The organism is Micromonospora sp. CPCC 205739 (genome assembly GCF_036906795.1).
GTDB lineage: Bacteria > Actinomycetota > Actinomycetes > Mycobacteriales > Micromonosporaceae > Micromonospora.
This window is the reverse complement of the sequence record NZ_JBAKHS010000001.1, coordinates 111,931-225,959: the sequence shown is the minus strand read 5'-3', so window position 1 is coordinate 225,959 and position 114,029 is coordinate 111,931. Positions and strand designations below refer to the sequence as shown.

The following is a 114,029-nucleotide window of genomic DNA, read 5'->3' as shown; positions in this document are numbered from 1 at the left end:
TCGAGGTGGCCACGCTGCGCCCGCCGGAGACGGCGCAGACGCTCGCCCCGTTGCCCAGGTGCAGGGTGATCGTGTGCAGCTCCTCGTACGGGCGGTCCAGCAGCTCCGCCGTGCGCCGGGAGACGTACGAGTGCGAGGTGCCGTGGAAGCCGTACCGGCGGACGCCGTAGCGCTCGGCGATCTCCCGGTCGATGGCGTAGGTGGCGGCGGCCTCGGGCAGCGTGTGGTGGAAGGCGGTGTCGAAGACGGCGACCTGCGGGAGGTCGGGCAGCGCCTCCCGGGCCACCTCGATGCCGGCCAGGTTGGCCGGGTTGTGCAGCGGCGCGAGCGGCACCAGCTCCCGGATCGCGGCGAGCACCCCGTCGTCGACCAGCACCGGTTCGCTGAAGCGCCGGCCGCCGTGCACCACCCGGTGCCCGACCGCGCCCAGCCCGGTCAGGTCGAGCCGGTCGAGGATCTGCCGCACGGCGGTGGCGTGGTCGGCCGGCCCGCCCCCCGGCTCGCCGATCCGCTCCACCGTGCCCGAGTCCCGGACGGTCTCGCCGTCGTACAGCCGGTACTTCACGGACGAGGAACCGCAGTTGAGCACGAGCACCCGGTCGGTCATGACGCCTCCGCGGCGGCCTGGATGGCGGTGATCGCCACGGTGTTCACGATGTCGGCGACGGTCGCGCCCCGGGACAGGTCGTTCACCGGCCGGCGCAGCCCCTGCATGACCGGGCCGACCGCCACCGCCCCCGCCGAGCGTTGCACCGCCTTGTACGTGTTGTTGCCGGTGTTCAGGTCCGGGAAGATGAAGACCGTCGCCCGGCCGGCCACCTCGCTCTGCGGCAGCTTCGTCGCCGCGACCTGCGGGTCGATTGCCGCGTCGTACTGGATCGGGCCCTCGACCAGCAGCTCCGGGCGGCGCTCACGGACCAGCTTGGTGGCCGCCGCGACCTTCTCCACGTCCGCGCCGGCGCCCGAGTCGCCGGTGGAGTACGACAGCATCGCCACCCTCGGCTCGATGCCGAACCGGGCGGTGGTGTCGGCCGAGGAGATGGCGATGTCGGCGAGCTGGGCGGCGTCCGGGTCGCGGTTGACCGCGCAGTCGCCGTAGACCAGCACCCGGTCGGCGAGCAGCATGAAGAAGACGCTGGAGGCCACCGAGAGCCCGGGCACGGTCCGGATGATCTCGAACGCCGGGCGGATGGTCGCCGCGGTGGTGTGGGTGGCCCCGGAGACCATGCCGTCGGCGTGCCCGGTGGCCACCATCATGGTGCCGAAGTAGTTGGGCTGCGCCACGACGTCGTGCGCCAGCTCGACCGTGACCCCCCGGTGGCCGCGCAGCCGCGCGTACTCGACGGCGAACTCGTCGCGCCAGTCGCTGGTGACCGGGTCGACCACGTCCGCGCCGGTGACGTCGATGCCCAGCTCCCGGGTCCGGCGGGCGATCTCGTCGGGGCGGCCGAGCAGGGTCAGGTCGGCCACGCCTCGCCGGAGCAGCACCTCCGCCGCCCGCAGGATGCGCTCCTCGGTCCCCTCGGGCAGCACCACCCGGCGGCGGGCGGCCCGGGCCCGGTCGATCAGGTCGTACTCGAACATCAGCGGGGTGACCCGCTCGGACCGGCTGACCCGCAGCCGGCGGGCCAGGTCGACGGTGTCCACGTTGCCCTCGAACGCGCCGAGCGCCGCCTCGACCTTGCGCGGGTTGGCCGGGCTCGGCCGGCCCTCGATCCGGCTGGACGCGGCCACCGTGTCGTAGCTGTCGCTGCGCACGGAGAGCACCGCCAGCCCGGTGTTGAGCCCCTCGACCAGCCGCATCGCCCGGGGATCGGGCTGTTCGCCGAGGGTGAGCACCAGCCCGGCCACCGAGACCTGCCCGGCGACGTGCGCGGCGCTGGCGGCGACCAGCAGGTCGGCCCGGTCGCCGGGGGTGATCACCAGCGCGCCCTCGGTGAGGTGGTCGAGCAGGGTGGGCACGTGCGCGGCGCCGACCACGTAGTCGAGCACGTCGCGGTCGAGCGCGGCGTCGTCCCCGGCGAGCAGGGTGGCGCCGAGCGCCGCCGCCACCTCGGCCACCGTCGGCGCCGACACGGTCGGCACCTCCGGGATGGCGTACGCGGGGACGGGCAGCTCCGGCAGGGTCATCGGTCCCGGCACCCGGTTGGCGATCACCGCCAGCACCGTCGCGCCCAGGTCCTCCAGATCGTGGTACGCCCCGCGCGCCGCCGCCGCGATCGACTCCGGCTCCTGCCCGAAGCCGTCGATCACCGGTACCACCACGCTGCCGAAGTCGGTGGCCAGCCGGGCGTTGAAGGCCAGCTCGCGGGGGCCCGCGCCGTCGCCGCCGTCGGCGAAGTCGCTGCCCACCACGACCACCGCCGGGCAGCGCCGCTCGACGTCGCGGTAGCGCTCGACGATCCGGGAGATCAGCTCCTCCCGGCGCCCGTCGGCGACCAGGGCGTTCGCCTCGGCGTACGTGGCGCCGGTCAGCTCCTGCTGCGGCAGCTCCACCCGGTAGCGGTCGATGAGCAGGGCGAGGATGGGGTCGGCGCCGGTGTCGGCGACCAGCGGCCGGAACGCGCCGATCCGCTCGACCTGTCGGGAGAGGAGTTCCGCGAGGCCGAGGGCGATGGTCGACTTTCCCCCGCCGGACCCCACGCTGGTCAGATAGACGCTGCGGGCCACGCCCTTCACCCTAGAAGATCACGCGCCCCCGCGCCCGGGACCTCCGCCCCACCCACCCGGTCCCTTCGCCCCGGTGATCATGAGGTTGGCGGCAGTGAAAGGGGCGAAAACACCCGGCCAACTTCATGATCACCGGGGTGGACACCCGGGGGAGGGGGACGGCGGTTACTCGTCGTCTTCGTCGTCGAGGCGGGCCAGGTAGGTGGCGAGGCGTTCGATGGGGGTTTCGAACTCGGGGTTGAGGTCGACGAAGTCGCGCAGGCGCTCGGCGAGCCACTCGATGCTGATCTGCTCGTCGGCCCGGCGCTCGACGAGCTCCTCGATGCCACGGTCGGTGAAGTACATCCGTACGTCCTTGTGGTTGGCCGCCGACGGGACCGGGGCAGTGCCGTCACGCGGACGGCGCTGCCCCGGGTCTCGGCGGTGCGGTCAGGTCACGGGCGGGGCAGGGCCGCCTCGATCAGCGCGGTCTGCTCGACCTCGTGCATCTTGGCCGAGCCGACCGCCGGGGCCGCCGCGGCCGGGCGGGAGATCCGCCGCAGCCGGACGTCGGCCAGGTGCTCCAGCAGGTTGAGCGCGACGAACGACCAGGCGCCCTGGTTGGCCGGCTCCTCCTGCACCCAGGCGAAGTCCTCGGCGTTCGGGTACTGCGCCAGGGCGGCCCGGATCTCCTCGACCGGCATCGGGTAGAGCTGCTCGATCCGGATGATCGCGGTGTCGGTGACGCCGCGCTCGGCCCGGGCCTGGAACAGGTCGTAGTAGACCTTGCCCGAGCAGAGCAGCACCCGCTTCACCTGCTCCGGCGCCGGGGCGGCGGTGTCGGCCAGCACCGGCTGGAAGGTGCCGGTGGTGAAGTCCTCCACCTGGGAGATGCAGAGCTTGTGCCGCAGCAGCGACTTCGGCGTGAACACCACCAGCGGCTTGCGCTTCGGCGACAGGGCCTGACGGCGCAGCAGGTGGAAGTAGTTCGCCGGGGTGGTCGGGATGGCCACCCGCATGTTGTCCTCGGCGCAGAGTTGGAGGAAGCGCTCCGGGCGGCCGGAGGTGTGGTCCGGGCCCTGCCCCTCGTGGCCGTGCGGCAGCAGCAGGGTGACCGCGGAGCGCTGGCCCCACTTCACCTCGCCGGAGGAGATGAACTCGTCGATCACCGACTGGGCGCCGTTGACGAAGTCACCGAACTGGGCCTCCCAGGCCACCAGCGCGTTGACGTTCTCCACCGAGTAGCCGTACTCGAAGCCCATCGCGGCGTACTCGGAGAGCAGCGAGTCGTGCACGAAGAACCGGGACCGCTCGCCGTGGCCGGTGAGCGTCTGCAGCGGCAGGTAGTCGTCGCCGGTCTTGGCGTCGACCACCGAGGCGTGCCGCTGGACGAAGGTGCCGCGGCGGGAGTCCTGGCCGGCGAGCCGGACGGTGACCCCGTCGTGCAGCAGCGAGCCGAACGCGATGATCTCGCCGTAGCCCCAGTCGATGTTGCCCTCGACGGACATCTTCGCCCGCCGGTCGAGCAGCTGCTGGATCCGCTTGTGCGGGGTGAAGCCCTCGGGGAGGTTGACGTGCGCCTCGCCGATCGCCTTCACCACCGCGGCGTCGGTGGCGGTCTCCACCTGCGGCTCCGGCTCCTCCTCGCGGCGCGGCCGGGACAGCTGGCGCGGGGTGGTGGCGGCGTCGCGGGTGGCCTTGAAGACCCGCTCCAGCTGCCCCTGGTAGTCGCGCAGCAGCTCCTCCGCGTCCTCCACGGTGATGTCACCCCGCCCGATCAGCTCCTCGGTGTAGAGCTTGCGGACCGAGCGCTTCGAATCGATGATCTTGTACATCTCCGGGTTGGACATCGAGGGGTCGTCGCCCTCGTTGTGCCCGCGCCGGCGGTAGCAGACCAGGTCGATCACGACGTCCTTGTTGAACGCCTGCCGGTACTCGAAGGCCAGTCGCGCGACCCGGACCACGGCCTCGGGGTCGTCGCCGTTGACGTGGAAGATCGGCGCCTGGATCATCCGGGCCACGTCGGTGCTGTAGAGGCTGGACCGCGAGTACTCCGGGGCGGTGGTGAAGCCGACCTGGTTGTTGACCACCACGTGCACGGTGCCGCCGGTGCGGTAGCCACGCAGCTGGGAGAGGTTGAGCGTCTCGGCCACCACGCCCTGGCCGGCGAAGGCGGCGTCACCGTGCACCGCCAGCGGCAGCACGGTGTAGCCCTCCAGCTTGAGGTCGATCCGGTCCTGCTTGGCCCGGACGATGCCCTCCAGCACCGGGTCCACGGCCTCCAGGTGCGACGGGTTCGCCACCACCGAGACCTTGACCGCGTGGTCGCCGTCCGGGGTGGTGAACTTGCCGTTCTGGCCCAGGTGGTACTTCACGTCGCCGGAGCCCTGGGTCGAGCGCGGGTCCAGGTGGCCCTCGAACTCGGAGAAGATCTTCTCGTACGGCTTGCCGACGATGTTGGCCAGCACGTTGAGCCGGCCGCGGTGCGCCATGCCGATGACGACCTCGTCCAGCCCGCCCTCGGCGGAGCACTCCAGGATCTCGCCGAGCAGCGGGATCAGCGACTCGCCGCCCTCCAGCGAGAAACGCTTCTGCCCGACGTACTTGGTCTGGAGGAAGGTCTCGAACGCCTCGGCGGCGTTGAGCCGGTTGAGCACGTGCTTTTGCTCGTCCGGGGCGGGCTTCTCGTACTTGCGCTCGATCCGCTCCTGGATCCAGCGCCGCTCCTCCGGGTCCTGGATGTGCATGTACTCGATGCCGACCCGGCGGCAGTACGAGTCGCGCAGCACACCGAGGATCTCGCGCAGCTTCATCCGCTGGCGGCCGGCGAAGCCGTTGACCGGGAAGACCCGGTCGAGGTCCCACAGGGTCAGCCCGTGCTGGAGGACGTCCAGGTCCGGGTGCTTCCGGATCTTGAACTCCAGCGGGTCGGTGTCGGCCATCAGGTGGCCGCGCACCCGGTACGCGTGGATCAGCTCGTGCACCCGCGCGGTCTTGTTGATCTGGCCCTCGGAGTCGACCGCGACGTCCCGCATCCAGCGCACCGGCTCGTACGGGATGCGCAGCGAGGTGAAGATCTGGTCGTAGAAGCCGCGCTCGCCGAGCAGCAGCTCGTGCATCACCTTGAGGAACTCGCCGGACTGCGCGCCCTGGATGATCCGGTGGTCGTACGTGCTGGTCAGCGTGATGATCTTGCTGACCGCCAGCTCGGCCAGGGTGGCCTCGCTCATGCCCTGGTACGGCGCCGGGTACTCCATCGCGCCGACGCCGATGATGGCGCTCTGGCCCTGCATCAGCCGGGGGATCGAGTGCACCGTGCCGATGCCGCCCGGGTTGGTCAGCGAGATGGTGGTGCCGCCGTGGTCCTCCATGGTCAGCTCGTTGCGGCGGGCGCGCCGGACGATGTCCTCGTACGCCTGCCAGAACTGCCGGAAGTCCATCTGCTCGCACGCCTTGATGGAGGGCACCACCAGGTTGCGGGAGCCGTCCGGCTTGGCCAGGTCGATGGCGATGCCCAGGTTGACGTGCTCCGGGCGGACCAGCGCCGGCTTGCCGTCGACCTCGGCGAAGGAGTTGTTCATCTCCGGGTGCTCGACCAGCGCCCGGACCAGCGCGTACCCGATCAGGTGGGTGAAGCTCACCTTGCCGCCGCGCCCGCGGGCGAGGTGGTTGTTGATCACGATGCGGTTGTCGACCAGCAGCTTGGCCGGGACCGCGCGCACGCTGGTCGCGGTCGGCACGGCCAGCGAGGCGTCCATGTTCTGCACGATCTTGGCGGCCACGCCGCGCAGCGGGGTGGTGCCCGCGGCGCTCGCGGTCGGGGCCTTGGCGGCCGGCTTGGCCGGGGCGGCCTTGGCGGGCGCCGGCTTGGCGGGCGCGGCCTTGGCGGCCGGGGCCGGCTTGGCCGGCGCGGCCGGCTGCGTCACGGTCACGGCGGCCTCCTGCTGCCCGGCCGGCTCGGCGGGGGCGGGCTTGACCTGGGTTTTCTCCTCCGCGGGGCGCGGCGTAGCGGCCCCCGGAGCGGGCCGGTAGTCGGCGAAGAAGTCGTGCCAGGCCGGGTCGACGCTCGACGGGTCGGCGAGGTAGCGCTGGTACATCTCCTCGACGATCCACTCGTTGGGGCCGAAACCCGCCAGTGGGTTCTCCTGCGAAGTCTGCTGGGTCGACACGGCCGGTAATCGCCTCTTTCACGCGGGTTCGTATGTCACGCGGTGGCACCCGTGCCCGTTACGAGCGGACGGGAGACGGCTCCCAGGCTACGCCGTACGAATGCCGCAGGCATTTCCGCCTCCGACGGGTGGTCCGTTTCACAGAAGATGCCAGAAGTTCAGCAAACGCTGCGTGTCGCGTCGACTCCTGCTAAACGCCGGCGGCCCCGGGCGGTGACGTGATCGCCACCACCCGGGGCCGCCGGCCCGTCCGGCTCAGGCGATGTCGCGGCGCCGCATGATCAGGCTGCCGGCCGCCGAGGTCAGCACGGCGTACGCGATCAGGACCGCCGCGCCCACCCACTGCGGCGGGTTGCCCGGCAGTTCGGTGCCGCTGATCATCAGCGAGGACGCGGTGGACGGCACGATCACCGCCAGCTTGCCGATCCAGTCCTGCTCCAGCCACTGCTGGAGCAGGAAGAAGATCAGGTTCGCCGCCGTCGTGCCGACCAGGTAGAGCACCACCGCGGTGATGGTCGCCCCGATCTGGCTGCGGATCAACACGCCGAAGCCGACGCCGAAGATGCCCCAGAGCACGTACGCCAGCAGGTTCAGCAGGATCGCCCGGGTGATGTCCCAGTCGCCCAGGTGCGCGTCCCACCCCTTCACCGAGAAGAAGATCAGCGTCGCCGGCACGGTCAGCGCCGTGGTGACCAGCCAGAAGAAGGCGCCGATCAGCGCCGCGGTGACCAGCTTGGCGGTGACCACCACGGTCCGGTGCGGAGTGGTGAGGAAGGTGGTCGTCGCGGTCTGGTGGTAGAACTCGTTCGTCACCACGATGATGCCGAGCAGCAGCACGAAGAGCAGCCCGAAGTACTGCCCCGAGGTGAACAGGTTCGCCGCCTGGAAGACCTCGTCGGCCGAGGCGAGGACCTGCTCGGCCTGCTCCGGTGGCAGGCCCTCCACGTCCTGCGGGCCGCTGAGGGTGATGTTCGCGTTCACCGCGTTGACCAGGAACGCCAGGATCAGGGTGACCAGCGCGCCGAGGCCGAACAGCCACCAGGTGTTGGTGGTACGGATCTTGAGCAGCTCGGATCGGACCAGGTTCATCGGATGCCCGCCTTTCCGGCCGTCAGCTCCAGGAAGACCCCTTCCAGGTCGGGCCGTTCCGTGGTGAGTTCGTGCAGTTCCACTCCGGCGGCCAGGGCGACCCGGCCGACGGTCGGGGCGTCCGCCCCGTCCACCAGCAGGACGCCGTGCTCGTCCGGCGTGACGGTGGCCGACTGCGCCTTCAGCGCGGCGACCAGCTCGTCGGCCTGCGGGGTGCGCACCCGCACCCGGACGCCCTGGGCCATCGAGCCGATAACCTGCTCCACCGGCCCCTGCCGGACCAGTTGGCCGGCGGCGATGATCACCACGTCGTCGGCGAGCAGCTGCATCTCCGAGAGCAGGTGGCTGGAGACCAGCACGGTGCGGCCCTCCTGGGCCAGGCTCTTGAGGAACCCGCGCATCCATCGGATGCCCTCCGGGTCCAGCCCGTTGGCCGGCTCGTCCAGGATCAGCACCCGGGGGTCACCGAGCATCGCGGCGGCGATGCCGAGCCGCTGCTTCATGCCCAGCGAGTAGCCCTTGAACTTGCGCCGGGCGGCCGGCGTCAGGCCGACCAGGGCCAGCGCCTCGTCGGCGCGCTGCCGGGGCAGTCCGGCCGCCGCGCAGATCACCCGCAGGTGGTTGAGGCCGGTCCGGCCCTTGTGGGCGCTGGACGCCTCCAGCACCGCGCCGACGTGCCGCAGCGGGTCGGTCAGGTCGGCGTAGCGGACCCCGTCGACGGTGGCCGTGCCGCTGGTCGGGGTGACCAGGTTCAGCAGCATGCGCAGCGTGGTGGTCTTGCCGGCGCCGTTCGGGCCGAGGAAGCCGGTCACCCGCCCCGGTTCGACGGTGAAGGACAGGTTGTCCACCGCCCGGACGTTCTTGTAGTGCTTCGTCAGTCCGGACACCACGATCTGGCCCGTCCCGGTGCTGGGGCTCCACTGCCCGTCGGACATCGTGCTCCTCCCGTGCGGCGGCGCGTCACGCGCCACGGTGTGCGGCGCCGTTGCGGTAAGCGCCGGGCACAGCCTGGCAAGCGCGCGCAAGCTGGTCAATCAGGCACGGGCCGTAGACCCGGCTCCACCTCACGCAGGAGGGGCTCGTCCTCAGGGACGAGACGCCGGTTGCGGGGGCAGCGCGATCCAGGTGGCCCGGGCCCGGCCGAGCAGCATGCCGGTCGGGCCGTACAGGCTGGTGTGCACGACCGCCTTGCGCCCCTCGCCGGCGACCAGTTCGCCGGTCACCACGCACGCGTCGCCGGGCCGGGGCAGCGCGTCGACGATCGCGGCCACCCGGCCGAGGACGTACGGCCGGCCCGGGGCGATGACCGCCCAGCCGCCCGGGCAGTCCAGCGCGGCCCAGACGGTCGCGGCCACCACCCGATCCGGCGCGCGGAACGGCGCGGCGGTCCGCCCGTCCGGCAACCGGCCGGGGAAGATCCGCAGGCCGTCCGCGCGGTCCGGGCCGCAGACGTAGCAGCCGGGGAAGGGGTGGTCCCGCAGCCCGGGGTACGCCGTCGAGGCGGCCGCCGCCGTGGCCGGGTCCACCGGGGCGACCGCCGGGGGCGGGTCGTCGGTCGGGCGCACCTGGGCGACGAGCTGCCCGTCCGGGTCGAGGACGTCGCCGTCGGCCAGGGTCAGCGGGGTCTCCAGTGGGGGCGGGCGGCGCAGCGTCACCTCGACCGGCCGGTCACCCCCGTACGCCTCGGCGAAGACGCCGGCGCTCCACCCGCCGTTGCCCGAACCGGGCGGCCCGTTGAACCGGGACTCGATGATCATCGACGCACCTCCGTCGTGCCCGGCGCCGTCGCCGGGGTCCGCCGGGGCAGCCTCGCACGTCGGCCCGGCGGACTGTCGGGAGCCCACCGGGGCCGGCGGTCGCAGCCGACCGCCGGCCGGCGTTCACCGGATCGACACCCGTCGCCGGGGCGGCCGGCAACCCCGGCCACCTAGACAGGTGCCATGGCCGTTCTGCACGCCGCTGGCGCACCCCTGACGACCAGCGGATACACCCTGCTGATCGCCGACGACCCGACCCAGGTCGCGGCCGCGCAACGACTGCGCCACGAGGTCTTCGCCACCGAGCTCGGCGCGACCCTGCGCTTGGGCGGGGCCGGACTGGACGTCGACGACCTCGACACCCACTGCGACCACCTGATCGTGCGCGAGGAGCGCACCGGGGCGGTGGTCGGCACGTACCGGCTGCTGCCGCCGGGGCGCACCGACCGCCGGTACGCCGAGGGCGAGTTCGACCTGACCGCCCTGGACCCGCTGCGCGACGTGCTGGTGGAGGCCGGCCGCTCCTGCGTCCACCCCGACCACCGCTCGGGTGCCGTGATCAACCTGATGTGGGCGGGCATCACCCGCTACCTGCACCTGCGCGGCTCCCGCTGGCTGGGCGGCTGCGCCTCGGTTCCGGTGGGCGACGGGGGCCGGGCCGCCGCCGAGGTGTGGGCCCGGGTGCGCGCTCGGCACCTGGCCCCGCCGCTGCTGCGGGTCCGCCCGTTGCGCCCGTGGTTCGCCGAACCGGGGGTGGTGCCGCCGGACTCCGCCGAGGGCGGCGCCGCCGGGCAGGCGCTGGTCCCGCCGCTGCTCCGCGGCTACCTGCGGCTGGGCGCCTGGATCGCCGGGGAGCCCGCGTACGACCCGGACTTCGGGGTGGCCGACTTCTACGTGCTCTTCTCCCTGGACCGGATGAACCCGCGCTACCTGCGGCACTTCCTCGGCGGGGGACAGCGGTGAGCGCCGAACTCTGGCGCCCCAGCTCCGGCTGCGGCCCGGACTGCCTGCCGGTGCCCGGTCAGGTGCCCGCCGTACCCGTCGCCCGGCGGGCGGCGCGGCTGCTGGGCGTACTCGGGATGCTGCTGGTCGGGGCCGGCCTGGCCGGGCTGCTGCCGGTGCTGCCGGCCGCGTCGCGGGCGACCGCGCTCCGTGCGTGGGCCCGGGCGACGGCGCGCGCCCTCGGGGTCCGGCTGGAGGTGCGGGGCCGGCCGCCGCGCCGGCGGGCGCTGCTGGTCGCCAACCACGTCTCCTGGCTGGACGTGCTGGCGGTGCTCACCGTCGCGCCGGCCCGGATGCTGGCCAAGCGGGAGGTGCGGTCCTGGCCGCTGGTCGGGGTGCTGGCCCGCGCGGGCGGTGCGCTCTTCGTCGACCGGGCCCGGCCCCGCGAGCTGCCCGCGACGGTCGCCCGGATCGCCCGGGCGTTGCGGGCGGGTGACCCGGTCGCGGTCTTTCCGGAGGGTACGACCTGGTGCGGCACGGCGACCGCCGGCGACTGCCGGCCGGGGCGGGGGTTCCGGCCGGCGGTGTTCCAGGCGGCGATCGACGCCGGGGCGCCGGTGGTGCCGCTGCGGGTCGGCTACCGCTGCGCCGCCACCGGGGAGGCCACCACGGCGGCCGCCTTCCTCGGCGACGACACCCTCTGGCGGTCGGTACGCCGGGTGCTCGCCGCCCGCGACCTGGTGGTCACCGTGCGGGTGGCGGCGGCGCTGCACCCGGCACCGGGCGCGGACCGGCGGGCGCTGGCCCGGGCGGCCGAGTCGGCGGTCCACCTGGTGCCGGTCCGGCCCGCCGTGTCCCGTCCGGTGGCCCTGCCGGCCGGTCCGCACCCCCTCGCGGCGGTCGTGGCGAGCGGGGCGTCGGCTGCCGGGCCGGCGCCGGTTGGGCTCGGTGCCTGCGCAGGCGGACGGGAGTTGGACCTGGCGGCCTGACACACCGGACTCGCGACAGTCTTGTTCTATCGCGATGTATCGCGTTAGGCTCTCCTCCTGAGCGCCGGCCGTCGGCCGGGCGCGTCGAGGGGAGGACGCCATGGCCGACTGGACGGTCGAGCAACCGCGCCGCTTCACGCTGGACGACCCGGTCACCGAGCTCGACGTGCGGCTGATCAGCGGCCGGCTCACCGTGGTCGCCACCGACGGCCCGGCCCGGGTGGACATCACCCAGGCCGGGGGCGAGGGGCGGCCGATCCACGTCGCGTACCGCGACGGGCGGCTCAGCATCGTCCAGGAGCGGAAGTTCCGCTGGTCGCAGGTGTTCCGGTGGGTGGGGCCGCTGGCCCGCTGGCCCCGGGTCGACGTCTCCGTCGCGGTCCCCGCCCACGTACCGGTCAGCCTCGACCTGGTCGACGGCGCCGTGGTCGCCTCCGGGCTGCGCGGGCGGACCCGGGCCGACGTGACCTCCGGCCGGATCACCCTGATGGGGCTGCGCGGCACCACCGCTGCGAAGATCGTCTCAGGCCCGGTGGAGGCGCTCGGGGTGGCCGGCGAGCTCACCCTGGAGACCGTCTCCGGCGAGGTCATCCTCGCCGACAGCGCCCCCGGCCAGGTCCGCGCGCACACCGTCTCCGGCGCGATCACCTGCGACTTCGACAACCCTCGCGGCAGCGAGATCCGGCTCAGCACCATCTCCGGCAGCATCACCGTCCGGGTCCGGGAGGACAGCGACCTCGCCGTCCGGCTGCACACCGCCTCCGGGCGCATCACCAGCGGCTTCCCCCAGGTGCTGGCCAGCCGGGGGATGGCCGCGGTGCGCGACAGCGAGGGCGTCCTCGGCGCCGGCGAGGGTAAGCTCTGGGCCTCCGCGACGTCGGGCAGCATCGCGCTGCTCGCCCGGCCGGTGGACGACGACCAGGAGGAGCTGCCGTGACCGCCGTGTTCAGTCACGGGCGGCTCCGGCTCTACCTGCTCAAGCTGCTCGACGGCGGGCCGAAGCACGGCTACGAGCTGATCCGGCTGCTGGAGGAGCGCTTCCTCGGCCTCTACGCCCCCAGCGCCGGCACCATCTATCCCCGGCTGCAACGGCTGGAGGTGGAGGGGCTGGTCAGCCACACCGCAGCCGGCGGTCGCAAGGTCTACGAGATCACCGAGGCGGGCCGGGCGGAGCTACGGCAGCGCGCCGCCGAGCTGAGCACCCTGGAGGCCGACATCACCGCCTCGGTGCAGGACCTCTCCGCCCTCGCCGGGGAGATCCAGTCCGAGGTGCGCGGCTCGGTGCGGGACCTCAAGCGCGAGCTGCGCGAGGCGGCCCGGCAGACCCGGCAGACCCGCTGGGACCGGCCGGTCCCGCCGCCGGCGCCCGCCCCCGCCGCCTCGCCGCTGCTGACCGAGTTCGACCAGCGGCTGGCCGCCTTCACCATGGAGGTCGGCGGCCTGGTCCGGGCGCAGCGGCTCTCCGACAACCAGCTGCGCACCGCGATCCGGGTCCTCGACGGCGCGCTCGACGGGCTGCGCCGGCTGCTGCGCTGAGCGGCTCACAGGGTCTTTTCAGGAAGCGTCCAGCGGCGGCGCAGCCGGGTCGCGGATGATGGCGAGCATGGCCGCTACCCAGACCGAGGCGCGACTGCTCGTCGTCGAGGATGATCCCAACATCCTCGAACTGCTCTCCGCCAGCCTGCGCTTCGCCGGATTCGACGTGGCCACCGCCACCAGCGGCAGCGCGGCGTTGAGCACGGCCAAGGACCACCGCCCCGATCTCGTGGTCCTCGACGTGATGCTGCCCGACCTGGACGGCTTCGAGGTCATCCGGATGCTCCGCGAGGGTGGCACCCGTACCCCGGTGGTGTTCCTCACCGCCCGGGACGCGACCGACGACAAGATCCGCGGGCTCACCCTGGGCGGCGACGACTACGTCACCAAGCCGTTCAGCCTGGAGGAGCTGACCGCCCGGATCCGCGCGGTGCTGCGGCGTACGGCCACCGGGGAGCACGCGCCCGCCCGGCTCACCTTCGCCGACCTGGAACTGGACGAGGAGACCCACGAGGTGCACCGGGCCGGCCAGCGGGTGCAGCTCTCGCCGACCGAGTTCAAGCTGCTGCGCTACCTGATGCTCAACGCCAACCGGGTGCTCAGCAAGGCGCAGATCCTCGACCACGTCTGGAACTACGACTTCCGGGGCGACGACAACATCGTCGAGTCCTACATCTCCTACCTGCGCCGCAAGGTGGACAACACGCAGCCCCGGCTGATCCACACCCTGCGCGGGGTGGGCTACGTGCTGCGCAAGCCGGCAGCGTGAGCGCGAGGAGTGAGCCGGTTCTGCGAGCCCCGCGGTCGCGGACCACGGTGAACCGGTGAGCGTCCTGCACGAGGCGAAGGGCCGACTGCGCAGCGTCCCGTTGCGGATCAAGCTGGTCGCGTCGGTGCTGGCGCTGGTCGCCGCCGCGCTGCTCGTGATCAGCTCGCTGACCACGTACTTCCTGCGCAACTACCTGGTCGGCCAGGTGGACGCCGAGCTCCAGGCGGCCAGCGTCCAGGTCGGCCGGGTGCTGCCCGACCTGGAGGCGGGCCGGGCGCGGGCCGCGCTGCCCACCGACTACGTCGTGGCGCTGGCCGACGACGACGGTGGCAAGATCATCGGGTACGACGAGAACCTGGAACTCCAGGACCTGCCGCCGGTCCCGGCCGACGTGGCCGGGTTCCGCGCCGAGGAGGGCGACCCGCGCACCGTCCGCGCCCAGGACGGCCACGACCGCTGGCGGATGCTCTACCGCGAGCTGCCGGACGGCCGGGTGCTGGCGGTCGGGCAGCACCTCACCGACGTCGACCTGGCCGTCAAGCGGCTGGTGTGGATAGACCTCCTGGTCGGCGGGGCGGTGCTGATCCTGCTCGCCTCGATCGGCGCGGCGATCGTGCGGACCAGCCTCAAGCCGCTGGTGGAGATCGAGCGCACCGCCGCCGCCATCGCCGGGGGCGACCTCACCCGGCGGGTGCCCGACCCCGAGGACGGGCAGGAGTGCGCCACCTCCGAGCTGGGCCGGCTCTCCCGCGCGCTGAACGCGATGCTGGCCCAGATCGAGGCCGCCTTCACCGCCCGGGCCGCGTCGGAGACGGCGGCCCGCTCGGCCGAGGCCGGCGCCCGGGACGCGGCACAGGCGGCGCAGGCCTCCGAGGCGCGGGCCCGCCGCTCCGAGGAGCGGATGCGGCAGTTCGTCGCGGACGCCTCGCACGAGCTGCGTACCCCGCTGACCACCATCCGGGGCTTCGCCGAGCTGTACCGGCAGGGCGCGGCGCGCGCGCCGGAGCAGACCGCCGACCTGCTGCGCCGCATCGAGGACGAGGCGGCCCGGATGGGGTTGCTGGTGGAGGACCTGCTGCTGCTGGCCCGGCTGGACCGGGAACGACCCCTCTCGCTGGCCCCGGTCGAGCTGCCGGTGCTCGCGTCCGACGCGGTGCAGGCCGCCCGGGTCGTCGCCCCCGACCGGCGGATCGAGCTGGACATCGAGCCCGGCTCCGGCCCGCTGGTGGTGCACGGCGACGACGCCCGGTTGCGGCAGGTGATCGGCAATCTGATGACCAACGCCCTCACCCACACGCCGCCGGACGCCGCGGTGACCCTGCGGCTGCGTACCGAGCCGGGGAACCTGGCCGTGGTCGAGGTGGCGGACACCGGCCCCGGCCTCAGCCCGGAGCAGGCCGAGCGGGTGTTCGAGCGCTTCTACCGGGCCGACGCGGCGCGGACCCGTCGGGCGAGCGGGATCACCAGCACCGGCCTGGGCCTGGCGATCGTCGCGGCCCTGGTCTCCGCCCACCACGGCACCGTGCAGGTCACCGAGACCCCGGGCGGCGGGGCGACCTTCCGGGTCCGGCTGCCCCTGCTGCCGGACGCCGACGGCGACGCCGACTGACTTTCAGACAACATTCAGGCGGGTTCCAGGCTGGTGCCAGTGCGAGGGGAGAAAGTGGACCCATGACCGAGTTCGAGACCGACCCGCAGCGGCGGCCGGCCGCCCCCGACGGGGAGCCGTCGCACCCCACCGCCGAGCTGTCCCGCGTCGAGCGCGGGCAGTCCGACTCCACCGAGCCCGGCCCGGCCACCCCGGGCGACGCCGCCGGCACCGCGGGGGAGCCGGCGCGCACCCCGACCCAGCCCAGCGCCGCCACCGCGCCGGACGCCCAGACCGCCGCCGCGCCGTACGCCGCCGCCGGCCACACCTCCGCCGCGCCGTACGCCGGCCAGCCCTCCGGTGCCGGGTACCCGGCCACCGGCCAGACCCACGGCGGGTGGCCGGCCACCGGCCAGACCTCCGCCGCGCCGTACCCGGTCGGGGCGCACGGGGGCGACCAGACCTACCGCCCCGGCTACCAGCCGTACCCGGCGGCCGGCCAGTACCCGGCGGCCGGCTACCAGCCGGCGCAGCCCGGGCAGCAGTCCGGCTGGGCGGCCGGCTACCCGGGCGGGCCCGGTGGTCCGGTACCGCCGCAGCACGGCGGGCAGCCGGTGCCGCCCTGGGCCGCCGGCCCGCGCCCCTCGAAGGTGGCCAAGTTCGTCGGCGCCGGCGTGGCGGTCTTCGCCCTGATGCTCGGCTCCGGCGTGGCCGGTGGCGCGCTCGCCCTGGCGGTGGAGGGCGACTCCGGCGGGATCACCCGCACCTACTCGGCCGCCCCGGTGATCAACAGCGCCGACCTGCCGAAGATCGCCGCCGCCGTGCAGGACAGCGTGGTCTCGATCCTCACCGGCAACAGCGAGGGATCCGGCGTGATCCTCAGCGCCGACGGCTACGTGCTCACCAACAACCACGTGGTCGCCTCCGCCGCCGGCGACACCGTCCGGGTGGTCTTCGCCGACGGCAAGACCGCCCAGGCCAAGATCGTCGGTACCGACCCGAAGACGGACCTGGCCGTGGTCAAGGCCAGCGGCGTGAGTGACCTGAAGGCCGCCAGGTTCGGCGACAGCGACGGGATGCAGGTCGGCGACCAGGTGCTCGCCCTGGGCAGCCCGCTGGGCCTGCAGGGCTCGGTCACCGCCGGCATCCTCAGCGCCCGGGACCGGACCATCCAGGCCGGCGAGAACGGGCAGCAGCAGAACCCGCAGCAGGGCGCCAGTTCGATCTCCGGGCTGCTGCAGACCGACGCGCCGATCAACCCCGGCAACTCCGGCGGCGCGCTGGTCAACACCCGCGGCGAGGTGATCGGCATCAACACCGCGATCGCCACCGCCGGGCAGGGCAGCAGCGGCAACATCGGGGTCGGCTTCGCCATCCCCAGCAACAAGGCCAAGGACGTCGCCGGGAAGCTCCAGCGCGGCGAGAAGGTCAGCCACCCGTCCCTCGGGGTCAGCGTCAACGCGGCCGAGGACGGCGGGGCGCTGGTCGCCGCGGTCGTGCCGGGCAGCGCCGCCGAGAAGGCGGGCCTGCAGCGCGGCGACGTGATCACCCGGTTCGGCGACAAGGTGGTCAACGATTCCAACGACCTCGTGGGCGCCGTCCAGGCCGGCAAGGTCGGCGACCGGGTCGAGGTGACCTACAAGCGAAATGGTGCCGAGTCGAAGGCAACCGTCACGCTCGCCGAGACGTCATAACACCAGACCTGCCTCCTCCCGGGGCGGCGGGTGGCGGAGCCAAGGGGGTTGGCTCCGTCACCCGCCGCCCTTTTTCGTGCCTGGCCCCTTCGCGCCCGCGGCGCCGATTCACCCCGGTGGGGTGAGCCGCGCTCACCCGGCCCGTCGGCATCCTCGCCAGGAGCCGACCGCACGGGAGGGGACGCCATGACCACGGCAGCGGCCACCCGCACCGATCCGGACATCCAGCGCGACGTGCTCGACGAGTTGGCCTGGGACCCGCAGGTCCAGCCGCACGAGATCGGGGTGAGCGTCGCCGACGGCGTGGTCACCCTGACCGGCCGGGCGGACAGTTTCGCCCGCAAGTGGGCGGCGCAGCGCTGCGCGCACCGGGTACGCGGGGTGCGCGCGGTCGCCGACGACGTCGAGGTGCGCCTGCCCGGCCTGGACGGCCAGGACGACGCCGACCTCGCCGTCGCCGCCGTACGGGCGCTGGAGTGGGACAGCTTCGTGCCCGCCGAGCGGCTGGACGTGACGGTCGCCAACGGCTGGCTGATGCTGCGCGGCGAGGTGGAGTTCGGCTTCCAGCGGCGTACCGCCGAGCGGGAACTGCGCCGGCTGCGGGGCGTACGCGGGGTGACCAACCTCGTCGAGGTGGTGCCGCAGAGTCCGCCCAGCGCCGAGCAGACCGCCCGGGACCTGCGCCGGGCGCTGCGCCGCCGGACCGGCACCGAGGCGATCACGGTCGAGTTGGCCGGCGACACGGTCATCCTGGGCGGGACCGTCCGTTCCTGGTGGGAGCGGGACGAGGCGGAGCGGGTCGCCTGGTCGGCCCCGGGCGTACGGGCCGTGGACGACCGACTCGTCGTCACCGGGTGAACCGCCGCCGGGCCCGTGCGGGGTGTCCGTTTACCGCCGTCACGCCGGGGAAATCGCCGCTGATCCCGCTCAGGGGAAGCGGAAGAACCGGGGAGGACCTGCCGTGACCCACCGTCGGTCGGACAACCGGCCCGAACCGCCGCTGCGGATCGCGATGGTGGTGCCGCCGTGGCTGTCGGTGCCGCCGCCGGGCTACGGCGGGCTGGAGCAGGTGGTGCACGGGCTGGTGGACGCGCTGGTCGAGCACGGCCACGCGGTGACCCTCTTCGGGGCCGGCCGACACCACGGCACCGCCGCCGATTTCGTCTCCACCGTCGAGGACCTCCAGTACGCCCGGCTCGGTGAGGCACTGCCGGAGCTGGCCCACCTGGCCCGGGTGAACGACCTGGTCACCGCGGCCGACTTCGACCTGATCCACGACCACACCACCATCGGCCCGCTGGTCGCCGGCCGGCGTGCGGTGCCGACCGTGGCCACCGTGCACGGCAACCCGGTCGGGGAGTACGGTGCCGTGCTCGGCGACACCGACCGGGGCGTGGGGCTGGTGGCCATCTCGCACGCGCAGCGCCGGTGGAACCCGAGCCTGCCGTGGCTGGGGACCGTGCACAACGCGATGGACGTGCGGGAGTTCCCGCAGAAGCCGGCCCCCGGGCGGGGCCCGGTCCTCTGGCTGGCCCGGTTCAGCCCGGACAAGGGCCCGGACGTGGCGATCCGCGCCTGCCGGGAGGCCGGCCTGCCGCTGACCCTGGCCGGCAAGTGCAACGAGCCCGCCGAGCAGCGCTACTTCACCGAGGTCGTCCAGCCGCTGCTGGGCGAGGACGTCGACGTGGTGTTCAACGCCGACCGGGCGGAGACCCTGCGGCTGCTGGTGGACGCCCACTGTCTGATCATGCCGATCCGGTGGGAGGAGCCGTTCGGCATGGTGATGCTGGAGGCGATGGCGACCGGTACGCCGGTCGTGGCGCTGCGGCGCGGGGCGGTGCCGGAGCTGGTGGTGGACGGGGTGACCGGGCTGATCCGGGACCGCGCCGAGGAACTGCCGGCGGCGCTGCGCGCGGTGGTCCGGCTCGACCCGGCGGACTGTGTCGCGCACGTGGCGCGGCACTTCTCCACCGACCGGATGGCGCAGGGCTACGAGGCGGTGTACCGGCTGCTGGTCTCCGGCACGACCACCCCGGCCCGGGAGCCGACGCCGATCACCGCCCGCTGACCGGACGCCGCCGGACCCGGGCCGGAGGTCAGACCCGGGTGGTGCCGAGGTCCACGATGGCCGCGTCGAGCCGGCGCGCGTACCTCGGGGTGATGCCGCCCTCGTCCACGCGGCGGGTGACCTTCTCGCGCAGCAGGGCCACCGGTTCGGCCAGGTCGGACCGCCCGTCGGCGGCCGCCCGGGTCAGGTTGCCCAGCACGTTGCGCAGGTCGGTGCCGACGTCGGCGCGCACGTCGCCGCTGCGTACCCCGTCGTCGATCAGCCGGCGCAGCCGCTCGGCGGCCTCGGTGAGCCCACCGGCGCCCTGCCCGCCGTCCGGTGTGGACTTTGGCGGCGACGACGGCGCGTCGGTCGCCGGAGCGGTCGGCTCCCGCGGCGGGAGCGTGGACGGCGCGGCGGGCGGGACCGTCGGCTCGACCGCCGGGGCGCCGGTCCGCCGGGCGTCCGGCGGGGGCGTCGACTCCGGCGTCAGGGTGGGCGCGAGCAGCGCGGCGGCCGTGGTCACCACCACCAGCGCGGCCACCAACGCCAGCGGTCGCCGCCGCGACGGCGGACCGGCCGGGGCGTCGGAGGCGGGCAGCGCGGGCAGGGTCACGGTCGGCGCGCGCACGGTGCTCGCCTGCGGGTCGCCGGGGAGCAGTTGGTCCCGTAGCGCCGCGGCCACCTGGTGCGCGGTGGGCCGGTCCCGCGGATCGCGGGCCAGGCAGCGCAGGCAGGTACGGGCGACCGCCGGCGGCAGCCCCGGCACACCGTCCAGGGTGGGCGGTTCCTCCGCGGCCAACGCCTCGCCGAGCTGCTCCCAGGTGTCCGCCGGGTACGGCACCTGGCCGGTCAGCGTCTCGTAGAGCAGCACCCCGAGGGAGTAGACGTCGGTGGCCGGCTGGGCCGGTGCCCCGTCCAGCCGCTCCGGCGCGACGTACGCGGGGGTGCCGAAGGTGCCGCCGTCCTCGTCCTCGTCCGGGGCGCCGATGTGGGTGGCGATGCCGAAGTCGAGCACCTTCGTGCCGACCCGGGTCATCATCACGTTGGACGGGGTGATGTCCCGGTGCACGATGCCGAGCCGGTGCGCCGCCGCGAGGGCGTCGGCCACCTGGGCGCCCACCTCGACCGCCTCCGCCCAGGGCAGCGGCCCCTCGGTGAGCCGGTGCTCCAGTTCCTCCCCGGTGAGCAGCTCCATCACCACGAACGAGGTGATCGAGCCGTCCGGGGCCAGCGTCTCGCCGTAGTCGTGCACGGCGGTGACGTGCGGATGGACCAGCTGCGCGGCGGAGCGGGCCTCCTCGCGGACCATGTCCCGGAAGCGGGCGTCCGCGGCCAGCGAGGGGGCGAGCACCTTGACGGCCACCACACGGTCGAGCACCTCGTCGCGGGCCCGCCAGATGACCGACATGCCGCCGGCTCCGATCTGGTCGACGAGCCGGTACCGGCGGGCCAGCAACCTGCCGGCGTGCAGCGCTGCCATCGGTGATCGCACCTGCCTGGGGGTGGGGGCGGTATCAGGTTGCGGGAATGTGTCCGCCGTGTCAACGGTCGTCCGATTCAGTGGTCACCCTCCGCCATGGACAATTCGCGGTCCGCCACCGTCAGCCGGCCGGGCCGCGGTGACCAGCGGCTGGGCCCGGCCGGGCGGCGGGCCCGTGCCAGGATGAACCACATGGCGCAGGGTCCGGTGGCGTTCGTGCTCGGCGGCGGGGGAGTGCTCGGCGCGGTCGAGGTGGGCATGCTGCGCGCCCTGTTCCGGGCCCGGATCCGCCCCGACGTGGTGCTCGGCACCTCGATCGGCGCGGTCAACGGCGCGCTGGTCGCCGCCGACCCGTCCGAGGCGGTGACCGACCGGCTGGTCCGGCTCTGGGCCTCGCCAGAGGCGAGCGAGGTGTACGGCGACTCGGTGGCCCGCCAGCTGCGCCGGTTCGCCGCGCGTACCCACCTGCACTCGCCCCGGCCGCTGCGCAAGCTGCTGGAGAAGGAGTTGGGCGCGCAGACCACCTTCGCCGACCTGAAGGTGCCGTTCCGTTGCTGCGCGGCGAACATCGAGCGGGCCGCCGAGCACTGGTTCGACCGGGGCCCGCTGGTGCCCGCCGTGCTCGCCTCGGCCTCCGTGCCGGGGCTGCTGCCGCCGGCCCGGATCGACGACCAGCACTACGTGGACGGCGGGATCGTCAACTCGATCCCGATCGGCGAGGCGGTCGCGGTGGGCGCGCGGCGGATCTTCGTACTCCAGGTGGGTCGGATCGAGCGGGAGCTGACGCCGCCCCGACGGCCCTGGGAGATCGCCCAGGTGGCGTTCGAGATCGCCCGGCGGCACCGGTTCGCCCGGGAGATGGCGGCGCTGCCCGACGGGGTGGAGGTGCACGTGCTGCCGACCGGTGGGCTGGAACCCCGGGACGACAGTCCGTGGGCGTACCGGGACATGGCGGCGGTGGGGCGGCGGATCAGCCGGGCGTACACCGCCTCCCGGTACTACCTGGCCACCCAGCTGGACCGCTGATGCCGCTGCCACCCCGGTGGGTACGTCGGATGCTGCTGGCCCCCGGCGTGGTGCTGCTCGCCGTGGTGACGGTGACCACGGTGCCGGTCTGGGCGCTGCTCGGCCTGGCGCTGTCGCCCTTCGTGCCCGGCCGGCTGCGACCGCTGCGGCTGCTCTGGATCGGCTGCGTCTACCTGGTCTGGGACGCCGCGGCGCTGGCCGCGCTCTTCGCGCTCTGGGTGGCCTCCGGCTTCGGGCTGCGCAAGCGTTCGCCGGCCTTCCAGCGCGCCCACTACGCGCTGGCCGGCCGCTTCCTGCGGGTGCTCTTCTGGCAGGCCCGCTGGACGCTGCGGCTGAGCATCGACGTGGTCGGCACCGACCCGGACACCGCGCTGCCCGGCCGGCCGGAGCTGGTGCTCTGCCGGCACGCCGGGCCGGGTGACTCGTTCATCCTGATCCACGCCCTGGTGAACTGGTTCCGGCGCGAGCCGCGGATCGTGCTCAAGGAGAGCCTCCAGTGGGACCCGGCGATCGACGTGCTGCTCAACCGGCTGCCCAACCGGTTCATCGCGCCCGGCCCGGACGGGCGTGAGTCGATCGTCCGGCAGATCGGCCAGCTCGCCACCGGCCTGGACGACAACGACGCCTTCGTGATCTTCCCGGAGGGCGGCAACTTCACGCCCGGCCGCCGGCTGCGCGCCATCGCCCGGCTCCGCGCGCTGGGACTGGAGCGGATGGCGCTGCGCGCCGAGCGGATGCGGCACGTGCTCGCTCCGCAGCCCGGCGGACTGCTCGCCGCGCTGGACGCCGCCCCGGAGGCCGGGGTGATCTTCGTGGCGCACACCGGGCTGGACCGGATGCTCACCGTGGCCGACGTCTGGCGGGAGCTGCCGATGGACAAGCGGATCGTGATGCGGTTCTGGTCGGTGCCGCCGGAGGAGATCCCGACCGGGCGCCAGGAGCGCATCGACTGGCTCTTCGACTGGTGGGGCCGGATCGACACCTGGATCGCCGCCAACCGCGACGACGTCTGAGCCGGTCGACCACGCAGGCCGGCGCCGCCCGTGCCACGTAGGGTGCGCTGATGGAACAGATCTGCGTGGTCACGACGGTGGTGGACGCGCGCGCGGTCGCGGACGCGCTGGCGGCCGAGACGGTCGCCGGGCGGCTGGCCGCCTGCGCGCAGGTCGGCGGCCAGGTCGACAGCACCTACTGGTGGCGGTCCGGCGTGGAGGCCGGCACCGAGTGGTCGGTGCAGTTCAAGACCGCCCCCGACCGGGTGGTCGCGCTGGTCGACCGGATCCGCGCCGACCACCCGTACGAGGTGCCGGAGATCCTGGTGTCCCGGGTGGAGTGCGGGAACCCGGCGTACGCCGCCTGGGTGCACGACAACACGCGTACCTAGGTACGCGCACTCTGGGCGGGCGGTGACCCGGCCGTGAGGATGAGCGGGTGGAGAACACCGGCTACCCCTGCCCCGGCTGCGGCGCGCCCGCCGATCTCGTCCGCGGCTGCTCCGGCTGCGGCCGCCCGCCGTACCCGCTCGCGGCCGAGGTGATCCGGCTGGACGCGGAGATCCGCACGCTCGGCCGGGAGGTGGAGCGGGCCCGCGAGGCGTACCAGGGCCTGTCCGGCCGGCTGCTCGCGGCGCAGCGGCGGCGGGCGGAGCTGGCGGCCCGGGTCCGGGCCGAGGTGGCCGGGCCGGTGCGGGTGCCGGCCGCCGCGATGCCACCGGCCGCGGCTCGACCCGTGCTGGCGGCGCCGGGACGGCCGGAGACCTCGACGCGGACGGTGCAGGGGCTGCTGTTCGTCCTCGGCGGGCTGCTGCTCGGCACCGCGGCGGTGGTCTTCACCGCCGTCGCCTGGGCCGCCGTGGGGGTCGCCGGGCGGGCGGCGATCCTGGCCGCGTTCACCGTGCTGGCGCTGGCCGCGCCGCTGGTGGCGGCGCGGCGCGGGCTGCGGGGCACCGCGGAGACCTTCGCCGCGGTGGGGCTGCTGCTGGTGGTGCTCGACGGGTACGCCGCCTGGGCGGTGGACCTGTTCGGCGTGGCCGACTGGCCGGGCACCCGGTACGCCGCGCTGGTCGGGGGGGCCAGCGCGGCGATCGCCGCCGGGTACGCCCGGCTGAGCCGGTTGACCGTGCCCTGGTTCGCGGCGCTCGTCGTCGCGCAGCCGGTGCTGCCGCTGGCCGCGGTGCCGGCCCGACCCGACGCCGGCGGATGGACCCTGGTCCTGCTCGGGGTGGCGGTGCTCGACCTCGTGGTGGTGGTCGCGCTGCGCCGTCGGGCCGGGGCGCCGGCCGGGCCGTCCGTGCCCGGCCCGGTGCCGCCAGGTCCCGCCGCCGCTGCGGTGGCGCCGGACGCGGCCACCGGCCGACCGGCGGGGGCCGGGGGGACACCGGCAGTGGTCGGCGGGGGGACGCCGGCCGACCCGTCGGGGGCGCGGATCGGGGGTCCGGCGGCCGGTGGGGGACCGGCCGCCGGGCCGCGCGTCCCGGCCGTGGTGCGGGCCGGGCAGGTGCTCGCCTGGCTCGGCTTCGGCGCCGCGACCGTGCTCGCCGCCGGCTGCGCGCTGGTGCCGCTGGCCTGGGGTCGGGCCGCCGGTCAGCCGGTGCTGGCCGGGGTGCCGATGCTGCTGGTGGGGCTGGTCCTGCTCGGCGCGGCGTGGGCCGCCGGGAGCCGGGTGTTCCGCCAGGTCGCGGCGGCGCTGCTGGTGCCGCTGCTGGCCGCCGCGCTGCTCCGGCCGGTGGCCGAACTGCGCCCCGGGGTGCTGCTGGTCGCGGCCGCCCTGGTGACCGCCGCCCTGGCCGGGGCGGTCCGGGCGGTCCCGCCCCGGCTGCGCTCAGGTCCCCGGGTCGGTGCCCTGGTCGTCGCCGGTGGGCTGGCCCAGGTGGGCGTCCTGGCCACCCTGCTGGTCGCCGGTGGCGCGGTGGCCCGTTCGCTGCCCGCGTGGCAGGGCGCGGCGGCCGGCCCGGCGTTCGGCTGGGGCTGGCAGCTCCCGGTCGCCGTCGCGCTGACCGCCGCCGCGACCGGCCTGCTGCTGCCCCGGGCCGCCCGTCCGGTGACCGCGCTCGCCGGTGTCGCGTTGACCGCCTCCGCCCTGCCGGCGGTGGCCGCCACGCCGTGGCCGGCGGCGCTCGCCGTGGACCTCGCCGTCGGGGTGGGGCTGCTGCTGGCCGTCGTCCACCCGGGTCGCCGCACCCCGACCGTGCTGGTCGGCTCGCTGGCCGGCGCCGCGCTGCTCGGGCACGGTCTGCTGGTGGCGCTGGCCGCCCCGGGCGGCATGCTGGCGGCGCTCGGGGTGCTGCTGCCCGCCGGGCTCGCGGTGGCGGCCCTCGCCCGCCGGGGGACCCCGGCGCAGCACGCCGTCGCCGGGGGCGGGCTCGTGGTGGCGCTGCTCGCCGTGCCGGCGGGGATGGTCGTCGCGCTCCTCGCCGCCGGGTTCCCGCCCTGGTGGCAGCTGCGGGCCGGGTTCGCCGCCGTCGTGCTGCCGCTGGTCGCGCTCGGCCCGGTCCGTCGCCACTGGCCCGACCTCGACGGGTACGCGTCGACCGCGGCGGCCGTGGCGGTCGGCGTGGCCGGCCTGGCGCCGGTGGTCGTACCGGCCGCCGAGCCGGTCACGCTCTACGCCGCGCTCGCCGCGCTGTCGCTGGCGGTCGTCGACCGGGACACCCCGGCGTCGGTCGTCGGCCGGACGATGGCCGCCGTGCTGGCGGTGGTCGCCGCGCTCGGCGCCGCCCCGGTGGCCCTGACGGCGCTGCACTCGCCGTACGACGGGCCGGTCGAGCCCTGGTCGGGCGTACCCGCGACCGCGCCGCTGCCCGGCGGCTGGCCCGCCGGCGCAGCCCTGCTGGTGCTGGCGGCCACCGCCGGGCTGGCCGCCCGGCGGGCCCGGGGCGGCCCGGCCGTCGCGGCCCTGCTGGCGCTGCCCTTCGCCGCCGCCGCGGTGCCGGTGCTGCTGGCGACCGCCGGGGTGCCCTGGCCGGTGGTGCCGGCGGTGGCGCTGCTCACCGGCCTGGCCGCTCTGCTGGCCGCCGCCCTGTCGCCCCCGCGCCCCCTGCTGGGTGCGGTCGCGGTGCCCGTCGGACTGCTCTGGACCCTGGCCGGGCTGACCGGGCTCTCCGCCACCCGGGCCGGCACCCTCGCCGGCCTGGCCCTGCTGGTCGTGGCGGCGGCGGTGGCCGGCGTCGCCGGGCGGCGCGCCGAGGTGCGACTGACCGGCTGCCTGGTGGCGGTCGGCGCGGCGACCGGCCTCGCGGTGACCGCATCCCTGGCCGCCGGGCTGCCGCTGCGCACCGCCGGCTTCGCGGTGCTCGCGGTGGCGGTGGTGGTGCTGTCCGTCGCGCCGCCGCTGGCCCGACGCACGCCGGTCACCGGGCGGGCGGCGGAGGGAGCCGCGCAGGCCGTGGCGCTGGTGGCGCTGCTGCTCACCGCGTCCTCCGCGCGCCACGCGGCGGCGGTCTGCGTGCTCTGGGGCGTGGCGGTGGCGCTGCGGGTGCTGCGTCGGGGCGAGTCCGCCGAGCGGCGGTGGGCCTTCGCGGGCATCGCCGGCGGCAGCGAACTGCTCGGCGCCTGGCTGCTGCTCGCCGCCGGCGGCGTGGTGTTGCTGGAGGCGTACACCCTGCCGGCGGCCGGGCTGGCGCTGGTCGCCGGTGTCGTCGCGCTGCGTAGTCGGCCCGGGTTGACCAGCTGGCCCGCGCTCGGCCCGGGGCTCGCCGCCGGGCTGCTGCCCGGCCTGGTGTCGGTGCTGGTCGCCCCCGAACCTCAGCCCTGGCGACGGCTGCTGCTCGGGGTTGCGGCGCTGGGCGTGGTGCTCGCCGGGGCCACCCGGCGCTGGCAGGCGCCGGTGGTGCTCGGGGGCACGACGTTGGCCCTGCTGGCCCTGCACGAGCTGGTCCGGGGCTGGGACCTGCTGCCCCGGTGGATCTTCCTGGCGGTCGGCGGGTTCGCGTTGATCGCCCTCGCCGCCACGTACGAGCGGCGTCGGCGGGACCTGACCCGGCTGCGCGCGGCAGTCGGCCGGATGGGCTGAGGTAGGGGCAACACCACCTCGAATCGGGGTGTTGCCATGATTACGCCGCGCAACCATTGCCGCGACAATTGAGGTGGGTCCGCCAACGGGTGCGGCCCGGACCGAGGACAGGGGAGCGGAGATGGCGCGTTCAGCGGTGGCGGACCAACCGGTACGACGCGGCAGTGACTACGCGGTGTTGTCCCGACGGATCAACGAGGCCGGCCTGCTGGAACGCCGTCCCGGCCGGTACGCGGCGCGGATCGCGCTGACCGCCGGCTTCTTCCTGGCGGGCTGGGCCGCGGTGGTGGCGGTCGGGGACTCGTGGGCGCAGCTGCTGATGGCGGTGGGCATGGCGGTCGCCACCACCCAGGTGGCCTTCCTCGGCCACGACGCCGGGCACCGGCAGATGTTCCGCCGTCGCGGCCCGAGCGAGCTGGCCGGCCTGCTCGCCGGCAACCTGTCGGTCGGGCTCAGCTACGGCTGGTGGGTCGACAAGCACAACCGGCACCACGCCAACCCCAACCACACCGACGAGGACCCGGACGTCGGCGGCGGCGCGCTGGTCTGGACGTACGAGCAGGCCGCGGCGACCCCGCCCTACCTGCGCTGGCTGGCGCGGCGGCAGGCCTGGCTGTTCTTCCCGATGCTGCTGCTGGAGGGCTTCCACCTGCACGTGGCCAGCATCCGGGCGCTGGTCGCTCGGTCGGACGGCGGCTGGTCCACGCCGATGCGGCACCGGGGCGTGGAGGGGTTGCTGCTCGTCGCGCACACCGTCGGCTACCTGGGGCTGATCTTCGCGGTGATGTCGCCGGCGAAGGCGCTCGCCTTCATCGTCATCCACCAGGGCCTCTGGGGTCTCTACATGGGCTGCGCGTTCGCCCCGAACCACAAGGGCATGCCGATGCCGACGGAGGACGACGACCTGGACTACCTGCGCAAGCAGGTGCTCACCTCGCGCAACGTGCGGGGCGGGCGGGTCGTCGACGTCGCGCTGGGCGGGCTCAACTACCAGATCGAGCACCACCTGTTCCCGAACATGCCCCGGGGCAACCTGCGGCGGGCGCAGCCGATCGTGCGGGCGTACTGCGCCGAGCGCGACGTGCCGTACGCCGAGACCGGGCTGGTGGAGTCGTACCGGCAGGCGCTGGCGCACCTGCACGAGGTGGGCCGGCCGCTGCGCGGCTGACCCCACGTACGCGCGACGGGGCGGCACCGGTTGCGGTGCCGCCCCGTCGCGCGTCGGGGTGCGGGGCGGTCAGCCGCCGAACGCCTTGATCAGCTCAGCCGGAGCCTCCTGGGTCTGGCTGGCCGGCGGCTTCTGCGGGGCGACGGCCGCGCCGAAGTCCGTGTAGGTGGTCTTCAGCTTGCCCGCCGCCGGGGACAGCACGGTGGTGTCGACGACCAGCTCGATCAGCCGGCCCTGGTCGTCGGTCTTCGCGGTGAACGGCACCGCCTTGGCCTTGGCGCCGAGCGCCTTGATGCCCTTGTCGTCCGGCTTGGCCTTGCTGTAGTCCAGAGTGCCGGCGAAGGCGTGGTCGCCGGTCTTCTCGACCTCGGTGACCCCCTTGATCATCTGCCGGGCGCCGCCCGGGTCGCCGTCCGGCATCAGGTTCATCTGGCCGCTGGCGCCGAGCTTGGTGGCGTCCATGTGCAGCCACTTCTTCGGCGCGCCGGCCATCCCGCTGATCTTCATCCAGGCGTCGTCGCCGAGGGTGATCATCCGGACCTTGCCCTGGCTGCCCATGTCGAGGGTCATGTCCATCGCCTTGGTGCGGGGGTCCATCAGGCCGCCGCCGTTGAGCACCGACGACGAGATGGTGGCCCGGACGCTGTCCTCGTTGAGCTTGAGCGCCGCGGCGGTCAGCTCGTCGAGCGGTGCGGCGGTCGCGCTGCTGCTCGGGCCGACGCTCGCGGCGCTTCCGTTGGCGGCTGGAGCGTCCGCTCCGGTCTGGTTGCCGCACCCGGTCAGCAGACCCAGCGCGGCGACGAGCGCGACCCCCGTGGTCGCCAGCCGTCGAGTGTTCATTGTGGATTTCTCCTCGTGAAGGGGTGGGCCGGCGCGGCGCGTGCCGCCCGCACCGGCCGGGCCGTCGGTCAGCGTAGCGGGCGGGAGCGACAGTCGGGCGTCGATGTCTGCTCGCCGTAGCCGTCGGTGACCCGCCGGACACACCGGGTCCGGGAGGCCTGCCGGGCTACGGCGCGTCCGGCCGGCCCGTCCCGGTCCCGGTAGGGTCGGGCCATGACAGACCTGCTCACCGCCGAGGCGGTGCGAGAGAAGCTGGGCGGGCTGGCGGACTGGTCGGGCGACCCGACTCAGATCAGCCGCTCGGTCGAGCTGGGCAGTTTTCCGGCGGCCATCGCAGTGGTCGACCGGGTGGCGGAGGTGGCCGAGCGACTCGACCACCACCCCGACATCGACATCCGGTGGCGGACCGTGACCTTCCGCTGCGTCACCCACTCGGCCGGTGGCGTCACCGACCGGGACGTGGAGCTGGCGCGCCAGATCGACGACATCGTCCGGAGCGCCCGATGAGATTCGAGATCAGCAAGGTGCTGGACGCCATCGAGGGGCGGGTCTGCACGGACCCGTCGCTGGCCCGGGCGGTCCTCGACCTCGCCGAGGTGATCCGCTACCAGGACCTCGACGGCGGCCGGCCGGCCAGCCTGCTGCGGCTGGGCATGGTGATCGACGCCCTGTCCCGCGAGTTGGAGGAGGACAGCGTCCCGGTCTACGCCGTGGTGCACCGGGCGTTGCTCTCCGACGCCGACCTCACCTCCAACGAGCGGATGGTGGTCCGCCGCTGGGCCGACGACGGCCTGGTCGAGGTGCTGGACAATCCGGGCGACCGGATGCTGGAGGTGGCCGACCTGCTCGGCCTGCCGGTGCTCACCCGGGTCCGCTTCGACGGCCTGCGCGGCCGGTTCCCGTGGCTGGTGGAGCAGCCGGGGCGGGTGCTAGCGCCGGTGCCGGGCGCCGGTGGCCCGGTCTTCGTCGCCCACGTCGGCGGCGCGCCGACCCCGGTCGAGGGGGACCGCTCGCCGGTCGGGGCGAAGCTGCTGGCCCGGCAGTGGCGCTGCCCGGAGCCGGGCTGCGCGCTCTTCGGCGGCGGCGGGGGCGGCGGGGCGTTCGCCGACCTGGCCCGGGTCGAGCGCGCGCCGGCCGGCCAGCCGCCGCCGTCGCTGCGCAACGGGGTGCCGACCTGCCCCCGGCACGGCACCCGGCTCGGCGACGCCGGGCCGCGCCCCCGCAGCGAGGTGCTGGCGGTCCGGATCGGCGGGCTGGTCCGGCGGCGGTTCGTGCTCACCGAGGAGCAGCCGGTGCTGGTCGGGCGGGCGCCCGACGCCAACGGCGGGATCGTGCTCGGCCAGTGGCTCAACGACGAGGCCCGGCGCTGGATCAGCCGCAGCCACATCCGGCTGGAGCTGCGGGTCGGCGAGGTGATCGTGACCGACGTGAGCACCAACGGCTCCGGCATCCGCCCGAACGGCTCGATGACCGAGGCGGAGCGCATCCCGCTCGCGCCGAACCAGTCCCGGGTGCTCGGCGGCGCCGACATGGTGGAGCTCTACCCGGGCGTCCAGGTCGGCCGCGCCAAGGAACTGCCCACCGGCGCCCCGTTCACCCCGACCTCGGTGATGGCCGAGGCGCCCACCATGGCCATGCGCCTGCCCCGCGCCTGAGCACCGCAGAGACGACGGCGGGCGCCGGGACCGTGGTCCCGACGCCCGCCTGTCGCGTACGAGGTGTCAGCCGGCCAGCACGGCGGCGAGCTGGGCCACCGCGTGGTCGATCTCGTCCTCGGTGATCACCAGCGGCGGGGCCAGCCGGATGGTGGAGCCGTGGGTGTCCTTGGCCAGGACGCCCCGCTCCATCAGCCGCTCGCAGGCCTGGCGGCCGCTCATCAGCGCCGGGTCGATGTCCACCCCGGCCCAGAGGCCCCGGACCCGGACGGCGACCAGACCCTTGCCGAGCAGCCCCTCCAGGCCGGCGCGCAGCCGCGCGCCCAGCTCGGCGGAGCGGCGCTGGAACTCGCCGGTGGCCAGCAGCCGGACCACCTCGGTGGCGACCGCGCAGGCCAGCGGGTTGCCGCCGAAGGTCGAGCCGTGCTGGCCCGGCTTCAGCACGCCCAGCACGTCGGCGTTCGCGGCGACCGCGGAGACCGGCACGATGCCGCCGCCGAGCGCCTTGCCCAGCAGGTACATGTCCGGCACGACGCCCTCGTGGTCGCAGGCGAAGGTGTGCCCGGTCCGGCCCAGGCCGGACTGGATCTCGTCGGCGATGAAGAGCACGTTGCGCTCGGTGCAGACCCGGCGCACGCCCGGCAGGTAGCCCTCCGGCGGCACCACGACGCCCTGCTCGCCCTGGATCGGCTCCAGCAGCACGGCGACGGTGTTCTCGTCGATCGCGGCGGCCAGCGCGTCCAGGTCACCGTAGGGGACGACCGTGAAGCCCGGGGTGTACGGCCCGAAGTCGGCGCGCGCGTCCTCGTCGGTGGAGAAGCTGACGATGGTGGTCGTCCGGCCGTGGAAGTTGCCCTCGGCGACCACAATGTTGGCCTGGCCGGGGGTGACGCCCTTGACCTGGTAACCCCACTTGCGGGCGACCTTGACGCCGGTCTCGACCGCCTCGGCGCCGGTGTTCATCGGCAGGACCAGGTCCTTGCCGCACAGCTCGGCCAGCTCCCGGCAGAAGTCGGCGAACTGGTCGTGGATGAACGCGCGGCTGGTGAGCGTCAGCTTGTCGAGCTGCTCGTGCGCGGCCCGGATCAGCGTCGGGTGCCGGTGGCCGAAGTTCAGGGCCGAGTAGCCGGCGAGGCAGTCCAGGTAGCGACGGCCGTCCACGTCGGTGAGCCAGGCGCCCTCGGCGGAGGAGATCACCACCGGCAGCGGGTGGTAGTTGTGCGCGGTGTGCTTCTCCGCGTCCCGTACCGCGGCCGGAGTCCGCAGCATGTCCTCGATCACTTGCTCGCCTTTCCCTGACGGAGTCGCAACGTGCAGCACTTCGGTCCGCCGCCGGCCTTGCGCAGCTCGGACAGGTCGATACCGATGGTCTCGTAGCCCCGGTCGCGCAGCTTCGCGGCCAGGTCGGTGGCCTGCGCCGGCAGCACCACGTGCCGACCGTCGCTGACCGCGTTCAGCCCCAGCACCTCGGCGTCGGCCATGGTGGCGTGCACCGCGTCCGGGAAGAGCCGGCGCAGCACCGCCTGGCTGCCGGGGGAGAACGCCTCCGGAAGGTACGCCACGGTCCGCTCGTCGAGCACGGTCAGGGCGGTGTCCAGGTGGTAGAAGCGCGGGTCGACCAGCTGCATCGTGATCACCGGGTAGCCGAAGACCTCCTGCAGCTGCGCGTGCGAGGCGTGCGCGGTGCGGAAGCCGGTGCCGGCGAGCAGGTAGTCGCCGACCAGCAGGACGTCACCCTCGCCCTCGTTGACGTGCTTCGGGTCGTACATCTCGAAGCCGGCGGCCTCGAACCAGGCGCGGTAGGCGGGGGCCTCGTCGGCGCGCTGCGGGTCGCGGAACTGCACCGCCATGGCCTTGTCGTCGATCACCGTGCCGCCGTTGGCCGCGAAGACCATGTCCGGCAGACCGGCGACCGGGTCGATCAGCTCGACGGAGTGGCCCAGGTCGAGATAGGTCTGGCGCAGCTGCTCCCACTGCCGGATGGCGAGGTCGGCGTCGACCGGCGCGGTCGGGTCCATCCACGGGTTGATGGCGTAGTCGACGGCGAAGTACGTCGGCCGGCACATCAGAAAGCGCTGGCTGATGGCGTCCATCGTCATGTCCTGCTCCTGGGGGTCGGGCGCGCCCGGCCACCTCGGCCGACGGGCTGGCGCCGTTCGTCAACGGTATGCGGGACCGGCCGACGACATCCACCGCCGAGAGTTGCGTACGCCGACTAATCGTTGCGTCTAGCGCCCAACGGGCGGTGATGTGTTGCGTTCACGCTCGTTCCGGCGAAACGACGCCGGGGCCGCCACCCCCCCCGTGACGGGAGGTGACGGCCCCGGATGCGCTTCGGGGGCGGCGAACCGCCGCCCCCGAAAGGATGCGTGCCCGGCTGGTGAACCACCAAGCTGGTCGGGCGTCGCCGGCGCACCACCGGCGAGCGGGAAAGTGCCCGTCAGAGGCGGTCGACAAACTGTGAGTCGAGCCACTCCCGGAACCGGGCCACCCAGTCGCCGTCGGTGGTCGGCCAGTCGAACTGGCCGGTCATCGCGACCACGCCGAGCACCACGGCGGCCAGGCCGACCAGGATGCCGATCAGCGCGTCGGTCTTGCCGGCGACGTGCCGCCGCCGGGTCGCCATCAGGCCGAGGACGGAGAGCACCGCGCCGGCCGCGCCGACCGCGATGCCGTACCCGGCCAGGGTGCCGGTGAGCACGAACAGGGCGCCGACCACCGAGACGATCAGACCCAGGGTGGCCAGCAGGCTGGCCCGCGGCTTCGGGCCGGCGACCACCGGGGTCTCCCGCCGGGCCTCGTCCCGGTCCGCGGTCGCGTCGCGGTCGTGGTTCAGGTCGACCGTCCGCTCCGCGGTGGGGTCCGCCAGGGGCGCGGCCGCGCGGGTGTCCCGGTCCGCGCCGGTCAGCCGATCCGGGGTACGGCGGGGCTCGTCGTCGACCGGGGCGACCCGGCCGGACGGTCCGCCCGGCGATATCGGGCGGGCGGTGGCGGCGCGGGCCAGCGCGGCGCGCTCGGCGGCCCGGCGCTCCGCGTCGGCGTTGCGCTCGCCGTCGCTGGCCAGCGCGCTGCTGCGGTACGTCGTCTGCTCGGCGTCCCGGTCGGTGACGACCGGCGGGTCGGCCGGGCGGTCGGTGCCGGTCCGGTCGCGTCCGTCGACGCGGCCGTCACCGTTCTGGTCGGTCGTGGGCGCCGGCTCGGTCCGGCGCGACAGCGAAGGAATCTTCATCTCGAACACCTCCTGATGGATGCGTGGAGGCCTCGGAAGCGCCGGTGGACTGCCACGCGTATCACCCCTGTGGTACCCAGCCGCCCGATCCGCCACACCCGGGCTACCGTTGCCGGCGTGCCAGAGGGACACACCATCCACCGCCTGGCGGCCCGGCACGCCGAGCTGTTCGCCGGCGACAAGGTGACCGCCGCCAGCCCGCAGGGCCGCTTCGCCGAGGGCGCCGCCCGGCTCTCCGGCACCGTCCTCGACGGCACCGAGGCGTACGGCAAGCACTTGCTGCACCACTACGCCGGTGAGCTGACCCTGCACGTGCACCTGGGCCTGTACGGCAAGTTCAGCGACGGGCCGGGGGAGCCGCCGCCCCCGGTCGGGCAGGTCCGGTTGCGGCTCGCCAGCGACTGGCACTGGCTCGACCTGCGCGGTCCCACCGCCTGCGAGCTGCTCACCCCGCCCGAGGTGGCGGCGCTGCGCGAGCGGCTCGGCCCCGACCCGCTGCGCACCGACGCCGACCCGGGACGGGCGTACCAGCGGATCCGGCGCAGTCCCACCCCGCTCGCCGCGCTGCTGCTGGACCAGTCGGTGGTGGCCGGCACCGGGCTGATCTTCGTCACCGAGGCGCTGTTCCGGGCGGGGCTGCCGCCGACGCTGCCCGGTCGGGAGCTGACCCCGGCCGGCTGGGACGCGCTCTGGGCCGACCTGGTCGCGCTGATGACGCTGGCCGTCGCGCGCGGCCGGATCGACACCGTCCGCGACGCGCACCTGCCGGAGGCGATGGGTCGCCCGGCCCGCGTCGACCGGCACGGCGGCGAGGTGTACGTCTACCGCCGCCCCGGCGACCCCTGCCACGTCTGCGCCACGCCGGTCAGCCGGGGCGCGCTGGCCGGGCGCAACCTCTACTGGTGCGCCACCTGCCAGGCCGGCTGACCCCGTTCAACCGCCGTCGACCAGCCAGCGGACCGACTCGACCTGGTTCGGGAAGACGACCTCCCCGTCGGTGCTCCAGGCCAGCGTCTGCGCGATCGCCCAGCCCCGGACCCGTTCCCGGTCCAGCCCCAGCGCACCGGTGACCCGGTCCAGCCGCCGCCGTACCGCCGCGGGCGAGTGACCCAGCTCCGGGCCGCGCACGATCGGCACCGCCCCGAACTCGCGCTCGCCGACCAGCGGCTTCGGGTCGATCACCAGCCACGGCTCGCGGGTCGCGCGCAGCACGTTGCCGGCGTGCAGGTCCTGGTTCACCAGCACCTGTTCGCCCTGGTCGTCGACGAGGTCGGCGAGCCGGCCGAGCGCGGCGTCGAGCAGCCGCCGCTCGTACGGCCGGCCGGCCCGCTCCCAGTTCCCCGGCAGCCGCTCCCGCCAGCCGGCGGCCTCCTCGGCGAGCGTGGTGAACGGCGCGCCGGCCGGCCGCCACAGCCGGGGCAGCAGCCCGACGACCACGTCCAGCGCCTCGTCGGGTGGCAGCCGGTGCACCGGTGAGCCGGGTCGGCACCGCTCGATCAGCAGCGCCCGGCGCTGCGGGTCGTGCCCGAGCAGGCGTACCGCCCCGTCGCCGGCCCAGTGCGCGAGCGCGTCGGCCTCGTGGCGGCTGTCCGGTTCCGGGTACTGGAGCTTCAGCACCGCCGGGGTGCCGTCGGGCAGCGTGGCGGGCATCGCCAGCGAGGCGAACGCGTACCGGAAGGGCGGCCCGAGCCGCAGCGACCAGCGCGCGGCGCACTCGTCGCGCCACCGGGGGAGCGTCGCCAGCCAGTCCGGGCCGGTCGGCCTCCGCCGCACCCATGACAGTCCCTCCGGGATCTCCATCCGGCCATCCTCGACCGACCCGGCTCGCCGCGCAGCACCGTTTCCGCACGGGTCCCCGCGCCGTGGCGGGTCAGCGGGCCAGCGCGTCGACGGCCTTGCGGGCGGCGATCAGCACCGGGTCCCACACCGGCGCGTACGGCGGGGCGTAGCCGAGGTCCAGCGCGGTCATGTCGTCCACGGTCATGCCGTTCCAGAGCGCCACGGCCAGCGCGTCGATCCGCTTGGCCGCCTCGGAGCGGCCGACGATCTGGGCGCCGAGCAGCCGCCCGGTGGGACGCTCGGCGATCAGCTTGACGGTCATCGGGCGGGCCCCGGGGTAGTAGCCGGCCCGGCTGGTCGACTCGGCCTTGACCGTGATGAATTCGAAGCCGGCCGCCGAGGCTTCCCGCTCCCGCAGCCCGGTCCGCCCCACCTCCAGGTCGCAGACCTTGGTCACGGCGGTGCCGATGACGCCGGGGAAGGTGGCGTACCCGCCGCCGATGTTGATCCCGACGACCCGGCCCTGCTTGTTGGCGTGCGTACCGAGCGGGACGTGCACCGACATCCCGCTGACCCGGTGCAGGGTCTCCACGCAGTCGCCGGCCGCCCACACGTCCGGGATTCCGGGCACCCGCATCCGCCGGTCCACCTGGACCCCGCCGGTGGTGCCCAGTGGCAGGCCGGCGGCGCCGGCGAGCGCGGTGTTGGGGCGTACCCCCAGACCCAGGACCACGAGGTCGGCCGGGAGCGAGCCGTCGCCGGTGACCACCGCCGCGACCCGGCCGTCGCGTTCCTCGACCCCGGTCACCTCGACGCCGGTGCGGATCTCGATGCCGAGGCCGCGCATCGCCGTGGCGACCAGGGTGGCCATGTCCGGGTCGACGGTGGACATCGGCTGCTCGCCCTGCTCCACCAGGGTGACCGAGAGTCCCCGCTGGACCATCGCCTCGGCCATCTCCACCCCGATGTAGCCGCCGCCGACCACCACCGCCCGGCGTGGCTTCGGCTCGCTCTCCAGCCAGTCGCGCACCGCCGCGCCGTCGTCCAGGGTCTGCACGCCGAAGACGCCGGCCACGTCGTCGCGGGCCCAGGCGGGCTTCGTCGGCACCGCGCCGGTGGCGTACACCAGGGTGTCGAACCGCTCGCGCAGCTCGCCGCCGCGTTCCAGGTCGCGGGCGACGACCTCGCGGCGGTCCAGGTCGATGCCGGTGACCTCGGTGCGGATCCGCACGTCGATCTGGTGCTCCTCGCGGAACGTGGCGGGGGACCGGACGATCAGCTCGTCCCGTTCCGCGACCGTCCCGCTGATCCAGTACGGGATGCCGCACGCCGAGTACGAGGTGAAGTGCCCCCGCTCGAACGCGACGATCTCCAGGTCGTCCGCACCCCGGCGGCGGCGGGCCTGGGAGGCCGCCGCCATGCCCGCGCCGTCCCCGCCGATGACGATCAGCCGTTGTGCCACGGTGACCAGTCTCCCACGCGGGGGATCAACCGCGGGTCTGTCGCGCGACGTCCGCCACCACGTCCGCCAACCGACCGGTCCGGGCGAAGACGGCCCGCTGCCGGGCGGCGCCGCTGCCGTGCCGGCGCAGCCCGGCCAGCAGGTCGGTCACCTCGGCCAGGTCACCGTGACTCTCCAGGGCCGGGCGCACCCGGTCGACCAGGGCGTCGAGCAGCGCCCAGGCCGGCCGCAGCTCGCCGTTGGTGAGGTCGACGCCCTCGCCCTCCAGCCCGTCGTGGGCGGCCCGCCAGTGCGCGGCGACCAGCAGGTGGTGATCGGTGTTGACCGGCGGCCGGCCTTCGGCGATATCCGTCTTCGCGGTCGCCACCATGGCCCGGACCATGGCCGCGACCAGCACCGCGTCGTCCACCGACGGGCAGACGTCGCCGATGCGGATCTCCACCGTCGGGTACTTCGCCGACAGCCGGGCGTACCAGTAGAGCATCCCCTCGTCGAGCATCACGCCGCTGGCGATGAGCTGCCGGATCAGCCGCTGGTAGTGCTCGTGCGACTCCAGGAACGGGGTGGGTGCGACCGACGGCCAGTGCTCCCACTCGACCGAGCGCCAGCTGGCGTAGCCGGTGTCCTCGCCCCGGGCGAAGGGGGAGTTGGTGGTCACCGCCTGCAGCACGGGCAGCCAGGGCCGGACGTGGTTGAGCACCTGGACGCCGGTCTCCGGATCGGGGACACCGACGTGCACGTGCATGCCGTTGTTGCCGGGGCCCGGCACCAGCAGCCGGAACCGCTCGATCATCTGGTCGAAGCGCGGCTTGTCGACCACCGGCGGGACCGGGCCCTCGACCGGGCCGGTGCCGATGGCGAGCAGCCGTACGCCGGCGCGTTCGGCGGCGTCGGCGAGCGCGGCCCGCAGCACGCCGAGGGAGTGGCGGATCGAGCGCAGTTCCAGCCCGGGCGGGCTGCCGATCTCGATCTGGCTGGTCTGGAACTCCCGCTCCACCTGGCCGCGCAGCTCGGCCGGCACCTGCTCCATCACCAGGTCGACGGCGGGCACCGCGGCGCCGGTGTGCGGGTCGACGAGCAGGAACTCCTCCTCGACACCCACCGTGAGCAGATCGGTGCCGCTCGGGGCCGTCGGGGGCACCTCCGCCACCTGGCTGGTCATCGCCACCACCGTTCCTTCGCGCCGGTCGCGGTCCGTCCGCGCCGGTCGGGCTCTGGTTACCCACAGTGGCGGCGATGGAAAACGCCGCACCGGCGCGTCGCGGCGCGTGTCGCCGATCCCGCCGGTGCGGTGGACGACGGACCCTAGGCTGGTCTGCGTGCCGGGTCTGCTGGTGGCGGTGACGGGTCTGTGGGCGTACGCGCTCACCGAGCTGACGCTGCTCGGCCAGCGTCCGGCCGAGCTCCTCGCCGGCGCGGCGGTGGTGGCCGCGCTGCTGCTCGCGGCGCTGCTGGCGGCGCGGCCCCGCCGGGTGGACGGGCCGGCCCGGGGTGGCCGGCGGGCGGTGGGGCTGCGGGAACGGGCCCGCCGCCGGCGGGTGCCCCGCCAGGTCGACCCGGACGCGGCCGGCCGCCCGCGTCCCCGGGCGCCGGGGCGGCGTCCCTCGGCCGGGTGGCGCCCGGTCGCGGGCTGAGCCCGCGCGCCGTCGCCCGGCCGATTCCGTCGTCATCCGTCCCGCCGGACACCGCGGGACATCCGGAATCGGACCGAGGGGTCACTCCATGCTCGCCTTCTCACCCGTGCACGACGCGGTGGGTGCCGCCGGCGCCGCCGTCACCTGGCTCTCCGACGCGCTCGCGCCGCTGACCGGCGGGGCCGCCACCGCCGCCGCCATCGTCCTGTTCACCATCGCCGTCCGGCTGCTGATCTCGCCGCTCACCCTGGCCCAGGTCCGCGGCGAGCGGCGCCGCACCGCGCTCGCCCCCGAGGTCCGCGAGCTCCAGCAGCGGTACGCCGACGACCCGGCCCGGTTGCAGTCCGAGCTGTTCGGGCTCTACCGGCGGGCCGGCGCCAGCCCGGTCGCCGGCTGTCTGCCGGCCCTGCTCCAGGCCCCGTTCTTCCTGGTCATGTACCGACTCTTCGCCACCGGCGAGGGCGGCCCCGGGCTGCTCGACGAGCGGCTGGCCGGGGTGCCGCTGGGCTGGCACCTGGGCGACGGCCTCTCCGGCCCGGTGGTGCTGGTCTTCGGCGCGCTGCTGGCAGTGCTGACCGGCCTGGCCTGGTTCTCGTCCCGTCGGGCGAAGCGCGCCGCGGCGGCGACCGGCACGGTGGCCGGTACGCCGATCGAGGGGCCGGGCGCGGCCACGCTGGGCCGGCTGATCCCGCTGCTGCCGTACGTGACCGTGCTGGTGGCGCTGGTGGTACCGCTGGCGGCGGTGCTGTACCTGGTCACCACCACGGCGTGGACCGCGCTGGAGCAGGTGGTGCTGCGCCGGCCGCAGCCGCAAGCCATCGACAAGCGTTGACATGTGTCCAGTGGGCGGCGTACAAATCGCTCAGAGAGCGCTCTCTCGACCCGTCCCCGCAGAGAGGCACCCCGATGAACCCTGTCCCGGCGGCCCCCGCCGCCCCCCTGCGCCGTCGGTCCCGCCGACGGCTCCCCCTGGCCGTCGCGCTCGCCGTCACCACCACCGCACTGGCCGGCGTGACGGTGACCGCGCACGCCGCCGTCCCACCGCCCCCGGCCGGCTGGAACCTGGTGTGGAGCGACGACTTCACCGGCGGCGCCGGCACCCTGCCGTCGGCCGCCAACTGGATCATCGACACCGGCACCAGCTACCCGGGCGGCCCGCCCAACTGGGGCACCGGCGAGATCCAGACGTACACCGCCAGCGCCACCAACCTCGCCCACGACGGCGCCGGCAACCTGCGGATCACGCCGGTCCGGGACGCCGCCGGCCGGTGGACCTCGGCCCGGATCGAGACCGTCCGCACCGACTTCAAGCCGCCCGCCGGGGGAGTGCTCGCCATCGAGGGGCGGATCCAGATGCCCAACGTCACCGGGGCCCAGGCCGCCGGGTACTGGCCGGCGTTCTGGGCGCTCGGCTCGCCGTACCGGGGCAACTACCAGAACTGGCCGGGCATCGGCGAGTTCGACGTGATGGAGAACGTCAACGGGCTGAACCAGGTCTGGGGCGTGCTGCACTGCGGGTACGCCCCGGGCGGCCCGTGCAACGAGTTCAGCGGGCTGGGCAACTCGCGGCCCTGCCCCGGCAGCACCTGCCAGTCCGCCTTCCACACCTACCGGTTCGAGTGGGACGCCTCGGTCAGCCCCCAGCAACTGCGCTGGTACGTCGACGGGCAGCTCTACCACACCGTCGGGCAGCAGCAGGTCGGCGAGCCGTACTGGACCCAGATGACCAACCACGCGGGCTACTTCCTGCTGCTCAACGTCGCGATGGGCGGCTCGTTCCCGAACGGGGTGGCCGGCTACACCACCCCGACCGCCTCGACCGTCTCCGGCCGCTCGATGCTGGTCGACTACGTGGCGGTCTACCGCCGGGGGACGTCGACGCCGCCGCCGACCACTCCGCCACCGTCGGGTGGCGTGGACGCGTACGGGACGATCCAGGCCGAGGCGTTCACCGGGCAGAACGGGGTGATCGTCGAGGCGTGCGTCGAGGGCGGGCAGAACATCGGCGCGCTGCGCAACGGTGACTGGGTCCGCTACGACAACGTCGACTTCGGGGCGACCCCGCCGCGCGACTTCGTCGCCCGGGTGGCCTCCGGCGCGGCCGGCGGGGTGAGCGGCCTGGTCGAGGTGCGCCTGGACAGCCCGACCAGCGCGCCGATCGGCAGCTTCGCCATCGCCAACACCGGCGGCTGGCAGAGCTGGCGCTCGGTACCCGGCAACGTCGCCGGCACCGTGACCGGGCGGCGCACCGTCTACCTGACCTTCAGCAGCGGCCAGCCCGCCGACTTCGTCAATGTCAACTGGTTCACCTTCCGGCGCTGACGCCACCGGGGCCCGCGTCGCGGACGCGGGCCCCGATCGGTGGTGCGGCCACTCTGGACAGAATCAGTTAACAGTCTTAATAATAAGCGCGCACGTCGACATCCATGGATCAATGGCAGTCCGGAGGGTCGCATGACGCGTTCCAGAACCCTGCTCCTTTCCCTGGTCGCCGCGCTGGCCGCGACCCTCGGCGCGGTCTGGGTCGCGCTGCCCGCGTACGCGGCCGGGGCGACCGCCGGCTTCACCAGGACCGCCGACTGGGGCAGCGGCTGGGAGGGGAAGTACACGATCACCAACGGCGGCTCCAGCACCATCTCCGCCTGGACGGTCTCCTTCGACCTGCCCGCCGGGACCACCGTCGGCACCTACTGGGACGCGCTGCTCACCAGCTCCGGCCAGCGGTACACCTTCACCAACCGGTCCTGGAACGGCACCGTCGCCCCGGGCGCCTCGGTGTCGTTCGGCTTCCTCGCCGCCGGGTCCGGGACCCCGACCAACTGCCTGCTCAACGGGGCGCCCTGCGGCACCACCCCGCCGAGCCCGACGCCGACCACCCCGACGCCGTCTCCCACCACCCCGCCGCCGACCACCCCACCGCCGACCACTCCACCGCCCACCGGCGGGCTGCCGAAGCACCTGCTCACCGGCTACTGGCACAACTTCGACAACCCGGCGGTCGAGCTGCGACTGCGTGACGTCCCCACCGAGTACGACATCGTCGCGGTCGCCTTCGGCGAGGCCACCGCCACGCCCGGCGCGGTCGCGTTCGCCGTCGACCCCGGCCTGTCGGCCGCGCTGGGCGGCTACACCGACGCGCAGTTCAGCGCCGACGTGCAGACCCTGCGCTCGCGCGGCCAGAAGGTGATCCTCTCCGTCGGCGGCGAGACCGGCCGGGTCGCGGTCAACGACGCCGCCTCGGCCGCCGCCTTCGCCGACACCGTCCACGCCCTCATCGGCCGGTACGGCTTCGACGGGGTCGACATCGACCTGGAGAACGGGCTCAACCCGACGTACATGGCCCAGGCGCTGCGCGCCCTGCGGGCCAAGGTCGGCGCCGGCCTGATCATCGCGATGGCCCCGCAGACCATCGACATGCAGTCGCCCACCACCGGCTACTTCAAGCTGGCGCTGGACATCCGGGACATCCTCACCGTGGTGAACACCCAGTTCTACAACTCCGGGGCGATGCTCGGCTGCGACCAGAACGCCGCGTACTCGCAGGGCACGGTGAACTTCATCGTCGCGCTGGCCTGCATCCAGCTGGAGGCGGGCCTGCGTCCCGACCAGGTCGGCCTGGGCCTGCCCGCCGGGCCGGGCGCCGCCGGCGGCGGCATCGTCGCGCCGAGCGTGGTCAACGCGGCCCTGGACTGCCTGGCCCGGGGCACCAACTGCGGCAGCTTCCGGCCGCCGCGCACCTACCCGGGCATCCGGGGCGCGATGACCTGGTCGGTGAACTGGGACGTCAGCAACGGCAACGGCTTCGCCCGCACCGTCAAGCCGCACCTCGCCACCCTGCCCTGACCCGCGCGGCCGGCCCGCCGCGCGCGGGCCGGCCCCTCCCGCGCCACCGACCCGCCCGCGCGGGCCGGCGATCCCGCCCACCCCCCGGGCGGACCCCCACCACAGGTCCCTGGAGGCCACCGTGAAACTCCGCTCCCCACGCGTGGCGACGTTCGCCGCCGCGCTCGCCGCCGCCCTGGTCGCGGCCACCGTCGTGGCACCACCGGCCGCGTCCGCCGCCACCGCCGCCTTCGTCCGCACCTCCAGCTGGGGCAGCGGGTACGAGGCCAAGTTCACCGTCACCAACGACAGCTCGGCCAGCATCAGCTCCTGGAACGTGCAGTTCGACCTGCCCGCCGGCAGCTCGCTCGGCACCTTCTGGGACGCCCGGCTGACCACCTCCGGCCAGCACGTCACGGCGGTCAACCAGTCCTGGAACGGCACCCTCGCCCCGGGCGCCAGTACCTCGTTCGGCTTCGTGGTCAGCGGCACCGGCGACCCGATCAACTGCACGGTCAACGGCGGCGCCTGCACCGGTGGCGGCGGCGGCAACCCGTCCGCCCCGGCCACCCCCGGCGGCCTGCGGGTCACCGGCACCACCGCCTCCTCGATCGCGCTGGCGTGGAACGCCGTCGGCGGCACGGTCACCGGCTACCGGGTGTACGAGGGCTCGACCGTCAAGGCCACCCTCACCGGCACCTCCACCACCCTCAGCGGGCTGGCCGCCTGCTCGGCGCACAGCTACACGGTGGCCGCGTACAACTCCTCCGGTGAGTCGGCGAAGTCCGCGCCGGTCTCCGCCACCACCACCGGCTGCACCGGCGGCACCGCGCCGATGGCCGCCGCGCCCTACCTCTACCCGGGCTGGGGCGACCCGCCCGCGCCGTCGACGGTGATGGGGGCGACCGGGATCAAGTGGTTCACCATCGCGTTCGTCCTCTCCAGCGGCGGCTGCACCCCGGCCTGGGACGGCACCGGCTCGCTCACCGGCGGCGTGCACGCCAGCACCATCGCCGCGATCCGGGCCGCCGGCGGTGACGTGATCCCGTCCATCGGCGGGTGGAGCGGCAACAAGCTCGGCCCGAACTGCTCCTCCGCGACGGCGCTGGCCGGGGCGTACCAGCAGGTGATCAACGCGTTCGGGCTGAAGGCGATCGACATCGACATCGAGAACAGCGACGAGTTCGAGAACGAGGTGGTGCAGGACCGGATCCTCGGCGCGCTGAAGATCGTCAAGCAGAACAACCCGGGGATCAAGACGATCATCACCTTCGGCACCTCGACCACCGGGCCGAACTACTGGGGCACCCGCCTGATCAACCAGGCCGCCGCGCTCGGCGCGAACATCGACACCTTCACCATCATGCCGTTCGACTTCAGCGGCGGCGCGAACATGTACCAGAGCACGGTCAACGCCTCCGAGGGGCTGAAGAACACCCTGAAGACCGCCTTCGGCTGGTCGGACGCCACCGCGTACGCGCACATGGGCATCTCCGGCATGAATGGCCTCTCCGACCAGCAGGAGCTGACCTCGCCGGCCACCTGGACGCAGATCCGGGACTGGGCGAAGGCCCGCGGCCTGTCCCGGTTCACCTTCTGGTCGGTCAACCGGGACCGCCCCTGCCCGGGTGGCGGCGTGGTCTCGCACTGCTCCGGCATCGCCCAGAACACCTGGGAGTACACCTCGATCACCGCGAAGTACTGAGCGGCGGCGTCGCGGTCAGCGACCGGCGGTCACCGACTGCCGGTCGCGCCGCGCCCGCCGCTTGCGGATCTTCTTGACCGCCCAGGTCACGATCATCACGGCGAAGACGGCGAAGATCGCGTAGTTGAACCAGCTGCTGTACCGGTCCACGTCCTCCCAGCGTGAGCCGAGCGCGAAACCCAGCCCCACGATCAGGGTGTTCCACACCCCGCTGCCCAGCGTGGTCAACAGGACGAACTCACCCAGCGGCATCCGGTTCGCCCCGGCCGGGACCGACACCAGGCTGCGCACCACCGGCACCACCCGGCCGATCAGGACCGCCCACCGGCCGTACCGCTCGAACCACCGGTCGGCCTTCTCCAGGTCGTCCCTGTCCACCAGCGGGATGTGGTCCAGCCAGCGCTTCAACCGTTCCTCGCCGAGGGCCGCGCCGAGCCAGTAGAGCACCAGCGCGCCCAGCAGCGAGCCCGCCGTTGCGGCGAGCACGATCACCACCAGGTGGAACCGGCCCTCGCTGGCCAGGTAGCCGGCCATCGCCAGCACCACCTCGCTGGGGATCGGCGGGATGATGCTCTCCAGGGCCACCAGCAGCGCCACCCCGACCGCGCCCAACGAGTCGATGACGCTCGCCACCCACCCGGTCAGCCCGGTGAACTGGTTCGGGTCGACGTTCTGGGCGAGAGCCATGGGCGTCCTTCCGAAAGCTGCCGGGATCGGACAGTGGTACCCGCGCAACCGACGCCCACACCTGCCGGTGACCCGCCCCACTGACCACCCGCTCAGCGCGAGCCCGGGAGGCGGTCGGTGCCGGTGAGGTCAGGTCGAGGGGTGCAGTTCGCGGTCGGCCGAGCCCTGCCGCCAGCCGGTGAACCGGACGGTCAGCCCGGCCCGGGTCGGCGAGCAGCAGAACGGACCGGCCGACGCCGCCGCCTCCGGGGCGAGCGGGGCGAGCCGGACCAGCCGCCACGGCCCGCCGTCCACCCGGGCCCGGACGGTGAGCGCGTCACCGTCCCGGCTCGCCCGGACGGTGACCTCCCGCCCGGCCCACTCCGGCACCGGTGCCACCGACCAGTCGGAGACCTCCCGGGTGACCACCGCGCCGAGCTGCGGCTCGCCGTCGCTGACCTCCACCCCGGCCTTGACCCAGTTCCGCTCGTCCACCCGGACGAGCAGCCCGGCCTGGTCGAACTGCTCGCCGTAGTCCAGCCGGAAGTCCACCTCGACGGCGCTGCCACCGGGCAGCGGAGCGAGCAGGGCGGGACCGTCGTCGTGCACGAAGCCGTAGCTGGTGTGCCGCCAGAAGTCGCTCTCCGCGCCCGGCTCCACCAGCAGGTCACCCCCGTCGGTCCGCTCCCGGCGCACCGGCTCGCGCAGCCAGCGGCCCTCGTCCCAGTCGACGTCCCGCAGCGTCTCGTCCCCGCCCATGCCGGCACCGTACCCGCCGGCACCGCGCCGCCCCGGCGCCCGGGCGCGACGGCCTCGCGTTTGCGGGGACGGCCGACCGGAGACATAAGGTCGGCATGGGTGACAGGTGGTACTCCGAGGCCGTCGTCTACTGCCTCGACATCGACACGTACGCGGACTCCGACGGCGACGGGGTCGGTGACATCCAGGGGCTGATCGGCCGGCTGGACTACCTGGCCCGGCTCGGGGTCACCTGCCTGTGGCTGCACCCGATCCACCCGTCGCCCAACAAGGACGACGGGTACGACGCCACCGACTTCTACAACGTGGACCCCCGCTTCGGCACCCTCGGCGACTTCGCCGAGCTGCTGCACCAGGCGCAGAACCGGGGCATCCGGGTGATCATCGACCTGGTGGTCAACCACACCTCCGACGAGCACCCGTGGTTCCAGTCCGCCCGCTCCTCGCCCGACTCGCCCTACCGCGACTGGTACGTCTGGTCGGACACCGAGCCGGACGACCGGCGCCAGGGCATGGTCTTCCCCGGCGAGCAGAACGAGACCTGGAGCTACGACCGCACCGCGAAGGCGTGGTTCTACCACCGGTTCTACAAGTTCCAGCCGGACCTCAACTTCGCCAACCCGCAGGTCCGCGCGGAGATCAAGAAGATCATGTCGTTCTGGCTCCAGCTCGGCGTCTCCGGCTTCCGGATGGACGCGGTGCCGTTCATCATCGAGCTGACCGAGCCGGGCAACCCGAACTCGCCCAAGGACTTCGAGTTCCTCACCGAGATGCGCCAGCACGTGCAGTGGCGGCGCGGCGACGCGGTCCTGCTGGCCGAGGCGAACGTCGAGCCGGACCAGCTGCCGACGTTCTTCGGCGACTCCGGCGGCTCGGGCAACCGCATCCACATGCTCTTCGACTTCATGCTCAACGGCCGGCTCATGCTGGCCCTGGCCCGGCAGGACCCGGAGCCGGTGATCGAGGCGCTGCGGGACACCCCGAAGCTGCCCGTCGGCGGGCAGTGGGCGACCTTCCTGCGCAACCACGACGAGATCGACCTCTCCCGGCTCACCGCCGAGCAGCGCAACCAGGTGTACGCCGAGTTCGGCCCGGACGAGGACATGCGGATCTACGACCGGGGCATCCGGCGTCGGCTGGCCCCGATGCTCGGCAACGACCGCCGCCGCCTCGAGCTGGCGTACGCGTTGCAGTTCTCGCTGCGCGGCACGCCGGTGCTGCGCTACGGCGAGGAGATCGGCATGGGCGAGGACCTGTCGCTGCCCGGCCGGGAGGCCATCCGTACCCCGATGCAGTGGTCGTACAAGCCGAACGCCGGGTTCTCCACGGCCGACCCGGAGAAGCTGGTCCGGCCGGTGATCGACAAGGGTGAGTTCAGCTACGAGAAGGTCAACGTGACCGCCCAGCGCCGCGACCCGAAGTCGCTGCTGTCCTGGTTCGAGCGGATGATCCGTACGCTGCGCGAGGCTCCGGAGATCGGCTCCGGCTCGACGACGCACATCGACGTGCCGATGCCGCCCGGAGTGCTGGCGCACCGCGCCGACGGGCCGACCGGGACGATGGTCTTCCTGCACAACCTGGGCACCGAGGACGTCGAGGTCGACCTGAGCTCGCTCGCCGCCGAGGCGGACCTGCCGACCGACGTCCTCGCCGACCGTGGGTACGGCGAGGTGGGCAAGCTCGACCGCCTGAAGCTGGCCGGCTACGGCTACCGCTGGATCCGGCTCTGCCGGGGCTGACCACCGGCCGGGGACGGCGGCGAGGTCGGGCCTGATGTTCGACGGTGGGCGGGGGTTAAGCTCCATCGATCGAGCCAAGTTACCCGGAGGTAATCATGTCGGAAGAGCCTCGCGTCGCCATCGTCACCGGAGCCGCGCGCGGTATCGGCGCGGCCACCGCCCGCCGGTTGGCCGCCGACGGCATGGCCGTCGCCGTGGTCGACATCGAGGAGTCGGCGACCAAGGAGACGGTGGACGCGATCGCCGCGGCCGGCGGCCGGGCCCTGGGCGTCGCCGCGGACGTGTCGGACCGGTCCCAGGTGGAGGCAGCCGTCGAGCGGGTCGCCGCCGAGCTGGGCGCGCCGACCGTGCTGGTCAACAACGCCGGCGTGCTCCGCGACAACCTGCTGTTCAAGATGTCCGACGCCGACTGGGACACGGTGATGGGGGTGCACCTGCGGGGCGCGTTCCTGTTCAGCCAGGCGGCGCAGAAGCACATGGTGGAACGGAAGTGGGGACGGATCGTCAACCTCTCCAGCACCTCCGCGCTGGGCAACCGGGGCCAGGCGAACTACTCGGCGGCCAAGGCCGGTCTGCAGGGCTTCACCAAGACGCTCGCCATCGAGCTGGGCCCGTTCGGCGTGACGGTCAACGCGGTCGCGCCGGGCTTCATCGTCACCGACATGACCGCCGCGACCGCCGCCCGGATGAAGGTCGACTTCGAGGCGTTGCAGCAGCACGCCGCCGCCGAGATCCCGGTCCGCCGCCCCGGCCGCCCGGAGGACGTCGCCCACACCATCTCGTTCCTCGCCAGCGAGGGCGCCTCCTTCGTCTCCGGCCAGGTCATCTACGTGGCCGGCGGCCCCAAGGACTGACCCCACCCCACCCCGCGCAATGGCCACTCTTTCCGAGAAGGAGTGGCCATTCCGCGTTCCGTGGGTCAGGCGGGGGAGTGGCGGGTGCGGTACAGCCAGACGAGGCCGAGGATCGGCAGGACCAGGGGGATGTAGCCGTAGCCGCTGCCGAAGTTGGACCAGACCGTCTCGTCCGGGAAGAGCTCCCGGTCGACCAGGCTCAGCACGCCCACCCCGACGACCCCGATCAGCTCCACGGAGCAGCAGGCGAGCGCGACCCGCCGTCCGGCGTGACCGGCCCGGGCCAGCCCGACGGCGGCGACGATGTAGATCATCGCGGCCAGCGCGGAGAGCAGGTACGCCACCGGCGCCTCGTCGAACTTCGTGGCGATCTGGAGTCCGGCCCGCGAGGTGGCGGCGATGGCGAAGAGCAGGTACACCGCGATCAGCAGTCGGCCGGGACCGGAGTTCGTGGTCCGCGCGGGCGTCCCGGTCTCAACCACCGAGGACCTCCCAGGTCTGCTGGAGCCGGACCACGACCACCGGGGTGACCAGGCAGACCGCGCAGACGATCGCCGAGCCCCACCGGGTCGGCTCCATCCGGGCCAGCACCCAGGCCAGCGGCGGCAGGCAGATCAGCGTCACCAGGTAGCCGAAGAAGGCGCCGGGCTCGCCCGGCCGCTCGCCGCCGCCGAGCGCGACCAGCGCCACCACGGCCAGCGCGAGCAGCGCCACCTCCAGCACCGCCAGGCCGACGAACTGGAGACGGTCGGGCGCGCGGTGGCGCACCGCCGCCACCAGGCTCCAGAGCGCGAGTACGAGCGACAGCACGATCGTTGCCGTCGCGAGGATCCCGTCCACCGGCGAGCCGGCTGAGGCTGCGCTGGTCATCGCGGGCACACCGTCCCAGTCTCGGTCACCGGCACAGCCTACTAAGCGTCGTAGTAATCGCCCCCGCCCCGGTCGCTCCGCCACGTCGGCTGCACCTGCCCCGCCGGGGGCGACTAGGTTGGATCACGGCTACGGCACCGCCGTGGCGGACGACGACTCCGGGGGTACTCGTGCTGCGGTTCGGCTTGTTCGGCACCGGTCACTGGGCGGCGGAGACGCACGCCGCCGCGATCGACGCGCACCCGCGCGCCGAACTGGTGGGGGTCTGGGGACGCAACCCGGAGCGGGCCGGCGAGCTGGCGAGCCGGCACGGCGTACCGGCGTTCGACGACGTCGACGCGCTGCTGGACGCCTGCGACGCGGTGGCGGTGGCGCTCCCGCCCGACATCCAGGCGGACCTCGCCGTACGCGCCGCCACGGCCGGCCGGCACCTGCTGCTGGACAAGCCGCTGGCGCTCACCCTGGCCGACGCCGACCGGGTGGTCGCCGCCGCCCAGCAGTCCGGGGTGGCCTCGGTCGTCTTCTTCACCCAGCGCTACCACCCGAACGTCACCGGCTTCCTCGCCTCGACCGCCGCGGCCGGCGGCTGGCAGCACGCGCGGGCGACCATGTTCGCCTCGATCTACCAGCCCGGCAGCCCGTACGGCGGCTCGCAGTGGCGGCGCGACCACGGCGCACTGTGGGACATCGGCCCGCACGCGCTGTCGATCATCCTGCCGGTGCTCGGCGGGGTCACCCGGGTGGCCGCGATGGACGGCCCGACCGGCCTGGTCCACCTGCTGCTCACCCACGATGGCGGCGCCACCAGCGCCATCTCGCTCACCCTGGACGCCCCGCAGGAGGCGGTGACCCGCGACTTCGTCTTCTTCGGCGAGAACGGCACCGAGTCCGTCCCGCCGGGCGACGGCAACGCCCTCACCGCGTTCGGCACCGCGATCGACCAGCTCCTCGAGGAGATCGACGCCGGCACCCGCGACCACCGCTGCGACGTGCGTTTCGGCCGGGAGGTGGTGGAGATCCTGTCCGCCGCCGAGGTCGCCCGCGCCCAGGGCCGCACCGTCGACATCTGATCCCGGCCGACCGCGGGCCAGCGGGGGATGGTCTGGCCCTTGCCCGGTTCGCGAGCCCGACCAGGCGGCAACGCCGGTGGCCGGCGGCCGGGCGTGTCGGCCGGTCCACGGCACATGGGTTTCGAGCGATATACCTGTGAGGCATAAATATGCCTTACAGGTATATCGCTCACCGTGGCAGATGGGGGACGGACGCTACTCGGGGTGAGCGACCGACCCGTTGGCCCGCCGACTCCCGGCCCTCGGCCCGGTGACGGAAACCTCTCGCGGGGCGGCCGGCCCGCGGGCTAGCCTGGCCGACATGTTCACGCACGCCCTGATCGACGTGGCCGCCGCGCCGGCCATGCGGGGCCTTCTCCTGGTTGCCCGCCCGCGAGTCCGGCGCCCGGCCCTGGCCGGCCGGGACGCCCACCGCCGCGCCTGACCTGACCTCCGCGCCGCCGCCGACCGGTCCGCCGACCAGTCCGCCGGTCGCCTCACCGATCGGTCCGCCGACCGGTCCGCCGACCAGCGCACCTACCGGTGCGCCGGCCGGGCGGTGCGTCGTGTCGCCACCGGCGCCGCCACGCCGCTGACCGCCGACTCCCGCGGTCAGCGGGCGGCGCACGCCCGCGCCCGCGTCCCACGCCGAAATCTCCAGGGTCGTCCGAGTCCCGATCCCACTCGGACAGGCCCGCCCGTGCGCGCCCGCCTGTCCGTACCCGTCGCCGAGCGGCGACAGACAGGACGATCCCCGTGGCGCCCCGCCGAACCCGCACCACCGCACGCGACCGGACCCGTCGCGTACTGTCCCAGAACTTCCTGACCGATCCGGCCGCCGTCGCGCGGCTGGTCCGGGCCGCCCGACCCGGCCCCGACGACCTGCTGCTGGAGGTCGGCGCCGGGCGGGGCCAGCTGACCCGACCACTCGCCGCGCGCTGCGCGCGGCTGATCGCGTACGAGGTGGATCCGGCCGCCGCCGGGGACCTGGCGGGCCTCGCCGCGCAACTGCCCCAGGTCAGCCACCGGCAGGAGGACTTCCTCGCGGCACCGCCACCGGACGAGCCGTTCTCGGTCGTCGGCAACATCCCCTGGTCGCTGACGGCGGCGGTGGTCCGCTGGTGCCTGGCCGCGCCCGGGTTGCGGGCCGCGACCCTGCTCACTCAACTGGAGTACGCCCGCAAGCGCAGCGGCGACCACGGGCGGTGGAGCAGGCTGACCGTGCTCACCTGGCCGGAACACCACTGGCGGCTGGCCGGGCGGGTGCCCCGTACCGCGTTCCGGCCGGTGCCCGGCGTCGACGGCGGGATCCTGCGCGTCGAACGCCGCCCCGCACCGCTGCTGCCCCCGGCGGCGCTGCCGGCGTACCGGAGCATGGTGGAGCTCGGCTTCGGCGGCGCCGGCGGCTCGCTCGCGGCCTCGCTGCGCGCGGCGTACCCCCGCGGCCGGGTGGACGGCGCGCTGCGGGCGGCCCGGCTCGACCCGGCCACCCCGGTCGGGCTGGTCTGGCCGGAGCAGTGGCTGGTCCTGTTCCGCCTGCTGCACGCCCACGACCCGCGCGGTCGGCACCCATCGGGAGCGGCGGCCCCGGCGCTGAATGCCTCCCGGGCGGGCAGGTGGAGCGGACGAGCGGCCGTGCGGGATGACCCACGGCGAGATCGGCGGTGATCGGGCGTCACCGCCCGACGGTGCGGGCGCCGCCGGGCCGGACCCGCGCGCCGAGACCGACGGTCTGCCACCGCCGGTATCGGCGACGAGGCGGCCTCCGAGCGGCGGTCAGGCGAGCGTGCCGAGCGCCTCGTGCAGTTCGGCCGGGTCGTCGAACTGGTCGGCGGGCAGCGCCCGCAACATCTGCAGCATCTCCGTGCTGGCCCCGTTCTCCTGACCCCAGCGGATCAGGTCCTCGCGGGAGACCGGGTAGTCGAGCCCGGCCAGGTAGTCCTGCAACTGCGCCCCGGTGACGGTCATGCCGCCCGGCTACCCGCCCTGCCCGGCGGCACACCGCCGTCCGCCCGGGAAATGCCCGCCCGCCGGCCCCGGTCGGCCCCTGACCGCCGCGGGCGCTGGTCGCGGTTTGCCCGCCGACCCGCCGGGTAGCCGCGGACATGCTGGTTCAGCGGCTCGGCGCGCCGAGCGACTTCGACCCGTTGCTGGCGCGTGTCCGGGACGCCCGGGTGGTGATGATCGGCGAGGCGTCGCACGGTACCTACGACTACTACCGACTGCGCGAGCAGCTCACCCGCCGGCTCATCGCCGAGCAGGGCTTCTCCTTCGTGGCGGTGGAGGGGGACTGGCCGGACTGCGACCGGGTGAACCGCTCGGTGACCGGCGGCCCGGGCGGCGCGGCGGACCCGCGGATCGCCCTGGAACGCTTCGAGCGCTGGCCCACCTGGATGTGGGCGAACGCCGAGGTCAACCGCTTCTGCCGGTGGTTGCGAGCGTGGAACATGGAACGCCCGGCGGGGGAGCGGGCCGGCTTCCACGGCCTGGACGTCTACAGCCTGTGGGAGTCCATGCAGGCCATCTTCGACTACCTGGGCGAGGAGGACCCGCACTCGCTGGAGGCGGCGCAGGACGCCTACCGGTGCTTCGAGCCGTACGGCAAGCGGGTCGAGGAGTACGGCGCGGCCAGCCGGTTCGTCTCCGCGCGCTGCGAGGAGGAGGTGGTGCGCCTGCTGGCGCGTACCCGGGCACACGCCGCCTCGGACGGCCCGGACGCCTTCGCGGCCTGGCAGAACGCGGAGGTGGTGGCCGGCGCGGAGCGCTACTACCGGGCGATGGTGCGGGGCGGCCCGGAGTCGTGGAACGTGCGGGACATCCACATGGCGGACACCCTGGACCGCCTGCTGGAGCACTACGGCCCCGAGGCGCGGGGGATCGTCTGGGCGCACAACACGCACGTGGGCGACGCCCGGGCCACCGACATGGCCGCCGACGGGCTGGTCAACATCGGCCAGTTGGGCCGGGAACGGCTGGGGCGGGACGCGGTCGCGCTGGTGGGCTTCGGCAGCTACCGGGGGACCGTCGTCGCCGCGCCGCGCTGGGGGTCGCCGGCCGAGGCGATGGTGGTGCCGCCGGCCCGGGAGGGGTCGGTGGAGCGGCGGCTGCACGAGCTGATGCCGGAGCGGGCGGTGCTGGTCTTCGGCGGTGAGGACCAGCCGGAGTGGGTCACCGGTACCGTCGACCACCGGGCGATCGGGGTGGTCTACGACCCGAGCTTCGAGTCGTGGGGCAACTACGTGCCGACCCGGCTGGGCGACCGGTACGACGCGTTCGTCTGGTGCGACGAGACCACCGCGCTGCACCCGCTGCCCGCGGTGAGCGCCATGGGCGAGATGGGGACCTACCCGGCCGGCGTGTAGGCCGGCCGGGCAGGTCCGGCGTCCGTCAGGCGGCGTCCGGCTTCCGGTCGAGGTGGGCGCGCAGCCCCTCGCCCTCGATGTCCACGTTGGGCAGTGCCCGGTCCAGCCAGCGGGGCAGCCACCAGGCCGTCCGGTCGAGCAGCGACATGACCGCCGGCACGATGGTCATCCGCACCACGAAGGCGTCGATGGCGACGCCGATCGCGAGCGCGAAGCCCATCGACTTGATCACCGGGTCGTCGAGGAAGACGAAGCCGCCGAAGACCGACATCATGATCAGCGCGGCGGCGGTGACCACCCGCGCGCCGTGCCCCATCCCGTTGATGGTGGCCTGGCGGGCGGTGTCGCCGTGCACGAAGTCCTCCCGCATCCGGGAGACCAGGAAGACCTCGTAGTCCATGGCGAGTCCGAACAGGATGCCGATGAGCAGGATCGGCAGGAAGCTGATCAGCGGGCCGGGGGTGTCCAGTCCGACCAGGTCGGCCAGGTGGCCCTGCTGGAACACCGCGACGGTGATGCCGAAGGTGGCGGCCACGGTGAGCAGGAAGCCCAGCGCCGCCTTGACCGGCACCAGGATCGAGCGGAACACCAGCATCAGCAGCAGGATCGACAGCCCGACCACCAGCAGCAGGTAGACCGGCAGCGCGTCGGTGAGCTTCTCGGAGACGTCGATGCCGATCGCGGTGACGCCGGTGAGCAGCACCTCGGCGTTGCCGATCGCGCCGACCCCCTCGCGGATGTCCTGGACCAGCGTCTCGGTGGCCGCGTCGGTCGGCCCGGTCTTCGGGATGACGCCGAGCAGCGCCGTCCGGCCGGAGGGGTCGACCTGCGGCGGGGCCACCGCCAGCACCCCCTCGGTGCCCTGGATCAGCGCGGTGACCTGCGGTACGGCGGCCGCGGTGTCCTGCGGGGAGTCCGAGGTGACCACCACGGCGAGCCGGCCGGTGAAGCCCGGCCCGAAGCCTTCGCGGATGACGTCGTTGCTGACCCGGGCGGCGCTGCCCTCGGGTGCGGTGGCCGCGTCCGGCAGGGCCAGCCGCATGTCCTGGGCCGGCAGCGCGAGCAGCCCGAGGCCGAGCAGGCCGACCAGGATGACGGGGATCCGCAGCTTGGTCACCCAGTGCGCCCAGCGGAACCCGAAGCCGGAGCGGTCCTCGGCGGGCGGGGTGCCGTCGGTGCCCGGCGCGGCCTCGGCCCCGCGCAGCTTGCGGGGGAGCACCTTGCGGCCGGCGAAGCCGAGCAGAGCCGGCTGGAGAGTGATCGCGACGAGCACCGCCACGGTGACGGTGCCGGCGGCGGCCAGACCCATCACGGTGAGGAAAGGGATGTCGACCACGGCCAGCCCGGCGAGCGCGATGACCACGGTGGCGCCGGCGAAGAGCACGGCGGAGCCGGCGGTGCCGACGGCCCGGCCGACCGCCTCGTCTGGCTCCAGCCCTTCGAGCAGGTTCTGCCGGTGGCGCGAGGTGATGAAGAGCGAGTAGTCGATGCCGACGGCCAGCCCGAGCATCAGGGCCAGGATGGGGGCGGTGCTGGTCAGCTCCACCACGCCGCTCAGCGCGTACAGGCCGGCCATGCCGACGGCGACGCCGATCAGGGCGTTGAGCATGGTCATGCCGGCGGCGACCAGCGAGCCGAACGTGACGATCAGGACGATCGCCGCGACCAGCACGCCCAGCGCCTCGGTGGAGCCGACCTCGGGCTCGGAGTTGAGCACCTCACCGCCGGGGGCGACCTGCCAGCCCTGCGCCTCGGCCTGCGCGCCGACCTTCTCGTACGCCGCGCGCTGGTCGTCGGTGACCTCGTCGGCGCCCTCGGCGAACTGCACCTGGACCAGGGCGTACCGGCCGTCGGGGGAGAGTGCCTGGACCTGGAACGGGTCGACGGCGCCGACCACGCCGGGCAGGGTCGCCGCCTCCTGCACGACCCCCTTGACCACCGCCTGGCCCTCGGGCGTGCCGAGCTGGCCGGCCGCGGGTGCCTTCACCGCGATGGTGCCGGTGGCGCCACTGGCCGCCGGGAACCGCTCGGCCAGCAGGTCCAGCGCCTGCTGCGACTCGGTGCCGGGCATGGTGAAGTTGCTCGCCGTCGGGCCGCGCAGGGTCGCCGCGGCGATGCCGAGGCCGACGAGTACGACGAGCCAGACGGCGACGACGAGTCGCCGGTGGCGCAACGAGGCCCGGCCGAGCCGGTACAGCAGGGTCGCCATCAGATCCTTGTCCTCATTCGGGGGTGGGTGGGTCGAGCGGCGCCAACGCCCGGGTGGCGATCGCCAGCAGGGCGGGGCGCAACTCGTCGTCGGGCACGTCGACGAACTCGGCGCACGCCTCCGGCACGCCGGCCAGCACGACCATCGCGGCGATCCGGCCGCCCGGGCCGTCGCCCGGCCCGGCGAGCGCGTCGAGCAGCCGTTCGGAGATGCGCTGAATGTGCGCGAAGGCCGGCTGCGCCAGCAGTTCGGGGAACTCGCCGCGCAGCAGCGCGATCTCCCGCCGGAAGCGGACCGCGAGGTCGACGAAGCCCTCGGCGGCGGCGCGCTGGGCGGCGGCGCCGTCGAGGGTGGCGATCCGCTCGTCGAGCTGGCGCAGCACCTCGATCGGCTTGGCCATCAGCTCGGCGAGCAGGGCTTCCTTGTTGGCGAAGTGGTAGAGCACGGCGGCCTTGGAGCAGCCCACCTCACGGGCGATGTCCTGCAACGAGGTGCCCTTGTAGCCGGTCACCGCGAACCGCCGGGCCGCCGCGGCCAGGATCTCGCCGTGGGTCTGCGGGGTGGTCCGTGCCATGCGTTCCAGCATGCCTGACCGATCGGTCAGACTCTGACCGATCGGTCAGTCGCGTCGGGTGGCGTTCGCCACACCGGTCAACCCCGGTCGGCGTCCGGTGCGCCGGTCCACCCGGCCAGCCACTCGCCGGACCAGCTCAGCGTGCCGGCGCGCAGGTCGGCGGCGAGCCCGCGGACCCAGTCCAGTTCGGTACGCAGCAGCGCCAGCCGGTACTCGTCCTCGACCAGGAACAGCCGTGGCAGGTCGACCGTGGCGAGGACGGCCTCCCGTTCGCGCAGCCGCGCGGCGAGGGTGTCGGCGCGTCGTTCGAGCTGCCGGGCCGCCTCGGCGGGCGGCAGCAGCGGCAGGAAGGAGAGCGCGGCGGGGAACTCGGGGAACTCGCGCGCCGGGGTGGCGAGCGCCTCGACCAGCCAGCCGTCCAGCGTCCGCCGGCCGGCCTCGGTCAGCTCGTAGACGGTGCGCTCCGGGCGCCGCTCGTCCCGGGCGGTGTGGCTGACCCGGACCAGCTCGTCGCGCCGGAGCCGCTCGATGGCCTGGTAGATGCTGTTGCGCTGCGCGACGTTGACCACGTCCTGCTTCTGGCGCTCCTGGATGAGCTGCTGCATCCGGTACGCGTGCATCGGCGCCTCGACCAGGAGGGCGAGCACCATCATCGCCAGCGGTGAGTGGCGGTGTGCGCGGGCGGCCATGCCCTCACCTTAGGTGACCGTCTTCCTCGTCATAGTCATTCTATGTATAGTCATGATATGACTAAAGCATTGATCATCGGCGGCGGCATCGCCGGCCCCGTCGCCGCCCTCGCGCTGCGCCGCGCCGGCATCGAATCGGTGGTCTACGAGGCGTACGAGGGGGACGCCGTCGGCGTGGGCGCGTTCCTGACCCTGTCGGTCAACGGGTTGGACGCGCTGCGGGCGGTCGGCCTCGACGAGCTGGTCGCCGACCTCGGCCACCCCACGCCCCGGATGGCGATGTTCAACCACAAGGGCCGCCGGCTGGGGGAGTTCGGCACGAGCGGCACCCGCACCCGGGGGCGGGGCAGCACCACCGTGAAGCGGTCCGACCTCTACCGGGTGCTGCGCGGCGAGGCCGTCCGGCAGGGGGTGCCGATCGTGCACGGCGCCCGCCTGGTGGCGGCCGAGCCGAGCGGGGCGGGCGTGCGGGCCCGGTTCGCCGACGGGCGCAGCGCCGAGGGTGACCTGCTGGTCGGCGCGGACGGGCTGCGCTCACGGACCCGGCAGATCATCGACCCGGCGGCGCCCGCGCCCCGGTACGTGCCGCTGCTCAACGCCGGCGGCTTCACCCACGGACTGGGGCTGCCCGGCGAACGCGGCGTGATGAACATGATCTTCGGCCGGCGGTGCTTCTTCTGCTGGATACCGGTCGGCGACGACGAGGTCTGGTGGTTCGCCAACCCGCCCCAGCCCGCCGAGCTGACCCCGGCCCAGCTCGCCGCGATCGGCCCGGACGAGTGGCGGGCCCGGCTGCGTGAGCTCTTCACCGGCGACGCCGGCCCGGCGCTGCGGATCATCGAGGCCACCGACCGGATCCAGTACGGCTGGCCCACCTACGACCTGCCGTCGGTCCCCACCTGGCACCGCGACCGCATGATCGTCATCGGCGACGCCGCGCACACCGCCGCCCCCTCCTCGGGGCAGGGCGCGGCGATGGCGTTCGAGGACGCCGTGGTGCTGGCGCAGTGCCTGCGTGACCTGCCCGACGTGCCGGCCGCGTTCGCCGCGTACGAGCGGCTGCGCCGGGACCGGGTGGAGCGGGTGGTGGCGCAGGGACGGCGGACCAGCGGCACCAAGGTGGCCGGCCCGGTCGCCCGGGTGCTGCGGGACCTCGCCCTGCCGATCTTCGCCAAGCGGATGGCGAAGGACGACGGCGCCTCGCTCGCCTGGCTCTACGACCACCACGTCGAGTGGGGCGCGCCGGTCGCGGCCGGAGTCACTGCCCCGCGTGCTCCCGGTCGTACGCGGCCCGCGCCTCGCTGATCGCCCCGCGGTGCCGCTCGGCCCACTCGGTGAGCGCGACCAGCGACTCGTAGAGCTCCAGGGCCATCGGGGTGGCGGTGTACTCCACCTTCGGCGGCACGGTCGGGTACACCCGCCGGTGCAGCAGGCCGTCCCGTTCCAGGTTGCGCAGGGTGAGGGTGAGCATCCGCCGGCTGATCCCCTCCACCTGCCGTTCCAGCTCGGTGAAGCGGACCGGTCCGGTGGCGGCGGCCACCAGGATGCCGATGCTCCACTTGCCACCGACCCGGTCCAGCGCCTCGCGGACGGTGCAGGCGCGGGCCTGTTCCCGTCCGATGGACACACAGCTGTTCCCCTGGGACACGAAAGTGCCTCCTTCCGCTCGGTCTGATGGTCACAGACGATGGCCTCGGTAACAAACCGTGCACCAAGGAGGAAGTCCGATGATGAACCGATGGCCGGCGCTGCTCGTGCTCTGCGCCGGCAGCCTGATGATCATCCTGGACGGGAGCATCGTCGCGGTGGCCCTGCCGGCCATCCAGCGCGACCTGGGCTTCGCCGCCGCCGACCTGCCCTGGGTGGTCAACGCCTACCTGGTCGCGTTCGGCGGGCTGCTGCTGCTCGCCGGGCGGCTCGGCGACCTGGTCGGCCGCCGTCGGGTCTTCCTCGCCGGGGTCGCCCTGTTCACCCTCGCCTCGCTGGCCTGCGCCCTGGCCGCCGACCCGGCCACCCTGGTCGTCGCCCGTTTCCTGCAGGGTGCCGGCGGGGCGCTCACCACCGCGGTCGGCCTCGGCATGGTCGTCGGGCTCTTCCCGGCGCCGGCCGAACGGGCCCGGGCCATCGCGGTCTTCAGCTTCACCGGCGCGGCCGGCGCCTCGCTGGGCCTGCTGGCCGGCGGGATTCTCACCGAGCTGGCCGGCTGGCCGGCGATCTTCCTGATCAACCTGCCGATCGGCGTGCTCATCGTGGGCGGCGCCGCGCGGTGGGTGCCGGGCGACTCCGGCGTCGGGCTGCGGGCCGGGCTCGACCTGCCCGGCGCGGCGCTGGTCACCGCCGGGCTGATGGCCACGGTGGTGGCCATCGTCGGCGCCGGCGAGCACGGCTGGACCGCCCCGCGCACCCTCGCCGCCGGCGTCCTGGCCGGGGCGCTGCTCGGCGGGTTCGCACTCCGGCAGGCGGTCGCCGCCACCCCGCTGCTGCCGCTCCGGGTGCTGCGCACGCCCGATCTGGTCGCCGCCAACCTGGTCCAGTTCCTCACCATCGCCGCGTTCTTCGGCTTCCAGTTCCTGCTGGCGCTGGAACTCCAGCTGGTGCTGGGCCTCGCGCCGGCCGAGACCGGGCTGGCCTTCCTGCCCACCCCGCTGGTGATCGCGGCGGTCTCGCTCGGCCTCGCCGGTCGGCTGATCGCCCGGTTCGGCGGCCGGGCGGTGCTGCTCGCCGGGCTGGCGCTCGCCGTACCCGGATTCCTGCTGCTGGCCCGGCTGCCGGTGGACGGCAGCTACCCGACCGACGTGCTCCCGGCGATCCTCGTCTTCGGGTTGGCCGGTGGGCTGACCCTGCCCGCCGTCACCACCCTCGCCATGGCCGGCGCGGACCCGGCCGACGCCGGTCTCGCCTCCGGGCTGGCCAACACCACCCAGCAGGTCGGCGGCGCGCTCGGGCTGGCCGCGCTGGCCACCCTCGCCGCCCACCGGAGCGACCTGCTGGGCGACGCGGGCCAGGCCGGGACCGAGGCCCTCGCCGCCGGCTACCGCGCCGCGTTCGGCGCCGCCGCCGCCCTGGTCACCGCCGCGCTGCTGATCGCCCTGGTGGCGCTGCGCCGCAATCAGGGCCGGGCGGAGACGGTACCCAGCACCGTGGCCAGCTCGTCCAGCGCGGCCGGGTAGCGGTGCGCCGGCGGGGTGGCGTACCCGACGACCAGGCCGGGCGGACCCGCCCCGGGGCGGTGCCGGTGGGCGGCCAGTCCGGTCAGCGCCAGCCCCCGGGCGGCGGCCCCGGCCAGCACCTCCGCCTCGGTGGGCCCGTCCGGCGGCAGCGCGACGGTGGCGTGCAGCCCGGCGGAGACACCGCCCACGGCCGCCCGCCCGCCGAGCCGGTCCAGCAGCAGGTCGCGCCGCTGACGGTAGCGGCGGCGGACGGTGCGCACCTGCCGGTCGTACCCGTGGCTGGTGATCAGGTCGGCGAGCGCGAGCTGCCCGACCACCTCGGTCTGCACGTCCAGGTGGCGCTTCGCCTCCACCACCGGCTCGACCAGCCGGGCCGGCAGCACCAGCCAGGCCAGCCGCAACGCCGGGCCGAGGGTCTTCGCCGCGGTGCCGACGTAGGCGACCTGCTCCGGGGCCATGCCCTGCACCGCGCCGACCGGCTGCCGGTCGTAGCGGAACTCGCCGTCGTAGTCGTCCTCGATCACCAGCGCGGCGGCGTCCCGGGCCCAGCCGGTCAGCGCGTGGCGGCGCTCCGGCCGCAGGGTCACCCCGGACGGGTACTGGTGGGCCGGGGTCAGCACCGCGGCCGTCACCCCGGCCAGCTCCCCGACGCCGAGCAGGTCGGTGCGCGCGCCGGCGCGGTCCACCGGCAGCGGCAGCACCAGGCCGCCCTGGCGGCGCACCACCTCGCGGTGGAACGGCAGCCCGGGGTCCTCCATCGCCAGGCTCGGCGGGCCGGCCTCCCGCAGCACCGTGGTCAGCAGCACCAGCGCCTGGACGTAGCCGCTGGTGACGACGATCCGCCCGGGGTCGGCCAGTACGCCACGGGCCCGGCCCAGGTAGCCGGCGAGCGCGGCGCGCAGCTCGGGCCGCCCGCGCGGGTCGCCGTAGCCGTACACGTCGGCCGGGGCGGCGGCCAGCGCCCGGCGGGTGGCCCGCAGCCAGGCGGTGACCGGGAAGGCGCCCACGTCCGGGCTGCCCGGCCGCAGGTCGTACCTGGGGGCGTCGGGGCCGGACGGCGGCGCGGTGACCGGCGGCCCGGCCTGCCGCAGCGGGCTCACCTCGGTGCCGGAACCGACCCGGGCGACCAGCCAGCCCTCGGCGACCAGCTGGTCGTAGGCCGCGCTGACCGTGCCCCGGGCCAGGCCCAGCTCGGCGGCGAGCGCGCGGGTCGCCGGCAGCCGGGTCGACGGCGGTAGCCGGCCGTCCCGGACGGCCGCGCGCAGCGCGCGCTCCAGCCCGGCCCGCCGGCCGCCGCTGGCGTCCAGCTCCAGGTGCAGGTCGACGCCGAAACCGGCCCAGTCCATCGGCACGGAATTGGAGCTTAGGTGGGCGCCACCCGAGGGCCGAGAATCGACCCCATGACCTCGACCCCCGCCGCTGCCGCGCTGCGCGCCCGGCACCGCCCCGGCGACCCGCTGATCCTGCCGAACGCCTGGGACGCCGGCTCCGCCCGCGCCGTCGCCGCCGCCGGCTTCCCCGCCGTCGCCACCAGCAGCGCCGCCGTCGCCGAGTCGCTCGGCCACGCCGACGGGGAGACCACCCCGGTGGCCGAGATGCTCGCCGCGGTGGCCCGGATCGTCCGGGCCGTCGAGGTGCCGGTCACCGCCGACCTGGAGCGGGGGTACGGCCTGCCGCCGGCCGAACTGGTCGAGCGGCTGCTCGCCACCGGGGCCGCCGGGCTCAACCTGGAGGACTCCGACCCGGGTACGGGACGGCTGTGCGCGGTCGACGAGCAGGCGGACCTGCTGGCCGCGGTGCGCGCGGCGGCCGGGCCGAAGCTGGTGGTCAACGCCCGGGTGGACGTCTTCCTGCGCGCCCCCGGCGATCCGGCCGCGGTCTTCGACGAGGCGGTCCGCCGGGCCCGCCGCTACCGTGCCGCCGGCGCCGACTGCGTCTACCCGATCCTGCTGGCCGATCCGGAGCTGATCGGACGGTTCGTCGCCGCGGTCGACGGGCCGGTGAACGTCCTGCTGCGCCCCGGCACGCCTTCGGTGGGGGAGCTGGCCCGCCTCGGGGTGGCCCGGGTCAGCCTCGGCTCCGGCGTGTACGCCGCCGCCCGGTCCCGGGCCGCCGGCATGCTCGACGCGCTACGGGCCGGGAGCGACCCGTTCTCCGGCTGACCGCCGCGTCGGCTTGCGGCCGGCCGGCGCAGCCGGGAAGGTGAGCTGATGAGCGGGGCGGAGGAGACCCGGGACGGGGTCGGGCTGACCAACCTGGACCAACCGCTGCTCGCCGGCGGTGACGTCACCAAGCGGGACCTGGTCGACTACCTGGACGCCGTGCGCGAGCGCATCCTGCCCGGCCTGCGCGACCGGCCGCTGTCGGTGATCCGGCTGCTGCGCGGGCAGGACCCGTTCATGCAGAAGAACCTGCCCAAGTACACCCCGGACTGGGTGCGCCGCACCGCCGTCTGGGCGGAGGCGTCGCACCGGCAGGTGTCGTACGCGCTCTGCGACGACCGGCGCACCCTGCTCTGGTTCGCCAACCAGCGGGCGATCGAGTACCACCCGACGCTGAGCACGGTCGCGCACCCCGAGCACCCCACCCATCTGGTGCTCGACCTCGACCCGCCGGAGGGGGAGCCGTTCGGGCTGGTCGTCCGGGCCGCCGCCCTGGTGCGCCAGGCGCTGGCCGACGCCGGGCTGGCCGGGGCGGTGAAGACCAGCGGGGCGAAGGGCGTGCACGTCTTCGTACCGGTCGATCCGGCGACCACCGCCGAGGAGGCGGCCGCCGCCACCCGGGCCCTCGCCGTGCACGCCGAACGGCTCGACCCGGCCCTGGCCACCACCGCCTTCATCCGCGAGGACCGGGGCGGGCGGGTCTTCGTCGACGCGACCCGGGCCGGCGGGGCGACCGTGGTGGCCGCGTACAGCCCGCGGGTCCGGCCCGGCCTGCCGGTCTCCTTCCCGGTTGCCTGGGACGACCTCGACCGGGTCACCCCGGCCGACTTCACGGTGCGGACGGTGCCGGCGCTGGTGGCCGACCGGGACCCGTGGGCCGACGCGCTGCCCGCGCCGCAGCGGCTCCCGGCCGACCTGGTCGCCGAGGGGCGGACCATCCCGGTGGCCCGGGTGCAGGCCATGCACGAGGGGAAGCGCCGGGCGCGGGCCCGGCGGGAGGCCGGCTGACCTTCCGGTCGGGGGTCTGCCGGGCCGGGCACCGACGACCTGTCGTGGTGCCCCGGGTTCGCTCCTGCTCGTCGGGGACCAGCCAGGCGCGGGCCGCGCCGAGCGGCCTAGCCGGCGGCGGCGTTGTGCAGCGGGTCCGCCAGCAGCGTGTCGAAGGCCAGTTCGGCGGCGCCGATCAGGGCGGCCTCGCACCCGAGCGCCGCGGCGCGCAGCTGCACGTGCTCCTGGCAGGGCGGCAGCACCATCGCGTCCAGCCGGCGGCGGACCGCGTCGGCACCGGCCAGGTAGAGCTCGCGCAGCGAGCCGCCGAACACCACGATCTTCGGGTTGACCACGTTGACCAGGTTCGCCACGCCGAAGCCGAGCCAGTCGGCGACCCGGTCCACGGCCTGCCGGGCGGTCGGCTCGCCGTCGGCCGCCGCGCGGAGGATCTCGCCGACCGCCTCCGGTCCGCCGGCCTCCCGGCCGGTGTGCCGCAGCAGCGCCGCCTCGCCGATCTCGGTCTCCCAGCAGCCGCGCGAGCCGCACCCGCAGGGCAGGCCGTCGGGGTTGACCACCATGTGCCCGACCTTGCCGCTGCGCCCGCGGTGGCCGAGTACCAGCCGGCCGCCGCTGATGATGCCGGCGCTGACGCCCAGGTCCCCGTGCAGGTAGACGAGGTCGTCGACGCCCGCCGCCACGCCCCGGACGTGTTCGGCGAGAGCCGCGATGTCGGCCAGGTCGCCGGTGACGAAGCCGGGGCCGGCCGGGAACTCGGCGCGCAGCGCGGCGCGCAGGGCCTCGTCGGCGCCGCCGATCCGGATCCGGCCGTCGCCGTCGCGGGTGGTGTCCACCACGGCGACCGCGCCGCCGGCCAGCAGCGCGTCGGCGGGGGCGGCGCGTTCCATGTCGCGGACGAGGGCGGCCAGCGGGCCGACGGCGTCCGGGGCGGTCATCCCGCGCGGACGGGGGGCCTCGCGCAGGTCGAGGATGCGACCGCCGAGGCCGATGCGGGCGGCGCGCAGCCGGTCCGCCTCGATGCTCAGCGCCTGGGCGTGGACGCGGTCGGCGCGGGGGCTGACCACCAGCGAGGGGCGGCCGGCGCGCCGGGCGGTGGTCGGGGCCTCCTCGGTCACCAGGCCGGCGGCGGTGAGGTCGGCGGCGAGCGCGCCGATGGTGCTGCGGTTGAGCCCGAGCCGGGCCGTCAGCTCGGCACGCGAGGTCGGACCGTGCACGTGCACGTGGCGCAGTACGGCGCCGAGGTTCTGCCGGCGGATCTCCTCCTGGCTGGCGCCGGGCGCCGCGGGCAGCGGGAGTTCCGGGTTGCGGTTCTGCCGGGGTGGGCCGGACCGCATGGGTGTCGCCACGGTCAGGCCGCCTCCCCGTCGGTACTCGATATCTGCCGGGAAGTACAACGAAGGGTCCCGGAAAACGGACTTCCGGGACCCGACGTCGTGACTACCCGCTGGTGCTTACTTGGTGAGCGGCGCCAGCTTCGGGTCGTTGGCGTACGCCTCGGCCGCGTTCGCCTTGGTGACGGCGACCGGCGGGAGCAGGTACGTGTCGACGACCTTGCTGCCGTTGTTGTACGACTTGGTGTCGTTGATCTCCGGCTTCTCACCGGCCTGCAGGGACTTCACCATGGCGATGGTCTGCTTGACCAGGTTCCGGGTGTCCTTGTTGATGGTCATGTACTGCTCGCCGGCCATGATCGACTTGACCGACTCGACCTCGGAGTCCTGGCCGGTCACGACCGGGACCTTCTTGCCGGCACCCTTGATCGAGGTGATGATCGCGCGGGCCAGCGTGTCGTTCGGGGAGAGGACGCCGTCCAGCTCCTTGTTGCCGTAGGTCGAGGTCAGCAGCTGGTCCATGCGGGCCTGCGCACCCTCGGCCTTCCAGCCCTGGATGGCGGTCTGCTTGACGTCGGTCTGCTTCGAGGCGACGACCACGTTGCCCTTGTCGATCTCCGGCTTGAGCACGCTCATCGCGCCGTTGAAGAAGACACCGGCGTTGTTGTCGTCCGGCGAGCCGGAGAAGAGCTCGATGTTGTACGGGCCGTTCGGCTTCTTGGCCTTCATGCCGTCCAGCAGGGCCTGGCCCTGGAGCTGGCCGACCTTGAAGTTGTCGAACGCGACGTAGTAGTCGAGGTCCGGGGTGTTGGTGATCAGCCGGTCGTAGGCGATGACCTTCACGCCGGCCTGGTGCGCCGCGGCGACCTGGGTCGACAGCTGCGCGGCGTCGGTCGCGCCGATGACGATGACCTTGGCGCCCTTGGTCACCATGGCGGTGATCTGGGCCTGCTGGTCGGCGACGGTGGTCGACGCGCCGGCGTACTGCACGTCGCTCTTGAAGCCGGCCTCCTTGAGGCCGTTGGTGAACAGGTCACCGGCGAGGACCCAGTTCTCCGAGGTCTTCGACGGCAGGGCGACACCGATCAGGGAGTCGGCCGCGAAGCCGCCCTTGGCCGGGGCGCCGGCGCCGCCGGACTCACCGTCACGGCCGGAGCCGCAGCCGGTCAGGGCCAGCGTCGCGATGGCACCGATGGCCACCGTCTTGGCAAGCAGATTGCGCATGGGGAGTAGTGCCCTTCTTCTGTGGTGATAGAGGGGAGAGGTCGGTGGCCGTCAGCCGGACACCGCGGTCTTGGCGGGCTCGCGCTCCGCTTCCGACGGAGATGAGGGCGTGCTGGGCGTGTCTCGGCGGAACGAGCGGGTGAGGCTGCCGATGATCGAGAAACGTCCCTGCTTCTTGTTGTAGACGTCGAGCGCGACGGCCAGCAGCAGGACCAGGCCCTTGATGATCTGGACGCGGTCGGTGCCGACACCCAGCAGTTGCAGGCCGTTGTTGAGCACGGCCATGACCAGACCACCGACGATGGAGCCGCTGATGGTCCCGATACCGCCCGAGACGGCCGCGCCACCGATGAAGACCGCGGCGATCGCGTCCAGTTCCCAGCCGTTGCCGTCCTGCGGGCCGGAGGCCGCCGAACGGGCCACGAAGATCATGCCGGCCAGGGCGGCCAGGACCGACATGTTCATCATGACGAAGAAGTTGACCCGCTTGAGCTTCACACCGGAGAGCTCCGCGGCCCGGGAGTTGCCGCCGACCGCGTAGATGTGCCGGCCGCCCGCGGTGTTGCGGGTGTAGAAGGAGTACGCCAGCACCAGCGCCACCAGGATGATGCCGGAGACCGGGAAGCTGGTGCCGACGCGACCGCTGGCGAAGCGCAGCGAGGCGAAGACGATCAGACCGACCATGACGGCCATCCGGAGGATCGAGATCCACATCGGTGCCGGGTCGGCGTCCATCTCCCGGCGCGTCTTGCGGGACTTCAACTCCCGCCACACCACGGCCACGCAGGCGGCGAGGCCGAGCAGCAGCGTCAGGTTGTTGTAGCCGGTGCTCGGGCCGACCTCGGGCAGGAAGCCCGAGCCGATGATCCGGAACTCCTCCGGCACCGGGATGGTGTTCGCGTTGCCGATGAACTGGTTGCCGCCCCGGAAGAGCAGGAAGCCCGCCAGGGTGACGATGAACGCCGGTACCCCGATGTAGGCGACCCAGAAGCCCTGCCAGGCGCCGATGATCGCGCCGATGGCGAGGCCGAACAGGATGGCGACGGGCCAGGGCAGCGACCACTCCGCCATCGACTTCGCCACCAGGATGCCGGCGATGGCCGCGACCGAGCCGACCGAAAGGTCGATGTGCCCGGCGACGATCACCATCAGCATGCCGATGGCCAGGATGAGGATGTACGAGTTCTGCTGGAACAGCGCGATCAGGTTGTCCGACCGCAGGGTCAGCCCGTCCGTCAGGATCTGGAACAGGAGGACGATCGCCACCAGGGTGAAGATCATCCCGAACTGACGGGCGTTGGAAGTGGTGCCTCCGAAGAGGTTCTTCTGCAGGTCCTTCAATCGGCTCATCGTGTCTGCATCTTCTTCGTAGAGGTCATCTGCTTCATGAGGGTCTCCGGGTCCGCATCCTCGCGGGCGATCTCGCCCGTGATGGTTCCTTCGAACACGGTGTAGATGCGGTCGCAGAGCCCGATCAGCTCAGGCAGTTCCGAGGAGATGACGACGACGCCCTTCCCCTGGTCGGCGAGCCGCTGGATGATGCCGTAGATCTCGTACTTGGCGCCCACGTCGATGCCGCGCGTCGGCTCGTCGAGGATCAGCAGGTCGGGGTCGGTGAACATCCACTTCGCCAGGACGACCTTCTGCTGGTTGCCGCCGGAGAGCTTGGAGACGCCCTCGTCGACCGACGGGGTCTTGGTGCGCAGCTCCCGGCGGTAGGCGTCGGCCGCCTTGTACTCCGCGACCTGGTCCAGCACGCCGTGCCGGGAGATCTTGGACAGCTTGGCGGCCACCGTCGACGTCTTGATGTCGTCGAGCAGGTTGAGACCGATCGCCTTGCGGTCCTCGCTGACGTACGCGAGCCCGTGGTGGATCGCGTCCGCCACCGACTTGAGCACGATCTCCTTGCCGTCCTTGATGATCGTGCCCGACTCGTACACGCCGTAGGAGCGGCCGAAGACGCTCATCGCCAGCTCGGTGCGGCCCGCGCCCATCAGCCCGGCGAAGCCGACGATCTCGCCGCGGCGTACGACGAAGCTCTCGTTCTTGCAGACCTGGCGCTCGGCCGAGATCGGGTGCCGGACGTTCCAGTCGCGGACCTCGAAGAAGACCTCGCCGATCTTGGGCGTGTGGTCCGGGAAGCGGCTGCTCAGCTCGCGGCCGACCATGCCCCGCACGATCCGGTCCTCGTCGACGCCGCCCGCCTTGACGTCCAGCGTCTCCACCGTCCGGCCGTCACGCAGGATGGTGATCTGGTCGGCGATCGCCTCGATCTCGTTCAGCTTGTGCGAGATCATGATCGAGGTGATGCCGCGCGAGCGGAAGCCGCGCAGCAGGTCCAGCAGGTGCCGCGAGTCCGCCTCGTTCAGCGCGGCGGTGGGCTCGTCCAGGATGAGCAGCTTGACGTCCTTGGCGAACGCCTTGGCGATCTCCACCAGCTGCTGCTTGCCGACGCCGATGTCCTTGATCAGGGTGTCCGGGTCCTCCTGGAGACCGACCCGGGCCATCAAGTCCAGCGCCATCCGGTTCGCGGCCTTCCAGTCGATCGCACCCCGCTTGCGCGGCTCGTTGCCGAGGAAGATGTTCTCGGTGATCGACATGTGCGGGATGAGCGCGAGTTCCTGGTGGATGATCACGATGCCGGCGGCCTCGCTCGCCCGGATGTCGGAGAAGCGGGTCTCGGTACCCTGGTAGAGGATGTCGCCGTCGTACGTGCCGTACGGGTAGACGCCGCTGAGCACCTTCATCAGCGTCGACTTGCCCGCACCGTTCTCGCCGCAGATGGCGTGGATCTCACCGGCGCGAACCACGAGGTTGACGTCGGAAAGAGCTTTGACTCCCGGGAACTCCTTGGTGATGGAGCGCATCTCCAGGAGGATGGGCGCGTCGCTCATGACTTGCTGCACCTCGCCAACATCATGGATGCCTCTCGCTGGGTTAGGCCTCACGAGGTTTTGTTGCGTACCACAACTTATTCACGGCCGAAGGCGATCCGCAAGTTTCCGATGGGCGCCAGTTGTAACAATCCGGCAATGCGGCGTCCGCTCCATGCCCCGGCCGTCGCGGCTGTCTGGTTCCTCGGCCTCGCCGGGGCCCGGGGGTGACGCGGTAGACATCGGTGTGTGTGTCGGCGGTCTCGCGCCCATTCGGCTCCGCCGGCGACCGCGGGCCGGCTCCGCGACCGGTACCGGTCCAGGGCCGGACACGAAAATCCCCGGCGCGTACGCCGGGGAATCTTCGTTCGTCGTGTCGTCGCGGAGCCCGCTCCTGCGATGTTGTGTGCCCCCGGCAGGATTCGAACCTGCGCCCCCGCCTCCGGAGGGCGGTGCTCTATCCCCTGAGCTACGGGGGCTCAGCGACCCGAGAAGAGTAGCAAACCCCTCCCGCGAACACCGAATCGGCACCCCGCGATCCCTGCCCCGGGCCGGAGCGGGGCAGGGATCGCGGGGTCAGGCGGCGACCAGGGCGCGGCCGCAGCTCGGCAACGGGTGCAGGACGATGCGGCGTGGAAGGCGGCGGGGCCACTCGTTCTTCGGCCACGAGCCGTCCACGATCAGGTGCACGGTGCGCTCCTCGGCGCCGCTGAGCCGCAGCACGAAGTCCCGGGGGAGCGGCGCGTCCACGCCGGGCGTGGTCACCATGAACCGGACCCGTCCCCGCGACGACACCGCGGAGATCACGTCGGCCGCCGGCATGGTGCCGCGCAGGCGTACCCGGCCGATCCAGTAGACCTCGGCGGAGTGTTCCTGGGCGGCCCGGGTGATCGCCGGGTACTCGCTGCGCACCCAGCGCTCGACCGCGCCGACGCAGAGCCCGCAGGCCCGCTCCCGCGGCTCCCGCGGACCCAACCCCCAGGCCCGCAGGTACGCCCCGACGATGCCTGGATCCATCGCCAGGTCGAACTGGCGCTGGATCAGCGTGGTCAGGCTCTGGCGCGTCCACAACTCCTCGTCCAGCCCGAACCCGTCGGGGTGGACGCCCCGCAGGACGTCGATCAGTTCGAGTTCCTGTTCGCGGCTGAGCGTTCCGGGCTCGCCCTGCCGGTGTCCGCGACGGACGGCTGCCACCGCTCCGTCACCGCCGATGGTGTGGCGCCGGCACCAGCTGGTGACCGAACGCCGCGCGTCTCTGAGTGCAACCCCCACGTCCTGCGCAACGAGCCCGAATCGCAACTGGTCACGATATGTGGGTAGAAAACTCTCGAACGGCTGCAATAGGTCGGACGACGCATACCCCTTTAAACGGACATTGGCTCCCTCCGGGTGGGCCGGACACGAGGAAGGCCCGCGACCGCCGGGGCGGTACGCGGGCCTCCATGGAGCCGGATCGGCGGGTCAGCCGCCCAGGCGCTTGCGGGCGTTCTGGAGGTTGACCAGGTCGGTCTGCTGGGTGTTCTTCATGGTCTGGGCCACCGTGAGCACGTCGTCGTCCCCGCCGTGGTCGAGGACCCCCTGGATCATGTGGATCCCGCCCAGGTGGTGCTTGATCATCAGATCGAGGAAGAGCACGTCCAGCTCGCGCCCCTGGGCGGCCCGCAGCGTCGCCATCTCCTGCGGGGTCGCCATGCCCGGCATCAGCCCGTCGCGCAGGCTCGCCCTGCCGTCCGGCATCCAGGCCATCGCCGGCTCGGAGCCCGTCGGGTCCAGCCCCCACGAGCGCAGCCAGGTCTGCATGGTGCCGATCTCGCCCTGCTGGCCGGTGGCGATGTCGCCGCCGATCTGCCGTACCTCCGGGTCGCTGCCCTTCTGGAAGGCGATCAGCCCCATCTCGACCGCCTGGGCGTGATGGCTGGTCATGTCCCGCGCGAAGCCCGCCTCGGCCGAGGTGTCACCCGGTCGGGTGAGACTCGGCGTCAGCAGGCCGCCGGCGTACCCCAGGAGGAGACCGACCACGACGGCGACGGTCAGCGCGAGGACGCCGTAGCGGCGCGCGGACCGCCGGCCACCGTCGTCGGTGGCCGGGGCCTCGTCGGGCGCGCTGTCCGTCGTCACGGGAGCGGTCATCGCCGTCCTTACTGCTGGGTGGGCTGCGGGTCGCGCGGGGTGGTGCCGGTGGCCGTGATGCCCTGGCCGCAGTTGGCGTTCGGGCCCTCGACCGAGGCGTTGACCCGCAGCGTCCTGATGAAGTCGTCGATCCGGCTGTCGTCGACGTTGTCGACCTTGAGCTGGTAGCCCCAGGCCTGCAGCGAGATCGCCTTGTCCAGTCCCTGGAACGGGCTGAGCATCAGCTTCTCCTTGCCCTGGACCTTGCTCTTCAGCGTCGCCACCTGGTCGGCCGGCAGGTCCGGGCGGTAGGTGATCCAGACCGCGCCGTGCTCCATGCTGTGCACCGCGTGCTCGCTGGCGATCGGGGCGTCGTAGACGTCACCCATGCAGTTCTGCCAGGCCGCGTTGTGCGGGCCCGCGACCGGCGGGTTGACGTCGTACTTGATCGGGCCCTGCTGGTGCTGGCCGCCCTGGACGAGCTTGGCGTCCTTCTCCCGGAAGTCGACGATGCCGTCGATGTCGGCCGCCCGCTTCTCCCACGGCTTGGAGCCCTGGAAGGCCGCGTACCCGCCCCACCCGATGATCGCCGCGGCGAGCACGCCGACGGCCACGAAGAGCGCGATCGGACCCCAGGCCCGACCCTGGCTCACCTTGACCGGGGTCACCGGCTTGCGGGGGCCCTTGCCCTTGCCGCCCGAGGTCGGGCGGGCGCCGCCCGCCGACTTGCCGGCACCAGGCTTGGCGCCGGACGCGGGCCGGCCAGCCGCCGGCTTCTTGCCGGTGCTGACCACGGTCGGACGGCGCTCCGGGCCGCCCGGGGTGCTGATGCTCATGGTGCCTCGTCAGGTCGGTCGGTCAGGGGATTGGCGGGCCGGGTGACGCGCAGGGTCGCCGCCGAGTTCCCGAGTCTACCCCCGTTAGCATGGTTCGGTGACTCCCGCAGAACTCGCCGAGGTCGTCCTCTCCGCAGCCCACGCCGTCTTCATCGAGCGGGGCCTGGATCCCGCCGCGCTCCCGGAGCGGACGGCGGTGGAGCGACCGCGCAATCCCGAGCACGGCGACTACGCCTCGACGCTGGCGCTGCAGCTCAGCAAGAAGGTGGGGGTCCCGCCGCGGGAGCTGGCCGCCGCGCTGGCCGACCAGCTCGGCCGCGCCCCGGGGGTCAAGTCCGTGGAGATCGCCGGCCCGGGCTTCCTCAACATCCGGCTCGACGCGGCCGCCGCCGGCCAGCTCGCCCGGTCGATCGTCGAGGCCGGCGCGGAGTACGGCCGCAGCGACGCCCTCGCCGGCCAGAAGGTCAACCTCGAGTTCGTCTCGGCCAACCCGACCGGCCCGGTGCACATCGGCGGGGTCCGCTGGGCGGCCGTCGGCGACGCGCTGTCCCGGCTGCTGCGCGCGACCGGCGCCGACGTGGGCACCGAGTACTACTTCAACGACGCCGGCTCCCAGATCGACCGGTTCGCCCGGTCGCTGCTCGCCGCCGCGAAGGGCGAGCCGGCCCCCGAGGACGGGTACGGCGGGGCGTACATCGCCGAGATCGCCGAGCAGGTCCGGGCCGTCCGGCCGGGCGTGCTGGAGCTGGACGACGCCGCCGCCCAGGAGGTCTTCCGGGTCGAGGGCGTCGCGCTGATGTTCGCCGAGATCAAGTCCTCGCTGCGCGCCTTCGGGGTGGAGTTCGACACCTACTTCAACGAGAAGGACCTGCACGACCGGGGTGAGCTGGACCTGGCGCTGGAGCGGCTGCGGGCGCAGGGTCACCTCTTCGAGGCCGACGGCGCGACCTGGCTGCGCACCACCGACTTCGGTGACGACAAGGACCGGGTGCTGCGCAAGTCCAACGGCGAGTGGACGTACTTCGCCGCCGACTGCGCCTACTACCTCGACAAGCGCGAGCGCGGCTTCGAGCGGGTCGTGATCATGCTGGGCGCCGACCACCACGGCTACATCGGCCGGATGAAGGCGATGGCGGCCTGCTTCGGCGACGATCCGGAGCGTAACCTGGAGATCCTGATCGGGCAGCTGGTCAACCTGGTCCGCGACGGCGCCCCGGTGCGGATGAGCAAGCGGGCCGGCACCGTGGTCACCCTGGAGGACCTGGTCGACGCGATCGGGGTGGACGCCTCCCGGTACGCGCTGGCCCGCTACTCCAGCGACTCCCCGATCGACATCGACGTCGAGCTCTGGACCCGGGCCACCCGCGACAACCCGGTCTACTACGTGCAGTACGTCGCCGCCCGGACGGCCAGCGTCGGCCGCAACGCCGCCGAGGTCGGGCTGACCCGCGGTGACGCCGCGGGCTTCCGTGCCGAGCTGCTCGGGCACGAGAAGGAGAACGAGCTGCTCAAGGCGCTCGCCGAGTTCCCCGCCGTGGTGGCCACGGCGGCCGAGCTGCGGGGGCCGCACCGGGTGGCACGCTACCTGGAGGAACTGGCCGGGGCGTACCACCGGTTCTACGACAACTGCCGGATCCTGCCGCGCGGCGACGAGGAGGTCACCGACCTGCACCGGGCCCGGCTCTGGCTCAACGACGCGACCCGGGTGGTCATCGCCAACGGCCTGCACCTGCTCGGCGTCACCGCTCCGGAGAGGATGTGAGTACCTGTGCGCGCACATGAGGCCGGTGCTCTGCACGGCGACATCGGCAGCCGGGGGCCCGCGTGGCTGCGTACCCCGGCCGACGTCAACGCCCTGGTGCCGCAGCTCTGGCCGCGCAACGTGACCCGCGCCGCCGACGGCGCGCTCGCCGTCGCCGGCCTGGGCATCCACGACATCGCCGCCGAGTACGGCACCCCGGTGTACGTGCTCGACGAGGACGACCTGCGCTCGCGCTGCCGCGACTTCCGCGCCGCCTTCGGTGACGTGGACGTCTACTACGCGGGCAAGGCGTTCCTCTGCCGGGCGGTGGTCCGCATGATCGCCGAGGAGGGGCTGCACCTCGACGTCTGCACCGGCGGCGAACTGGCCACCGCGCTGTCGGCGGGGATGCCGCCGGAGCGGATCGGCTTCCACGGCAACAACAAGTCCGTGGCCGAGCTGACCCGGGCGCTGGACGCCGGGGTGGGCCGGATCATCCTCGACTCGTTCGGCGAGATCGACCGGCTCACCGCGCTGGCCCGCGAGCGCGGAGTACGCCCCGGCGTGCTGATCCGGGTCACCGTCGGCGTCGAGGCGCACACCCACGAGTTCATCGCCACCGCGCACGAGGACCAGAAGTTCGGCTTCTCGCTGGCCGGTGGCGCGGCGGCGGCCGCCGCGTTCAAGGTGCTCGACGAGGGCGTGCTCGACCTGCGCGGCCTGCACTCGCACATCGGGTCGCAGATCTTCGACGCCGACGGCTTCGAGGTCTCCGCCCGCCGGGTGCTCGCCCTGCAGGCGCAGATCCGCGACGCGCGCGGCGTGGAGCTGCCCGAGCTGGACCTCGGCGGCGGCTTCGGCATCGCCTACACCACCCAGGACGACCCGGCCACGCCACAGGAGCTGGCCAAGCGGCTGCGCAAGATCGTGGACGGCGAGTGCGCGGCCGAGCGGCTGGCCGTGCCGCACCTGTCGATCGAGCCCGGCCGGGCGATCGTCGGCCCGGCCGTCTTCACCCTGTACGAGGTGGGCACGGTCAAGGACGTCGACGGGATCCGGACGTACGTCAGCGTCGACGGTGGGATGAGCGACAACATCCGTACCGCGCTCTACGACGCCTCGTACTCGGCGACGATGGCGAACCGGGCGTCGGTGGCCGAGCCGATGCTCGCCCGCGTGGTGGGAAAGCACTGTGAGTCCGGGGACATCGTGGTGAAGGATGAATTCCTGCCCGCCGACGTGCAGCCCGGAGATCTTGTCGCGGTGCCCGGCACGGGCGCGTACTGCCGCAGCATGGCCAGCAACTACAACCACGTGCCCCGCCCCCCGGTGGTCGCGGTGCGCGACGGCCGGGCCCGGCTGATCGTCCGGCGGGAGACCGAAGAGGACCTGCTCGCTTTGGATGTGGGATGACGTCACCTGTGCGTTTGGCGCTGCTCGGCTGCGGGACCGTGGGCAGCGAGGTGGTCCGGTTGCTGCACGAGCAGTCGGCCGACCTCGCCGCCCGGATCGGCGCCCCGCTGGAGATCGCCGGCATCGCCGTACGCCGGGTCGGCCGGGACCGCGGCGACCTGCCGGTCGACCCGGCGCTGTTCACCACCGACCCGCTCGGGCTGATCAAGCGCGACGACGTGGACGTGGTGGTCGAGGTGGTCGGCGGCATCGAGCCGGCGCGCACCTGGCTGGTCGAGGCGCTGCGGGCCGGCAAGAGCGTGGTCACCGCCAACAAGGCGCTGCTCGCCGAGGACGGCGCGAGCCTGCACGACGCGGCCGCCGAGGGCGGCGCCGACCTCTACTACGAGGCCTCGGTGGCCGGGGCGATCCCGCTGCTGCGCCCGCTGCGCGAGTCGCTGCACGGCGATCGGATCAACCGGGTCACCGGCATCGTCAACGGCACCACCAACTTCATCCTCTCCGCGATGGACGCCACCGGCGCCGGCTTCGCCGAGGCGCTGGAGGAGGCGACCGAGCTCGGGTACGCCGAGGCGGACCCGACCGCCGACGTGGAGGGCTTCGACGCCGCCGCCAAGGCCGCCATCCTCGCCTCGCTGGCGTTCCACACCCGGGTCACCGCGGCCGACGTGCATCGCGAGGGGATCACCGAGGTGACCGCCGCGGACGTGGCCAGCGCCAGGGCGATGGGTTGCACGATCAAGCTGCTCTGCATCGCGGCCCGGGGCGCGGACGCCGAGGGCCGGGAGACGGTCAGCGTGCGGGTGCACCCGGCGATGATCCCGCTGACCCACCCGCTGGCCGGCGTGGGCGACGCGTTCAACGCGGTCTTCGTCGAGGCGGAGGCGGCCGGGCAGCTGATGTTCTACGGCCGGGGCGCCGGTGGCGCGCCGACCGCCAGCGCGGTCCTCGGCGACGTGGTGGCGGTGGCCCGCAACCGGCTCGCCGGGGCGCGGGCGGCCAGCGAGTCCGCGTACGCCGACCTGGCGGTGCGGCCGATGGGGGAGGCGCTGACCCGCTACCACATCAGCCTCGACGTGGCCGACCGTCCGGGTGTGCTGGAGGCGGTGGCCGGGGTGTTCGCCCGGCACGAGGTCTCCATCGCCACGGTGCGGCAGGGCCCGGCCGGTGGCGGGCCGGCCGGTCGGGGCTCCGACGCCGAGCTGGTGATCGTCACCCACGTCGCGCCCGACGCGGCGCTCGCCGCGACCGTGCGCGAGCTGCGCGGGCTGGACATCGTCGGCTCGGTGACCAGCGTGCTGCGGGTGGAGGGCGGGCTGTAGGGCGTCCCGTCTGGTGGGTGGTGGCGGGTGCGCCCGTCGCCGCCCTGCTCGGCTGGTCCAGGCTTGAGGTACCCCCGGTGGGACGGGGCGAGGCGAGGAGAGCGACATGTGGCGGGGTCTGATCGAGACGTACCGGGACCGGCTGCCCGTCACCGACGCCACCCCCGTCGTCACCCTGCACGAGGGGAACACTCCGCTGCTGCCCGCGCCGGTGCTCTCCGCCCGGCTCGGCTGCGACGTGCACCTGAAGGTCGAGGGGGCCAACCCGACCGGCTCGTTCAAGGACCGCGGCATGACCGTCGCGGTGTCCAAGGCGGTCGAGGCGGGCGACAAGGCGATCATCTGCGCCTCCACCGGCAACACCAGCGCCTCCGCCGCGGCGTACGCGGCCCGCGCCGGGATCACCTGCGCGGTGCTGGTGCCGCAGGGCAAGATCGCGCTGGGCAAGCTGGCCCAGGCGCTGGTGCACGGGGCGAAGCTGCTCCAGGTGCAGGGCAACTTCGACGACTGCCTGTCAATGGCCGCGAAGCTCGCCCAGGACTTCCCGGTGGCGCTGGTCAACTCGGTCAACCCGGACCGGCTGCACGGCCAGAAGACCGCCGCCTTCGAGATCGTCGAGGCGCTCGGCGACGCCCCCGACATCCACTGCCTGCCGGTGGGCAACGCCGGCAACATCTCGGCGTACTGGATGGGCTACGGCGAGGACCTGGCCGCCGGCAACGCCACCCGCACCCCGAAGATGTACGGCTTCCAGGCCGCCGGCGCCGCCCCGATCGTGACCGGCCAGGTGGTGCACGAGCCGTCGACGATCGCCACCGCCATCCGGATCGGCAACCCGGCGAGCTGGACCAAGGCGATCGACGCCCGGGACGCCTCGCAGGGGCTGATCGCGGCGGTCACCGACCGGGAGATCCTGTCGGCGTACCGGCTGCTCGCCCGGGAGGTCGGGGTCTTCGTCGAGCTGGGCAGCGCGGCCAGCGTGGCCGGCCTGCTCCAGCAGGCCGCGGCCGGCCTGGTCCCGCCGGGCTCCACGGTCGTCTGCACGGTCACCGGGCACGGTCTCAAGGACCCGGAGTGGGCCATCTCCACCGCGCCGGCGCCGGTCACCATCGCCAACGACCCCCTCGCCGCCGCCCGCTCGCTCGACCTCGCCTGACCCCTGTCGGCCGCCCGGCGCGGCGGGAGTGACCTGGCGGGGCGGCGGTGGGCCGGTGGGGGCGGAGGAAAGTGAGTCCGGCACACTCTGCTCACCCCCGTCGACCTCCTGCAGGATTGAGTCCGCCGATGTCGCTGCTCGCCAGATCCAGCCTCGCCAACCGGGGACTGGTGGCCCTGATCGCGGTGGTGACCGCGGCGTTCGGGGCCTTCGCCGTACCGTCGCTCAAGCAGCAGCTGCTGCCGTCGCTGGAGTACCCGGGGGCGTTCGTCGTCGCCGTCTACCCGGGCGCCGGGCCGGAGATCGTCGAGTCCCAGGTCACCGAGCCGATCGAGAACAGCATCCAGGGCCTGCCCGGGCTGGAGAAGCTCACCTCCACCTCGCGCGAGGGCTCGGCGACCGTCTCGGTGCAGTTCGAGTTCGGCACCGACATCGACGACGCGGCCAGCAAGATGCAGACCGCGCTGGGCCGGATCGACGCGCAGCTGCCCGACGCGGTGGACCCGCAGGTCCTCACCGGCAGCACGGACGACCTGCCGGCGGTGGTGCTCGCCGCCAGCGGCGGCGGCGACGAGCGGGCGCTGGCCGAGAAGCTGCGCGGCACGGTCGTACCCGCGCTGGAGGGGATCGAGGGCGTCCGCACCGTCGAGGTGACCGGCACCCGCGACCAGGTCGTGACGATCACCCCGGACCCGGCGAAGTTCGCCGCCGCGAGGCTCGCCCCGACCGCGATCGGGACGGCGCTGAAGACCAACGGCATCTCGGTGCCCGCCGGCGCGGTCACCGACGGCACCCGGGCGCTCCCGGTGCAGGTCGGCGCGCCGATCACCACGCTGGACGACCTGCGCGGCATCGTGCTCACCCCGACCGCGCCGAAGGCGCTGCCGGTACGCCTCGGCGACGTGGCGACCGTGCGGCAGCAGCTCGCCCCGGCCACCGCGATCACCCGCACCAACGGCACCGAGAGCCTGGGCATCCAGGTCACCGCCGCGCCGGACGGCAACGCCGTACGCATCTCGCACGAGATCCGCGACCGGCTCGACGGCCTGCGCTCCGCCTCCGGCGCCGAGCTGACCGTCGTCTTCGACCAGGCGCCGTTCGTGGAGAAGTCCATCGAGAGCCTGACCACCGAGGGCCTGCTCGGCCTGCTGATGGCCGTCGTGGTGATCCTGGTCTTCCTGCTGTCGGTGCGCTCCACCCTGGTCACCGCGGTCTCCATCCCGCTCTCCGTGGTGGTGGCGCTGATCGCGCTCTGGGTCGGCGACTACTCGCTCAACCTGCTCACCCTCGGCGCGCTGACCATCGCCGTCGGCCGGGTGGTGGACGACTCGATCGTGGTGCTGGAGAACATCAAACGCCACCTGGAGTACGGCGAACCCAAGCGCGACGCGATCATCGCGGCGGTCCGCGAGGTGGTTGGCGCGGTCACCGCGTCCACCCTCACCACGGTCGCCGTGTTCGCCCCGATCGCGCTGGTCGGTGGCTTCGTCGGGCAGCTCTTCGCGCCGTTCGCGATCACCGTGACGGTGGCCCTGCTCGCCTCGCTGCTGGTCTCGCTGACGGTGATCCCGGTGCTGGCGTACTGGTTCCTGACGCCGCGCCCGACCGGCGCGGACGACGAGGCGCTGCGCCGGGCCGCGGAGGAGAAGGAGCTGCGCAGCCCGTTGCAGCGGGCGTACCTGCCGGCGATCGGGTTCGCCACCCGCACCCGCAGGACCCGCTGGATCACCGTCGCGGTGGGGCTGCTGGTGCTCTTCGGCACGTTCGGACTCGCCCAGAAGCTGGAGACCAACTTCCTGGACGACTCCGGCCAGGACACCTTGAACATCACCCAGGAGCTGCCGGCCGGTGCCGGGCTGGCCGCCACCGACCAGGCGGCCCGCCGGGTCGAGGAGGTGCTCGGGCGGACCGACGGCGTCGAGACGTACCAGGTCACCGCGGGCGGCAGCGACCAGCCGTGGCTGGGCGGCGGGGGCAACAACCTCGCCCGCTGGTCGGTGGCGCTGGGCGGCGACACCGACGCCAAGGAGATGAAGGAGATCCTGCGGGAGAAGTTCGACGCCCTCGGTCCCGAGGTCGGCGAGCTCACCTTCGGCCAGGGCCAGGGTGACCAGCTCGAACTGGTCGTCCAGGCGGCGGACCAGGAGACGCTGGCCCGTGCGGCCGAGGCCGCCCGCACGGCGATGGCCGGTACGCCGGGCGTCGAGGACGTCACCACCAGCCTGGCGGCGCGGGTGCCCCGGGTCGACGTCACCGTCGACCGGCTCGCCGCGGCCCGGGCCGGGCTCAGCGAGGCGGCGGTCGGGCAGTTGGTGTCGCAGGCGTACCGGGGCGCCCCGCTGGGGCGGGTGACGCTGGACGGCGGTCAGCAGGACGTGGTGCTGCGCACCTCGGCCACGCCGCCGACGACGGTGGAGCAGTTGCGCGCCCTGCGGGTCGGTCCGGTCAAGCTGGACGACGTCGCGGACGTCGCGCAGGGTGAGGGACCGCAGCAGGTCACCCGGATCGACGGCGAGCGCACCGTCTCCGTCACCGGCACCGCAACCGGCTCCAACCTGGGGGCGACCACCAAGGAGCTGCGCAAGCGGGTCGCCGACATCGACGTGCCCGGCGCGACGGTGGCCATCGGCGGCGCCAGTGCCGAGCAGGAGGAGGCCTTCGGCGACCTGGGCCTGGCGGTGCTGGCCGCGATCGCGATCGTCTTCCTGATCATGGTGGCGACCTTCCGCAGCATCACCCAGGCGCTGATCCTGCTGATCTCGATCCCGTTCGCCGCGACCGGCGCGATCGGCCTGCTGCTGGCCACCGGCACCCCGCTGGGCGTGCCGGCGCTGATCGGCGTGCTCATGCTGGTCGGCATCGTGGTGACCAACGCGATCGTGCTGCTGGACCTGATCAACCAGTACCGGGCGCAGGGGATGGGCGTGGCCGAGGCGGTCGTCGAGGGCGGCCGGCGGCGGCTGCGCCCGATCCTGATGACCGCGGTCGCCACCATCTTTGCGCTGCTGCCGATGGCCCTCGGGCTCACCGGCGAGGGCGGCTTCATCTCCCAGCCGCTGGCCGTGGTGGTGATCGGCGGCCTGCTCAGCTCGACGCTGCTGACCCTGGTGCTGGTGCCGACGCTCTACACCATGGTCGAGCGCACCAAGGAGTCGCTGCGGGCCCGCCGGGCCCGCCGCTCCGGCGGCCCGGCCCCGGTCGAGCCGGCCGGGGACGAGGTCGACGCGCCGGTCCCGGCCACGGTGACCGCCGGGGGTACGCGGACCGCCGAGCCGGCCACCCGCCCGGCTCCCTCGGCGGCGCTGCTGGACGGCACCGACCAGTTCGAGGTGCTGCGGCTGCCGAAGAGCCGGCGCTCGCCGCTGCCCCCGACCGAGGAGTAGCACCACCCGCGCTCAGCGCCCCCGGCCCGGTACCACCGGCCGGGGGCGCTGTGCTGTCGGACCTCCGACAGCAGCCGAGGGAGAGCGTCCTGCGGCGTTGCGCCGGTCTTCTACCGTCGGTTGTCGATCATCCACTGTGGGGTGACCACACGGGCGGGGGCCGGCATGGCGAGCGGCGACGGGGTGGGATGGGAACGGCGCGCGGTGCTGCGCCGTGGTGCGCTGCTGGCCGGTGGCACCGCGGTCGGCGCGGTCGGGATGTCCGAGACCACCTTCATCGCCGACCGGCGGCTGCCGCTCGCCGGCGGGCCGGCCAGCGCCACGGTGGGCAACCGGCGACAGCAGGTCGGCGCGGGCGCGCTGGAGGTGGTGTGGCACGTCCCGGCCGGTGGTCGGCTGGTGGCGTTCACCTTCGACGACGGCCCGCTGCCACAGTGGACGCCGATGGTGCTGAACACCCTCGACGAGCACGACGTGCCGGCCACCTTCTTCCTGGTCGGCGAGCGGGTCCGCCGGCACGCCGGCCTGATCCGCGACCGGCTCGGCCGGCACGAGGTGGGCAACCACAGCTGGCGGCACCGCGACCTGGCCCGGATGGACGCCGCCGAGGTGCACGACGACCTGCGCCGCTGCCACGACGCGATCGCCGACGTCACCGGCCGTGCGCCACGGGTGGTCCGCCCGCCGTACGGGCACCTCGGCGGCGCGCTCCTGCACGCCGCCGTACGCCTCGACTACCGCCTGGTGCTCTGGTCGCTGCAGATGGTCGAGAGCGAGTACCCGGACGACCCGGCGGGGCACGCCCGGCGCATCGTGGCCGACGTCGTGCCCGGCACCATCCTGCTCGCCCACGACGTGGGGGCGGAACGCCGGCAGGTGGCGCTGCGCGGCCTGCCCGCGATGATCGACGGGCTGCGGGACCGTGGCTACACCTTCGTCACCGTCTCCGAGCTGTTGCAACGCAGCGCCGAGGTGTAATCGCCGGGTAAGGTTCGGGCACGTGTCGCCCACCTTCTCGGTCCTCACCCGCAACCGGAACTTCCGCAACCTCTTCCTCGCCGAGCTGGTGGTCTTCGGCGCCGACTGGTTCGTCATGGTGCCGCTGCTGGTGCTGCTGCCGAAGCTGACCGGCAGCGGCGTGTGGGGGGCGCTGGTGCTCGCCCTGGACACCGGGGTCGTCGCGCTGCTGCTGCCGTACACCGGGACCATCGCGGACCGCTTCGACCGCAAGAAGATCATGATGGCGGCGAACCTCGCCGCCCTGCTCGGGGTGCTGCTCCTGCTCGGCGTGCGCAGCGCCGGCACCGCCTGGCTGGCCATGCTGGGCATCGCCGTGGTGGCGGTGGCCAAGGCGTTCTACTCGCCCGCCGCGCAGGCCGCCCTGCCCAACGTGCTCGACCCGGACGAGCTGGCCGCCGGCAACGCGATCGCCGGCTCCGCCTGGGGCACGATGACCGTGGTCGGCGCCTCGCTCGGCGGCGTGCTGAGCGCTGCCGCCGGGCCGTACGCCTGCTTCTGGGTGGCGGCGGTCGGCCTGGCGCTGGCCGCGGGCCTGGCCGCGCGGATCCGCCGGCCCCTGCAGGCCCCCCGCGACGCCGACCGGCCGACGCCGCGCACCTGGGCGGCGATCCGCGAGGCGCTGGGCTACATCGGGCACCGGCCCCGGGTGCTGGCGCTGGTCACGGTGAAGTCGGCGGTCGGGCTCGGCAACGGCGTGCTGACCGTCTTCCCGCTGCTCGCCGGCGTGTACGGCGTCGGAGCGGTCGGCGCCGGCCTGCTCTTCGCGTTCCGGGGCGCGGGGGCGCTCGTCGGCCCGATCCTGATGCGCCGGGTGCTCACCAACCGCGCCTGGCTGCTGCCCGGCCTGGCCCTGTCGATGTCCCTGTACGGCCTGGCCTACCTGGGCGCCTCGGTGGTCGGCTGGTTCCCGCTGGTGCTGGTCCTGGTCTTCGTCGCCCACTTCGGTGGCGGCAGCAACTGGGTGCTGTCGAACTTCGCCCTCCAGGGCGAGGTGCCGGACCGGCTGCGCGGCCGGGTCTTCGCCACCGACATGATGCTGGCGACGCTGGCCATCTCGGTCAGCCAGCTGGTGGTGGCCTCGGTGGTGGACGTGGTGAACGAGCGGGTGGTGCTCGCCGGCTGCGGCCTGGTCACGCTGGTCTACGCGGTGGGCTGGCGGATCGCCACCCGTCGCCTCTCGCTCTCCGACCCGGCCACGGAGGCGGCGCCGGCCTCCGCCTCCTGACCGCCGGCGGGCGTTCGGCGGATCAGCCCCGGTCGGGTGTGCCCGGGGGCGCGGGGAGGTCGGTCGCGCCCCACTGGGTGGCGGCGGGCGCCGGCGACTGCGCGGCGGGGTCCGGGTGGCCGGCGTCGTCCGCAGCCGGCGGCGTCCAGCCCGCCCAGTCGACGGCGGGCGCGGCGACCGGCCGGCCGGCGAGCACCGCGGCGACGAGCAGGCCGAGCCCGATCGGATATCCGATCGCCCACAGCACGCCGACGGCGAGGCTGAACAGCTGATACTGGCGGTAGCCGCCGCCACCGTCCCAGCGGAGGTCGAGCAGGTGCGGCATGGCCACGTTCCAGACCAGACCGATCAGGCTGACCACCAGCAGCACCGCGATGCCCGACATCATCAGCGCCCTGGCCCGCTGCGGCAGCCGGCCGCGGCGCACCACGGCCAGCACCAGGCCGGTCACCAGCACGCCCAGGGTGGGCAGCTCCCCGCCGATCTGCAGGACCGAGTAACCGAAGAGTTCCATGCCGCCTCCGCCTGGCCGTGGGTCGGGCCAGGTTAGCGGAAATGATCAGTTCCCACGGTCCGGGCGGAACCCCGCCACGTCGGTGCCGGGCCCTAGCATGAGCCGGTGCCGTTGACTTTCGCCTCCGGGCCGGTGCGCGTCCGGGTCCCCGCCACCAGCGCCAACCTCGGTCCGGGCTTCGACGCGCTGGGCCTCGCCCTCGGGCTGCACGACGACGTGGCCGCCGAGGTGACCTCATCGGGCGTACGGGTGGCGGTGACCGGCGAGGGCGCCGGCGAGCTGCCGGAGGACGACCGGCACCTGGTGGCCCAGGCCATGCGCGCCACCTTCGACGTGCTCGGCGGGCAGCCGCGAGGGCTGGCGCTGGAGTGCGTCAACCGGATCCCGCAGGCCCGCGGCCTGGGCTCCTCGTCGGCGGCGATCGTCGCCGGGGTGCTGCTGGCGCGCGCGCTGGTCACCGACGGGCCGGAGCGGCTCGACGACGACGGGGTGCTCCGGCTGACCGCCGAGATCGAGGGCCATCCCGACAACGTGGCCCCCTGCCTGCTGGGCGGCTTCACCGTGGCCTGGACGGAGCCCGGCGGCGCCCGGGCCGTGTCGCTGCCCGTCGCCGACGGGGTGCGGCCCACCGTCTTCGTTCCCGCCGAGCGCGGCCTGACCGCGACCGCCCGGGCGGCGCTGCCGGCGACGGTCCCGCACGCCGACGCGGCGCAGAACGCCGGTCGGGCGGCGCTGCTGGTGCACGCCCTGACCGCCGAGCCGGGGCTGCTGCTGCCGGCGACCGTCGACCGGCTGCACCAGGACTACCGTGCAGCGGGGATGCCGGGGACGGCTGCCCTGGTCAGCGCGTTGCGTGCGGAGGATGTGGCGGCTGTGGTCAGTGGTGCGGGCCCTACCGTGCTGGCGCTGAGCGAGCCCCCGACCGGCTTCGACGCGGGAACAGACTGGCGGGTCTGGCAGTTGTCGGTAGAGGCGCGCGGAGCATCGCTCGTCCGGGGTAGACTGGGACACGCCGAGCGGGACCCTGTTGCCGCAGGTCGGAAGAGTTGATTACGCTCTAGCCTTAGCACAGCCGCGAAGCATGCGATCTTCCTGCGGGTCGGCGCACCCCCGAAGCTCTCGGCGGTAAGCCCGTCACCCCTGCCAAGGCCCACGCCGCACCGCAGTTTCCACAGGTCGCCGCAGGCGGCGAGACCTGCTCACCGATGGTGGTGAGTCGGGAAACCACCAGCTGCTGTGCCACAGACTCCCGCGACGCGTCAATGCGAGGCGGGTGCACCGAGGCCGCCCGGCCACCTGAGCTTGTCGACTCCGGGCAGTCCCGGCCTATCGAGGGAAGGAATCCATTGAGCGACACCACCGACGTGACGTCGGATGTTTCCAACGTCGCTGGCGATGCCACCACCGCCGCCCCCGCCCGCCGTCGGCGCAGCGGCACCGGTCTGTCAGCGATGCTGCTGCCGGAGCTGCAGAGCCTGGCCGCGTCGCTCGGCATCTCCGGGACGGCGCGGATGCGTAAGGGCGAGCTGATCAGCGCGATCACCGAGCGGCAGCAGGGCGGCTCCGCCGCCGGCACCCCTCGACCGCGGGCCGAGGTCGCGGCCGCCGCCGCTCCCGCCCGGGAAGAGGTGCACGCCGAGGTTCGCGAGACCGCCGAGCAGGCTCCGGCCGCTCCGGCCACCACCGGTGAGGCCGAGGGCCGTACCCGGACCCGCCGCAGCCGGGCCGCCGCCGAGGGTCGTGCCGCCGAGGGCCGTGCCGCCGAGGCGCGGACCGAGGAGGCCGCTCCCGCCGAGACCGGCGAGCGTGGCGAGGGCCGTGGCCGGGACCGAGCCGAGCGCACCGAGCGTGGCGAGCGGGCCGAGCGTGGCGAGCGCACCGACCGGGGCGAGCGGGCTGACCGTGGCGACCGGGCCGACCGGGGCGAGCGGGCTGACCGTGGCGAGCGGGCCGAGCGTGGCGAGCGCACCGACCGGGGCGAGCGGGCTGACCGTGGCGACCGGGCCGAGCGCGGCGAGCGCACCGACCGCGGCGAGCGGGCTGACCGTGACCGCGCCGACCGGGGCGACCGCAACGACCGCGGTGGCGACCGGGCCCAGCGCGACAACGACACCGACGAGGACGGCGAGGGCGGCGGCCGGCGCGGCCGGCGCAGCCGGTTCCGTGACCGCCGGCGCGGCCGGGGCGAGCGGGCCGAGGGCGGCGACGGTGGCCGCGAGGGCGGTCGCGAGCCGCAGGTCAGCGAGGACGACGTGCTCGTCCCGGTGGCCGGCATCGTGGACATCCTCGACAACTACGCCTTCGTCCGGACCACCGGCTACCTGGCCGGCCCGAACGACGTCTACGTCTCGATGTCCCAGATCAAGAAGTACGGGCTGCGCCGCGGTGACGCGATCACCGGTGCGGTGCGGGCCTCCCGCGACGGTGAGCAGCGCCGGGACAAGTACAACCCGCTGGTCCGGCTGGACACCATCAACGGCATGGAGCCGGACGAGGCCAAGCGTCGTCCCGAGTTCTACAAGCTCACTCCGCTGTACCCCCAGGAGCGCCTGCGGCTGGAGACCGAGCCGCAGATCCTCACCACCCGGGTGATCGACCTGGTCATGCCGATCGGCAAGGGGCAGCGGGCGCTGATCGTGTCGCCGCCGAAGGCCGGTAAGACCATGGTGCTGCAGGCGATCGCGAACGCGATCACGCACAACAACCCGGAGTGCCACCTGATGGTGGTGCTGGTGGACGAGCGCCCCGAAGAGGTCACCGACATGCAGCGGTCGGTGAAGGGTGAGGTCATCGCGGCGACGTTCGACCGTCCGCCGCAGGACCACACCACGGTGGCGGAGCTGGCGATCGAGCGGGCCAAGCGCCTGGTCGAGCTGGGCCACGACGTGGTCGTGCTGCTCGACTCGGTGACCCGGCTCGGTCGGTCGTACAACCTGGCGGCGCCGGCCAGCGGCCGGATCATGTCGGGTGGTATCGACTCCACCGCGCTCTACCCGCCGAAGCGCTTCCTGGGTGCGGCCCGCAACATCGAGAACGGCGGCTCGCTGACCATCCTCGCCACCGCGCTGGTGGAGACCGGTTCCATGGCGGACACGGTCATCTTCGAGGAGTTCAAGGGCACCGGTAACGCGGAGCTGAAGCTGGACCGGAAGATCGCCGACAAGCGGACCTTCCCGGCCATCGACATCCACCCGTCCGGCACGCGCAAGGAGGAGATCCTGCTCGCGCCGGAGGAGCTGGCCATCATCCACAAGCTCCGGAAGGTCCTGCACTCGCTGGACTCGCAGGCGGCGCTGGACCTGCTGCTGGACCGGCTCAAGCAGTCCCGCACCAACATCGAGTTCCTGATGCAGATCGCCAAGTCGACGCCGGGGGAGTGACCTCACCCGGGTGAGACCCGCGAAGGGCACGGCCGCGACGGCCGTGCCCTTCGTCGTCTCCGGAGCCGGCGAGCAGTCTGGAATTTTCCTTCAGTTTGGTCGCCAGGTATTGAAACTTCTGTGCATCGCCGGGTTGACTGTCGTCCATGCGTACCCGCAGTCGATCCGCCCGCCTTCCCGGCGTCCTGCTGCTGACGCCGCTGCTCGCGCTCGCCGGCACCATTCCGGCGACCGCCGCGCCGCCCGCCGTCGGTACCACCGTCGAGGACGCGCCGCACGCCTCGTCGTACCCGGCCTCCTCGGTGGCGCTCGCCCCGACCGGCGTCGCGCCGGCCGACGGACTGGAAACCGCCCGAGCCACCCGTCCGGTCGCGCCGGGGCTCGACCTCACCTCCTTCGACCGGTACGACGGCGCCGGTTGGCTGCGCGCCGACGCGCTCACCGCCGATCTCACCGGCGGGCTGACGGTCGACTACGTCAACTCCGGGGAGGTGGCCCGGGCCGAGCCGCTGCGGGGCGCGGTCGACCGGTCCCGGGCCGTCGCCGCGGTCAACGGCGACTTCTTCGACATCAACAACTCCGGCGCGGCGCAGGGTGTCGGCATCCGCGACGGTGAGCTGATCCAGTCCCCGGTCGCCGGCCACCCCAACGCGGCCGCGATCACCGGCGACGGTCTCGGCCGGGTGGTCCAGGTGCACTTCGACGGCACCGCGACGCTGCCGGCCGGCCCGGTCACGCTGACCCAGTTCAACAACCTGGTGCAGGCCGGCGGGGTCGGCGTGTTCACCGCGCTCTGGGGGTCGTACCCCCGGCGGCGGGCGGTCGACGGGGCGGCCCGGGTCACCGAGGTGGCGGTCCGGGACGGCCGGGTCGCCACGGTGACCGGCGCGGCGGGCGAGGGGCCGATTCCGGCCGGCACCACCGTGCTGCTCGGCCGGGACGCCGGTGCGGACGCCCTCGCGGCGCTGCGCCCGGGCGACCCGGTCGACCTGCGGTGGCAGCCGAAGCCGTCGAGGGCGGCGACCTGCGGGCCGCCGTCGGCGGCGGCAACGTCCTGGTCCGCGACGGCGTGGTGCAGGCGATCGCCGACCCCACCCTGGCCCCGCGCACCGCGGTCGGCTTCACCGCCGACGGGCGACGGATGGTCCTGCTCACCGTGGACGGGCGCCAGCTGGACAGCCGGGGCGTCACGCAGACCGAGATGGGCGAGATGATGGCCGAGCTGGGCGCGCACCACGCGCTCAACCTGGACGGGGGCGGCTCGTCCACGCTGCTCGCCCGGGAGCCCGGCGCGGCGGCCGTGCAGGTGGAGAACAGCCCCTCCGACGGCACCGAACGCGCCGTGCCCAACGGGCTGGCCGTCTACGCCCCGGAAGGCAGCGGCCGGCTCACCGGGTACTGGCTGGAGACCGCCAGCGACCCGACCGCCGCGCCGGGCGTCGCGCCGGTGCGCGGCGGCCGGCCCGACCGGGTCTTCCCCGGGCTGACCCGCCGGCTCACCGCCGCCGGTCACGACGAGACGTACGGCCCGGCCGAGGGCACGCCGGCGTGGCGGGCGAACCCGGCGGCGCAGGGCACCGTGGCCGACGGGGTGTTCCGGGCGGGTGCTCCCGGGCGCAGCACCGTCACCGCCTGGCGTGGCGGTGCCCGGGGCACCCTCGACCTGACCGTGCTCGGCCCGCTCGACCGGGTGGACTCCACGGTGGACCGGGTCGGCCTGAACCGGGCCGGCGACACCGGGTTGTTCGGCGTGGTCGGCTACGACGCGGAGGGCAACACCGCGCCGATCGAGCCGGCCGACCTGAAGCTGGAGTACGACCCGGAGCTGCTGGCGATCACCCCCACCGCCGACGGCAACCTCTCCGTCAAGGCCTTGGGTGACAGCGGTTCGGCGCTGGTAACCGTCCACGTGGGCCGGCACCGGAGCGTCCTGCCGGTCACCGTCGGGCTGACCGACGTGCCGGTGGCCACCTTCGACGACGCCGCCTCGTGGCGGTTCAGCCAGGCGCGGGCCAGCGGCGCGGTCGCCCCCGCGCCGGGTCGCACCGGCACCGGGCTGAGGATGACGTACGACTTCGGCCAGTCCACCGGCACCCGCGCCGCGTACGCCGACCCGCCGGCCTGGATCCCGGTGCCGGGCCAGCCGCAGGCGTTCGGCATGTGGATCAACGGAAACGGCACCGGGGAGTGGCCCAGCCTGCACCTGCACGACGCGCAGGACACCCAGCACGTGCTGCGGGGCCCGCTGGTCACCTGGAAGGGGTGGCGCTACGTCGAGTTCGCCGTCCCGGCCGGCGTGCAGTACCCGGTGCGGGTCCGCCGGTTCTACGTGGCGGAGACCAACCCGGCCGCCCGGTACACCAGCGAGGTGGTGATCGACGACCTGGTGGCGAAGGTGCCGCCCACGGTCGACGTACCGGCCGAGCCGCCCCGCACCGACCGGGTGGTGCTGCGCGACGGCACGGTGGACGGCGCGCCCTGGCGCTTCGCGGTGCTCTCCGACGCCCAGTTCGTCGCCGCCGACCCGGACAGCGACCTGGTCGCCCAGGCCCGCCGTACGCTGCGCGAGGTCAAGGCGGCGAAGCCGGACTTCCTGATGATCGCCGGCGACTTCGTGGACACCGCGTACCCGGCGGACTTCGCGCTGGCCAAGCGGCTGCTCGACGAGGAGTTGGGCGGCGAGCTGCCCTGGTACTACGTCCCGGGCAACCACGAGATCATGGGCGCGCCGATCGGCAACTTCCGCGCCGTCTTCGGCGACACCCAGCGGGTCTTCGACCACGAGGGCACCCGGTTCGTCACGCTGAACTCGTCGACCGGGTCACTGCGCGGTGGCGGCTTCGACCAGGTGCGGATGCTGCGGGAGGCGCTGGACGCCGCCGCCGCCGACCCGGCGGTCGGCTCGGTGGTGGTCGTGCACCACCATCCGCCGCGCGACCCCAGCCCCGCCAAGGCCAGCCAGCTCGGCGACCGCAAGGAGGCGGCGCTGGTGGAGCAGTGGCTGGCCGACTTCCAGCACCGCACCGGCAAGGGCGCGCTCTTCGTCGGCGGGCACGTCGGCACGTTCCACGCCGACCGGGTGGACGGGGTGCCGTACGTCATCAACGGCAACTCGGGCAAGAACCCGTCGACGCCGCCGCAGCTCGGCGGGTTCACCGGCTGGACCGAGTTCGGGGTGGACCCGGTGACCCCGGCCGAGGCCGACCGGGCCCGGCGGGACCCGCTGGCCGAGGGGCCGCGCTGGGTCACCGCGGAGTTCCACGCCCACACCGACCGGCTGACGCTGACCGCGCCGGACGCCGTGGCGGTCGGCGCGGCGGCCCCGGTGACCGCGACGCTGACCCAGCCCGGTGGTCGTACCGTGCCCGTGGCGGCGCCGGTCAGCGCCGACTGGTCCGCGTCGCCGGGCGTCCACGTCGGCACCGCCGACGGCGTGCGGCCCTGGCACGTGGCCCGCTTCGACCCGGCCACCGGGAAGCTGACCGCGTTGCGGGCCGGCGCGCAGGTGCTGCTCGCGGTGACCGTCAACGGCGTCCGCGCCGAGGCGACGGTCGCGCTGACGGCGGCGGAGGCAGCGGGGGAGGCACCCGCCGCCTGACCCACCCGGCGCATGCCGGGCATCCCGCCCGCCGGTCGGCCCCCTACGGCGAGGGGCCGACCGGCGGTGCGTTCCGGCCCGGTCGTCGGTCGTCCGGATACCGGACGTCGGGTGTTGCCGTGGCGGCAGCAGAGCAAAGCGTGTGCAGTAGGCGTCCGCCCGGGGGCCGCGGTGCGCCGAGCGCCTAGAAGTCGCCCTCGGCGACCTGGAAGACGGTCAGCCCGAGCGACCGCCACATCCGCACCACCTGCTGCCGGTCGTCGAAGACCCCGACCACCCGGTACTGGTCGCGTACCTCGCGCTCGTAGATCTCCCGCTTCACCACGGCGTCCTTGCGCGAGTCGCCCTCCGCGCGCAGGTGCAGACCGAGGTACGGCACCCGGACGTGCCGGTCCAGCCAGGCGACCGTGGCGGCGCGGGCGGTGGCGTCGCGCCCGGAGCAGAAGACCACCCCGTACCCGGCGGCGTGCATCGCCCGGACCGCCGCGATCACCGCCTCGTTGGGTTCGTCCTCGCTGACCCGGGTCATGTCGTACGGGCTGCGGGAGACGTTCAGCGCCACCGTGCCGTCGATGTCCACCAGCACGATCTCCGGCGGGCCGGCCGGGGCCGGGTCGACGGTGCCGGCCCGGCCGGTGCGGGCCGTCGGCACCGGTAGCGGCAGCGGTCGGTCGGCCAGGTACCGCTCGTGCAGCCGGCGGATGGCCGGCTCGCCGACCCGGTCCACCTCCGCCCGCACGGCGTCGCGGCGCAGGCACTCCTCCAGCGGCACGTCGGTGAAGTCGTGCACCTCGAACTCGGCGTCGTAGCGGGCGGCCAGGTCGGCCCAGTCGCGCAGGGTGCGCGAGCGCAGGTTGGTGTCGTCCACGCAGACGCTGACCCCGGCCCGCAGCAGCGCCTCCACCTGGGCCCGCTGGGCGAGTGTCACCTGGTACTCGGCCCGCTGGGTGAACAATCGCTCGCCGTGCAACATGCGGCGCAGGTCGTCCCGGTTCACCCGGGCCACGGCGGGTTGCAGCGTGCGGGCGAAGGTGGTCTTGCCGGAGGCGGGCAGCCCGCGGGTGGCGATCAGTCGGGGCATCCTGCCCATCCCGCGCGGCTCAGGGACGAATCGGGCACCGTCCCACCGTACGCCGGGGGAGGGAATGCTGGTCGACGGTGGCGGGAATGCGAGCAGGGAGGCGGGCGTTTCCACTGCCGGACCGATCGTGCGGCCCGCTTACCGGGTCGGCTCACGCCCATGGCACACTGGTCAATCGGCCACCGGTTCCGGTTCACGCCCGAGTCCGTCGCGCACCACGTGACGGGGAGATCAGCGGCGACCCGGCGACCACCGACGAAAGGACCGAGGCGACATGAAGCCCAACATCCACCCGGAGTACGTGACCACCGAGGTCTCCTGCTCCTGCGGTAACACCTTCTCGACCCGCAGCACCGCCAAGGGCGGTTCGATCCACGTCGAGACCTGCAGCGCCTGCCACCCGTTCTACACCGGTAAGCAGCGCGTTCTCGACACCGCCGGCCGGGTCGCCAAGTTCCAGCAGAAGTACGCCAAGGTTCAGGCGAAGAAGGCCAAGTAGCTCCACCGACGACGCCCGTGTCCGGCTTGCGCCGGGCGCGGGCGTTCGTCCATTCCGCCCCCGATCACGCCCGTCCGTCCGTCGAAGGAGCATCCCCCGCATGAGCAGCGAGCGCCTGGCCTCCCTCCTCGACGAGTACGCCGAGCTGGAGAAGCGGCTGGCCGACCCGGCCATCCACGCCGATCAGGGCACCGCGCGCCGGGTCGGCCGCCGGTACGCCGAGCTGGTCCCGCTGCACAAGGCCGCCGGTGAGCTGGAGCAGGCCCGCGCCGACCTGGCCGCGGCCCGGGAACTGGCCGCCGAGGACCCGTCCTTCGCCGGGGAGGCGGAGTCGATCGCGGCGAGCCTGCCGGCGCTCGAGGAGCGCCTGGCCGAGCTGCTGATCCCGCGCGACCCGCACGACGCCAAGGACGTGATCATCGAGATCAAGGCCGGCGAGGGCGGGGAGGAGTCCGCGCTCTTCGCCGCCGACCTGCTGCGGATGTACACCCGGTACGCCGAGCGGCACGGCTGGCTCACCGAGGTCATCGACGCGCAGGACTCCGACCTGGGCGGGGTCAAGGACGTCTCGCTGGCGATCAAGACCAAGGGTGTCCCCGAGGGCGGCAACGGCGTCTGGTCGCGGCTGAAGTGGGAGGGCGGCGTGCACCGGGTGCAGCGCGTGCCGGTCACCGAGTCGCAGGGGCGCATCCACACCAGCGCCGCCGGTGTGCTGGTGCTGCCCGAGGCGGAGGACGTCGACGTCACCGTCGACCCCAACGACCTGCGGATCGACGTGTTCCGCTCGTCCGGGCCGGGCGGCCAGTCGGTGAACACCACCGACTCGGCGGTGCGGATCACCCACCTGCCGACCGGCGTGGTGGTCTCCTGCCAGAACGAGAAGTCCCAGCTGCAGAACCGTGAGCAGGCGATGCGCATCCTGCGGGCCCGGCTGCTCGCCGTCGCCCAGGAGCAGGCCGACGCCGCCGCCTCGGACGCCCGCAAGGCGCAGGTGCGCACGGTCGACCGCTCGGAGCGGATCCGCACCTACAACTTCCCGCAGAACCGGATCAGCGACCACCGCATCGGCTACACGGCGTACAACCTGGACCTGGCGCTCGCCGGCGACCTGGACGGCGTCCTCGACGCCCTCGCCGAAGCCGACCGCGCCGCCCGCCTGGCCGGCGACCCCGAGCTGACCCGCCGCTGACCCACCGCGCGCCCACAGCGGGCGGCCCCATCCGGGACGCACTTTCAGAGAAAGCGCGGGGGTGGGGGGGGTCAGGAGGCGTGGGGGCGGGACTTGGCGCGGAGCATTTCGCGGTCGGCGATCTCGAAGGCGGTGCCGAGCGCGTCGCGCAGCGCGCCGTTCGCGCCGTCCACCTCGGCGAAGCCGATGCTCACCCCGACCGGGGTGCCGGGCACCAGGGACTCCCAGTCCTCGGTGCGCACCGCCGCGTGGATCCGCCGGGCCACCTCGGCCGCCTCGGTCATCCCCGTCCCGGGGAGCACCACCACGAACTCGTCCCCGCCGTAGCGGGCCACGAAGTCGCCCCGGCGCATCACCCGGTTGATCACCCCGGCGATCCGTTGCAGGACCAGGTCCCCGGAGTGGTGGCCGTGGGTGGTGTTGACCGCCTTGAAGCCGTCCAGGTCGCAGACGCCGATCACCACGCGCTCGCCCCGGGAGGTCACCGAGGCGATGTAGCGCTCCAGCCGACGCCGGTTGGGCAGGCCGGTGAGCGGGTCGGTCAGCGCCTCGCCCTCGTACCGGGCGGCCTCGCGGCGCATCTCCTCGTGGTCGATCCGGGCGGCGATGCCGTCGATGTACACGTCCCGCAGCCGGTCGTTGCGCTGCGCGGCCAGCCGGAACGCCATCCGGTCGGCCCGGTGCGCGGCCACGTGGTCGCCGGCCCGGGCGTACGCGATGCTGCGCAGCCGGGCAGGCTCGGCCGCGCCGAGCGTCTCGTTGGAGACCCGGGCGCCGTCGAGCCGGGTGATCGCCTCGATCGGCTGGCCGGCGGCCACCGCCAGGCAGATCTGCCCGAGTTGCCGCATGTCCCGGGCGCGGGCGCTGTCGCCGCCGTGCCGGAGCAGCCGGACCGGGTCGGTCTGCGTACCCGTCTCCAGGGGGTCGCCGAGGGCGGCGCGGCGGGCCGCCGCGTAGCCGTAGGCGACGAGGCTGCTGGGGCGGATCCGGTCGCTGCGGCCGTCGCGGACGAACCGGTTCAGGTCGATGGCGATGTCGCGCAGCACCCGCAGGCAGCCGTCGCTGTCGCCGTTGTGGTCGAGGGCGACCGCGTTGCGCAGCCGGATGCCGGGCGCGGCGAACACCTCCTCGGGGATGCCGGCGGCCAGCCCGTGCTGCCGGGCCCGCTCGATCGCGCCGAGGGCGTAGCCGTGGAAGCTGAGGTACGAGTAGGCCATCGCCAGGTCGTGCCAGCCCCAGGCGGTGTCCCGGTCGCGCTCCTCGGCCGCGCCCAGCGCCCGGGCGGCGCGGACCAGGTGGGTCACGCACCGGTCCAGCGCGCCCTGATGGTGCGCGGCGAGCGCGGCCAGTGCGTTGAGGTGCCCGTGCAGGTACGGCTCGGGCAGGTCGCGGACGGCGGTGGCGGCCTCCTCGATGGCCCCGGTGAACTCGGCCGTCCGACCGAGATTGATCAGTGCGCAGAGGCGCTGCACCAGCGCGTCGGCGCGGGTGTGCGGGTTGGTGGTGGTGCGCAGCACCCGTTCGAGCAGGGCGCACGCCTCGGCGGACCGGCTCGTCTCCTGCAGGGTGCGGGCGCGCTGGAGGGCGTCAACCTGGTCATCGACCCGGTCGAGCCACCCCACTGCCAACCTCCTGTCGGTGTGCGTCGGGACGCCCCCGCTCGTGACCTGACCCGCGACGCATCATGATTATGTCGTGACCTCCCTCCCGCGCCACCCCTCCGAAGGGACAGAACGCGAGCGGCCCTCGCTCGCGGTGGCCCGTGCCGCCCGCGCCCTGGCCGCCGCCGGGGTGCCCTCGGCCCGGGCGGAGGCGGAGCTGCTCGCCGCGTACGTGCTGGACGTGCCCCGCGGCCGGCTGGCGCTCGCGGACGGCTTCACCGCCGCCCAGCGGGCGCGGTTCGAGGCGTTGGTGGCCCGGCGGGCCGAGCGGGAGCCGTTGCAGCACCTGACCGGGCGGGCCGGGTTCCGGCACCTGGAGCTGGCGGTCGGGCCGGGGGTCTTCGTGCCCCGGCCGGAGACCGAGCTGCTCGCCGGCTGGGGGATCGAGGCGGCCCGGACCCGGCCGGTGCCGCTGGTGGTGGACCTGTGCAGCGGCTCCGGGGCGATCGCCCTGGCGGTCGCGCAGGAGGTGCCGAGGGCCCGGGTGGTGGCCGTGGAGCGGTCCCCGGCCGCGCTGGAGTGGCTGCGCCGCAACGCCGCCGACCGGGCCGCCGCCGGCGACCGGCCGGTCGAGGTGGTCGCGGCCGACGTCACCGACCCGGAACTGCTGGCCGCGCTGGTCGGCGAGGTGGACGTGCTGCTCTGCAACCCGCCGTACGTGCCCCGGGCGGTGGCCGTACCGCCGGAGGTGGCCGGGCACGACCCGGACGAGGCGGTCTTCGGTGGGGCGGACGGGTTGAGCGTGATCCGGCCGGTGCTGGCCCGCGCCGCGCGGCTGCTGCGCCCGGGCGGCGCGCTGGGCGTGGAGCACGACGACACGCACGGGGCGGCGGTGCCGGCGCTGCTCGCCGCCGACGGCCGCTACGCCGAGGTGACGGAGCACCGGGACCTCGTCGGGCGGCCCCGGTTCGCCACCGCGTCCCGGCGGTCGGACGGCCCGCACCCCGCCGCGGCGGCCCCGGCGTGGCAGACTGGCTCCTCGTGATGCTCTACGACTGTCGGTCGCCCGCCGACCGGGACCGCGGCATCGCCGCTGCCATCGAGGCGGTCAAGAACGGCGAGCTGGTCGTCCTGCCGACCGACACGGTCTACGGGATCGGCGCGGACGCCTTCACCCCGTACGCCGTCAAGGCCCTCGCGGACGCCAAGGGCGGCAGCCGGCAGGCGCCGCCGGTGCTGATCGGTTCCCGGCACACGCTGGACGGCCTGGTCTTCTCGTTGCCGCGGGCCGCGCGCGACCTGGTCGAGGCGTTCTGGCCGGGTGCGCTGACCATCGTGGTGGAGCACTCGCCAAGCCTGGCCTGGGACCTGGGCGACGCCAGCGGCACGGTGGCGGTCCGGATGCCGCTGCATCCGGTGGCGCTGGAGGTGCTGCGGGAGACCGGCCCGATGGCGGTCGCCTCGGCGAACAAGGCGGGGCAGCCGGCCGCGCTGACCGCCGAGGAGGCCCGCGACCAGCTCGCCTACTCGGTCCGCGCCTATCTGGAGGCCGGGCCCTGCCCCGACCCGGTGCCGAGCACGATCGTCGACCTGACCGGCGAGGTGCCCGGGGTGCTCCGGCTGGGCGCGATCGGCCTGGACAAGCTCCGCGACGTGGCACCGGACATCCTCGACGAGCGGGGGGCCTGAGTGCCGCCGTTCACCGTCCTGCACGTCTGCATGGGCAACATCTGCCGCTCGCCGATGGCGGAACGGCTGCTGGTGCTCGCGGTCCGCGAGCGGCTGGGCCGGCTCGGCGTCGACCCGGCCCGCTCCGACGAGCTGCTGCACAGCCACAGCGCCGGCACCGGCGGCTGGCACGCCGGCGAGGAGATGAACCCGCCGGCGGCCCGGCAGGTGCTGGCGCGCGGCGGTGACGTGGACGGCTTCGCCGCACGCAAGCTGCGGTCGGATCTGATCGACGCCGCCGATCTGGTCCTCACCGCCACCGCCGACCAGCAGGAGTACGTGGTGGCGCTGCGGCCGGACGCCGCGTCGCGCACCTTCGTGCTCGGTGAGTTCGGCCGGCTGCTGGGGCTGGTGGACGCCGCCGCCCTGCCGCCGGCGGAGGCCACCGGGGAGGCGGTGTACGCCCGGGGCGTGGCCCTGGTGGCGGCGGCCGACGCGGCCCGGCAGGGCGCGTCCGCGCTGCACTCCGACGAGCTGGACGATCCGTGGGGCCGGGGTGACCAGTGCTTCAGCCGGGTGGCCGACGAGATCGAGGAGACCGTCCACCCGCTCACCGCGGCGCTGCTGCCCTGACCCCCGCCCGGGTGAACCGGGCGGCGTGTCCGGTGCTCCGCGCCGCGTCCCGCTCGCGAATTTCCTCCGGGTTTCGCGAAACATGAGGGCAGAAGGGGCGTAGCGGGTCATTCTGAACGGGTCCTGACGGCTCCTGCGGGGAGTACTGATGATCCGGGCCCATCTCGACAAGTTGCTCACCGTGGTGATCGCCGGCGTGCTCGCCGGACTGGTGCTGGCAGCGGCGGCCCTGCCGGCCGCGCTGGTGCTCGGGTTGGGTTTCGGCGCGCTCGCCGCGCCCTACGCGGAGCTGCCGTCGAGCCTGCGCACGCCACCCACCGCGCAACGGTCGAACCTGTACGCCAACGACGGCCGCACCCTGATCACCTCGTTCTACACCGAGGACCGCGTCGAGGTGCCGCTGGCGAAGGTGGCGCCGGTGATGCGCCAGGCCATCGTGGCCGCCGAGGACACCCGCTTCTACCAGCACCGCGGCGTCGACCCGCGCGGGGTGATCCGGGCCTTCACCGTCAACCGGCGCGACGGCCACACCCGGCAGGGCGCGTCGACGCTGACCATGCAGTACGTGCGCAACGTGCTGGCCAGCGATCCCCGGCTGACCCGGGAAGAGCGCCGGGCGGCCACCGAGATCACCGTCGCCCGCAAGCTGCGGGAGGTGCGGTACGCCCTGTCCCTGGAGCGGGAGCTGGACAAGGACGAGATCCTGCGCCGCTACCTCAACATCGCCTACTTCGGCGCCGGGGCGTACGGCATCGCCGCCGCCAGCAAGCGCTACTTCTCCACGTCGCCGGCGAACCTCACCCTGCCCCAGGCAGCCCTGCTCGCCGGCCTGGTCCGGTCGCCGGACACCGACGACCCGATCAACGGTGACGCCGACGCGGCCCTGCGCCGCAAGGCGTACGTGCTGGACCGGCTGGTCGACGCGGGGCAGGTGTCGGCGGCCGAGGCGGCGCAGGCCAAGGCCGCCCCGCTGGCGCTGCGCCCCAGCGAGACCCCGAACGACTGCACCGGCGTGCCGCAGGCGCAGAACGACTGGGGCTTCTTCTGCGACTGGTTCACCCAGTGGTGGAGCGCCCAGCCGGCCTTCGGCTCCTCCGCCGCGGAGCGGCAGGACACCCTGCGCCGGGGCGGCTTCCGGATCGTCTCCTCGCTGGACCCGGCCGTGCAGCGGGCCACCCTGCAGCAGGTGCTGGACATCTACCGCGTCACCGACCGCCGGGCCGTACCGACCGCGGTCGTCCAGCCCGGCACCGGGCGGGTGCTGGCCATGGCGGTGAACCGGAACTACAGCGTCGACCGCAACCCGCGCGGGCAGAAGAACTACCCGAACACGGTCAACCAGCTCGTCGCCGGCGGCAACGGCATCGAGGGCTACCAGGCCGGCTCCACCTTCAAGCTCTTCACCCTGCTGGCCGCCCTGGAGTCCGGGCTGCCGCTGGACACCGGCTTCACCGCCCCGGGCCGGATCCTCACCCGGTTCCCGGCCGGCGCCGGGACGGCCAGCTGCGGCGGCGCCTGGTGCCCGGTCAACGCCACCCCGTCCTGGATGAACGGGCGGCACACCATGTGGAGCGCCTTCGGCCGCTCGGTGAACACCTACTTCGCCTGGCTGATCGAGCGGGTCGGCGCGGACCGGGCGGTGGAGATGGCCGAGCGGCTGGGCATCGTGTTCCGCGCCGAGGGCGACGCCCGGCTGGCCCGCTCCGGCGCCCGCAACTGGGGCCCGTTCACCCTCGGGGTCTCCTCGACCACCCCGCTCGACCTGGCCAACGCGTACGCCACGGTGGCCGCCGAGGGAACCTGGTGCGCGCCGCTGCCGGTCGTGTCGATCACCGACAGCGCCGGGCAGGAGGTGGCCGCCGGGCGCCCGGACTGCCGGCAGGTGGTCGACACCGACGTGGCCCGGGCGGCGGTGGACGCGGCCCGCTGCCCGGTGGGCGACCAGACGATGTACAACCGCTGCGACGGCGGCACCGCCGACGTGCTCCGGCCGCGGCTGGGCCGCCCGGTGGCCGGCAAGACCGGCAGCTCCGACGGGTACGAGGCCGAGTCGGTGGTCGCGTTCACCCCGCAGCTCGCCATCGCCTCGATGGCGGCGAACCCGGACGACCCCCGGGACGCGGTCGGGCGGGCGGTGCAGGCCAGGATGGTGGACGCGGTGGGCCGGGTGCTCGCCGCCGCCCTCGAGGGGCAGCCCATCCGCGACTTCGTCCCGCCCAGCGAGGCGGTCGCCTTCCGCGAGACCGGTCCCCGCGACGACAACTGACCTCGGACCGGTCCCGGCGACGGTAACTGACCCTCGGACCGGTCCCCGCGACGGCAACTGATCCGCCGGAGCGGTTCAGCGGGCGCGGTGTTCGGCTCCGCGCGCGATGTTGCGGGCCATGCCGCCGAAGACGACGGCGTGGAACGGGGCCACCGAACCCCAGTAGGCGTGTCCGGCCAGGCCGCGGGGGAGGAAGACGGCGCGCTGCACGTACCGGCTGCGGCCGTCGGTGGTGGGCTCGACGCGCATCTCCAGCCACGCCCGGCCGGGCAGCCGCATCTCGGCCCGCAGCCGCAGCAGCTCGCCCGGCACGATCTCCTCGACCCGCCAGAAGTCCAGCGCCTCGCCGACCTGGAGGTGGTGCGGGTCCCGCCGGCCCCGGCGCAGCCCGACCCCGCCGATCAGCCGGTCCAGCCAGCCCCGCAGCGACCAGGCCAGCGGGAACGAGTACCAGCCGTGCTCGCCGCCGACCCCCTCGATGACCCGCCAGAGCGCGGTCGCCGGGGCGGCGACGTCACGTTCCCGCACGTCCGTGTAGACCGTGCCGCCGGACCACTTCGGGTCGCTGGGCAGCGGATCGGCCGGCGCGTCCGGACCGCTCGCGGTGGACCAGCGGGTCTCCACCTGGGCGTCGCGCACCTTGGCCAGCGCCAGCGCGACGGCCTGGTCGAAGCCGGCCAACCCGTCCGGCGGGTCGGGGATGTACCGGGCGATGTCGTGCTCGCGCGCCACCGCCTCGTGGACCAGGCTCTCCACCAGCGGCCGGGCGATCTTGTTCGGCACCGGGGTGACCAGCCCCACCCAGTACGAGGAGAGCGACGGCGTCAGCGGCCGTACCCGCAGGATGACCCGGCGGCGCAGCCCGGCCACCCGGGCGTAGCGCTGCATCATCTCCTCGAAGGTGAGCACGTCCGGGCCGGCGATGTCGAAGGAGCGGTCCACCTCGGGCGGCAGGGTCGCGCAGCCGACCAGGTAGCGCAGTACGTCGCGGACCGCGATCGGCTGAATCCGGTTGCGTACCCAGCGCGGGGTGACCATCCCCGGCAGCCGCTCGGTGAGGTAGCGCAGCATCTCGAACGAGGCCGAGCCGGATCCGATGATCACCGCGGCCCGCAGCACCACCGTGGGCACGCCGCTGGCGAGCAGGATCCGCGCCACCTCCGCCCGGGACCGCAGGTGCGGCGAGGGGACCTCGCCCTCCTCCTTCGGCTCGGGGCCGCCGAGGTAGACGATCCGGCGTACGCCGGCCGCGGCGGCCGCCTCGGCGAAGTGGGTCGCCGCCTCCCGGTCGGCCGTCTCGAAGTCGGCCTGCCCGAGCGAGTGCACCAGGTAGTACGCGACGTCGACGCCCGCGAACGCGGCGGGCAGGGTCTCCGGCCGGCGCAGGTCGCCCTCGACCACCTCGGCCTGCGCCGCCCAGGGCACGTCGCGCAGCCGCCCGGCCTTGCGGGCCAGGCAGCGCACCTCGTACCCCTCGGCCAGCAGCCGGGGCGCGAGCCGCCCGCCGATGTAACCCGTGGCTCCCGTGACGAGGCATCTCACGGTTTCCAGTGTGCGGCCCATAGACTCCTTCGCTGTGGAGAACGCGAGCAACACCTTCTGGGGGCCGGACTTCCAGCAGCTCAGCACCGTCGACCCGGAGATCGCCGGGGTGGTGCTGGGCGAGCTCGACCGGCTGCGCGGCGGCCTGCAGCTGATCGCCAGCGAGAACCTCACCTCCCCGGCGGTGCTCGCGGCGCTCGGCTCGACGCTGACCAACAAGTACGCCGAGGGTTACCCCGGCCGGCGCTACTACGGCGGCTGCGCCGAGGTCGACCGGGCCGAGGAGATCGGCATCGCCCGGGCGAAGGAGCTCTTCGGTGCCGAGCACGCCAACCTCCAGCCGCACTCCGGGGCCAGCGCGAACCTCGCCGCGTACGCCGCCCTGGTGCAGCCCGGCGACACGGTGCTGGCGATGGACCTGCCGCACGGCGGGCACCTCACGCACGGCAGCCGGGTGAACTTCTCCGGCAAGTGGTTCCACACCGTCGGCTACACGGTCCGGCGGGACACCGAGCTGATCGACTACGACGAGGTCCGCGACCTCGCCCTGGCGCACCGGCCCAAGATGATCATCTGTGGGGCGACCGCGTACCCCCGGCTGATCGACTTCGCCCGGTTCCGGGAGATCGCCGACGAGGTCGACGCGTACCTGATGGTGGACGCCGCGCACTTCATCGGGCTGGTCGCCGGTCAGGCGATCCCGTCGCCGGTGCCGTACGCCGACGTCGTCTGCTTCACCACCCACAAGGTGCTGCGCGGCCCGCGCGGCGGCATGATCCTCGGCCGGGAGTCGCTGGCCGCCCGGATCGACAAGGCGGTCTTCCCGTTCACCCAGGGCGGCCCGCTGATGCACGCCGTCGCGGCCAAGGCGGTCGCGCTGCGCGAGGCCGCGCAGCCCGACTTCCAGGCGTACGCGGCGCGGGTGGTGGAGAACTCCCGGGCGCTCGCCGCCGGGCTGGCCGCCGAGGGGATGCGCCCGGTCTCCGGCGGCACCGACACCCACCTGGCCCTGGTCGACCTGCGCGAGACCGGGGTGACCGGGGCCGAGGCCGAGGCCCGCTGCGACGCCGCGACGATCACCCTGAACAAGAACGCCATCCCGTACGACCCGCAGAAGCCGATGGTCGCCTCCGGCATCCGGGTCGGCACGCCGAGCGTCACCACCCAGGGCATGGGCGTGCCGGAGATGCGTCAGGTCGCCTCGCTGATCGCCCGCGCGGTCCGCACCGACCCGGCCGCACCGGGGGGCGCCGACACGCTCACCGGGATCGCCGCCGAGGTCGCCGAGCTGGTCGCCGCCTTCCCGGCGTACCCCCGTGGCTGAGCCCGGGGTGCGCGCGCCGGAAGCGGCCGCGGACCGGCGCTGGCGACTGCGCCACCTGCCGGTGCTGCTGCTCGCCTCGGCGGTGCTGGGCGCGGTGGCCGCCCTGGTCGGCGGGGTGGCCGGCGGGGGCGACGCGGCGCTGGGCGCCGTCGCCGGGGTGGCCGTGACGACGGCCAGCTACACGCTGACCACGGTGGTGCTGGCCTGGGCCGACGCGGTCAACCCGCAGCTGGTGCTTCCGTTCGGGCTCGGCCTGTACGCCGCCAAGTTCACCCTGCTGGGCGTGGTGATGGTGGCCGTGGCGTCGACCGGCTGGGACGGGCTGCTCCCGCTCTGCCTCGGCATCGCGGCGGGCGTGGCGGTCTGGACCGGGGTGCACATCTGGTGGCTGACCAGGGTGCACCGGCGCGGGGTGGCCGGCTGACCGGTCCGGGCGCACACCGACCGTGATCGGTTCGTGGCGGCGTCCCACCTGGCGGACGACGCGCCCGGCTGTCCACCTTCGGTCATTTTCTGACCGGCGGAAGGGGAGTAGCGTTCCCCCAGACGACGTGACCCGCCAACGGCCCACACAACGACGGTTGTGCGGGGGGTGAGGCACAGCCTCGTCTTCCCGGCTGATATCGTTCGCCCCGTCATGGCTGGTGACCAAACCCCCCAACCCAATGGCGGCTCAGGCGACGTTCCGTCCGGTGCCGGCCAGGGTTGGACCGCGCTCGGATACCTCATCACGGGCATGGTCTTCTGGGGATTCATCGGCTGGCTGGTCGACCAGTGGCTCGACTCCGGCGGCATCGCCACCGGGATCGGCGTCGTGCTCGGCATGGCCGGGGGAATCATCCTGGTCGTCCGCCGACTCGGCACGCCTACTTAGGAAGGGACGCGGTGTTCGGACAGGCGAACGTCCTGGCAGCGGGCCAGGCGGCATTCCCACCCAGTGTGGAGGACTTCTACCTGCCCAGCATCCTGCCCTGGGGTGCGCACGACTCGTACTGGTTCACGAAGATCACTGCGATGGTCTGGATCGCCGTCGGCGTCCTGATCATCTTCTTCCTGGCCAGCTACCGGAAGCCGCAGCTGGTCCCGACGAAGAAGCAGTGGTTCGCCGAGTCGATCTACGGCTTCGTGCGGAACAACATCGCGGTCGACATGATCGGGCACGCGGGGGTGCGGTTCGCGCCGTACTTCACCACGCTGTTCTGCTTCATCCTGCTGACCAACTTCTTCGCGATCCTGCCGGGCTTCCAGATCTCGCCGAACTCGCACATCGCCTTCCCGGCGATCCTCGCGGTGATCAGCTACGTGCTCTTCATCTACGCGGGCATCAAGCACCACGGCGCTGGCAAGTTCATCAAGAACTCCCTGATCCCGCCGGCACCCTGGTACATCCTGCCGCTGCTGATCCCGATCGAGTTCTTCTCGACCTTCCTCGTCCGGCCGTTCTCGCTGGCCGTCCGTCTCTTCGCGAACATGTTCGCCGGCCACATGCTCCTGCTGGTCTTCACGCTCGGCGGCTTCGCGATGCTCAGCGCCAACACCTGGCTGGCCCCGGTCTCGGTGCTGTCCTGGGTGATGACCATCGCCCTGACCTTCCTCGAGTTCCTGGTGATCGTCCTGCAGGCGTACGTCTTCACGGTGCTGACCGCCAGCTACGTGCAGGGCGCGCTCGCCGACGAGCACTGATCCACTTTGCACCAACCGTTGTCGTCCCGCGTGACCGTCACGCGTGATAACCAGGAGGAACCACACCAATGGACGCTAGCGTTCTCGCCGCGGTAGAGGGCAGCACCGCCGCCATCGGCTACGGCCTCGCCGCCATCGGCCCGGGCATCGGCGTCGGCCTGGTCTTCGCCGCCTACATCCAGTCGACCGCCCGCCAGCCGGAGTCGTCCCGGATGACCCTGCCGTACGTCTGGATCGGCTTCGCCGTCATCGAGGCGCTCGCGCTGCTGGGTATCGCCTTCGGCTTCATCTGGGCTGGCGCCTGATCCACCCCTGTTGACCGGGAGGTAACCATGTACCACCTGCTCGCCGCCGAAGGTGGTGAAACGGCCCACAACCCGATCGTCCCGCTGTGGCAGGAGCTCGTGGTCGGGACGGTCGCCTTTGCCGTGCTCTGCTTCGTGCTGATGAAGTTCGTCTTCCCCCGCATGGAGCAGACGTTCCAGGCGCGGGTCGACGCGATCGAGGGTGGCATCAAGCGCGCCGAGGCCGCCCAGGCCGAGGCCAACCAGCTCCTCGAGCAGTACCGCGCGCAGCTCGCCGAGGCGCGCACCGACGCCGCCAAGATCCGGGACGACGCCCGGGCCGACGCGGAGGGCATCCGCCAGGACATCCTCGCCAAGGCGCGGGAGGAGTCCGACCGGATCATCGCGGCCGGCAAGGAGCAGCTCGCCGCCGAGCGGGCCACCATCGTGCGCGAGCTGCGCACCGAGGTCGGCACGATCGCGGTGGACCTGGCCAGCAAGATCGTCGGTGAGTCCCTCGCCGACGAGGCTCGTCGCAAGGGCACCGTCGACCGGTTCCTGAGCGGTCTCGAGAGCGCGGGGGCCCGCTGATGCAGGCCGCCAGCCGGGAGTCGTACAAGGTCGCGGCCGAGCACCTCGACGCGTACGCGCGCAGTGCCGACCCGGTCGCGGTGGCCCACACCGCGAACGACCTGCTCGCCGTCGCCGGCCTGCTTCGGCGGGAGCCCCGGCTGCGGCGGGCCCTCTCGGACCCCGCCCGGTCCGGGGCGGACCGCGCCGGTCTGCTCGGCGAGATGCTGCGGGGCAAGATCGGCGAGGGGGCGCTCGACCTGCTCGCCACGATGGTCGCCGGTCGCTGGTCGGCGCCGTCGGAACTGCTCGACGGCGCCGAGCGGCTCGGCGTGGAGGCCGTACTGGCCAGCGTCGACGCCGCCGGTGACCTGGGTGAGGTCGAGGACGAGCTGTTCCGCTTCGGGCAGGTCGTCGCCGGCCAGCCCGAGCTCTCCGCGGTGCTGTCGAACCCGGCGGTCCCGGTGGACCGGCGGGGCGTCCTGGTCGGCGAGCTGCTGGCCGGCAAGGCCCGGCTGGCCACCGTCCGCCTCATCGAGGTGGCGCTCTCCGGCTTCGGCGGGCGCTCCTTCACCGGATCACTCACCCGGCTGGTCGAGCTGGCCGCCGAACGGCGGGACCGTCAGGTGGCGTACGTCACCGTCGCGGCCCCCCTGAGTGACGAGGAGGAGCGACGCCTGGGTGCGCGCCTCTCCGCGATGTACGGTCGAGAGGTTTCCGTCAAGCAGACGGTCAACCCGGAGGTGCTCGGTGGGGTGAGCGTCCAGGTCGGCTCCGACCTGTACGACGGCACCGTCCTGCGCCGCCTCAACGAGACCCGCAACGCGCTCGCGAAGCGCTGACCAGCGTCTCGCAGCCCCTGATCGACGCCATTCGGACCGGTCGGTACTAGGTATCCCGGGACCCTGATACTTAAGGAAGCAGAGGATGGCCGAGCTGACCATCTCGACGGAGGAGATCCGCGGCGCCCTGGAGCGCTACGTCTCCTCCTACTCGTCCGACGTCTCCCGCGAGGAGGTCGGCACCGTCGCCGACACCGGCGACGGCATCGCCCACGTCGAGGGCCTGCCCTCGACCATGACCAACGAGCTCCTGGAGTTCGAGGACGGCACGCTCGGCGTGGCGCTGAACCTCGACGTCCGGGAGATCGGTGTCGTCGTTCTCGGTGACTCCGCCAAGCTGGAGGAGGGGCAGCGCGTCAAGCGCACCGGCCGGGTGCTCTCCGTGCCGGTCGGCGACGCCTTCCTCGGTCGCGTGGTCGACGCGCTCGGCCAGCCGATCGACGGGCTCGGTGACATCGCCAACGAGGGCTTCCGCGAGCTGGAGCTCCAGGCCCCGAACGTGATGTCCCGGCAGTCCGTCGACGAGCCGCTGCAGACCGGTATCAAGGCGATCGACGCCATGACCCCGGTCGGTCGGGGCCAGCGTCAGCTGATCATCGGTGACCGGAAGACCGGTAAGACCACGGTCGCCCTGGACACCATCCTCAACCAGCGGGACAACTGGCGCACCGGCGACCCGAAGAAGCAGGTCCGCTGCATCTACGTCGCCATCGGCCAGAAGGCCTCCACGATCGCCGGCATCAAGGGCATCCTGGAGGAGGCGGGCGCGATGGAGTACACCACCATCGTCGCCTCCCCGGCCTCCGACCCGGCCGGCTTCAAGTACCTCGCCCCGTACACCGGCTCGTCCATCGGGCAGCACTGGATGTACGGCGGCAAGCACGTCCTGATCGTCTTCGACGACCTGAGCAAGCAGGCCGAGGCGTACCGGGCCGTGTCGCTGCTGCTGCGCCGCCCGCCGGGCCGCGAGGCCTACCCGGGTGACGTCTTCTACCTGCACTCCCGTCTGCTGGAGCGCTGCGCGAAGCTCTCCGACGAGCTGGGTGGCGGCTCGATGACCGGTCTGCCGATCATCGAGACGAAGGCCAACGACATCTCGGCCTTCATCCCGACCAACGTCATCTCGATCACCGACGGCCAGATCTTCCTGGAGACCGACCTGTTCAACCAGGGCGTCCGGCCGGCGATCAACGTCGGTACCTCGGTCTCCCGGGTCGGTGGCGCCGCGCAGGTGAAGCCGATGAAGAAGGTCGCCGGCTCGCTGCGGCTCAACCTGGCCCAGTACCGCGAGCTGGAGGCGTTCGCCGCCTTCGCCTCCGACCTGGACCGGGCCTCGCAGAACCAGCTCAACCGCGGTTCCCGCCTGGTCGAGCTGCTCAAGCAGCCGAACTACTCGCCGTACCCGGTGCAGGAGCAGGTCGTCTCGGTCTGGGCCGGCGTCGAGGGCAAGCTGGACGACATCCCGGTCGGCGAGGTCCGTCGCTTCGAGGCCGAGTTCCTCCAGTACCTGCGGCACAAGCACGAGGGTGTGCTGGCCGGAATCGCCGACAACCAGTGGAACGACGACATCATCTCGTCGCTGGACTCGGCCATCGCCGAGTTCAAGCAGGTCTTCCTGGGCAAGGAGGACGAGCGCCGGATCAACGAGGCCCCGGCCGCGCCGCTCGAGGGCGAGGAGAACCGCGAGACGGTGACCCGCTTCCGCGACGGCCAGACCGACCGCCCGGCCGAGAGCTGATCCCATGGCGGCCCAGGTTCGCGTTCTTCGTCAACGGATCCGCTCGGCGAAGTCGATGAAGAAGATCACCAAGGCGATGGAGCTCGTGGCGACGAGCCGGATCGCCAAGGCCCAGGCCCGGGTGGAGGCGTCCCTGCCGTACGCCCAGGCCATCACCGGCGTGCTCACGGCGCTGGCGTCCAACGCGCGGATCGACCACCCGCTGCTCACCCCGCGTGAGCGGGTGCGGCGGGCGGGCGTGCTGCTGGTCACCAGCGACCGCGGCCTGGCCGGTGGTTACAGCTCCAACGCGATCAGGCAGGCGGAGTCGCTGATCGCCCGGCTCAAGGCCGACGGCAAGGACCCGGTGCTCTACGTCATCGGCCGCAAGGGCGTCGGGTTCTACCGGTTCCGTGACCGGGAGATGGCGGCGAACTGGACGGGCTTCTCGGAGCAGCCGTCCTTCGCCGACGCCCGCGAGGTGGGCGAGACGCTGATCAAGGCGTTCTCGGCCGGCGCGGACGACGCGGACGGTCAGGCCGGGGCGGACGGGGTGCTCGGTATCGACGAGTTGCACATCGTCTACACCGAGTTCCACAGCCTGATGACCCAGACACCGGTCGCGAAGATCATCGGCCCGATGCAGGTCGAGGATCGGCCGAAGTCCGAGGGGCTGCTGCCGGCGTACGAGTTCGAGCCGGAGGCGGAGGCGCTGCTCGACGCGCTGCTGCCGAAGTACATCAACACGCGGATCTACGCGGCGTTGATCGAGTCGGCGGCGAGCGAGTCGGCGTCGCGGCGGCGGGCGATGAAGAGCGCCACCGACAACGCCGAAGAGATGATCGAGAAGTACACGCGCGAGATGAACTCGGCCCGCCAGGCCGGGATCACCCAGGAGATCAGCGAGATCGTCGGCGGCGCTAACGCGCTGGCCGCGTCGGGAAGTGAAGTGTGATGACTGCCCCAGTAGAGACCAAGACGGCCACGGGTCGCGTGGTCCGGGTCATCGGCCCGGTCGTCGACGCCGAGTTCCCGCGCGACGCCATGCCGCCCCTGTTCAACGCGCTGCACGTGAACGTGACCCTGTCCGGCGGTGAGAAGAAGCTGACCCTGGAGGTCGCCCAGCACCTGGGTGACAACATGATCCGCGCCATCTCGATGCAGCCGACCGACGGTCTGGTTCGCGGCTCGGAGGTGCGCGACACCGGCTCCGGGATCACCGTTCCGGTGGGCGACGCGGTCAAGGGTCACGTGTTCAACGCGATCGGCGAGGTCCTCAACCTCACCGAGGGTGAGACGCTCACCCCGGACGACCACTGGCAGATCCACCGCAAGGCCCCGGCCTTCGCGGACCTGGAGCCGAAGACCGAGATGCTGGAGACCGGCATCAAGGTCATCGACCTGCTCGCCCCGTACGTCAAGGGCGGCAAGATCGGCCTGTTCGGCGGTGCCGGCGTGGGCAAGACGGTGCTCATCCAGGAGATGATCACCCGTGTCGCCCGGAACTTCGGCGGTACGTCGGTCTTCGCCGGCGTGGGTGAGCGCACCCGTGAGGGCAACGACCTCATCGCCGAGATGACCGAGTCCGGTGTCATCGACAAGACCGCGCTGGTCTACGGCCAGATGGACGAGCCGCCGGGCACCCGGCTGCGGGTGGCGCTCTCCGCGCTGACCATGGCGGAGTACTTCCGGGACGTGAAGAAGCAGGAGGTGCTGCTCTTCATCGACAACATCTTCCGCTTCACCCAGGCCGGTTCGGAGGTCTCCACGCTGCTCGGCCGCATGCCGAGCGCCGTGGGTTACCAGCCGACCCTGGCCGACGAGATGGGCCAGCTCCAGGAGCGGATCACCTCCGTCCGGGGTCAGGCCATCACCTCGATGCAGGCGATCTACGTGCCGGCGGACGACTACACCGACCCCGCCCCGGCCACCACGTTCGCCCACCTCGACGCGACCACCAACCTGGAGCGGTCGATCTCCGACAAGGGCATCTACCCGGCCGTGGACCCGCTGGCGTCCTCGTCCCGGATCCTCGCCCCGGAGTTCGTCGGCGAGGAGCACTTCCAGGTCGCCACCGAGGTGAAGCGGATCCTGCAGCGCTACAAGGACCTGCAGGACATCATCGCCATCCTCGGTATCGAGGAGCTCTCCGAGGAAGACAAGATCACCGTGGCCCGGGCCCGGCGGATCGAGCGCTTCCTGTCGCAGAACACCTACGCCGCCGAGCAGTTCACCGGCGTGCCGGGCTCGACGGTCCCGATCGCGGAGACCATCGACGCGTTCAAGAAGATCAGCGAGGGCGAGTACGACCACTTCCCCGAGCAGGCCTTCTTCATGTGCGGCGGTCTCGAGGATCTGGAGCGCAAGGCGAAGGAACTGATGTCGGAGGGCTGAGAACTCCGTCACAGCGCACGAAGGCCACCCCGGCCCGCCGGGGTGGCCTTCGGCCTTTCCGGACCTGTTAGCGCCCCGTGTCCGGTTGTCGGTGCGGCGATTCCCACGACGGCGCGGTACCGTTTCGAGCGCGGCGCCCGACAACCGGCGTCGATTCGGTGCAACATTTCGGCTGCGTCCGCCCGTCATATAAGCCGTGGGCGTGACGACGAATGGAGAAGCGCGTGGTTAAGGCCGGCAAGGGCGGCGGCAAGCCGTCCATGTGGTCGGGCGTGCCGCGGTGGGCCAGGATGTGCACCGTCTTCGGCGCCGTGCTCATGCTGCTCAGCGGCGTGGTGCTGGTCGGCTACGAGGCGCTGCTGACCCGGTACGAGGGCGCCGTCGGCAAGGCCGACCTCTTCGGCGACCAGGCGGCCGGGGCGCAGGAGCGCAAGAGCAGCGTGAAGGGCCCGCTCAACATCCTGCTGGTCGGCACCGACCCGCGCAAGCCGGAGGACCGGCCGCTGGCCGACTCGATCATGGTGCTGCACGTGCCGGAGACGATGGACCGGGCGTACCTGTTCTCCCTGCCCCGCGACCTGTACGTCGACATCCCGAAGTTCGACAAGGCCGGCTTCCCCGGCGGCGCCGGGAAGCTCAACGGGGCCATGTCGAACGGCAGCGTCGTGCAGGGGCAGAACCCGAGCACCCCGCAGGGCTTCGAGCTGCTCGCCATGACCGTCCAGAACGTGACCGGCATCGAGCGCTTCGACGCCGGCGCGATCATCAACTTCACCGGCTTCCAGAAGATCGTCGACGCGATGGGCGGCGTCGACATGTACATCGAGCGGGACGTGAAGTCCGAGCACCGCGAGCCCGACGGCACGCACCGCAAGGGCAACCCGTACGGCCCCGGCTACATCGGGCCGCAGGCGGAGTACAAGAAGGGCAACCAGCACCTGAGCGGCTGGCAGGCGCTGGACTACGTGCGGCAGCGCTACCCCAAGAACGGCGTCCCGGACGGCGACTACGGCCGCCAGCGCCACCAGCAGCAGTTCATCAAGGCGATGGTCAAGCAGGCGTTCAGCGCCGACGTGGTGACCAACCCGATCAAGCTGGACCGGGTGATCCGGGCCGCCGGCCAGTCGTTGACCTTCAACGGCCGGGGCAACAGCGTGGTCGACTTCGCCATCGCCCTCAAGGGTGTGCGCCCGGAGAACGTCGAGCTGATCAAGCTGCCGGGCGAGGGGATCGGCACCGGCAGCGCGTACCGGGGTGAGCGGCTGCTGCCCGCCGCGGACGACTTCTTCACCGCGCTGAAGAACGAGCAGCTGGACGCGTTCCTGCTCGAACACCCGGAGTTCCGCAACCGCAACAAGTGACCGCCCGCCACCGCCGGGTCGGCTTCCCGCCGACCCGGCCCGGCCGGTCACCACGCCGGTGGCGCAGGTCTCGCCACCCGCGTTGGGGCGCTCCCGGCGGCGGGACTAGACTTTCGACAATCCGCCGCCGCAGCAAGGAGACAGCGTGGCACAGCAGCTTCACGTCGAGCTCGTAGCCGTCGAGGAGAAGGTCTGGTCGGGCGAGGCCGAGATGGTCGTCGCCCGGACGACCGAGGGTGAGCTGGGTGTGCTGCCGGGGCACGCGCCCCTGCTCGGCCAGCTCGCGGAGCCCAGCCAGGTCCGCATCAAGCAGGCCGGCGGCCAGCAGGTCGCGTACGACGTCGCCGGCGGCTTCCTGTCGGTGACCGGTGAGGGCGTCACCGTCCTCGCCGAGAGCGCCACCCCGGCCACCCCGGCGCGCTGAGCCGACCCGCCGATGGAGATCGTGGAAGGGATCGGAATCGGCTTCGCGGTGCTCCTCGCCGCGGCTCTGATCCTCTTCATCCGGCGGGCCCTCGTCACCCGTAGCGGTGGCATCATCCGGCTCGGCGTCCGGGTCACCACCGTGCTCGACGGCCGGGGCTGGTCGCCCGGCTTCGGGCGGTTCGTCGGCGACGAGCTCCGGTGGTACCGGCTGTTCAGCTTCGCCCTGCGCCCCAAGCGGGTGCTATCCCGCAAGGAACTGGTGGTGGAGCGGCGCCGCCTGCCCGAGGGGCAGGAGCGTCTCTCCATGCCCGCCGACTGGGTGATCCTCCGGTGTACCAGTCACCACGCACCGGTCGAGATCGCCATGGCGCGGTCCACCGTGACCGGATTCCTCAGCTGGCTGGAGGCCGCCCCGCCCGGGGCGGCCTCGCCGCGTCTGGCCTCCCAGGACTGGCCCGCCGCCTGACCCGCGCGCGCTCCGGGATTTCCGGGGAGCCCACCCGCTCCGGGCGGTCAGGCTTGATCCCTCCGCGGGCGGGCTCCCCGGAAATCCCTCATGTTGACGCGCCGTCTCAGACGCTTCTTACCTTGCGCCGTTACCGGAATTCGTTGAAGCGACGAGTTCCACCTCGTAGCCGTGGATGTCGGTGAGATAGGCGGCGTAGGTGTTTGGGCCGCCGGCGTGCGGGTGGCGGTCCGGGAAGAGCAGCGTCCAGCCGTGCGCGGGCGCGGCGGCGACCAGCCGGTCCACCGCGGTGGGCGGACCGGCGTGGAACGCGAGGTGGTTGAGCCCCGGGGCGAGCCGGTCGTGCGCCCGCCCGGAGAGCGCGGGGGACTCCTCCAGCACCAGGTACGTCGGGCCGAGCCGCCAGGACCGGCCGGCCGGCCAGTCCTGGTACGGCGTCCAGCCCAGCTCGCTCAGCAGCCAGCCCCAGCTCGCCCGGGCGGCGTCGAGGTCGGGTACCCAGACCTCGACGTGGTGCAGCGCGCCGGTGCTCAGCGCTTGCCGCCCGGCACCCATAGCACATCGCCGTTCGGATTTGCCGTTCTTGACAGGATGAACAGCAGATCGGAGAGGCGGTTGAGATACTTTGCCGGAAGGGAGCTGGTGCGATCCGGGTCGTGCGCGACCAGTGCCCAGGCGGCCCGTTCGGCGCGCCGGGCGACCGTCCGTGCCACGTGCAGCAGCGCCGCGCCCGCGGTGCCGCCGGGGAGGATGAAGGAGTCGAGCTTGCTCAGGCGTGCGTTGTACTCGTCGCACCACCCCTCAAGGCGCTCCACGTACTCCTCGGTGACCCGCAGCGGCGGGTACGCCGGATCCGGCTCGACCGGGGTGGCCAGATCAGCGCCGACGTCGAACATGTCGTTCTGGATCGACTCCAGCACCGCCCGGAGCTCCGCGTCGAGCTGCCCCAGGGCGAGCGCCACGCCGATCGCGGCGTTGCACTCGTCGACGTCCGCGTACGCGGCGATCCGTGGGTCGGTCTTCGGCACCTGCTCGTTGTTGCTCAGCCTGGTCATGCCGGCGTCGCCGGCCTTGGTGTAGATGCGCGTGAGGTGGACGGCCATGACGCACAGCCTACGGATACCGGACCTGACGATTCCGGCACGCCCGGACCCGAGCCTCGGCTGGCCCGGCGGAGCCGGTCCCGCCGCAGCCGGTGACTGCGCGGTCAACGACGTCGATGTCATCCGGGTGGGCGGCGACGCCCGGCTGGCCGGCACCGTGCACGTGGTCGGCGCCAAGAACTCCGCGCTCAAGCTGATGGCGGCCGCGCTGCTCGCCCCGGGGCGCAGCGTGATCACCAACGTCCCCCGGATCACCGACATCGCGATCATGGGGGAGGTGCTGCGCCGGCTCGGCTGCGGCGTGCGGTTCGAGGCCGACGACCCGGTCGACCCGATGGTCGCCCGGGGTGGCGTGGCCCGGTCCCGCTCGGTGGTCATCGACGTGCCCGAGCGCCCCGGCGCGGAGGCCGACTACGACCTGGTCCGCCGGCTGCGCGCGTCGATCTGCGTGCTGGGCCCGCTGCTGGCCCGCCGCGGGTACGTCCGGGTGGCCCACCCCGGCGGGGACGCGATCGGCTCCCGGGGGCTGGACATGCACATCTCCGGGCTGACCCGGATGGGCGCGGACATCTCCGGTGAGCACGGTTTCGTCATCGCCTCCGCGCCGGACGGCCTGCACGGCGCGGAGATCGTGCTGGACTTCCCCAGCGTCGGGGCCACCGAGAACCTGGTGATGGCGGCGGTGCTGGCCCGGGGCGTGACGGTGATCGACAACGCGGCCCGCGAGCCGGAGATCGTCGACATCTGCACGATGGCCAACCAGATGGGCGCGCGGATCTCCGGCGCGGGCACCTCCACGCTGCGCATCGTCGGGGTGCCCGAGCTGCGCCCGGTGCGGCACGCCACGGTGGGGGACCGGATCGTCGCCGGCACCTGGGCGTTCGGCGCCGCGATGACCCGGGGGGACGTCACGGTCACCGGTGTCGACCCGGCCTACCTGGAGGTCGCGCTGGACAAGCTGGTCTCGGCCGGCGCGCTGGTGGAGACCCGCGGCGACGCCTTCCGGGTACGCGCCGACGACCGGCCCGCCGCCGTCGACGTGGTCACCCTGCCGTACCCGGGCTTCGCCACCGACCTGCTGCCGATGGCGATCGGCCTGGCC

At 73.6% G+C, this 114,029-nt stretch carries 99 protein-coding genes, 1 tRNA gene and 1 pseudogene (2 of these 101 only partly in view); 62 read left to right on the top strand and 39 right to left on the bottom strand.

The genetic code is table 11. The features are described from left to right. From V6U88_RS01040 to V6U88_RS01010, 7 genes are all read right to left on the bottom strand, one after another. Nucleotides 1-607, bottom strand: the 5' portion of a protein-coding gene (locus V6U88_RS01040) for an acetate/propionate family kinase (RefSeq protein WP_334449080.1). It extends 518 nt beyond the left edge of the window; the window shows 607 of its 1,125 coding nt (coding positions 1-607); it begins with the start codon at nt 605-607; its stop codon lies off the left edge, out of view. Beyond that, nucleotides 604-2,670 carry a phosphate acetyltransferase gene (gene pta / locus V6U88_RS01035; protein ID WP_442934548.1) on the bottom strand — a complete coding sequence of 689 codons (2,067 nt, stop codon included), beginning with the start codon at nt 2,668-2,670 and terminating at the stop codon, nt 604-606. The genes V6U88_RS01040 and pta overlap by 4 nt, the downstream gene beginning before the upstream one ends. Nucleotides 2,671-2,835: 165 nt before the next feature. After that, nucleotides 2,836-3,015 (bottom strand): DUF6104 family protein, encoded by a 180-nt coding sequence (locus tag V6U88_RS01030; protein ID WP_334449077.1) that lies wholly within the window; start codon nt 3,013-3,015, stop codon nt 2,836-2,838. 89 nt (nt 3,016-3,104) lie between these two features. Further along, a complete protein-coding gene (locus tag V6U88_RS01025; protein ID WP_334449075.1) occupies nt 3,105-6,818 on the bottom strand; it encodes a multifunctional oxoglutarate decarboxylase/oxoglutarate dehydrogenase thiamine pyrophosphate-binding subunit/dihydrolipoyllysine-residue succinyltransferase subunit in 3,714 nt (1,237 codons plus the stop codon). A 255-nt stretch (nt 6,819-7,073) separates the two neighbouring features. Further along, complete coding sequence (locus V6U88_RS01020; protein ID WP_334449073.1) at nt 7,074-7,907, bottom strand: ABC transporter permease; 834 nt, start codon at nt 7,905-7,907, stop codon at nt 7,074-7,076. Next, nucleotides 7,904-8,842 carry an ABC transporter ATP-binding protein gene (locus tag V6U88_RS01015; RefSeq protein ID WP_334449070.1) on the bottom strand — a complete coding sequence of 313 codons (939 nt, stop codon included), beginning with the start codon at nt 8,840-8,842 and terminating at the stop codon, nt 7,904-7,906. Before V6U88_RS01015 ends, V6U88_RS01020 begins: the two co-directional genes overlap by 4 nt. 150 nt (nt 8,843-8,992) lie before the next feature. Next, complete coding sequence (locus tag V6U88_RS01010; RefSeq protein WP_334449068.1) at nt 8,993-9,664, bottom strand: hypothetical protein; 672 nt, start codon at nt 9,662-9,664, stop codon at nt 8,993-8,995. Between the two features lie 183 nt (nt 9,665-9,847). Here V6U88_RS01010 and V6U88_RS01005 point away from each other — a divergent pair, with 183 nt between their 5' ends. The 9 genes from V6U88_RS01005 to V6U88_RS00965 all read left to right on the top strand — a co-directional run bounded on the left by V6U88_RS01005 (nt 9,848) and on the right by V6U88_RS00965 (nt 19,250). Next, complete coding sequence (locus V6U88_RS01005; RefSeq protein ID WP_334449067.1) at nt 9,848-10,627, top strand: GNAT family N-acetyltransferase; 780 nt, start codon at nt 9,848-9,850, stop codon at nt 10,625-10,627. Continuing rightward, nucleotides 10,624-11,595, top strand: a complete 972-nt coding sequence (locus V6U88_RS01000; protein WP_334449064.1) for a lysophospholipid acyltransferase family protein — start codon at nt 10,624-10,626, stop codon at nt 11,593-11,595. Before V6U88_RS01005 ends, V6U88_RS01000 begins: the two co-directional genes overlap by 4 nt. A 100-nt stretch (nt 11,596-11,695) precedes the next feature. Further along, nucleotides 11,696-12,532 (top strand): DUF4097 family beta strand repeat-containing protein, encoded by an 837-nt coding sequence (locus tag V6U88_RS00995; RefSeq protein ID WP_334449062.1) that lies wholly within the window; start codon nt 11,696-11,698, stop codon nt 12,530-12,532. After that, entirely contained in the window at nt 12,529-13,131 is a 603-nt protein-coding gene (locus V6U88_RS00990) for a PadR family transcriptional regulator (RefSeq protein WP_334449061.1), read from the top strand. The genes V6U88_RS00995 and V6U88_RS00990 overlap by 4 nt, the downstream gene beginning before the upstream one ends. 67 nt (nt 13,132-13,198) lie before the next feature. After that, a complete protein-coding gene (locus V6U88_RS00985) occupies nt 13,199-13,900 on the top strand; it encodes a response regulator transcription factor (protein WP_334449060.1) in 702 nt (233 codons plus the stop codon). Nucleotides 13,901-13,955: 55 nt separating this feature from the next. After that, nucleotides 13,956-15,509: a sensor histidine kinase gene (locus tag V6U88_RS00980; RefSeq protein ID WP_334449058.1), complete on the top strand. Its 1,554-nt coding sequence runs from the start codon at nt 13,956-13,958 to the stop codon at nt 15,507-15,509. Nucleotides 15,510-15,571: 62 nt separating this feature from the next. Beyond that, nucleotides 15,572-17,182 (top strand): trypsin-like peptidase domain-containing protein, encoded by a 1,611-nt coding sequence (locus V6U88_RS00975; RefSeq protein WP_334449056.1) that lies wholly within the window; start codon nt 15,572-15,574, stop codon nt 17,180-17,182. A gap of 186 nt (nt 17,183-17,368) precedes the next feature. Then, nucleotides 17,369-18,040, top strand: a complete 672-nt coding sequence (locus V6U88_RS00970) for a BON domain-containing protein (RefSeq protein WP_334449054.1) — start codon at nt 17,369-17,371, stop codon at nt 18,038-18,040. 103 nt (nt 18,041-18,143) lie between these two features. Next, complete coding sequence (locus V6U88_RS00965; RefSeq protein WP_442934547.1) at nt 18,144-19,250, top strand: glycosyltransferase family 4 protein; 1,107 nt, start codon at nt 18,144-18,146, stop codon at nt 19,248-19,250. A 28-nt stretch (nt 19,251-19,278) separates the two neighbouring features. On the opposite strand, the gene V6U88_RS00960 is transcribed toward V6U88_RS00965, so the two are convergent. Then, nucleotides 19,279-20,712, bottom strand: coding sequence for a serine/threonine-protein kinase (locus V6U88_RS00960; RefSeq protein WP_334449052.1), 1,434 nt, complete (start codon nt 20,710-20,712; stop codon nt 19,279-19,281). A 192-nt stretch (nt 20,713-20,904) separates the two neighbouring features. Between V6U88_RS00960 and V6U88_RS00955 the strand changes: the two genes are divergently transcribed. From V6U88_RS00955 to V6U88_RS00935, 5 genes are all read left to right on the top strand, one after another. Further along, on the top strand, nt 20,905-21,738 hold the full coding sequence (locus V6U88_RS00955; RefSeq protein WP_334449050.1) for a patatin-like phospholipase family protein: 834 nt from the start codon (nt 20,905-20,907) through the stop codon (nt 21,736-21,738). Continuing rightward, a complete protein-coding gene (locus tag V6U88_RS00950; protein ID WP_334449048.1) occupies nt 21,738-22,751 on the top strand; it encodes a 1-acyl-sn-glycerol-3-phosphate acyltransferase in 1,014 nt (337 codons plus the stop codon). The genes V6U88_RS00955 and V6U88_RS00950 overlap by 1 nt, the downstream gene beginning before the upstream one ends. A gap of 50 nt (nt 22,752-22,801) precedes the next feature. After that, nucleotides 22,802-23,122 carry a divalent-cation tolerance protein CutA gene (gene cutA / locus V6U88_RS00945; protein ID WP_334449047.1) on the top strand — a complete coding sequence of 107 codons (321 nt, stop codon included), beginning with the start codon at nt 22,802-22,804 and terminating at the stop codon, nt 23,120-23,122. Between the two features lie 47 nt (nt 23,123-23,169). Next, entirely contained in the window at nt 23,170-26,748 is a 3,579-nt protein-coding gene (locus V6U88_RS00940; protein WP_334449046.1) for an SCO7613 C-terminal domain-containing membrane protein, read from the top strand. 121 nt (nt 26,749-26,869) lie between these two features. Further along, a complete protein-coding gene (locus V6U88_RS00935) occupies nt 26,870-27,916 on the top strand; it encodes a fatty acid desaturase family protein (protein WP_334449044.1) in 1,047 nt (348 codons plus the stop codon). A gap of 69 nt (nt 27,917-27,985) precedes the next feature. Here the strand turns inward: V6U88_RS00935 and V6U88_RS00930 are convergent, their stop codons facing one another. Next, nucleotides 27,986-28,756, bottom strand: a complete 771-nt coding sequence (locus tag V6U88_RS00930) for a hypothetical protein (protein ID WP_334449042.1) — start codon at nt 28,754-28,756, stop codon at nt 27,986-27,988. A gap of 213 nt (nt 28,757-28,969) precedes the next feature. Here V6U88_RS00930 and V6U88_RS00925 point away from each other — a divergent pair, with 213 nt between their 5' ends. Together V6U88_RS00925 and V6U88_RS00920 are read left to right on the top strand one after the other, a co-directional pair. Beyond that, nucleotides 28,970-29,263 carry a 4a-hydroxytetrahydrobiopterin dehydratase gene (locus V6U88_RS00925; protein WP_334449040.1) on the top strand — a complete coding sequence of 98 codons (294 nt, stop codon included), beginning with the start codon at nt 28,970-28,972 and terminating at the stop codon, nt 29,261-29,263. Next, nucleotides 29,260-30,411 (top strand): FHA domain-containing protein, encoded by a 1,152-nt coding sequence (locus V6U88_RS00920; protein ID WP_334449038.1) that lies wholly within the window; start codon nt 29,260-29,262, stop codon nt 30,409-30,411. Before V6U88_RS00925 ends, V6U88_RS00920 begins: the two co-directional genes overlap by 4 nt. Before the next feature lie 66 nt (nt 30,412-30,477). Here V6U88_RS00920 and rocD read toward each other — a convergent pair whose 3' ends face one another. The 3 genes from rocD to V6U88_RS00905 form a co-directional block, all read right to left on the bottom strand. Next, a complete protein-coding gene (rocD, locus tag V6U88_RS00915) occupies nt 30,478-31,692 on the bottom strand; it encodes an ornithine--oxo-acid transaminase (RefSeq protein WP_334449036.1) in 1,215 nt (404 codons plus the stop codon). Beyond that, complete coding sequence (gene ddaH, locus V6U88_RS00910) at nt 31,689-32,504, bottom strand: dimethylargininase (RefSeq protein ID WP_179805910.1); 816 nt, start codon at nt 32,502-32,504, stop codon at nt 31,689-31,691. Before ddaH ends, rocD begins: the two co-directional genes overlap by 4 nt. Nucleotides 32,505-32,851: 347 nt before the next feature. Then, nucleotides 32,852-33,640: a DUF4190 domain-containing protein gene (locus V6U88_RS00905; protein ID WP_334449035.1), complete on the bottom strand. Its 789-nt coding sequence runs from the start codon at nt 33,638-33,640 to the stop codon at nt 32,852-32,854. A 117-nt stretch (nt 33,641-33,757) separates the two neighbouring features. Here V6U88_RS00905 and V6U88_RS00900 point away from each other — a divergent pair, with 117 nt between their 5' ends. After that, nucleotides 33,758-34,567 carry an Fpg/Nei family DNA glycosylase gene (locus V6U88_RS00900; RefSeq protein ID WP_334449033.1) on the top strand — a complete coding sequence of 270 codons (810 nt, stop codon included), beginning with the start codon at nt 33,758-33,760 and terminating at the stop codon, nt 34,565-34,567. A gap of 6 nt (nt 34,568-34,573) precedes the next feature. On the opposite strand, the gene V6U88_RS00895 is transcribed toward V6U88_RS00900, so the two are convergent. The 3 genes from V6U88_RS00895 to V6U88_RS00885 all read right to left on the bottom strand — a co-directional run bounded on the left by V6U88_RS00895 (nt 34,574) and on the right by V6U88_RS00885 (nt 38,043). Further along, nucleotides 34,574-35,440 (bottom strand): aminoglycoside phosphotransferase family protein, encoded by an 867-nt coding sequence (locus V6U88_RS00895; RefSeq protein WP_334449031.1) that lies wholly within the window; start codon nt 35,438-35,440, stop codon nt 34,574-34,576. Nucleotides 35,441-35,510: 70 nt separating this feature from the next. After that, a complete protein-coding gene (locus tag V6U88_RS00890; protein ID WP_334449029.1) occupies nt 35,511-36,881 on the bottom strand; it encodes an FAD-dependent oxidoreductase in 1,371 nt (456 codons plus the stop codon). A gap of 25 nt (nt 36,882-36,906) precedes the next feature. Continuing rightward, on the bottom strand, nt 36,907-38,043 hold the full coding sequence (locus V6U88_RS00885; RefSeq protein WP_334449852.1) for a carboxylate-amine ligase: 1,137 nt from the start codon (nt 38,041-38,043) through the stop codon (nt 36,907-36,909). 157 nt (nt 38,044-38,200) lie between these two features. Between V6U88_RS00885 and V6U88_RS00880 the strand changes: the two genes are divergently transcribed. From V6U88_RS00880 to V6U88_RS00860, 5 genes are all read left to right on the top strand, one after another. Beyond that, entirely contained in the window at nt 38,201-38,515 is a 315-nt protein-coding gene (locus tag V6U88_RS00880) for a DUF6412 domain-containing protein (RefSeq protein ID WP_334449027.1), read from the top strand. A gap of 88 nt (nt 38,516-38,603) precedes the next feature. Further along, the gene (locus V6U88_RS00875) at nt 38,604-39,347 is read left to right on the top strand and encodes a YidC/Oxa1 family membrane protein insertase (protein ID WP_334449026.1); all 744 of its coding nucleotides are present in this window, start codon (nt 38,604-38,606) and stop codon (nt 39,345-39,347) included. Nucleotides 39,348-39,421: 74 nt separating this feature from the next. Continuing rightward, complete coding sequence (locus V6U88_RS00870) at nt 39,422-40,837, top strand: carbohydrate-binding protein (RefSeq protein WP_334449024.1); 1,416 nt, start codon at nt 39,422-39,424, stop codon at nt 40,835-40,837. Nucleotides 40,838-40,969: 132 nt separating this feature from the next. Further along, nucleotides 40,970-42,358: a chitinase gene (locus V6U88_RS00865; protein WP_334449023.1), complete on the top strand. Its 1,389-nt coding sequence runs from the start codon at nt 40,970-40,972 to the stop codon at nt 42,356-42,358. A gap of 142 nt (nt 42,359-42,500) precedes the next feature. Next, nucleotides 42,501-44,042: a cellulose binding domain-containing protein gene (locus tag V6U88_RS00860; protein WP_334449022.1), complete on the top strand. Its 1,542-nt coding sequence runs from the start codon at nt 42,501-42,503 to the stop codon at nt 44,040-44,042. A gap of 15 nt (nt 44,043-44,057) precedes the next feature. On the opposite strand, the gene V6U88_RS00855 is transcribed toward V6U88_RS00860, so the two are convergent. Further along, on the bottom strand, nt 44,058-44,729 hold the full coding sequence (locus V6U88_RS00855) for a DedA family protein (protein WP_334449021.1): 672 nt from the start codon (nt 44,727-44,729) through the stop codon (nt 44,058-44,060). A 129-nt stretch (nt 44,730-44,858) separates the two neighbouring features. After that, complete coding sequence (locus V6U88_RS00850) at nt 44,859-45,467, bottom strand: DUF1349 domain-containing protein (RefSeq protein WP_334449020.1); 609 nt, start codon at nt 45,465-45,467, stop codon at nt 44,859-44,861. Nucleotides 45,468-45,562: 95 nt separating this feature from the next. Between V6U88_RS00850 and V6U88_RS00845 the strand changes: the two genes are divergently transcribed. Continuing rightward, entirely contained in the window at nt 45,563-47,206 is a 1,644-nt protein-coding gene (locus tag V6U88_RS00845) for an alpha-amylase family protein (protein ID WP_334449019.1), read from the top strand. Nucleotides 47,207-47,301: 95 nt separating this feature from the next. Continuing rightward, nucleotides 47,302-48,060 carry a 3-oxoacyl-ACP reductase FabG gene (fabG, locus tag V6U88_RS00840; protein WP_334449018.1) on the top strand — a complete coding sequence of 253 codons (759 nt, stop codon included), beginning with the start codon at nt 47,302-47,304 and terminating at the stop codon, nt 48,058-48,060. Nucleotides 48,061-48,125: 65 nt separating this feature from the next. Here the strand turns inward: fabG and V6U88_RS00835 are convergent, their stop codons facing one another. Then, nucleotides 48,126-48,542 (bottom strand): hypothetical protein, encoded by a 417-nt coding sequence (locus V6U88_RS00835; protein ID WP_334449016.1) that lies wholly within the window; start codon nt 48,540-48,542, stop codon nt 48,126-48,128. Beyond that, entirely contained in the window at nt 48,535-48,930 is a 396-nt protein-coding gene (locus V6U88_RS00830; RefSeq protein ID WP_334449014.1) for a hypothetical protein, read from the bottom strand. Before V6U88_RS00830 ends, V6U88_RS00835 begins: the two co-directional genes overlap by 8 nt. Nucleotides 48,931-49,100: 170 nt before the next feature. Here V6U88_RS00830 and V6U88_RS00825 point away from each other — a divergent pair, with 170 nt between their 5' ends. The 3 genes and pseudogenes from V6U88_RS00825 to erm form a co-directional block, all read left to right on the top strand. Continuing rightward, nucleotides 49,101-50,000, top strand: coding sequence for a Gfo/Idh/MocA family protein (locus V6U88_RS00825; protein WP_334449012.1), 900 nt, complete (start codon nt 49,101-49,103; stop codon nt 49,998-50,000). A gap of 301 nt (nt 50,001-50,301) precedes the next feature. Then, the gene (locus V6U88_RS00820; protein ID WP_334449011.1) at nt 50,302-50,424 is read left to right on the top strand and encodes a hypothetical protein; all 123 of its coding nucleotides are present in this window, start codon (nt 50,302-50,304) and stop codon (nt 50,422-50,424) included. A gap of 311 nt (nt 50,425-50,735) precedes the next feature. Next, nucleotides 50,736-51,527: pseudogene (gene erm / locus V6U88_RS00815) on the top strand (ErmE/ErmH/ErmO/ErmR family 23S rRNA (adenine(2058)-N(6))-methyltransferase); the annotation flags it as partial. Between the two features lie 228 nt (nt 51,528-51,755). Here the strand turns inward: erm and V6U88_RS00810 are convergent. Continuing rightward, on the bottom strand, nt 51,756-51,947 hold the full coding sequence (locus V6U88_RS00810) for a DUF2795 domain-containing protein (protein WP_334449009.1): 192 nt from the start codon (nt 51,945-51,947) through the stop codon (nt 51,756-51,758). A 137-nt stretch (nt 51,948-52,084) separates the two neighbouring features. Here V6U88_RS00810 and V6U88_RS00805 point away from each other — a divergent pair, with 137 nt between their 5' ends. Next, on the top strand, nt 52,085-53,341 hold the full coding sequence (locus V6U88_RS00805) for an erythromycin esterase family protein (RefSeq protein WP_334449006.1): 1,257 nt from the start codon (nt 52,085-52,087) through the stop codon (nt 53,339-53,341). A gap of 25 nt (nt 53,342-53,366) precedes the next feature. Here V6U88_RS00805 and V6U88_RS00800 read toward each other — a convergent pair whose 3' ends face one another. From V6U88_RS00800 to V6U88_RS00790, 3 genes are all read right to left on the bottom strand, one after another. Beyond that, nucleotides 53,367-55,550: an MMPL family transporter gene (locus tag V6U88_RS00800; protein ID WP_334449004.1), complete on the bottom strand. Its 2,184-nt coding sequence runs from the start codon at nt 55,548-55,550 to the stop codon at nt 53,367-53,369. 13 nt (nt 55,551-55,563) lie between these two features. After that, nucleotides 55,564-56,124 carry a TetR/AcrR family transcriptional regulator gene (locus V6U88_RS00795; protein ID WP_334449002.1) on the bottom strand — a complete coding sequence of 187 codons (561 nt, stop codon included), beginning with the start codon at nt 56,122-56,124 and terminating at the stop codon, nt 55,564-55,566. A 77-nt stretch (nt 56,125-56,201) separates the two neighbouring features. Beyond that, nucleotides 56,202-56,813 carry a PadR family transcriptional regulator gene (locus V6U88_RS00790; protein ID WP_334449000.1) on the bottom strand — a complete coding sequence of 204 codons (612 nt, stop codon included), beginning with the start codon at nt 56,811-56,813 and terminating at the stop codon, nt 56,202-56,204. A 57-nt stretch (nt 56,814-56,870) separates the two neighbouring features. Between V6U88_RS00790 and V6U88_RS00785 the strand changes: the two genes are divergently transcribed. Further along, the gene (locus V6U88_RS00785) at nt 56,871-58,118 is read left to right on the top strand and encodes an FAD-dependent oxidoreductase (RefSeq protein ID WP_334448999.1); all 1,248 of its coding nucleotides are present in this window, start codon (nt 56,871-56,873) and stop codon (nt 58,116-58,118) included. Here V6U88_RS00785 and V6U88_RS00780 read toward each other — a convergent pair. Continuing rightward, the gene (locus V6U88_RS00780) at nt 58,072-58,440 is read right to left on the bottom strand and encodes a winged helix-turn-helix transcriptional regulator (RefSeq protein WP_334448997.1); all 369 of its coding nucleotides are present in this window, start codon (nt 58,438-58,440) and stop codon (nt 58,072-58,074) included. The genes V6U88_RS00785 and V6U88_RS00780 overlap by 47 nt on opposite strands. Before the next feature lie 100 nt (nt 58,441-58,540). Here V6U88_RS00780 and V6U88_RS00775 point away from each other — a divergent pair, with 100 nt between their 5' ends. Next, a complete protein-coding gene (locus tag V6U88_RS00775) occupies nt 58,541-59,983 on the top strand; it encodes an MFS transporter (protein ID WP_334448995.1) in 1,443 nt (480 codons plus the stop codon). Here the strand turns inward: V6U88_RS00775 and pdxR are convergent. Next, the gene (gene pdxR / locus V6U88_RS00770; RefSeq protein ID WP_334449850.1) at nt 59,923-61,329 is read right to left on the bottom strand and encodes a MocR-like pyridoxine biosynthesis transcription factor PdxR; all 1,407 of its coding nucleotides are present in this window, start codon (nt 61,327-61,329) and stop codon (nt 59,923-59,925) included. The genes V6U88_RS00775 and pdxR overlap by 61 nt on opposite strands. Before the next feature lie 54 nt (nt 61,330-61,383). Here pdxR and V6U88_RS00765 point away from each other — a divergent pair, with 54 nt between their 5' ends. Together V6U88_RS00765 and ligD are read left to right on the top strand one after the other, a co-directional pair. After that, nucleotides 61,384-62,145 carry an isocitrate lyase/PEP mutase family protein gene (locus V6U88_RS00765; RefSeq protein ID WP_334448994.1) on the top strand — a complete coding sequence of 254 codons (762 nt, stop codon included), beginning with the start codon at nt 61,384-61,386 and terminating at the stop codon, nt 62,143-62,145. Nucleotides 62,146-62,193: 48 nt separating this feature from the next. Then, nucleotides 62,194-63,153: a non-homologous end-joining DNA ligase gene (gene ligD / locus V6U88_RS00760; protein WP_334448993.1), complete on the top strand. Its 960-nt coding sequence runs from the start codon at nt 62,194-62,196 to the stop codon at nt 63,151-63,153. 107 nt (nt 63,154-63,260) lie between these two features. Here ligD and V6U88_RS00755 read toward each other — a convergent pair whose 3' ends face one another. The 8 genes from V6U88_RS00755 to V6U88_RS00720 form a co-directional block, all read right to left on the bottom strand. Continuing rightward, nucleotides 63,261-64,487, bottom strand: coding sequence for an ROK family transcriptional regulator (locus tag V6U88_RS00755; protein ID WP_334449849.1), 1,227 nt, complete (start codon nt 64,485-64,487; stop codon nt 63,261-63,263). Between the two features lie 117 nt (nt 64,488-64,604). Then, nucleotides 64,605-65,708 (bottom strand): sugar-binding protein, encoded by a 1,104-nt coding sequence (locus tag V6U88_RS00750; protein WP_334448992.1) that lies wholly within the window; start codon nt 65,706-65,708, stop codon nt 64,605-64,607. Between the two features lie 51 nt (nt 65,709-65,759). Beyond that, nucleotides 65,760-67,058, bottom strand: coding sequence for a multiple monosaccharide ABC transporter permease (gene mmsB, locus V6U88_RS00745; protein WP_334448991.1), 1,299 nt, complete (start codon nt 67,056-67,058; stop codon nt 65,760-65,762). Next, nucleotides 67,055-68,602, bottom strand: coding sequence for a multiple monosaccharide ABC transporter ATP-binding protein (gene mmsA, locus V6U88_RS00740; RefSeq protein ID WP_334448989.1), 1,548 nt, complete (start codon nt 68,600-68,602; stop codon nt 67,055-67,057). The genes mmsB and mmsA overlap by 4 nt, the downstream gene beginning before the upstream one ends. Nucleotides 68,603-68,988: 386 nt before the next feature. Further along, a tRNA-Arg gene (locus V6U88_RS00735) sits at nt 68,989-69,060 on the bottom strand. Between the two features lie 97 nt (nt 69,061-69,157). Continuing rightward, complete coding sequence (locus tag V6U88_RS00730; RefSeq protein ID WP_334449848.1) at nt 69,158-69,853, bottom strand: winged helix-turn-helix domain-containing protein; 696 nt, start codon at nt 69,851-69,853, stop codon at nt 69,158-69,160. Nucleotides 69,854-70,042: 189 nt separating this feature from the next. Then, nucleotides 70,043-70,711, bottom strand: a complete 669-nt coding sequence (locus tag V6U88_RS00725; protein ID WP_334448988.1) for a DUF305 domain-containing protein — start codon at nt 70,709-70,711, stop codon at nt 70,043-70,045. A gap of 8 nt (nt 70,712-70,719) precedes the next feature. Continuing rightward, nucleotides 70,720-71,526 (bottom strand): DUF3105 domain-containing protein, encoded by an 807-nt coding sequence (locus V6U88_RS00720; protein ID WP_334448985.1) that lies wholly within the window; start codon nt 71,524-71,526, stop codon nt 70,720-70,722. Nucleotides 71,527-71,623: 97 nt separating this feature from the next. Between V6U88_RS00720 and argS the strand changes: the two genes are divergently transcribed. From argS to V6U88_RS00685, 7 genes are all read left to right on the top strand, one after another. Next, complete coding sequence (gene argS / locus V6U88_RS00715; RefSeq protein WP_334448984.1) at nt 71,624-73,288, top strand: arginine--tRNA ligase; 1,665 nt, start codon at nt 71,624-71,626, stop codon at nt 73,286-73,288. 6 nt (nt 73,289-73,294) lie between these two features. Next, nucleotides 73,295-74,680: a diaminopimelate decarboxylase gene (gene lysA / locus V6U88_RS00710; protein ID WP_334448983.1), complete on the top strand. Its 1,386-nt coding sequence runs from the start codon at nt 73,295-73,297 to the stop codon at nt 74,678-74,680. A gap of 8 nt (nt 74,681-74,688) precedes the next feature. Continuing rightward, nucleotides 74,689-76,002, top strand: a complete 1,314-nt coding sequence (locus V6U88_RS00705; protein WP_334449846.1) for a homoserine dehydrogenase — start codon at nt 74,689-74,691, stop codon at nt 76,000-76,002. A 106-nt stretch (nt 76,003-76,108) separates the two neighbouring features. Then, nucleotides 76,109-77,158 carry a threonine synthase gene (thrC, locus tag V6U88_RS00700; protein WP_334448982.1) on the top strand — a complete coding sequence of 350 codons (1,050 nt, stop codon included), beginning with the start codon at nt 76,109-76,111 and terminating at the stop codon, nt 77,156-77,158. Between the two features lie 128 nt (nt 77,159-77,286). Next, on the top strand, nt 77,287-80,541 hold the full coding sequence (locus V6U88_RS00695; RefSeq protein WP_334448980.1) for an efflux RND transporter permease subunit: 3,255 nt from the start codon (nt 77,287-77,289) through the stop codon (nt 80,539-80,541). 141 nt (nt 80,542-80,682) lie between these two features. After that, nucleotides 80,683-81,519 carry a polysaccharide deacetylase family protein gene (locus tag V6U88_RS00690; RefSeq protein ID WP_334448979.1) on the top strand — a complete coding sequence of 279 codons (837 nt, stop codon included), beginning with the start codon at nt 80,683-80,685 and terminating at the stop codon, nt 81,517-81,519. A 22-nt stretch (nt 81,520-81,541) separates the two neighbouring features. Next, on the top strand, nt 81,542-82,786 hold the full coding sequence (locus tag V6U88_RS00685) for an MFS transporter (RefSeq protein ID WP_334448978.1): 1,245 nt from the start codon (nt 81,542-81,544) through the stop codon (nt 82,784-82,786). Between the two features lie 22 nt (nt 82,787-82,808). Here V6U88_RS00685 and V6U88_RS00680 read toward each other — a convergent pair whose 3' ends face one another. Next, entirely contained in the window at nt 82,809-83,300 is a 492-nt protein-coding gene (locus V6U88_RS00680; RefSeq protein ID WP_334448976.1) for a hypothetical protein, read from the bottom strand. A gap of 105 nt (nt 83,301-83,405) precedes the next feature. Here V6U88_RS00680 and thrB point away from each other — a divergent pair, with 105 nt between their 5' ends. From thrB to V6U88_RS00665, 3 genes are all read left to right on the top strand, one after another. Then, nucleotides 83,406-84,350, top strand: a complete 945-nt coding sequence (gene thrB / locus V6U88_RS00675) for a homoserine kinase (RefSeq protein ID WP_334448974.1) — start codon at nt 83,406-83,408, stop codon at nt 84,348-84,350. A 296-nt stretch (nt 84,351-84,646) separates the two neighbouring features. Further along, nucleotides 84,647-86,680, top strand: a complete 2,034-nt coding sequence (gene rho / locus V6U88_RS00670) for a transcription termination factor Rho (RefSeq protein WP_334448973.1) — start codon at nt 84,647-84,649, stop codon at nt 86,678-86,680. Nucleotides 86,681-87,674: 994 nt separating this feature from the next. Beyond that, nucleotides 87,675-90,278 carry a phosphodiester glycosidase family protein gene (locus tag V6U88_RS00665; protein WP_334448972.1) on the top strand — a complete coding sequence of 868 codons (2,604 nt, stop codon included), beginning with the start codon at nt 87,675-87,677 and terminating at the stop codon, nt 90,276-90,278. Nucleotides 90,279-90,462: 184 nt separating this feature from the next. Here the strand turns inward: V6U88_RS00665 and V6U88_RS00660 are convergent, their stop codons facing one another. Then, on the bottom strand, nt 90,463-91,359 hold the full coding sequence (locus V6U88_RS00660) for a phosphatase domain-containing protein (RefSeq protein ID WP_334448971.1): 897 nt from the start codon (nt 91,357-91,359) through the stop codon (nt 90,463-90,465). 274 nt (nt 91,360-91,633) lie between these two features. Here V6U88_RS00660 and rpmE point away from each other — a divergent pair, with 274 nt between their 5' ends. Both rpmE and prfA read left to right on the top strand, forming a co-directional pair. Beyond that, on the top strand, nt 91,634-91,858 hold the full coding sequence (gene rpmE, locus V6U88_RS00655; RefSeq protein WP_088960558.1) for a 50S ribosomal protein L31: 225 nt from the start codon (nt 91,634-91,636) through the stop codon (nt 91,856-91,858). A 100-nt stretch (nt 91,859-91,958) separates the two neighbouring features. Next, nucleotides 91,959-93,047: a peptide chain release factor 1 gene (gene prfA / locus V6U88_RS00650; protein ID WP_334448969.1), complete on the top strand. Its 1,089-nt coding sequence runs from the start codon at nt 91,959-91,961 to the stop codon at nt 93,045-93,047. Between the two features lie 71 nt (nt 93,048-93,118). On the opposite strand, the gene V6U88_RS00645 is transcribed toward prfA, so the two are convergent. Continuing rightward, nucleotides 93,119-94,669, bottom strand: a complete 1,551-nt coding sequence (locus tag V6U88_RS00645; RefSeq protein WP_334448968.1) for a GGDEF domain-containing protein — start codon at nt 94,667-94,669, stop codon at nt 93,119-93,121. Nucleotides 94,670-94,742: 73 nt separating this feature from the next. On the opposite strand from V6U88_RS00645, the gene prmC reads away from it, so the two are divergent. The 4 genes from prmC to V6U88_RS00625 all read left to right on the top strand — a co-directional run bounded on the left by prmC (nt 94,743) and on the right by V6U88_RS00625 (nt 99,215). Continuing rightward, nucleotides 94,743-95,693, top strand: a complete 951-nt coding sequence (prmC, locus tag V6U88_RS00640) for a peptide chain release factor N(5)-glutamine methyltransferase (protein ID WP_334448967.1) — start codon at nt 94,743-94,745, stop codon at nt 95,691-95,693. Beyond that, complete coding sequence (locus V6U88_RS00635) at nt 95,693-96,337, top strand: L-threonylcarbamoyladenylate synthase (protein ID WP_334449844.1); 645 nt, start codon at nt 95,693-95,695, stop codon at nt 96,335-96,337. The genes prmC and V6U88_RS00635 overlap by 1 nt, the downstream gene beginning before the upstream one ends. Then, the gene (locus V6U88_RS00630) at nt 96,338-96,949 is read left to right on the top strand and encodes an arsenate reductase/protein-tyrosine-phosphatase family protein (RefSeq protein WP_334448966.1); all 612 of its coding nucleotides are present in this window, start codon (nt 96,338-96,340) and stop codon (nt 96,947-96,949) included. It abuts the gene before it with no gap. 148 nt (nt 96,950-97,097) lie between these two features. Next, a complete protein-coding gene (locus tag V6U88_RS00625; RefSeq protein ID WP_334448964.1) occupies nt 97,098-99,215 on the top strand; it encodes a transglycosylase domain-containing protein in 2,118 nt (705 codons plus the stop codon). 75 nt (nt 99,216-99,290) lie between these two features. On the opposite strand, the gene V6U88_RS00620 is transcribed toward V6U88_RS00625, so the two are convergent. Continuing rightward, complete coding sequence (locus tag V6U88_RS00620; RefSeq protein WP_334448962.1) at nt 99,291-100,757, bottom strand: SDR family oxidoreductase; 1,467 nt, start codon at nt 100,755-100,757, stop codon at nt 99,291-99,293. A gap of 34 nt (nt 100,758-100,791) precedes the next feature. Between V6U88_RS00620 and glyA the strand changes: the two genes are divergently transcribed. From glyA to V6U88_RS00555, 13 genes are all read left to right on the top strand, one after another. After that, complete coding sequence (gene glyA / locus V6U88_RS00615; protein ID WP_334448960.1) at nt 100,792-102,081, top strand: serine hydroxymethyltransferase; 1,290 nt, start codon at nt 100,792-100,794, stop codon at nt 102,079-102,081. After that, nucleotides 102,074-102,505, top strand: a complete 432-nt coding sequence (locus tag V6U88_RS00610) for a hypothetical protein (protein WP_334448958.1) — start codon at nt 102,074-102,076, stop codon at nt 102,503-102,505. The genes glyA and V6U88_RS00610 overlap by 8 nt, the downstream gene beginning before the upstream one ends. A 213-nt stretch (nt 102,506-102,718) precedes the next feature. Continuing rightward, on the top strand, nt 102,719-102,955 hold the full coding sequence (locus V6U88_RS00605) for an AtpZ/AtpI family protein (RefSeq protein WP_334448956.1): 237 nt from the start codon (nt 102,719-102,721) through the stop codon (nt 102,953-102,955). Nucleotides 102,956-102,966: 11 nt separating this feature from the next. Beyond that, nucleotides 102,967-103,764 (top strand): F0F1 ATP synthase subunit A, encoded by a 798-nt coding sequence (gene atpB, locus V6U88_RS00600; protein WP_334448954.1) that lies wholly within the window; start codon nt 102,967-102,969, stop codon nt 103,762-103,764. A 68-nt stretch (nt 103,765-103,832) separates the two neighbouring features. After that, nucleotides 103,833-104,069 carry a F0F1 ATP synthase subunit C gene (locus V6U88_RS00595; protein WP_088960568.1) on the top strand — a complete coding sequence of 79 codons (237 nt, stop codon included), beginning with the start codon at nt 103,833-103,835 and terminating at the stop codon, nt 104,067-104,069. A gap of 27 nt (nt 104,070-104,096) precedes the next feature. Next, nucleotides 104,097-104,639: a F0F1 ATP synthase subunit B gene (locus V6U88_RS00590; protein WP_088960569.1), complete on the top strand. Its 543-nt coding sequence runs from the start codon at nt 104,097-104,099 to the stop codon at nt 104,637-104,639. Continuing rightward, entirely contained in the window at nt 104,639-105,460 is an 822-nt protein-coding gene (locus V6U88_RS00585) for a F0F1 ATP synthase subunit delta (protein ID WP_334448949.1), read from the top strand. The genes V6U88_RS00590 and V6U88_RS00585 overlap by 1 nt, the downstream gene beginning before the upstream one ends. A gap of 85 nt (nt 105,461-105,545) precedes the next feature. Further along, entirely contained in the window at nt 105,546-107,198 is a 1,653-nt protein-coding gene (gene atpA, locus V6U88_RS00580; RefSeq protein ID WP_334448947.1) for a F0F1 ATP synthase subunit alpha, read from the top strand. 4 nt (nt 107,199-107,202) lie between these two features. Then, on the top strand, nt 107,203-108,132 hold the full coding sequence (locus tag V6U88_RS00575; RefSeq protein WP_334448945.1) for a F0F1 ATP synthase subunit gamma: 930 nt from the start codon (nt 107,203-107,205) through the stop codon (nt 108,130-108,132). Further along, nucleotides 108,132-109,571, top strand: coding sequence for a F0F1 ATP synthase subunit beta (gene atpD / locus V6U88_RS00570; protein WP_334448943.1), 1,440 nt, complete (start codon nt 108,132-108,134; stop codon nt 109,569-109,571). The genes V6U88_RS00575 and atpD overlap by 1 nt, the downstream gene beginning before the upstream one ends. Before the next feature lie 260 nt (nt 109,572-109,831). Next, on the top strand, nt 109,832-110,932 hold the full coding sequence (locus tag V6U88_RS00565) for an LCP family protein (protein WP_334449843.1): 1,101 nt from the start codon (nt 109,832-109,834) through the stop codon (nt 110,930-110,932). 145 nt (nt 110,933-111,077) lie between these two features. Beyond that, on the top strand, nt 111,078-111,356 hold the full coding sequence (locus tag V6U88_RS00560; RefSeq protein ID WP_089012816.1) for a F0F1 ATP synthase subunit epsilon: 279 nt from the start codon (nt 111,078-111,080) through the stop codon (nt 111,354-111,356). 12 nt (nt 111,357-111,368) lie between these two features. Further along, nucleotides 111,369-111,824 carry a DUF2550 domain-containing protein gene (locus V6U88_RS00555; RefSeq protein WP_334448937.1) on the top strand — a complete coding sequence of 152 codons (456 nt, stop codon included), beginning with the start codon at nt 111,369-111,371 and terminating at the stop codon, nt 111,822-111,824. Between the two features lie 117 nt (nt 111,825-111,941). Here the strand turns inward: V6U88_RS00555 and V6U88_RS00550 are convergent, their stop codons facing one another. Further along, nucleotides 111,942-112,379, bottom strand: a complete 438-nt coding sequence (locus V6U88_RS00550; RefSeq protein ID WP_334448936.1) for a VOC family protein — start codon at nt 112,377-112,379, stop codon at nt 111,942-111,944. Then, nucleotides 112,355-112,927 carry a cob(I)yrinic acid a,c-diamide adenosyltransferase gene (locus V6U88_RS00545; RefSeq protein WP_334448935.1) on the bottom strand — a complete coding sequence of 191 codons (573 nt, stop codon included), beginning with the start codon at nt 112,925-112,927 and terminating at the stop codon, nt 112,355-112,357. Before V6U88_RS00545 ends, V6U88_RS00550 begins: the two co-directional genes overlap by 25 nt. On the opposite strand from V6U88_RS00545, the gene murA reads away from it, so the two are divergent. Continuing rightward, nucleotides 112,926-114,029, top strand: partial view of a UDP-N-acetylglucosamine 1-carboxyvinyltransferase gene (gene murA / locus V6U88_RS00540; protein WP_334448934.1) — the 5' portion only. 339 nt of this gene lie beyond the right edge of the window; the window shows 1,104 of its 1,443 coding nt (coding positions 1-1,104); its start codon is at nt 112,926-112,928; its stop codon lies beyond the right edge, outside the window. The genes V6U88_RS00545 and murA overlap by 2 nt on opposite strands.

Excerpts from the sequence above, each read along its gene's own strand:
- V6U88_RS00765 (WP_334448994.1), top strand. The coding sequence starts at position 61,384 with ATGACCTCGACCCCCGCCGCTGCCGCGCTGCGCGCCCGGCACCGCCCC.
- V6U88_RS00820 (WP_334449011.1), top strand. The coding sequence starts at position 50,302 with ATGTTCACGCACGCCCTGATCGACGTGGCCGCCGCGCCGGCCATGCGG.
- V6U88_RS00660 (WP_334448971.1), bottom strand. The coding sequence starts at position 91,359 with ATGCCCCGACTGATCGCCACCCGCGGGCTGCCCGCCTCCGGCAAGACC.
- ligD (WP_334448993.1), top strand. The coding sequence starts at position 62,194 with ATGAGCGGGGCGGAGGAGACCCGGGACGGGGTCGGGCTGACCAACCTG.
- V6U88_RS00795 (WP_334449002.1), bottom strand. The coding sequence starts at position 56,124 with ATGGCACGGACCACCCCGCAGACCCACGGCGAGATCCTGGCCGCGGCG.
- rpmE (WP_088960558.1), top strand. The coding sequence starts at position 91,634 with ATGAAGCCCAACATCCACCCGGAGTACGTGACCACCGAGGTCTCCTGC.
- V6U88_RS00755 (WP_334449849.1), bottom strand. The coding sequence starts at position 64,487 with ATGCGGTCCGGCCCACCCCGGCAGAACCGCAACCCGGAACTCCCGCTG.
- V6U88_RS00775 (WP_334448995.1), top strand. The coding sequence starts at position 58,541 with ATGATGAACCGATGGCCGGCGCTGCTCGTGCTCTGCGCCGGCAGCCTG.
- V6U88_RS00680 (WP_334448976.1), bottom strand. The coding sequence starts at position 83,300 with ATGGAACTCTTCGGTTACTCGGTCCTGCAGATCGGCGGGGAGCTGCCC.
- V6U88_RS00955 (WP_334449050.1), top strand. The coding sequence starts at position 20,905 with ATGGCGCAGGGTCCGGTGGCGTTCGTGCTCGGCGGCGGGGGAGTGCTC.
- V6U88_RS00550 (WP_334448936.1), bottom strand. The coding sequence starts at position 112,379 with ATGGGTGCCGGGCGGCAAGCGCTGAGCACCGGCGCGCTGCACCACGTC.
- atpA (WP_334448947.1), top strand. The coding sequence starts at position 105,546 with ATGGCCGAGCTGACCATCTCGACGGAGGAGATCCGCGGCGCCCTGGAG.
- V6U88_RS00830 (WP_334449014.1), bottom strand. The coding sequence starts at position 48,930 with ATGACCAGCGCAGCCTCAGCCGGCTCGCCGGTGGACGGGATCCTCGCG.
- V6U88_RS00865 (WP_334449023.1), top strand. The coding sequence starts at position 40,970 with ATGACGCGTTCCAGAACCCTGCTCCTTTCCCTGGTCGCCGCGCTGGCC.
- V6U88_RS00875 (WP_334449026.1), top strand. The coding sequence starts at position 38,604 with ATGCTCGCCTTCTCACCCGTGCACGACGCGGTGGGTGCCGCCGGCGCC.
- V6U88_RS00805 (WP_334449006.1), top strand. The coding sequence starts at position 52,085 with ATGCTGGTTCAGCGGCTCGGCGCGCCGAGCGACTTCGACCCGTTGCTG.
- V6U88_RS00565 (WP_334449843.1), top strand. The coding sequence starts at position 109,832 with ATGTGGTCGGGCGTGCCGCGGTGGGCCAGGATGTGCACCGTCTTCGGC.
- V6U88_RS00970 (WP_334449054.1), top strand. The coding sequence starts at position 17,369 with ATGACCACGGCAGCGGCCACCCGCACCGATCCGGACATCCAGCGCGAC.
- V6U88_RS00995 (WP_334449062.1), top strand. The coding sequence starts at position 11,696 with ATGGCCGACTGGACGGTCGAGCAACCGCGCCGCTTCACGCTGGACGAC.
- V6U88_RS00895 (WP_334449031.1), bottom strand. The coding sequence starts at position 35,440 with ATGGAGATCCCGGAGGGACTGTCATGGGTGCGGCGGAGGCCGACCGGC.
- V6U88_RS00935 (WP_334449044.1), top strand. The coding sequence starts at position 26,870 with ATGGCGCGTTCAGCGGTGGCGGACCAACCGGTACGACGCGGCAGTGAC.
- V6U88_RS00850 (WP_334449020.1), bottom strand. The coding sequence starts at position 45,467 with ATGGGCGGGGACGAGACGCTGCGGGACGTCGACTGGGACGAGGGCCGC.
- V6U88_RS00790 (WP_334449000.1), bottom strand. The coding sequence starts at position 56,813 with ATGGCCGCCCGCGCACACCGCCACTCACCGCTGGCGATGATGGTGCTC.
- V6U88_RS00695 (WP_334448980.1), top strand. The coding sequence starts at position 77,287 with ATGTCGCTGCTCGCCAGATCCAGCCTCGCCAACCGGGGACTGGTGGCC.
- V6U88_RS00855 (WP_334449021.1), bottom strand. The coding sequence starts at position 44,729 with ATGGCTCTCGCCCAGAACGTCGACCCGAACCAGTTCACCGGGCTGACC.
- V6U88_RS00750 (WP_334448992.1), bottom strand. The coding sequence starts at position 65,708 with ATGCGCAATCTGCTTGCCAAGACGGTGGCCATCGGTGCCATCGCGACG.
- V6U88_RS00920 (WP_334449038.1), top strand. The coding sequence starts at position 29,260 with ATGAGATTCGAGATCAGCAAGGTGCTGGACGCCATCGAGGGGCGGGTC.
- V6U88_RS00845 (WP_334449019.1), top strand. The coding sequence starts at position 45,563 with ATGGGTGACAGGTGGTACTCCGAGGCCGTCGTCTACTGCCTCGACATC.
- V6U88_RS00605 (WP_334448956.1), top strand. The coding sequence starts at position 102,719 with ATGGCTGGTGACCAAACCCCCCAACCCAATGGCGGCTCAGGCGACGTT.
- atpD (WP_334448943.1), top strand. The coding sequence starts at position 108,132 with ATGACTGCCCCAGTAGAGACCAAGACGGCCACGGGTCGCGTGGTCCGG.
- V6U88_RS00885 (WP_334449852.1), bottom strand. The coding sequence starts at position 38,043 with ATGACCAGCCAGGTGGCGGAGGTGCCCCCGACGGCCCCGAGCGGCACC.
- prfA (WP_334448969.1), top strand. The coding sequence starts at position 91,959 with ATGAGCAGCGAGCGCCTGGCCTCCCTCCTCGACGAGTACGCCGAGCTG.
- V6U88_RS00930 (WP_334449042.1), bottom strand. The coding sequence starts at position 28,756 with ATGAACACTCGACGGCTGGCGACCACGGGGGTCGCGCTCGTCGCCGCG.
- V6U88_RS00985 (WP_334449060.1), top strand. The coding sequence starts at position 13,199 with ATGGCCGCTACCCAGACCGAGGCGCGACTGCTCGTCGTCGAGGATGAT.
- V6U88_RS00585 (WP_334448949.1), top strand. The coding sequence starts at position 104,639 with ATGCAGGCCGCCAGCCGGGAGTCGTACAAGGTCGCGGCCGAGCACCTC.
- V6U88_RS00590 (WP_088960569.1), top strand. The coding sequence starts at position 104,097 with ATGTACCACCTGCTCGCCGCCGAAGGTGGTGAAACGGCCCACAACCCG.
- V6U88_RS00810 (WP_334449009.1), bottom strand. The coding sequence starts at position 51,947 with ATGACCGTCACCGGGGCGCAGTTGCAGGACTACCTGGCCGGGCTCGAC.
- fabG (WP_334449018.1), top strand. The coding sequence starts at position 47,302 with ATGTCGGAAGAGCCTCGCGTCGCCATCGTCACCGGAGCCGCGCGCGGT.
- V6U88_RS01030 (WP_334449077.1), bottom strand. The coding sequence starts at position 3,015 with ATGTACTTCACCGACCGTGGCATCGAGGAGCTCGTCGAGCGCCGGGCC.
- V6U88_RS01020 (WP_334449073.1), bottom strand. The coding sequence starts at position 7,907 with ATGAACCTGGTCCGATCCGAGCTGCTCAAGATCCGTACCACCAACACC.
- V6U88_RS00555 (WP_334448937.1), top strand. The coding sequence starts at position 111,369 with ATGGAGATCGTGGAAGGGATCGGAATCGGCTTCGCGGTGCTCCTCGCC.
- V6U88_RS00800 (WP_334449004.1), bottom strand. The coding sequence starts at position 55,550 with ATGGCGACCCTGCTGTACCGGCTCGGCCGGGCCTCGTTGCGCCACCGG.
- V6U88_RS00785 (WP_334448999.1), top strand. The coding sequence starts at position 56,871 with ATGACTAAAGCATTGATCATCGGCGGCGGCATCGCCGGCCCCGTCGCC.
- thrC (WP_334448982.1), top strand. The coding sequence starts at position 76,109 with ATGTGGCGGGGTCTGATCGAGACGTACCGGGACCGGCTGCCCGTCACC.
- cutA (WP_334449047.1), top strand. The coding sequence starts at position 22,802 with ATGGAACAGATCTGCGTGGTCACGACGGTGGTGGACGCGCGCGCGGTC.
- V6U88_RS01010 (WP_334449068.1), bottom strand. The coding sequence starts at position 9,664 with ATGATCATCGAGTCCCGGTTCAACGGGCCGCCCGGTTCGGGCAACGGC.
- V6U88_RS00870 (WP_334449024.1), top strand. The coding sequence starts at position 39,422 with ATGAACCCTGTCCCGGCGGCCCCCGCCGCCCCCCTGCGCCGTCGGTCC.
- V6U88_RS01015 (WP_334449070.1), bottom strand. The coding sequence starts at position 8,842 with ATGTCCGACGGGCAGTGGAGCCCCAGCACCGGGACGGGCCAGATCGTG.
- V6U88_RS00720 (WP_334448985.1), bottom strand. The coding sequence starts at position 71,526 with ATGAGCATCAGCACCCCGGGCGGCCCGGAGCGCCGTCCGACCGTGGTC.
- V6U88_RS00960 (WP_334449052.1), bottom strand. The coding sequence starts at position 20,712 with ATGGCAGCGCTGCACGCCGGCAGGTTGCTGGCCCGCCGGTACCGGCTC.
- V6U88_RS00595 (WP_088960568.1), top strand. The coding sequence starts at position 103,833 with ATGGACGCTAGCGTTCTCGCCGCGGTAGAGGGCAGCACCGCCGCCATC.
- V6U88_RS00905 (WP_334449035.1), bottom strand. The coding sequence starts at position 33,640 with ATGAAGATTCCTTCGCTGTCGCGCCGGACCGAGCCGGCGCCCACGACC.
- ddaH (WP_179805910.1), bottom strand. The coding sequence starts at position 32,504 with ATGGACGCCATCAGCCAGCGCTTTCTGATGTGCCGGCCGACGTACTTC.
- pdxR (WP_334449850.1), bottom strand. The coding sequence starts at position 61,329 with ATGGACTGGGCCGGTTTCGGCGTCGACCTGCACCTGGAGCTGGACGCC.
- V6U88_RS00975 (WP_334449056.1), top strand. The coding sequence starts at position 15,572 with ATGACCGAGTTCGAGACCGACCCGCAGCGGCGGCCGGCCGCCCCCGAC.
- V6U88_RS01005 (WP_334449067.1), top strand. The coding sequence starts at position 9,848 with ATGGCCGTTCTGCACGCCGCTGGCGCACCCCTGACGACCAGCGGATAC.
- mmsB (WP_334448991.1), bottom strand. The coding sequence starts at position 67,058 with ATGAGCCGATTGAAGGACCTGCAGAAGAACCTCTTCGGAGGCACCACT.
- V6U88_RS00625 (WP_334448964.1), top strand. The coding sequence starts at position 97,098 with ATGATCCGGGCCCATCTCGACAAGTTGCTCACCGTGGTGATCGCCGGC.
- V6U88_RS00575 (WP_334448945.1), top strand. The coding sequence starts at position 107,203 with ATGGCGGCCCAGGTTCGCGTTCTTCGTCAACGGATCCGCTCGGCGAAG.
- V6U88_RS00950 (WP_334449048.1), top strand. The coding sequence starts at position 21,738 with ATGCCGCTGCCACCCCGGTGGGTACGTCGGATGCTGCTGGCCCCCGGC.
- V6U88_RS00925 (WP_334449040.1), top strand. The coding sequence starts at position 28,970 with ATGACAGACCTGCTCACCGCCGAGGCGGTGCGAGAGAAGCTGGGCGGG.
- mmsA (WP_334448989.1), bottom strand. The coding sequence starts at position 68,602 with ATGAGCGACGCGCCCATCCTCCTGGAGATGCGCTCCATCACCAAGGAG.
- V6U88_RS00725 (WP_334448988.1), bottom strand. The coding sequence starts at position 70,711 with ATGACCGCTCCCGTGACGACGGACAGCGCGCCCGACGAGGCCCCGGCC.
- V6U88_RS00635 (WP_334449844.1), top strand. The coding sequence starts at position 95,693 with ATGCTCTACGACTGTCGGTCGCCCGCCGACCGGGACCGCGGCATCGCC.
- V6U88_RS00545 (WP_334448935.1), bottom strand. The coding sequence starts at position 112,927 with ATGGCCGTCCACCTCACGCGCATCTACACCAAGGCCGGCGACGCCGGC.